This window comes from Yoonia sp., from assembly GCF_014859355.1.
Lineage (GTDB): Bacteria > Pseudomonadota > Alphaproteobacteria > Rhodobacterales > Rhodobacteraceae > Yoonia.
Genome location: NZ_JACUUJ010000008.1, coordinates 1 through 83,333, shown reverse-complemented (window position 1 = coordinate 83,333; position 83,333 = coordinate 1). Strand labels below are relative to the sequence as shown.

At 58.7% G+C, this 83,333-nt stretch carries 89 protein-coding genes, 1 tRNA gene and 1 pseudogene; 52 read left to right on the top strand and 39 right to left on the bottom strand.

Annotation, left to right across the window (positions count from 1 at the left end; translation table 11 throughout):
- The 7 genes from IBX59_RS05090 to fnrL all read left to right on the top strand — a co-directional run.
- Window positions 1-255: DUF2892 domain-containing protein (locus tag IBX59_RS05090; RefSeq protein WP_296373073.1), on the top strand; the 255-nt coding region annotated here is incomplete at its 5' end.
- A gap of 3 nt (window positions 256-258) precedes the next feature.
- Window positions 259-384, top strand: a complete 126-nt coding sequence (locus IBX59_RS05085; protein WP_296373071.1) for a hypothetical protein — start codon at window positions 259-261, stop codon at window positions 382-384.
- 87 nt (window positions 385-471) lie between these two features.
- Window positions 472-1,560: an MlaE family lipid ABC transporter permease subunit gene (locus IBX59_RS05080; RefSeq protein WP_296373078.1), complete on the top strand. Its 1,089-nt coding sequence runs from the start codon at window positions 472-474 to the stop codon at window positions 1,558-1,560.
- A complete protein-coding gene (locus IBX59_RS05075; RefSeq protein WP_296373069.1) occupies window positions 1,560-2,336 on the top strand; it encodes an ABC transporter ATP-binding protein in 777 nt (258 codons plus the stop codon). Before IBX59_RS05080 ends, IBX59_RS05075 begins: the two co-directional genes overlap by 1 nt.
- Window positions 2,336-3,535: an MlaD family protein gene (locus IBX59_RS05070; protein WP_296373067.1), complete on the top strand. Its 1,200-nt coding sequence runs from the start codon at window positions 2,336-2,338 to the stop codon at window positions 3,533-3,535. The genes IBX59_RS05075 and IBX59_RS05070 overlap by 1 nt, the downstream gene beginning before the upstream one ends.
- A gap of 3 nt (window positions 3,536-3,538) precedes the next feature.
- Window positions 3,539-4,159 (top strand): ABC-type transport auxiliary lipoprotein family protein, encoded by a 621-nt coding sequence (locus tag IBX59_RS05065; protein ID WP_296373066.1) that lies wholly within the window; start codon window positions 3,539-3,541, stop codon window positions 4,157-4,159.
- 81 nt (window positions 4,160-4,240) lie between these two features.
- Window positions 4,241-4,957, top strand: a complete 717-nt coding sequence (fnrL, locus tag IBX59_RS05060; RefSeq protein ID WP_296373064.1) for a transcriptional regulator FnrL — start codon at window positions 4,241-4,243, stop codon at window positions 4,955-4,957.
- A 9-nt stretch (window positions 4,958-4,966) separates the two neighbouring features.
- Here the strand turns inward: fnrL and IBX59_RS05055 are convergent, their stop codons facing one another.
- The gene (locus IBX59_RS05055; RefSeq protein WP_296373062.1) at window positions 4,967-5,803 is read right to left on the bottom strand and encodes a universal stress protein; all 837 of its coding nucleotides are present in this window, start codon (window positions 5,801-5,803) and stop codon (window positions 4,967-4,969) included.
- Window positions 5,804-5,996: 193 nt separating this feature from the next.
- On the opposite strand from IBX59_RS05055, the gene ccoN reads away from it, so the two are divergent.
- The 8 genes from ccoN (at window position 5,997) to ccoS (ending at window position 13,794) form a co-directional block, all read left to right on the top strand.
- Window positions 5,997-7,595, top strand: a complete 1,599-nt coding sequence (ccoN, locus tag IBX59_RS05050) for a cytochrome-c oxidase, cbb3-type subunit I (protein ID WP_296373060.1) — start codon at window positions 5,997-5,999, stop codon at window positions 7,593-7,595.
- A gap of 12 nt (window positions 7,596-7,607) precedes the next feature.
- The gene (ccoO, locus tag IBX59_RS05045; RefSeq protein WP_296373058.1) at window positions 7,608-8,333 is read left to right on the top strand and encodes a cytochrome-c oxidase, cbb3-type subunit II; all 726 of its coding nucleotides are present in this window, start codon (window positions 7,608-7,610) and stop codon (window positions 8,331-8,333) included.
- 8 nt (window positions 8,334-8,341) lie between these two features.
- Window positions 8,342-8,569, top strand: coding sequence for a cbb3-type cytochrome c oxidase subunit 3 (locus IBX59_RS05040; RefSeq protein WP_296373056.1), 228 nt, complete (start codon window positions 8,342-8,344; stop codon window positions 8,567-8,569).
- Window positions 8,566-9,432, top strand: coding sequence for a cytochrome-c oxidase, cbb3-type subunit III (gene ccoP / locus IBX59_RS05035; RefSeq protein ID WP_296373054.1), 867 nt, complete (start codon window positions 8,566-8,568; stop codon window positions 9,430-9,432). Before IBX59_RS05040 ends, ccoP begins: the two co-directional genes overlap by 4 nt.
- 165 nt (window positions 9,433-9,597) lie before the next feature.
- On the top strand, window positions 9,598-11,013 hold the full coding sequence (gene ccoG, locus IBX59_RS05030) for a cytochrome c oxidase accessory protein CcoG (protein ID WP_296373052.1): 1,416 nt from the start codon (window positions 9,598-9,600) through the stop codon (window positions 11,011-11,013).
- Window positions 11,010-11,474 (top strand): FixH family protein, encoded by a 465-nt coding sequence (locus IBX59_RS05025; protein WP_296373051.1) that lies wholly within the window; start codon window positions 11,010-11,012, stop codon window positions 11,472-11,474. Before ccoG ends, IBX59_RS05025 begins: the two co-directional genes overlap by 4 nt.
- Window positions 11,471-13,624 carry a heavy metal translocating P-type ATPase gene (locus IBX59_RS05020; protein ID WP_296373049.1) on the top strand — a complete coding sequence of 718 codons (2,154 nt, stop codon included), beginning with the start codon at window positions 11,471-11,473 and terminating at the stop codon, window positions 13,622-13,624. Before IBX59_RS05025 ends, IBX59_RS05020 begins: the two co-directional genes overlap by 4 nt.
- Before the next feature lie 5 nt (window positions 13,625-13,629).
- Window positions 13,630-13,794 carry a cbb3-type cytochrome oxidase assembly protein CcoS gene (gene ccoS / locus IBX59_RS05015; RefSeq protein WP_296373046.1) on the top strand — a complete coding sequence of 55 codons (165 nt, stop codon included), beginning with the start codon at window positions 13,630-13,632 and terminating at the stop codon, window positions 13,792-13,794.
- A gap of 39 nt (window positions 13,795-13,833) precedes the next feature.
- On the opposite strand, the gene IBX59_RS05010 is transcribed toward ccoS, so the two are convergent.
- The 10 genes from IBX59_RS05010 to IBX59_RS04965 all read right to left on the bottom strand — a co-directional run bounded on the left by IBX59_RS05010 (window position 13,834) and on the right by IBX59_RS04965 (window position 21,406).
- Window positions 13,834-14,433 (bottom strand): SCO family protein, encoded by a 600-nt coding sequence (locus IBX59_RS05010; protein ID WP_296373044.1) that lies wholly within the window; start codon window positions 14,431-14,433, stop codon window positions 13,834-13,836.
- 1 nt (window position 14,434) lies between these two features.
- Window positions 14,435-14,923 (bottom strand): copper chaperone PCu(A)C, encoded by a 489-nt coding sequence (locus IBX59_RS05005; protein WP_296373042.1) that lies wholly within the window; start codon window positions 14,921-14,923, stop codon window positions 14,435-14,437.
- Between the two features lie 86 nt (window positions 14,924-15,009).
- A complete protein-coding gene (locus IBX59_RS05000) occupies window positions 15,010-15,411 on the bottom strand; it encodes a DUF2946 family protein (protein WP_296373040.1) in 402 nt (133 codons plus the stop codon).
- A gap of 72 nt (window positions 15,412-15,483) precedes the next feature.
- On the bottom strand, window positions 15,484-16,008 hold the full coding sequence (locus IBX59_RS04995; RefSeq protein ID WP_296373038.1) for an NADPH-dependent FMN reductase: 525 nt from the start codon (window positions 16,006-16,008) through the stop codon (window positions 15,484-15,486).
- Window positions 16,009-16,025: 17 nt separating this feature from the next.
- Entirely contained in the window at window positions 16,026-17,339 is a 1,314-nt protein-coding gene (locus tag IBX59_RS04990; RefSeq protein WP_296373036.1) for a TRAP transporter large permease, read from the bottom strand.
- Complete coding sequence (locus IBX59_RS04985) at window positions 17,336-17,890, bottom strand: TRAP transporter small permease subunit (RefSeq protein ID WP_296373034.1); 555 nt, start codon at window positions 17,888-17,890, stop codon at window positions 17,336-17,338. Before IBX59_RS04985 ends, IBX59_RS04990 begins: the two co-directional genes overlap by 4 nt.
- A gap of 21 nt (window positions 17,891-17,911) precedes the next feature.
- Entirely contained in the window at window positions 17,912-18,982 is a 1,071-nt protein-coding gene (locus tag IBX59_RS04980) for a C4-dicarboxylate TRAP transporter substrate-binding protein (RefSeq protein WP_296373032.1), read from the bottom strand.
- Between the two features lie 19 nt (window positions 18,983-19,001).
- Window positions 19,002-19,406, bottom strand: a complete 405-nt coding sequence (locus IBX59_RS04975) for a YciI family protein (RefSeq protein WP_296373030.1) — start codon at window positions 19,404-19,406, stop codon at window positions 19,002-19,004.
- 29 nt (window positions 19,407-19,435) lie between these two features.
- Window positions 19,436-20,584, bottom strand: a complete 1,149-nt coding sequence (locus tag IBX59_RS04970) for a CaiB/BaiF CoA-transferase family protein (protein WP_296373028.1) — start codon at window positions 20,582-20,584, stop codon at window positions 19,436-19,438.
- A 9-nt stretch (window positions 20,585-20,593) separates the two neighbouring features.
- A complete protein-coding gene (locus IBX59_RS04965; RefSeq protein ID WP_296373025.1) occupies window positions 20,594-21,406 on the bottom strand; it encodes a citryl-CoA lyase in 813 nt (270 codons plus the stop codon).
- A gap of 161 nt (window positions 21,407-21,567) precedes the next feature.
- Here IBX59_RS04965 and IBX59_RS04960 point away from each other — a divergent pair, with 161 nt between their 5' ends.
- The 4 genes from IBX59_RS04960 to IBX59_RS04945 all read left to right on the top strand — a co-directional run bounded on the left by IBX59_RS04960 (window position 21,568) and on the right by IBX59_RS04945 (window position 25,268).
- On the top strand, window positions 21,568-22,428 hold the full coding sequence (locus IBX59_RS04960; protein ID WP_296373023.1) for an IclR family transcriptional regulator C-terminal domain-containing protein: 861 nt from the start codon (window positions 21,568-21,570) through the stop codon (window positions 22,426-22,428).
- Between the two features lie 24 nt (window positions 22,429-22,452).
- Window positions 22,453-23,964: an amidohydrolase family protein gene (locus IBX59_RS04955; RefSeq protein ID WP_296373021.1), complete on the top strand. Its 1,512-nt coding sequence runs from the start codon at window positions 22,453-22,455 to the stop codon at window positions 23,962-23,964.
- A gap of 81 nt (window positions 23,965-24,045) precedes the next feature.
- Window positions 24,046-24,906 (top strand): hypothetical protein, encoded by an 861-nt coding sequence (locus IBX59_RS04950; protein ID WP_296373019.1) that lies wholly within the window; start codon window positions 24,046-24,048, stop codon window positions 24,904-24,906.
- A complete protein-coding gene (locus tag IBX59_RS04945) occupies window positions 24,903-25,268 on the top strand; it encodes a hypothetical protein (protein WP_296373017.1) in 366 nt (121 codons plus the stop codon). Before IBX59_RS04950 ends, IBX59_RS04945 begins: the two co-directional genes overlap by 4 nt.
- An 80-nt stretch (window positions 25,269-25,348) precedes the next feature.
- On the opposite strand, the gene IBX59_RS04940 is transcribed toward IBX59_RS04945, so the two are convergent.
- The 3 genes from IBX59_RS04940 to IBX59_RS04930 form a co-directional block, all read right to left on the bottom strand.
- Window positions 25,349-25,434, bottom strand: a tRNA-Leu gene (locus IBX59_RS04940).
- Window positions 25,435-25,475: 41 nt separating this feature from the next.
- Window positions 25,476-26,027, bottom strand: a complete 552-nt coding sequence (locus IBX59_RS04935) for a tetratricopeptide repeat protein (RefSeq protein ID WP_296373015.1) — start codon at window positions 26,025-26,027, stop codon at window positions 25,476-25,478.
- A 36-nt stretch (window positions 26,028-26,063) separates the two neighbouring features.
- Window positions 26,064-26,552 (bottom strand): Lrp/AsnC ligand binding domain-containing protein, encoded by a 489-nt coding sequence (locus IBX59_RS04930; protein WP_296373013.1) that lies wholly within the window; start codon window positions 26,550-26,552, stop codon window positions 26,064-26,066.
- A 108-nt stretch (window positions 26,553-26,660) separates the two neighbouring features.
- On the opposite strand from IBX59_RS04930, the gene putA reads away from it, so the two are divergent.
- Window positions 26,661-30,119, top strand: coding sequence for a bifunctional proline dehydrogenase/L-glutamate gamma-semialdehyde dehydrogenase PutA (putA, locus tag IBX59_RS04925; RefSeq protein WP_296373011.1), 3,459 nt, complete (start codon window positions 26,661-26,663; stop codon window positions 30,117-30,119).
- A 31-nt stretch (window positions 30,120-30,150) separates the two neighbouring features.
- A complete protein-coding gene (locus IBX59_RS04920) occupies window positions 30,151-30,888 on the top strand; it encodes a rhomboid family intramembrane serine protease (RefSeq protein WP_296373009.1) in 738 nt (245 codons plus the stop codon).
- Here the strand turns inward: IBX59_RS04920 and IBX59_RS04915 are convergent.
- Together IBX59_RS04915 and IBX59_RS04910 are read right to left on the bottom strand one after the other, a co-directional pair.
- The gene (locus IBX59_RS04915; protein WP_296373007.1) at window positions 30,885-31,673 is read right to left on the bottom strand and encodes an inositol monophosphatase family protein; all 789 of its coding nucleotides are present in this window, start codon (window positions 31,671-31,673) and stop codon (window positions 30,885-30,887) included. The two genes, IBX59_RS04920 and IBX59_RS04915, sit on opposite strands and share 4 nt — an antisense overlap.
- Before the next feature lie 67 nt (window positions 31,674-31,740).
- Entirely contained in the window at window positions 31,741-32,646 is a 906-nt protein-coding gene (locus tag IBX59_RS04910; RefSeq protein ID WP_296373005.1) for a LysR substrate-binding domain-containing protein, read from the bottom strand.
- A gap of 94 nt (window positions 32,647-32,740) precedes the next feature.
- Between IBX59_RS04910 and metF the strand changes: the two genes are divergently transcribed.
- A complete protein-coding gene (gene metF, locus IBX59_RS04905; RefSeq protein ID WP_296373003.1) occupies window positions 32,741-33,607 on the top strand; it encodes a methylenetetrahydrofolate reductase [NAD(P)H] in 867 nt (288 codons plus the stop codon).
- Window positions 33,608-33,645: 38 nt separating this feature from the next.
- Window positions 33,646-34,131, top strand: coding sequence for a PaaI family thioesterase (locus IBX59_RS04900; protein ID WP_296373001.1), 486 nt, complete (start codon window positions 33,646-33,648; stop codon window positions 34,129-34,131).
- Here the strand turns inward: IBX59_RS04900 and IBX59_RS04895 are convergent.
- Both IBX59_RS04895 and IBX59_RS04890 read right to left on the bottom strand, forming a co-directional pair.
- Window positions 34,093-35,160 (bottom strand): DUF2235 domain-containing protein, encoded by a 1,068-nt coding sequence (locus IBX59_RS04895; protein WP_296373076.1) that lies wholly within the window; start codon window positions 35,158-35,160, stop codon window positions 34,093-34,095. The two genes, IBX59_RS04900 and IBX59_RS04895, sit on opposite strands and share 39 nt — an antisense overlap.
- Window positions 35,147-37,447 carry a xanthine dehydrogenase family protein molybdopterin-binding subunit gene (locus IBX59_RS04890; protein WP_296372999.1) on the bottom strand — a complete coding sequence of 767 codons (2,301 nt, stop codon included), beginning with the start codon at window positions 37,445-37,447 and terminating at the stop codon, window positions 35,147-35,149. The genes IBX59_RS04895 and IBX59_RS04890 overlap by 14 nt, the downstream gene beginning before the upstream one ends.
- A 172-nt stretch (window positions 37,448-37,619) precedes the next feature.
- Here IBX59_RS04890 and IBX59_RS04885 point away from each other — a divergent pair, with 172 nt between their 5' ends.
- From IBX59_RS04885 to IBX59_RS04860, 7 genes and pseudogenes are all read left to right on the top strand, one after another.
- Window positions 37,620-40,757: a valine--tRNA ligase gene (locus IBX59_RS04885; protein ID WP_296372997.1), complete on the top strand. Its 3,138-nt coding sequence runs from the start codon at window positions 37,620-37,622 to the stop codon at window positions 40,755-40,757.
- A 119-nt stretch (window positions 40,758-40,876) separates the two neighbouring features.
- Entirely contained in the window at window positions 40,877-42,112 is a 1,236-nt protein-coding gene (locus IBX59_RS04880) for a putative DNA modification/repair radical SAM protein (protein WP_296372996.1), read from the top strand.
- Window positions 42,109-42,951 (top strand): TIGR03915 family putative DNA repair protein, encoded by an 843-nt coding sequence (locus IBX59_RS04875; protein WP_367119359.1) that lies wholly within the window; start codon window positions 42,109-42,111, stop codon window positions 42,949-42,951. The genes IBX59_RS04880 and IBX59_RS04875 overlap by 4 nt, the downstream gene beginning before the upstream one ends.
- 93 nt (window positions 42,952-43,044) lie before the next feature.
- Window positions 43,045-43,206 (top strand): hypothetical protein, encoded by a 162-nt coding sequence (locus IBX59_RS04870; RefSeq protein WP_296372995.1) that lies wholly within the window; start codon window positions 43,045-43,047, stop codon window positions 43,204-43,206.
- A gap of 18 nt (window positions 43,207-43,224) precedes the next feature.
- A pseudogene (locus IBX59_RS15165) lies at window positions 43,225-43,389 on the top strand (protoglobin domain-containing protein); the annotation flags it as partial.
- Between the two features lie 6 nt (window positions 43,390-43,395).
- The gene (locus IBX59_RS04865; RefSeq protein WP_296372994.1) at window positions 43,396-43,749 is read left to right on the top strand and encodes a hypothetical protein; all 354 of its coding nucleotides are present in this window, start codon (window positions 43,396-43,398) and stop codon (window positions 43,747-43,749) included.
- A 146-nt stretch (window positions 43,750-43,895) separates the two neighbouring features.
- Window positions 43,896-44,327: a methyl-accepting chemotaxis protein gene (locus IBX59_RS04860; protein ID WP_367119360.1), complete on the top strand. Its 432-nt coding sequence runs from the start codon at window positions 43,896-43,898 to the stop codon at window positions 44,325-44,327.
- An 84-nt stretch (window positions 44,328-44,411) separates the two neighbouring features.
- On the opposite strand, the gene ychF is transcribed toward IBX59_RS04860, so the two are convergent.
- On the bottom strand, window positions 44,412-45,509 hold the full coding sequence (ychF, locus tag IBX59_RS04855) for a redox-regulated ATPase YchF (protein ID WP_296372992.1): 1,098 nt from the start codon (window positions 45,507-45,509) through the stop codon (window positions 44,412-44,414).
- A 145-nt stretch (window positions 45,510-45,654) separates the two neighbouring features.
- Here ychF and trpA point away from each other — a divergent pair, with 145 nt between their 5' ends.
- From trpA to IBX59_RS04840, 3 genes are all read left to right on the top strand, one after another.
- The gene (gene trpA, locus IBX59_RS04850; RefSeq protein ID WP_296372990.1) at window positions 45,655-46,446 is read left to right on the top strand and encodes a tryptophan synthase subunit alpha; all 792 of its coding nucleotides are present in this window, start codon (window positions 45,655-45,657) and stop codon (window positions 46,444-46,446) included.
- A 66-nt stretch (window positions 46,447-46,512) separates the two neighbouring features.
- Window positions 46,513-47,676, top strand: a complete 1,164-nt coding sequence (locus IBX59_RS04845; protein ID WP_296372987.1) for an alpha-hydroxy acid oxidase — start codon at window positions 46,513-46,515, stop codon at window positions 47,674-47,676.
- 151 nt (window positions 47,677-47,827) lie between these two features.
- Window positions 47,828-48,061 carry a hypothetical protein gene (locus IBX59_RS04840; protein ID WP_296372985.1) on the top strand — a complete coding sequence of 78 codons (234 nt, stop codon included), beginning with the start codon at window positions 47,828-47,830 and terminating at the stop codon, window positions 48,059-48,061.
- A gap of 64 nt (window positions 48,062-48,125) precedes the next feature.
- On the opposite strand, the gene IBX59_RS04835 is transcribed toward IBX59_RS04840, so the two are convergent.
- Window positions 48,126-49,286 (bottom strand): MFS transporter, encoded by a 1,161-nt coding sequence (locus tag IBX59_RS04835; protein ID WP_296372984.1) that lies wholly within the window; start codon window positions 49,284-49,286, stop codon window positions 48,126-48,128.
- A 186-nt stretch (window positions 49,287-49,472) separates the two neighbouring features.
- On the opposite strand from IBX59_RS04835, the gene IBX59_RS04830 reads away from it, so the two are divergent.
- From IBX59_RS04830 to IBX59_RS04820, 3 genes are all read left to right on the top strand, one after another.
- A complete protein-coding gene (locus IBX59_RS04830; RefSeq protein ID WP_296372982.1) occupies window positions 49,473-50,093 on the top strand; it encodes a 50S ribosomal protein L25/general stress protein Ctc in 621 nt (206 codons plus the stop codon).
- A gap of 150 nt (window positions 50,094-50,243) precedes the next feature.
- Window positions 50,244-50,918 carry an aminoacyl-tRNA hydrolase gene (pth, locus tag IBX59_RS04825; protein ID WP_296372980.1) on the top strand — a complete coding sequence of 225 codons (675 nt, stop codon included), beginning with the start codon at window positions 50,244-50,246 and terminating at the stop codon, window positions 50,916-50,918.
- An 84-nt stretch (window positions 50,919-51,002) separates the two neighbouring features.
- Complete coding sequence (locus IBX59_RS04820; RefSeq protein WP_296372978.1) at window positions 51,003-51,383, top strand: DUF2237 domain-containing protein; 381 nt, start codon at window positions 51,003-51,005, stop codon at window positions 51,381-51,383.
- 114 nt (window positions 51,384-51,497) lie between these two features.
- Here the strand turns inward: IBX59_RS04820 and trpB are convergent, their stop codons facing one another.
- The 4 genes from trpB to ihfB form a co-directional block, all read right to left on the bottom strand.
- Window positions 51,498-52,724, bottom strand: coding sequence for a tryptophan synthase subunit beta (gene trpB / locus IBX59_RS04815; RefSeq protein ID WP_296372976.1), 1,227 nt, complete (start codon window positions 52,722-52,724; stop codon window positions 51,498-51,500).
- An 82-nt stretch (window positions 52,725-52,806) separates the two neighbouring features.
- On the bottom strand, window positions 52,807-53,457 hold the full coding sequence (locus tag IBX59_RS04810; protein ID WP_296372974.1) for a phosphoribosylanthranilate isomerase: 651 nt from the start codon (window positions 53,455-53,457) through the stop codon (window positions 52,807-52,809).
- On the bottom strand, window positions 53,457-53,810 hold the full coding sequence (locus IBX59_RS04805) for a LapA family protein (RefSeq protein WP_296372972.1): 354 nt from the start codon (window positions 53,808-53,810) through the stop codon (window positions 53,457-53,459). Before IBX59_RS04805 ends, IBX59_RS04810 begins: the two co-directional genes overlap by 1 nt.
- Window positions 53,811-53,819: 9 nt before the next feature.
- Window positions 53,820-54,101: an integration host factor subunit beta gene (gene ihfB, locus IBX59_RS04800; protein WP_296372970.1), complete on the bottom strand. Its 282-nt coding sequence runs from the start codon at window positions 54,099-54,101 to the stop codon at window positions 53,820-53,822.
- A 309-nt stretch (window positions 54,102-54,410) separates the two neighbouring features.
- Here ihfB and IBX59_RS04795 point away from each other — a divergent pair, with 309 nt between their 5' ends.
- Complete coding sequence (locus IBX59_RS04795; protein WP_296372969.1) at window positions 54,411-55,115, top strand: acylneuraminate cytidylyltransferase family protein; 705 nt, start codon at window positions 54,411-54,413, stop codon at window positions 55,113-55,115.
- Here IBX59_RS04795 and IBX59_RS04790 read toward each other — a convergent pair.
- Window positions 55,112-55,819, bottom strand: coding sequence for a tyrosine-protein phosphatase (locus IBX59_RS04790; protein WP_296372968.1), 708 nt, complete (start codon window positions 55,817-55,819; stop codon window positions 55,112-55,114). The genes IBX59_RS04795 and IBX59_RS04790 overlap by 4 nt on opposite strands.
- Before the next feature lie 129 nt (window positions 55,820-55,948).
- Between IBX59_RS04790 and IBX59_RS04785 the strand changes: the two genes are divergently transcribed.
- From IBX59_RS04785 to IBX59_RS04755, 7 genes are all read left to right on the top strand, one after another.
- On the top strand, window positions 55,949-56,980 hold the full coding sequence (locus tag IBX59_RS04785) for an N-acetylneuraminate synthase family protein (protein ID WP_296372965.1): 1,032 nt from the start codon (window positions 55,949-55,951) through the stop codon (window positions 56,978-56,980).
- Window positions 56,973-57,758, top strand: a complete 786-nt coding sequence (locus IBX59_RS04780) for a glycosyltransferase family 25 protein (RefSeq protein ID WP_296372963.1) — start codon at window positions 56,973-56,975, stop codon at window positions 57,756-57,758. The genes IBX59_RS04785 and IBX59_RS04780 overlap by 8 nt, the downstream gene beginning before the upstream one ends.
- A 103-nt stretch (window positions 57,759-57,861) precedes the next feature.
- Window positions 57,862-59,007 carry a rhamnan synthesis F family protein gene (locus IBX59_RS04775; protein WP_296372961.1) on the top strand — a complete coding sequence of 382 codons (1,146 nt, stop codon included), beginning with the start codon at window positions 57,862-57,864 and terminating at the stop codon, window positions 59,005-59,007.
- Window positions 59,008-59,052: 45 nt separating this feature from the next.
- Window positions 59,053-59,766: an FkbM family methyltransferase gene (locus IBX59_RS04770; protein ID WP_296372958.1), complete on the top strand. Its 714-nt coding sequence runs from the start codon at window positions 59,053-59,055 to the stop codon at window positions 59,764-59,766.
- Window positions 59,767-59,769: 3 nt separating this feature from the next.
- The gene (gene neuC / locus IBX59_RS04765; RefSeq protein ID WP_296372956.1) at window positions 59,770-60,894 is read left to right on the top strand and encodes a UDP-N-acetylglucosamine 2-epimerase; all 1,125 of its coding nucleotides are present in this window, start codon (window positions 59,770-59,772) and stop codon (window positions 60,892-60,894) included.
- Window positions 60,878-62,131, top strand: a complete 1,254-nt coding sequence (locus IBX59_RS04760; protein WP_296372953.1) for a glycosyltransferase N-terminal domain-containing protein — start codon at window positions 60,878-60,880, stop codon at window positions 62,129-62,131. Before neuC ends, IBX59_RS04760 begins: the two co-directional genes overlap by 17 nt.
- A gap of 1 nt (window position 62,132) precedes the next feature.
- The gene (locus IBX59_RS04755) at window positions 62,133-63,416 is read left to right on the top strand and encodes a glycosyltransferase N-terminal domain-containing protein (RefSeq protein ID WP_296372951.1); all 1,284 of its coding nucleotides are present in this window, start codon (window positions 62,133-62,135) and stop codon (window positions 63,414-63,416) included.
- On the opposite strand, the gene IBX59_RS04750 is transcribed toward IBX59_RS04755, so the two are convergent.
- Window positions 63,413-64,570, bottom strand: a complete 1,158-nt coding sequence (locus IBX59_RS04750) for an acetoin utilization protein AcuC (RefSeq protein WP_296372949.1) — start codon at window positions 64,568-64,570, stop codon at window positions 63,413-63,415. The two genes, IBX59_RS04755 and IBX59_RS04750, sit on opposite strands and share 4 nt — an antisense overlap.
- Before the next feature lie 34 nt (window positions 64,571-64,604).
- Here IBX59_RS04750 and IBX59_RS04745 point away from each other — a divergent pair, with 34 nt between their 5' ends.
- The 4 genes from IBX59_RS04745 to ptsP all read left to right on the top strand — a co-directional run bounded on the left by IBX59_RS04745 (window position 64,605) and on the right by ptsP (window position 69,162).
- The gene (locus IBX59_RS04745; RefSeq protein ID WP_296372946.1) at window positions 64,605-65,114 is read left to right on the top strand and encodes an NUDIX hydrolase; all 510 of its coding nucleotides are present in this window, start codon (window positions 64,605-64,607) and stop codon (window positions 65,112-65,114) included.
- A gap of 26 nt (window positions 65,115-65,140) precedes the next feature.
- Window positions 65,141-65,545 carry a DUF1178 family protein gene (locus IBX59_RS04740; RefSeq protein WP_296372944.1) on the top strand — a complete coding sequence of 135 codons (405 nt, stop codon included), beginning with the start codon at window positions 65,141-65,143 and terminating at the stop codon, window positions 65,543-65,545.
- A gap of 101 nt (window positions 65,546-65,646) precedes the next feature.
- Window positions 65,647-66,885, top strand: coding sequence for an aspartate kinase (locus IBX59_RS04735; RefSeq protein ID WP_296372943.1), 1,239 nt, complete (start codon window positions 65,647-65,649; stop codon window positions 66,883-66,885).
- Between the two features lie 33 nt (window positions 66,886-66,918).
- A complete protein-coding gene (gene ptsP / locus IBX59_RS04730; RefSeq protein ID WP_296372941.1) occupies window positions 66,919-69,162 on the top strand; it encodes a phosphoenolpyruvate--protein phosphotransferase in 2,244 nt (747 codons plus the stop codon).
- Here ptsP and IBX59_RS04725 read toward each other — a convergent pair.
- Both IBX59_RS04725 and IBX59_RS04720 read right to left on the bottom strand, forming a co-directional pair.
- A complete protein-coding gene (locus IBX59_RS04725) occupies window positions 69,153-69,941 on the bottom strand; it encodes an EcsC family protein (RefSeq protein WP_296372939.1) in 789 nt (262 codons plus the stop codon). The genes ptsP and IBX59_RS04725 overlap by 10 nt on opposite strands.
- A gap of 15 nt (window positions 69,942-69,956) precedes the next feature.
- Window positions 69,957-70,472 carry a GNAT family N-acetyltransferase gene (locus IBX59_RS04720; protein WP_296372937.1) on the bottom strand — a complete coding sequence of 172 codons (516 nt, stop codon included), beginning with the start codon at window positions 70,470-70,472 and terminating at the stop codon, window positions 69,957-69,959.
- A gap of 70 nt (window positions 70,473-70,542) precedes the next feature.
- Between IBX59_RS04720 and IBX59_RS04715 the strand changes: the two genes are divergently transcribed.
- A complete protein-coding gene (locus IBX59_RS04715) occupies window positions 70,543-71,148 on the top strand; it encodes a flavin reductase family protein (RefSeq protein WP_296372936.1) in 606 nt (201 codons plus the stop codon).
- Between the two features lie 58 nt (window positions 71,149-71,206).
- Here IBX59_RS04715 and IBX59_RS04710 read toward each other — a convergent pair whose 3' ends face one another.
- Window positions 71,207-72,127 (bottom strand): calcium/sodium antiporter, encoded by a 921-nt coding sequence (locus IBX59_RS04710; protein ID WP_296372934.1) that lies wholly within the window; start codon window positions 72,125-72,127, stop codon window positions 71,207-71,209.
- A gap of 182 nt (window positions 72,128-72,309) precedes the next feature.
- Here IBX59_RS04710 and IBX59_RS04705 point away from each other — a divergent pair, with 182 nt between their 5' ends.
- On the top strand, window positions 72,310-73,176 hold the full coding sequence (locus IBX59_RS04705; RefSeq protein WP_296372931.1) for an S-methyl-5'-thioadenosine phosphorylase: 867 nt from the start codon (window positions 72,310-72,312) through the stop codon (window positions 73,174-73,176).
- Window positions 73,177-73,189: 13 nt separating this feature from the next.
- Entirely contained in the window at window positions 73,190-73,720 is a 531-nt protein-coding gene (locus tag IBX59_RS04700; protein WP_296372930.1) for an adenine phosphoribosyltransferase, read from the top strand.
- Between the two features lie 84 nt (window positions 73,721-73,804).
- Here the strand turns inward: IBX59_RS04700 and IBX59_RS04695 are convergent, their stop codons facing one another.
- From IBX59_RS04695 to coxB, 10 genes are all read right to left on the bottom strand, one after another.
- Window positions 73,805-75,220 carry an FAD-binding oxidoreductase gene (locus tag IBX59_RS04695; RefSeq protein ID WP_296372928.1) on the bottom strand — a complete coding sequence of 472 codons (1,416 nt, stop codon included), beginning with the start codon at window positions 75,218-75,220 and terminating at the stop codon, window positions 73,805-73,807.
- Window positions 75,221-75,250: 30 nt separating this feature from the next.
- The gene (locus IBX59_RS04690; RefSeq protein WP_296372926.1) at window positions 75,251-75,835 is read right to left on the bottom strand and encodes a GNAT family protein; all 585 of its coding nucleotides are present in this window, start codon (window positions 75,833-75,835) and stop codon (window positions 75,251-75,253) included.
- Window positions 75,835-77,103 (bottom strand): pitrilysin family protein, encoded by a 1,269-nt coding sequence (locus IBX59_RS04685; RefSeq protein ID WP_296372923.1) that lies wholly within the window; start codon window positions 77,101-77,103, stop codon window positions 75,835-75,837. The genes IBX59_RS04690 and IBX59_RS04685 overlap by 1 nt, the downstream gene beginning before the upstream one ends.
- Entirely contained in the window at window positions 77,100-78,485 is a 1,386-nt protein-coding gene (gene thrC, locus IBX59_RS04680; RefSeq protein ID WP_296372922.1) for a threonine synthase, read from the bottom strand. The genes IBX59_RS04685 and thrC overlap by 4 nt, the downstream gene beginning before the upstream one ends.
- Before the next feature lie 5 nt (window positions 78,486-78,490).
- On the bottom strand, window positions 78,491-79,171 hold the full coding sequence (locus IBX59_RS04675; RefSeq protein WP_296372919.1) for an SURF1 family protein: 681 nt from the start codon (window positions 79,169-79,171) through the stop codon (window positions 78,491-78,493).
- Window positions 79,172-79,255: 84 nt separating this feature from the next.
- Window positions 79,256-80,056, bottom strand: coding sequence for a cytochrome c oxidase subunit 3 (locus IBX59_RS04670; protein ID WP_296372917.1), 801 nt, complete (start codon window positions 80,054-80,056; stop codon window positions 79,256-79,258).
- Window positions 80,057-80,082: 26 nt separating this feature from the next.
- On the bottom strand, window positions 80,083-80,700 hold the full coding sequence (locus IBX59_RS04665; RefSeq protein WP_296372914.1) for a cytochrome c oxidase assembly protein: 618 nt from the start codon (window positions 80,698-80,700) through the stop codon (window positions 80,083-80,085).
- Window positions 80,697-80,900, bottom strand: coding sequence for a hypothetical protein (locus tag IBX59_RS04660; RefSeq protein WP_296372912.1), 204 nt, complete (start codon window positions 80,898-80,900; stop codon window positions 80,697-80,699). Before IBX59_RS04660 ends, IBX59_RS04665 begins: the two co-directional genes overlap by 4 nt.
- Window positions 80,900-81,832: a heme o synthase gene (cyoE, locus tag IBX59_RS04655; RefSeq protein WP_296372910.1), complete on the bottom strand. Its 933-nt coding sequence runs from the start codon at window positions 81,830-81,832 to the stop codon at window positions 80,900-80,902. The genes IBX59_RS04660 and cyoE overlap by 1 nt, the downstream gene beginning before the upstream one ends.
- 72 nt (window positions 81,833-81,904) lie before the next feature.
- Window positions 81,905-82,729, bottom strand: coding sequence for a cytochrome c oxidase subunit II (gene coxB / locus IBX59_RS04650; protein WP_296372908.1), 825 nt, complete (start codon window positions 82,727-82,729; stop codon window positions 81,905-81,907).
- Between the two features lie 169 nt (window positions 82,730-82,898).
- Between coxB and IBX59_RS04645 the strand changes: the two genes are divergently transcribed.
- Window positions 82,899-83,333: DNA gyrase modulator (locus tag IBX59_RS04645; protein ID WP_296372904.1), on the top strand; the 435-nt coding region annotated here is incomplete at its 3' end.

Sequence of the window (83,333 nt, the reverse complement as noted above, 5' to 3'; positions counted from 1 at the left end):
AAAGTTGCCGATCAAACCTATAGCCGACAGGAGATTATGATGACCGTAAATGTAGGAAGTTCAGACCGGCTGATCCGGCTGATTGTGGGTCTTGCGATGATCGTTGCGCCATTGATAAATTTCATGGGTCTGGGCACCAGCACATTTGGTGCATATGCGCTGATGATCATTGGCGCGGTGCTTGTGCTGACATCGCTGTTCAAATTCTGTCCGCTGTATCGGATTCTTGGCATTTCGACCTGCAAGATACGCTGACATATGGGCATCACATCCTTGGAACCCGCCCATGCGCTGGGATATCTTGCCATCCTTTGCATGCACAGGACCGATGATGTCGCGCGCTTTACTTGGGTTGATCAACATACCTTTCCCGAAGGCGTCTAGCATGGTCATCACCCCAAGTGCGCGCGATGACGCGCCATACAGGCCGCCCCGGGCGACGGTGCATTGCAGGTGACGCAACCGCCTCGCATGACGATTGACGCAGGCACCGTCACCCTGCGCGGTGATCTTGTGATCAGCACCATCGAAAGCCTGTCATGGGCAGCGGCGGCGCAAAGCGGTGCAACGACGATCAACCTTGATGCGGTGGGCAGATTCGACACGGCAGGTGCATGGGCCGTCGTGGAACTGGACCGCGCGCTGTCACCGCAAGGGCGCAAGGCAACGCTGGCCGGGGCAACCGATCTTCAGGCTGAATTGCTGGCCACGATCCGCGACAATATGCCAGATGACGGCGCCCCCGCCGCCCCACGCCGGACCATCGCCGAACTGCTGGACACCTTTGGGCGGCGCACGGCGCACAGTTTCGGACAGGCCATCGCCATTACCGGGTTTCTGGGGCAAGTCGTCAGCACCATCGCCTATCTGGCACTGCACCCCAGGCAGGTGCGCTGGACGGCGATGTTTTACCACATGCAGCAGGTCGGGTTGAGTGCGGTGCCCATCGTATCACTGATGGCGTTCCTGATCGGCGTCGTTTTGGCGTTTCAGGGGGCTGCACAGCTGCGCCAATTCGGGGCCGAGGTTTTTGTCGTTGATCTTATCGCCATTTCGATCCTGCGCGAATTGGGCATTCTTTTGACTGCGATCATTGTGGCGGGCCGGTCTGGTTCGGCGTTTACCGCCGCCATCGGATCAATGAAAATGCGCGAGGAAATCGACGCGATGCGCACGCTGGGGCTTGATCCAGTGACAATTCTTGTGGTGCCGCGCACCTTGGCGCTGATCTTCATGCTGCCGGTGCTGGGGGTCATTGCAAATGCGGCGGGTCTTTTTGGTGGCGCGTTGATGTCATGGATCGAACTGGGGGTATCGCCGGGGGTATTCCAGATCAGGTTTGCCACCAATACCGATGTCTGGCATTTTGGTGTGGGCATGATCAAGGCGCCGTTCTTTGCGCTGATCATCGGCATCATCGGTTGCTACCAAGGGATGCAAGTCGAAGGTAATGCAGAATCTTTGGGCCGGTTGACGTCATTGTCGGTGGTGTTGTCGATCTTTCTGGTGATCACGGCGGACGCGCTGTTTTCGATCTTTTTTGCGATTGTAGGAGTATAATGCCCCAAGATCCGATTATTCGCGTGCGTGGGCTGGTCACCCGATTTGGCACTCATACTGTCCACGACGGGCTGGATCTGGACGTGATGCGTGGCGAAATCATCGGCGTCGTGGGCGGGTCTGGCACGGGCAAGTCGGTCTTGCTGCAATCCATTGTGGGACTTTTGAAACCCGCCAGTGGCCAGATCACCGTTTTCGGACAAAGTGTGCGCGACACATCCGACCACGACTATCGTGAATTGCGCAAACGCTGGGGGGTCATGTTTCAGGACGGCGCGCTGTTTTCATCGCTGAATGTGCAACAAAACGTCGAAGCCCCGATGCGCGAACAGTTGGATCTGCGCGCCGAAACCCGTACAGCCCTTGCCCGCATCAAGATCCGCATGGTCGGCTTGCATGAAGACGCCTTTGATAAACTGCCCGCTGAACTGTCAGGCGGGATGCGTAAACGCGCGGGATTTGCGCGCGCCATCGCTCTTGACCCCGAAATCGTGTTTCTGGATGAACCAACCGCAGGACTGGACCCGATCGGCGCGGCCGCTTTTGACAAACTTATTGCACAACTGCGCGCAACACTTGGCTTGACTGTCTTTCTGGTGACCCATGACCTTGACAGCCTGCACGCGATCTGTGACCGCATTGCCGTGATCGCCGAAAAGCGCGTTATTGCAACCGGCACCATGGCCGAGATGCAAGAGGTCGACCACCCTTGGGTGGCGGCCTATTTCAAGGGGCCGCGCGCCCGGGCCGCGCTGGCGCAAAAGGATATTGCCTGATGGAAACACGTGCGCATTTCGTTCTGGTCGGGCTTTTCACGATCCTTGGCATTCTGGGCGGGTTAGGGTTTTTCATCTGGTTGGCCAGCGTGCAGATTGACCGTCAATACATGCGCTATGGCATTCTGTTTGAAGACGTGACCGGCCTGAACCAATCGGCTGACGTGTTTTTCAACGGTGTGAACGTCGGGCGTGTGGTCAGTATCCGTATTTCGGAAAATGATCCGCGGCTGGTTTATGTCGGGGTCGAAGTTGATGCCAAGACCCCTATCAACGTTGATACGGTGGCGCAGGTGGATTCACAGGGTGTGACAGGTGTAGCCTATATTACCTTGACCGGCGGCGCCCCCGGCGCGCCCTTGCTGACCTCTGCGCCCGACGAACCTGCCCTGATCCGGTCGCGGCCCTCATCGCTGCAACGGCTTATGAAAAGCGCGCCGGACATCATTAGTGATGCGGCAGATGTGATGACCCAACTGCGCAACCTGACCGGCCCCGACAATCAAGATTATGTGCGCACTATCTTGCACAATGTTGTGGGGGCGACCGCCGCTTTTGAAGCCGCATTGACCGATTTTTCCGAGATCACGACAACCATTGGCGTTGCGACAGCCCAGATCACCATTTTTACCGAACGTCTTGCCGAAATCGGCGTTGCCGCCCAGTCAACGTTGGAAACTGCAGACGAAACGCTGGCCACAATCAACCGCACATTCGAAGAGGCCGACGCGGCCATCGCGGCGTTGAACCCCGCGATCCGGAACGCTGGCGATGCCTTTGCGACAGTTGACCGGTTCTTCCAGGATGACCTTGCGCCGCTTTCAGGTGCCTTGCAGGAAACACTGGATACCGCAGACAAGGCCCTTGCCAGCATGGATGCGGCTTTTGGCAACGCCGATCAGATCATGACAACCGACCTAGGGCCAGTCTTGGCGGATACGCGCGCCGCCCTTGCCGAATTGGCGCAAGCCACAGCCAGCGTCACGGATGCAATCCCCGGTATCGTCACCGATGTGCGCGCCACCGTTGCCGAGATCCGCAGCGCGGTATCATCAGCCAGCCCCGGTTTTCGCGACTTTGGCCAGCTGGGGGGCGAAGCGCGGGCCGTGATCCGGTCAATTAACGCGCTGGTGCGGCAGGTTTCACGCGATCCGGCAGGCTTTTTGCTGCAAGATCGCGTTCCAGATTACAGGAGATAACGCATGCACAGCATGAACATCACGCGCCGCTTTGCCATTCTTGGTGCGCTGGCCCTGCCCGGGTGCAGCGCAATCGCCCGCCTGAATGCCGCAGCAGAGCCGCGCGATACCTTTGACCTGCGCGCGGTCAACCTGACCCAACAAGGTGCCGTCGACCGGCGCAACCTTCTGGTTGCCGACCCATCCGCCGCTGCGGCCCTTGACACCGACCGGATACTGATCCGGCCTGAGCCGCAGACCATCGCCTACCTGCCCGACGCGCGCTGGTCGGATGATCTGCCGCGCCTGTTTCAAACCCTTTTGGTGCAGTCGCTGTCATCCACGGGCCAGATCGGATTCGTCGGCATACCAAATGCCGGGCCTGTCCCGGATGTCGTGTTGCTGTCGCGGATTGACCGCTTTGATGTCGAAGTGGACGAGACCGTCGGGTTCCGCGCCGTTTTTGCCTGCACCTGCACATTGCTGCGCGACCGCGACCAACGCGTCATCAGAACACAGCGATTTGCACAGTCTATCGCCGTCAGCACTGATAACCCCCTGACAATCGCCCGTGCCTTTCAGGCGTTACTGGATGAAACGCTACCGGAAATCGTGATTTGGACCACCGCTGGCGCTTTATCCTGACTTCTGGCTCTTGCGTGCAACAGATTTCCAAGATCGCAACGGCGTCTTTCATCGTCGCATTCAGCGTGGTAATTCAATCCTATGGAAAAAAATTTCAGCAAAGAAAAATCCTGCGATTCCTGCCCGATTCGGCATCGGGCGGTCTGTGCAAGCTGCGAACCTAACGAATTGGCGACGCTTGACCAGATCAAGACCTATCGCAATTACGATGCGGGCCAGCCCATCATTTTCGCCGGTGATCAGATGCCTTTTGTGGGGTCACTTGTCACGGGCACAGCAACGCTGGAACAAATGCTGGAAGACGGACGCAAACAAACCGTTGGGTTGCTGCTGCCGTCGGATTTTATCGGTCGGCCCGGCCGTGAACTCGCCCCTTATGATGTGACGGCCGTGACGGATGTGACGCTGTGCTGTTTCCAAAAACCCAAGTTCGAGGAACTTTTGCGCACAACGCCGCATGTCTCTCAGCGCCTTTTGGAAATGGCGCTGGATGAACTGGATGCCGCACGCGACTGGATGCTGTTGCTGGGCCGCAAGACTGCGCGCGAAAAGATTGCGACCTTTATCATCATGATCGAAAAACGGCTGACACACCCAACCTTGACACGGCACCAAAATGAACGGCACATTATTTTGCCTTTAACCCGCGAAGCGATGTCCGATTACCTTGGCCTGACGATTGAAACGGTCAGCCGTCAGTTTTCTGCGCTCAAGAAAGACGAGTTGATCCGCCTTGAAGGCAAACGCGGTGTCACGATCCCTGATATTACCGCCCTGCGCGATGTAGCTGGATACTGATACACCGAATTATCGGGCCATCAGCAGCGGCACATCTGCGATCTGAAGCATGTTGCGGGTCGGGCCGCCCATGACTGCTTCGCGCAGGCGGGAATGTCCATAAGCCCCCATCACGATCATGTCGATATCGCGTTCATGCGCCCGGCGGAGCAATTGCGCGGCAATGCTTTCATGGGTCTTTGACAAGATGAAAATCTCGGGCTTGACCCCATGGCGGGCCAGATGCTGCGCCAGCCTGCCGCCCGGATCTGACCGGTCGGCGCTATGACGCGGCGGGTCGATCAAAACGATTTCGGCGTGTTTTGCAACCTGGAGTAATGGCAGGGCTGCAAGACTTGCTGCCATCGCCTCCCGTCCGTCATCCCATCCCAGCTGGACCTTCTTGATATCAAGGCTTACCGGTGTTTTCGGCACAATAAGAACAGGCATATCCGCGCCAAATGTGCAGGCTTCAAAGATGGTCACATCTATGCGCTGGGCCCCTTCCCGATACGGCGATGGTAAAATCACCAGATCATGAAATCGCATGTGATCGGCCAAAAATGCATCCAGCCCGTTAAATATGACAGTCCCGGCCTGCACGTCCCAGGCGATATCTTCCTGTGCAAGCCGGTCGCGCACCTGTGCCTCAAGCGCGATTGCGTCTTCTTGCGCAACCTTGATATTTTCCTGCACAGAAAGGGCTGATGCGCCGACATGATAGAACACGGAATCGGCCTGATGGACACCAAGGCATAAAATATGAAGATGCGCCCCCCACCGGCGCGCGGCTTCTATCGCAACGTTCAATGCGCTGTTTTCAAGATCACGCTGGTGCAAAATTGTTGCAATCGCCTGATACTGCATCTGGTGTTTCCTGTGATGTTGCTTTGCCCAATCTGCAAATCACACGGGTCGCGCGCTTTGATGCAGCGCAAACTGCGACAGATTTTCCGAAGTTGACCCAGATCAAAGCACTTGCCACACTGAAAGCCCAGAGATGGCCGCGATAGTGTAAAGCCGCACCTTTTGGTGTGCCTTGGTGAAAGAGACCCAGATCATGAACGATTACTTAAAGCTTGCAGCATTGGGGGTTGTGACCCTTTTTGCTGCACTTGCCGCCAATTTTGCCCGAGACCTAGCCTATCAGGTGCATGCACTTCTGATTATGGCCCTTGGTTTTGGCTTATTCATATGGGTGCTGCGCAGCACCGATGAACCAAAACCAATTGTTGATCAAAATGGCTATATGGATGGAGTCATACGGGCCGGCGTCATTGCAACGGGGTTTTGGGGGGTCGTCGGCTTTACGGTTGGTGTCTATATTGCCTTCCAGTTGGCATTTCCTGTGCTGAACCTTGAATGGGCACAGCCATATGCCAACTTTGGCCGCCTGCGGCCGCTGCATACCTCGGCGGTGATTTTCGCATTTGGTGGCAATGCGCTGATCATGTCGTCGTTTTACATCGTGCAGCGGACATCCGGTGTCCGGCTTTGGGGCGGTAACCTTGCCTGGTTTGTGTTCTGGGGCTATCAGTTGTTCATCGTGCTGGCCGCGACGGGCTATCTGTTGGGCGTCACCCAATCCAAGGAATACGCAGAGCCGGAATGGTATGTGGATATCTGGCTAACGATTGTCTGGGTCGCATTCCTTGCGGTCTTTCTGGGCACGATTTTCACCCGCAAGGAACGCCACATCTATGTGGCCAACTGGTTCTTGCTAAGTTTCATCATCACCATCGCGATGCTGCATATCGTCAACAACCTTGCCGTGCCGGTGTCGATCTGGGGCAGCAAATCGGTGCAGCTGTTTTCGGGCGTGCAGGATGCGATGACCCAGTGGTGGTATGGCCATAACGCGGTTGGTTTCTTTCTGACGGCCGGTTTCCTTGGGATGATGTATTACTTTGTGCCCAAACAGGCCGGGCGCCCTGTCTATAGCTACAAGCTGTCGATCGTTCACTTCTGGGCGCTGACCTTTCTGTATATCTGGGCCGGTCCGCACCATTTGCATTACACCGCGCTGCCTGACTGGGCTTCGACCCTGGGCATGGTGTTTTCGATCATCCTGTGGATGCCCAGCTGGGGCGGCATGATCAACGGCCTGATGACGCTGCAAGGCGCATGGGACAAGCTGCGCACCGATCCGATCATCCGGATGATGGTGGTCAGCCTTGCCTTCTACGGCATGTCCACGTTTGAGGGTCCGATGATGTCGATCCGCGCGGTCAATAGCCTGTCGCACTATACAGACTGGACAATCGGGCACGTGCATTCCGGCGCGCTTGGCTGGAACGGCATGATCACCTTTGGCGCGCTTTACTTCCTGACGCCGCGCCTGTGGGGCCGTGCGCAGATGTATTCGATGTCTGCGATCAACTGGCACTTCTGGTTGGCCACGATCGGCATCGTGCTTTACGCTTCCTCGATGTGGGTCAGCGGTATCATGGAAGGCCTGATGTGGCGCGAAGTTGACGCCCAGGGATTCCTTGTCAACAGCTTTGCCGACACCGTCAGCGCCAAGTTCCCGATGTATGTGGTGCGGGCCCTGGGTGGGGTGCTCTACCTCGCGGGTGGTCTGATCATGGTGTGGAATATGTGGATGACGATCCGTGGTGGTGAAAAAGTCACTGCACGCGTCGGCATCCCTGCGGAATAAGGACCAAGAAAAATGTCATTCATTCAAAAACACCAGATCCTAGAACGCAGCCCAACCTTGCTGTTTGCCGCCTCTTTCGCGGTGGTCAGCGTCGGCGGGATCGTTGAAATCGCGCCATTGTTCTGGCTGGAAAACACCATCGAGAATGTCGAGGGCATGCGCCCTTATACCCCGCTGGAGCTGACAGGCCGCGACATCTATATCCGCGAAGGCTGCTATGTCTGCCACAGCCAGATGATCCGCCCGATGCGCGACGAGGTGGAACGCTATGGCCATTATTCGCTGGCCGCGGAATCGCAGTATGACCACCCGTTCCAATGGGGGTCCAAACGCACCGGGCCGGATCTGGCCCGTGTGGGCGGGCGGTATTCAGACGCATGGCATGTCGATCACCTGATGGATCCGCAATCGGTCGTGCCGGAATCGATCATGCCGAAATATGCGTTTCTGGCCAATACGCCGATCAACGGCGCACACGTCGCGGATCTGCTGCGCACCCACAGCATCGTTGGCGTGCCTTACACCGAGGAAATGATCGAAAATGCGCGCAGCGATTTTCTGGCGCAGGCCGATCCTGACGGTGACTGGGGCCCGGTCGAAGCCCGTTACCCCGGCGCAGTCTTCGGCAATTTCGACGGCCAGCCCGAACTGACCGAAATGGACGCGCTGATCGCCTATTTGCAGATGCTGGGCACGCTTGTCGATTTCTCGACCTTCACACCAGACGCTAGCCGCTAGGGGGCATGATGGAAACCTACACATTCCTGCGCCAACTGGCTGACAGCTGGTTCTTGCTGGCCATGACGTTGTTTTTTATCGGCGTCGTCGTCTGGGCGTGGCGCCCCGGCAGCCGCAAGATGCACGATAACACCGCCATGATCCCGTTTCGCAACGAAACCATAAATCGCGATAACAAATCCGCTGACAGCGCCGGTAAGGCCAACAGCGACACCAAGTCGGAGGACGCAGCATGAGCGACCCTAAAAAGGACGAAATCACAGGTGTCGAAAGCACCGGCCACAGCTGGGACGGCATCGAGGAATTGAACAACCCGCTTCCGCGTTGGTGGCTTTGGACATTGTATCTTTGTATCATCTGGGCCATCGGCTATACCATCGCCTATCCGGCGTGGCCGGGTATCACCAAGGCAACATCGGGCCTGCTGGGGTATTCAACACGTGGCGAAGTGGCCGAACAGATTGCGGTTGTCGAAGCGCGCAATGCACCACTCATCAATGCGCTGACAGACATTGAACTGGCCGCCCTGCCTGAAAATGATGATTTGCATCGTTTCGCCGTGGCAGGTGGTGGGGCCATTTTCCGCACCTATTGTTCGCAGTGCCACGGATCGGGTGCCGCAGGGGCCACAGGCTATCCCAACCTGCTGGACGATGACTGGCTGTGGGGGGGCAAGATTGACCAAATCGCCACAACCATTCGCCACGGGATCCGCAACGATGTTGACCCAGATGCGCTTTGGTCGCAGATGCCCGCCTTTGGTGATATCCTTGAACCTGCGGAAATCAACGACGTTGTGCAATATGTGCGCGCCATGTCGGGGCAAGGGCATGACGCCGCTGCCGCAGAAGCCGGCTCTGAAATCTTTCTTGAACAGTGCAGCGCCTGTCATGGCGAGGACGGTAAGGGCAACCGCGACATGGGTGCGCCCAACCTGACGGATGCCATCTGGCTTTATGGTGGCAGTGTCGAAACGCTGACCTACACAGTGACCAATTCCCGGTTTGGGGTCATGCCGCCGTGGTCAAACCGTTTGAGCGAAGCCGAAATCAAGGCCGTCGCAGCTTACGTGCACCAATTGGGTGGCGGCGAGGAGTAAACGCCCCCGATGATGCCCGCGCGGCTATGCCGCAGCAGCAGCCCCCCCCTCCAATCTGTTCGCACTGGCGGAGGGGGGCGGCAAATTTTAGACTTGATTTGGATCATGGGAAGCGCAAGGCGCAACCACTATTCAGCAAGCAGCGAACAGAACCGGACATTGCCAATGAGCCCCCAAGACAGCCAACCGCTTTACGTATCACGCGAGCCGATCTTTCCCCGGCGCGTATCGGGCACGTTCCGCCGCCTCAAGTGGTGGATCATGGCAATCACACTGGGTATCTATTACCTGACACCATGGATCCGCTGGGACCGGGGGCCATCGCTGCCCGATCAGGCAGTGCTGATCGACATGGCGAACCGCCGGTTCTATTTTTTCTGGATCGAAATCTGGCCGCATGAATTCTATTTCGTGGCCGGACTGCTGATCATGGCGGGCCTTGGGCTTTTCTTGTTTACCTCTGCCTTGGGGCGTGTCTGGTGCGGATATACCTGCCCGCAAACCGTCTGGACAGACCTGTTTATTCTGGTCGAACGCTGGATAGAAGGCGACCGCAACGCGCGCGTCCGCCTGTGGCAATCGAAATGGGATCTGCGCAAATGGAGGCTGCGGCTGACAAAATGGACCGTCTGGCTGCTGATTTCTGTGGCCACGGGCGGGGCTTGGGTGTTTTATTTCGCAGATGCCCCCACGTTGATGCGCAATCTTGTCACATTTGATGCCGCATTCATTGCCTATTCCACCATCGCAATCCTGACGGCAACCACCTTTATTTTTGGTGGTTTCATGCGCGAACAGGTCTGTATTTACATGTGTCCGTGGCCCCGTATCCAGGGCGCGATGATGGATGAACAGACCTTGACAGTCGGCTACCGCGAATGGCGCGGCGAACCGCGCGGCAAGAAACATGACAACACCACCGGCGACTGCATTGACTGCATGGCCTGCGTCAACGTCTGCCCCATGGGGATTGACATTCGCGATGGCCAACAAATGGAATGCATCACCTGCGCACTGTGCATCGACGCCTGCGACGACGTAATGGAAAAGATCGGCAAGCCACGCGGGTTGATCGACTATCTTGCGCTGGCGGATGAACCACGCGAACGCGAAGGCAGCCTCCCACGCCCGATCTGGCAGCATGTGTTCCGTCTGCGCACCATCATCTACACGGTCCTATGGGCCGCGATCGGTATAGGACTGGTTTTTGCGCTGTTTATCCGGTCTGACATCGACATGACGGTCGAGGCCGTGCGCAACCCGACGTATATCACCCTGTCTGACGGCACTGTGCGCAATGTTTACAACATGCGCCTGCGTAACATGGACAGTGAAACACGCAATTTCCGCATGTCGCTGACATCAGAAGAAATCCTGCACATTGATGTCGAAGGAGCCGATGGTAACATCATTTCGGTTGCGCCTGACAGCACAACGCAGATCCGGGTTTATGTATCAGCCCGCCCGCAAGACCCCGCCAGCGCACGCGACCGCACCGACCTGCGGTTCTGGGTTGAAGATGCGGCTGGCGAAAGTCGCGCATACCGCGATTCAGTTTTCAACGGAAAGGTTCCGCAATGACAACAAAGGTCCAAAAACCACTGACAGGGCGCACCGTCCTGATCATCACAGTTTCAGCCTTTTCCGTGATCATCGGCGTAAATTTGACGCTGGCCTATCAGGCGGTGGCGACCTTTCCGGGGTTGGAGACGCGCAATTCCTATGTCGCCAGCCAGAATTTTGACGCCGACCGCAAGGCGCAGCTGGCCTTGAACTGGGACGCCGCCGCACTGATGACCGGCGACACCCTGCGCCTGCAAATTCGCAAGGATGGCCTGCCCGTGCAGGCCCATATCCAATCGGCGGTTCTGGGGCGTGCCACGAATGTTTCGGATGACCAGCAGCTTGATCTTGTCTTTGATGGACAAGATTACGTCGCAAACATTATCCCCGCGTCGGGCAACTGGAACCTGCGGTTGGTTGCCCAAGCAGCCGATGGCACCCCATTCCGGCAGCGCATGATTGTCAAGGTCATGCAATGAGCAGCGCGATGTCCGCCTGCCCGGCTTGTAGCGCCGCCCCCTTGGCGCTGGACACCGCCAAACGGCATATGGCCGAGGCCGGCAGCACCGTTCTGTCACTGCCCGACATCCACTGCGCAGCCTGTATCGGCGCGGTCGAACAGGCGCTGCATGACAGGCCGGATGTGCGCGCGGCCCGCGTCAACCTTAGCCGCAAACGTGTGACGATCGACGCGCCTGGCGTGCCAGTCGCAGACCTGATCGAAACGCTGGCCAATGTGGGATTTGCCGCAAGCGAGTTGAACAACGACCTGCTGGGCGCGGCCGACAGAGACCCGCGCGGCAATGCCTTGCTGGTGCGGATGGCGGTCGCGGGTTTTGCGATGATGAACGTGATGCTGTTTTCGGTTGCCGTCTGGTCGGGCGCCAACGACAGCACAGCCAAGATGTTCCACTGGATTTCAGCCGCCATTTCCGTGCCTGTGCTGGCGTTTTCGGCGCAGGTCTTTTTCCAGTCAGCATGGAGCGCACTGCGCGTCTGGCGCGTGAATATGGATGTGCCGATTTCGCTGGCGATCATCCTTGCGGCAGCGCTGTCGATCTATGAAACAGCCCTTGGCAGTGGCCATGTGTATTTCGATGCCGCGCTGGCGCTGACGTTCTTTTTATTGGCTGGCCGGTATCTGGATCACCGCACGCGGGCCGCCGCGCGGTCTGCCGCGCAGGAACTGACCGCGCTTGAAACGCCACGCGCCACGCGGCTGGTCGATGGCCACCGCGAAGACGTGCGCGTCAGCGCGCTGGCGGTCGGCGATGTGATCGCGGTGCCCGTCGGGATGCGTTGCCCCGTTGACGGGCAGATTGCAACGGGCGAATCCACGCTTGACCGGTCGCTGATCACCGGGGAAAGCCGCGCCGTCGCTGTGGCACCCGGTGACAGGCTGTCGGCGGGCGAAATCAACCTGACCAGCCCCCTGACCATCACCGTCGGTGCCGTCGGCGAAGACACGACCTTGCGCCGCATGGCCGCATTGGTCGAGGCCGCGGAAGGCGCGCGCAACCGCTATACCGCACTGGCCGACCGCGCCGCCAAGAATTACGCGCCTGTGGTGCATCTGCTGGCGCTGGGCACGTTTACCGGCTGGATGATCCTGACGGGCGACATCCCGCGTTCGATGAACATCGCGATTTCGGTGCTGATCATCACCTGCCCCTGCGCGCTGGGCCTTGCCGTGCCCGCGGTCATGACAGCCGCAACGGGGCGATTTTTCCGCCACGGCATGTTGGTCAAGGACGGCACGGCCATCGAACGGCTGGCCGAGATTGACACGGTTGTCTTTGACAAAACCGGCACATTGACGAAAGGTCAGGCAGCCTTTGATGTGGCGGGCATGTCCGATCAGGCGCGCAGTGTTCTCAAGGCGCTGACCAACGTCTCTGACCATCCGGTCGCGCGGGCCTTGGGGGACGCGATGGCGCGGTCCGTCACGCCTGCGCCGCTGTCCGATGTGACAGAACACCCCGGTCAGGGGATTTCGGCCCGTTGGAACGGCGTGCGTGTCCGTCTGGGCAGTGCCGCATGGATCGGGGGGGGAACCTCTCCGGTTCTGGCCATTGGCGATGATCCACTGATCCCACTGGAACTGACCGAAACCCTGCGCCCGGGCAGCATAGAGGCCGTCACCCAAGTGATCAAAAGTGGACGCAAGGTCATGCTTTTGTCGGGCGACAATCATGACGCCGTGGAAAAGGTAGCCCGCGCACTGGGCATTGCCGATTGGCACGCCGCTGTCCACCCCCACGAAAAGCTGGATATCATCAAGTCACTGCAAGCCAGCGGTCAGCGCGTTCTGATGGTTGGTGACGGGCTGAACGATACCGCCGCACTGACGCAGGCAGAGGCATCAATGTCACCGGCAACCGCGCTTGACGCTGCGCGCACCGCATCGGACATCGTGCTGATCAGTGAAAGCCTGAGCGCCCTGCCCGAAGCGATTTCCACGGCACAAAACGCGCGCCGCCGGGTGATCGAGAATTTCGCGATCTCTGCGGGATATAACATGGTCGTGATCCCCATCGCCGTGATGGGCTTTGCGTCACCATTGGGCGCGGCGATTGCAATGTCGGTATCTTCCATCACTGTTCTGCTCAATGCACTTCGTGTAAGGTAACAGGCATGAATATTCTTGTGATCCTTGTGCCTGTGTCGCTGGTTCTTGCCGGGCTCGCCTTGTTCGGATTTTTGTGGACATTGCGGCACAGCCAATACGAAGATCTGGATGGCGACGCGGCGCGCATTCTGCTGGATGATGAATACGACGACCATCCAAAGCAGGATTAAAATGCGCCCGCGCCCCATGAGAGCGCGGGGCGCAATGTCTTAGCCCCCTAACAGCCGGTTCAGTTTCGCCATCACGCGGTTCAGATCCTCTTGGTATCCGATGGGTTCAAAGAATTCCCCGCGTTTGTCAAACAGCATCACATAGGCGCTGTGGTCCATGGAGTAGCCGCCGTCTGACAGCGGCACCTTGCGGGAAAAGATGCGAAACGCCTTTTTGGCTTTTTCGATTTCCGCCACACTGCCGCTGACGCCCACGACACCATCGACCCAACCCACATAATCCCCCAGCAAATCAACCGTATCGCGCTCGGGATCGACGGTGACGAAATAAACCTGCAGATTATCTGCCGCAGGCCCCAGTTCATCTTGCCAAAGGGCAATATCGGCCAGCGTTGTCGGGCAGACATCGGGGCAATGGGTGAACCCGAAAAACACCGCCGTTGGCCCGTTTTTCAATGTCTGTTGGGTAAATGGTTGCCCGTCCGACCCTTGCAGAATGTAATCTCCCCGACCGAAATCAACGCCTGACGTGTCCTCTAGCATCGGTTTCACCCAAGCGAACCAGATCAGCGCGGCTGACGCGAAAAGACAGCCAATCGCGATGGCTGTGCGCATTTTAGTTTGTGTTGTCGCAGCCATTTCAATGCCCTCCCGTCGCGCTGTGGTCCATGCCCCCGGCCATTTTTTTGCGGATCGGCAGATCGATAGCAACCTCGCCTGCATTTTCAAAACGCAGCGTGACTGCCACGGTTTCGCCGGCAACCAGCGGGCCGTTCAACTGCATAAACATCAGATGCAGCCCGCCAGATTGCAGCACCACGGTTTCGCCCGCAGGCAGCGGCAGACCGTCGGCCAGTTCGCGCATCACCATCACACCGCCATCCATCATCATGGCGTGAATTTGCGTCACACCCGCAATATCAGATGCCGCAGCTACCAGATGGTCATCGGCTTCGCCGCCGTTGGCAATGGTCAAGAACCCGCCCGCGACAGGCTGGTTGGGCAATGTGGCATAGGCATAGCCATCTGTCAGGGTCAGCGTATCCTGCGTCACGGGTGCCATATCATCGGCCATCGCAGGCGCGCCGAGTGCGACCAGCGCCGCCAGCAGTTTCATTTTCGTTTTCATCGGTTTCACTTTCGGTAGGCCAAAAGGCCGGAACATCAGGTAACCCTTAGCGCAACGACACGCGGGGTCAGGCAATGATTGCAAGATCAGACAGCCGCCGGTGGCGCGCGGGTCTGTGGCCTGATGTGGCGTGACTGATGCATGGCAGGCACGGCCTGCATGCCAAAGGACACATCTGTCGCAAGCGGTGTCGCCGCAAGGGTGATGATGTCAGACCCGAAAACCGCGTGATTACCGGTCACCGACCATGGGCAAGGGTCATGCTGGACAGGGTTTTCACCGTCCGTCGGATGAATGGTGCCGTCAGCGGCAATGATGACTTCGACCAGACCGTCGCCAGTGCAAAGCACCATGCGAAACCCGTCCGGTCCTGCCTTGGCCATTGTGCCGGATGCGATCAGTTGGGCCAGCAGGAACGGCACCAACAACGCCAGCCGCAAAAAGCGGCGGGCTTTGGTCGTAATGTCCCTGGCGATACGCCCTGTCATCCGGTCGGTGGTCCGTTACAAACTTCGTCGTTTAGCTAAGCCCCGAACGGCGCGGTTGCAATGGACAATGCGTCACAGGCTGGCGATGAACCCGCGCAGGTTATCCATGGCAAAGTCAAGGATCGCCGGATCGTTCAGCCTGCCATCTTCCACCTTGGTGTTGGCCATGGGCACAATGATTTCCTTGCAGACATGGGTTTCGGCCAGCATCCCATTCAGGATGTATTTCAGGTGCGCCTGCGCACGCACCCCTCCCAGCGCCCCGCCGGATACCGAAATGACAAAGCATTTCTTGCCCTTGAACACCGATTCAAACGCGGGCCGCGATGCCCAGTCGATCGCGTTCTTCAGCACACCGGGAATGCTGTAATTATATTCGGGCGTGATAAAAACCAGCCCATCGGCGGCTTGCAGTTCCGCCACCCAGCCGGTGACGGCAGGATCATCGCCCAGATCGGCATTGTAATGCGGCAAGGTGCCGATATCGGCCATGCTGCAAGCGGCATCCCCTGCAATCCGGTCGATCAGCGCACGCGCCGTCGCGGTCGCGGCAGAGGCGGCCCGCAGGCTGCCGGAAACGAAAAGTATCTTCTTCATGGATTACCTCAAGGATTTCAAAGTCGTGCCAGCCATGTGGCAATTGACGGAAAGGCAATGATCAGCGCCAAGGCAGCAACCATCGCCGCAACAAACGGCAAGGCACCGCGAAAGATTTCACCGATTTGCAGGTCAGGATCGTCCATCGCCGATTTGATCGTATAGACCGACAGACCAAAGGGCGGCGTCAGCAACCCGATTTCAACGGCCACAACGGTCAACACCCCGAACCAGATCAGGTCAAACCCGGCGGCATTGGCCACAGGCAGCGCAATCGGCAACATAATCAGCATGATCGAGATAGAATCGATCAGACACCCCAACGCGATGATCAGCAAAAGATAGATCACCAAAAACCCGTACGGCCCGATCGACCCCGACAGAAAGAATTCGGCCAGTTCGCGCGGCACGCCCGACAGCGCCAGCATCCGGCTGAAAAACGTGGCTGCCATGATCAGGATCAGCACCGAAACGGTGATCTGCCCAGTTTCCACCAGCAGGTTCCACAGTTTGCTCCCCGTCAGCGACCGCCGCAAAATTGCGATGACCAGCGCGCCAAAGGCCCCCGCCGCCCCTGCCTCTGTCGGGTTGAAGAACCCGCCATAAAGCCCGCCCAGCACCAGCAGCATCAGGGCAACGATCGGGACCGCCTTGCGGATGATCGCCATCACCGACAGGTCATCCGGGATTGCGATGTCATCGACATTGTTGAACACGAAATCGCGTGATGTGCGGGCCAGCAGGATAATCGTGCCCGAAAAAAGGATCGCCAGCAAAAGCCCCGGACCAATGCCCGCCAGAAACATCCGGCCGACGGATTCTTCTGCCAAAACGGCGTAGATGATCATCAACAGCGATGGCGGGATCATCATGCCCAGCACCGACGACCCTGCGACAACGCCGGTCGCGAATTTCTTGGTATAGCCGTGGCGCGTCATTTCCGGCACCGCGACCCGGCTGAACACTGTGGCCGACGCGATGGAAATGCCCGTGATGGATGCAAATACCGCGTTGGCAAAGACAGTGGCAATGCCCAGCCCCGCCGTCACGCGTTTCAGCAATCGTTCGAACACGTCAAACGTGTCCTTGCCAACCCCTGAAACGGTCACCAGCAGCCCCATCAGCACGAACAGCGGGACGACCGCGAACAGGTATTCGCGCAGACTGTCGTTAGCGACAGCGCCGATCATGCGGGTGGCGATTACCTCGTTGCGGATCAGGCTGACCCCGGCGAAGGACACGAACAGCATCCCGATCCCGATCGGCATCCCGATATAGATCAGCAGGATCAACGCACCGATGGCGTAGGTTCCGATTTCAAGAGGCGTCATGTCAGGTCAACCTTTGGCTGGCGCAGGTTCACAACGGCCCGCACCAGAAATTCTATTGCGGCCACCCCGACCCCCAGCAAGATCAGCGCCCGGAATGGCCATGTTTCCAACGTGGCGATCCCCGTCACGCCGATAAATTCGCCCGACGCCCAGTCTTTTTCCAGAATGCGCAGCGTGGACCATCCGATCAGGCCCAGCATCGCAGCCCCCACAAGATCGAACAGCGCCGCCAGCACGCCGCCCAATCGGGGAAACCGGCGGCGAAAGGGCGGCAGGAAAATCTCGGTCCGGGCCAGCCTGTCGGCCCGCACTGTTGCGGCAAGTTGCAGATAAACGATCATAACAACCACCAACGCACCCAGTTCAGACACCAGCGGCAGGGATGCGCCAAAACCGTTCCGAAACACGATATCGGCACAGATGATAACCATCAGCACACCGATCAGAACGGTGCCCAGCACGGCCAGACCTTCGACGATCCGCGACCAGATGACAGCCAGCAGGGGCCGTGGGGGCCCGCCGTTTTGGCGGGCACCGTCAGTTTTGTTCACAGGTTCCAAGGGATCAGACCGTTACTTGTCCCAGTCGCGGGCAGGTGTTTCGCCAGCAGCCCGGAGAGCATCCATGTATTCCGCCAGAAATTCACTGCCGGGCGAACCTTGGGCATCGACCGATGCGGCCCATTCGCCGGCCAGATCGGGCAACAGATCAACCCAGGCCTGCCGTTCGGATGCTGGCATTTGCACGATGGTCACCGGCGGGTTCTGATCAGCGCCGTTTTCAACCATCAGGTTCAACATCAGTTCGTGCCGGTCCACCATGTCCTGACCGTGGGACACGGTGTAATATTTGCCCGCCGCAATCATGGCGTTCTGCACCTCTTCGGGCAGGGTTTCCCATGTGTCGTTGTTTATGGCGACGGCCCCCGAAAACGCAGCCCCTGCCGAGAAACGGTTGATATAGGGGGCCACCTCATAGAGTTTGATCGGCATCGCGCCAAGCGCCAGCGTCAACGCGCCGTCAGAGACACCTGTCTGCACATCGGTATAGAATGTGGTCAGTGACCCATCCACCGCGTTCGCACCCGTTCCGCGCAGCCAGCTGCCCAGAACGCCCGGCGCAGACAGCTTCATCCCGTTGATATCGGCGATGCCTGCCAACGGTTCCTTGGTGTAGATATCATAAAGGTCCGTCGCGGTCAGGCCCAGAACCTTGAGATTGTGATCTTCCCATTCCGCGCGGAAGGCTTCGTTCGTTTCCAACAGTTCTTCCATCACCTCTAACAACACCGGCGGGTTTGCGGTGGCAAAGGGGGTGTTGGTCGATACCTGGCTGAGCGGCAGTTGGGCCGGTTCAAGGAACGAAAACACCCAGCCCACATCGGTGATGCCCTGTTCAACCGAACTAAGCGTCGCGTTCGCCTTGTAAAGCGTGCCACCGAATGCCTCGTTCCAGTCGATTTCGTAATTGCCGGATTCAGCAAGGATTTCATCGGTGCGCGCCATGAAATGGGTCTGGATCATGCCAACCCATGGCACCACGGTCGGGTGGCTGGATGCCACCGTCAGGCTGATGGTTTCCTGTGCAAACAGGGCCGCAGGAAAGGCCGCAGCCACCGTCAGGGTTCCAAGTAGCGTTTTCATCGTGTTCCTCCCTCGGTGTTTAGTTAACAGCGAAAGTCTGGGTTGAAAAATCAAGCCGGACAGTCATCGACCCTTCGTTGATCATCCACGGGCGCACGGTGAAACTGCGCGCGCCGGCCTTGTGCATGGGGTCGCGTTCAGCGATTGCGATGGCATCAGCACGCGTTGCGGCCCGCACAACGACCATGCCTTCACCCTGCCATTCCTGTTCGTCGTCCGACCAAAGCGGCCCGGCGGCAAACATGATACCGTCCTGTTCCAACTGCATCTGGAACGCCAGATGCGCGTCGAGATTGGCAAAGACCTGACCCAGCCCGTCTGTCGGCGTGGTAAAGATTGCATAAAGCTGCTTTTGCAGCATCGCGCCGCTGGCTTCGCGCACAGCGGCGGCGGGCACTGATTTTGGGTTGTCCGGATCGCTCATGTGTATTCCTCCCTTGGTGAATGTCTGGTTTATCCGGCCTTGCTGATCTTGCGCAGTTCAGCCCGGATTTCAGCGCCGTGTTCATCCAGCGTCGGTGGCGCCAGCACGTCGAATTCAGGCGTGTCATCAAAGCTGTATGGCGGGCGAACCGTGGTAAAGGCCCCCATTTCGGGGTGCTGTGATGTGACCGCGATGCGCAGGTGCTGCGCTTGTGGATCTTCCAGCGCCTCATCCGCATCATAGGCGGGCGAATGGGGCACCTCGGCGGCGTCCAGTTTCGCGCACCATGCATCGCGCGTATCGGTTTTGAAAATCGGAGTGAAAATCTCGATCATGTCATCCTGATGCTTGATCCGCTCCATCCGTTCGGCAAAACGCGGATCTTGGGCCAGCGCGTCTTGTCCGGTTGCGGCAAGAAACCCTTGCCAGAATTTCGTGGGCGACGACATGTGGATCGCCACCCATTTGCCGTCGCTGCATTCAAACGTATAGCTTTGCGAGACAACCGGGCGCGACAGCGGGCCCATGACCTCGCCCTCGGAATAAAAGTGGGTAAAGCTATCAAGGTTGAAATGCGCCATCGCCTCCAACATCGAGATATCCAGCCTGCGGCCTTGACCCGTGCTGGCACGTTCCAGCAGCGCGGCCATGATCCCCATGGCGGCATATTGGCCGGTGACGGCATCAGCAATCGCTGGCCCGATAACGCGCGGGTTTTCGGGCGGCGTCAGCAGGCGCAAATAACCGCTCGCAGCCTGCGCTACGGTGTCATAGGCGGGGCGGTCGCGATACGGGCCGGATTTGCCGAAACCGGAGATGGCGCAATAGATCAGATTGGGGTTGGTTTTGCGCAGGTCATCTTCGCCCGCGCCCAGCTTTTCAGCCACACCGGGACGGAAATTCTGGATAAACACATCCGCACTTGCCACAAGTTCGTGCAGGACTGCCAGATCATCGGGGTTTTGGGTATCCAGCGCGATGGACCGTTTGTTGCGGTTATAGGTCTGGTAATGCGGCGAATAGAGCCCGCCCTTAAACGCGCGGAATGGATCGCCCGTGCCGGGGCGTTCGACCTTGATCACGTCAGCGCCCAGATCGGCCAAATGCATGCCGGCAGCGGGACCAGTGATATAGGTGCCCAGTTCGATGACGCGGATGTCTTTGAGAATTTTGACCATGTTCCCGCCTTACGCTAAGTGCTTCGCGGCAGAACCGGATGGTTCCCCGTCGTAGGTGATCGCCTGATCGGCGGCATGTGACATGATGAAACCGATTGATCGCAGCGATTCCTCATAAAGATGCGCCGCAAGCCCCGCCGTGCGCGCCAAAAGCGGCACCGCCTTCAGCGCCTCAAGCGGCCAACCGGCATCAAGGATCACCGCAGGAATCGCGCCCGACACGTTAATCGGCAGCGGGCGGTTGATGATCCCGGGGGCGTGTTTGGCCAACACGCGCAGCGTTTCGACATAGCGGCCGGAAATACCTTGTTCATCTGCGATCGCCAGCAGCTTGTTCGCACGCGGGTCGCCGCCGCTGTGTTGTGGGTGCCCAAGGCCCGGCACCTTTTTGCGCTGCGCTTTCAGCTCTTGCAGGCTGGCGATGGCGGCGGTTTCCAGATCCGTGCCGTCGGAATCGGCCTTTGCCATCACCTCGGCCAGATACCGGCCCGAAACTTCGGTGCTGCCAGCCACAACACTGCCCATGCCCAATAGACCCGCCGCCATGGCCCCCTGCCACGCGTCCGGCCCGGCCGCCAATGTCATGCGCGCGGCCTGCACACTGGGCACCAGCCCGTGTTCTGCGATGGAAACAAGGCAGGCATCCAGCATCTTGCGCTGCGCCGCTGTTGGCTTTTCGCCAATGACAAGCAGCCAAAAATAATCGCTGAAATCAATCTGACCAATCAGGTCGTCGCACAAATCATGCCCACGCACCGTGATGGAATCAGCGTCTGACGTCGCAATCGCCGTATAGGCCTGATCCTGTTTACCAATTCGCATATGGGTTCCTTTTTTCGCATAACGAAAATCTTTTCTCTTGCCGAAATATTTGCAGCGAATTATGCTTTCGTCAAGCTGCAATTTGCGCAGCCTGCTATTGGGGACGCACCTGAACGCAAAAGAGGAGATGCGGATGCCACAGGAAACGACACAGGTGCAGCATGCTTGAACGCGGCAAAGAACCCACCAAGTCAGGCCAGTCACAATCGGGAAGACCACGCGCAAACGGTGCCGAAAAACCCGCCGAATTTGTCGAAGCCTTGGCCAAAGGCCTTGCTATTCTTGAATGTTTCGACGCCGCAAACCCCGAAATGACCCTTAGCGAGATTGCCCGCAAGGTCGCGCTTAGCCCTGCCGCCGCGCGGCGCAGCCTGATTACGCTCAAGACGCTCGGATATATCGGGCAGAACGAAAAACGCTTTCACCTGCGCCCCAAGATCATGACGCTGGGATCGACATTCTATTTTGCAGCGCGAATCGACGAGGTCTTGCAGCCTTTCCTGCGCGATCTGGTCGCGAAATTCGGCGATGCATCGTCTGTCGGCACGTTGGACGGCAAGGATGTCATCTATATCGCGCACAGTTCCGTGCAGCGCGCCCGCCGTGCCGCAGCCGTCGTTGGCGCGCGGTATCCCGCCTATGCGACATCGCTGGGTCGGGTTCTTTTGGCGGGTCTGCCTGTCGACGATCTCGATGCGTATTTCGACGGGCTGGTGATTGAACCACTGACCGCCAAGACCATCACCGACCCTGTCGCGCTGCGCGCCGAAATCGACGCGGTGCGCGATGCGCATTATTCCACAACGGTCGATCAGCTGGATTACGGGATCACGGCCCTTGCCGTGCCGATCCGCGCCGTTGATGGCCGCACGATCGCGGCGCTGAACACATCCGGTTACACCGGCATGATCGACGCCGATTATCTGATCCGCGAACGCCTGCCCGAAATGCGCATCGCAGCATCCAGCATTGCCCAGACCCTGACGCGCTATCCCGCGCTGGCCTCGGTTATCGGCCAATAAACCACCCAGGAGGAGAAACCAGACATGTGCAGACTTTGTGACCCCCAAAAACCCCAGACGCCTTGCCCAACGCGGCGCGACTTTCTGAAAGCCGGCGCCGTTGCAGGCGCTGCGGGCACCGCGGGCCTTGGCCTGACAGGCACGGCCTATGCGCAGCAAGCCGCAGCCGCCACCCTGCCCGAGGGGCTGGGCACACCCGGCCGGCGCGTGCTGATCAAGGGCGGTGCGGTCATGTCAATGGATGACGCGGTTGGTAATTTCGCGGTTGGTGATGTGCTGATCGACGGCAAGACCATCGTCGCGGTCGGTGCCAACATCGACGCCTCGGACGCGGTTGTCATCGACGCGGCGGGCAAGGTCGTGATGCCCGGTTTCGTCGATACCCACCACCACCAGTTTGAAACGGCCCTGCGCAGCCAGCTGGCCAACGGCATCCTGATCAACGATGGCCGCCCGGCAAATGCGTCGAACTACTACGAGACTATCCTGCAAGGATTCTCAATGGTCTATCGCCCCGAGGACGTCTATATCAACGAGCTGTTCGGCGGGATCGCCCAGCTTGATGCAGGCGTGACCACCGTCATGGATGTCAGCCAGATCCACCACTCACCTGAACATTCTGATGCGGCGATCGAAGGCCTCCGCGACGCCGGGCGTCGCGGGGTCTTCGGCTATTTCGAAGGCTGGGGTGAAAGGGCGAAATACCCCGCCGATGCCGCGCGCATCAAGCAACAGTATTTCAGCTCTGAGGACCAGCTGACCACGATGGTCATGGGCGGTGAAATCTACCTGCCCGGCTATGAAGAGGCTTGGAAAATTGGCCGCGAACTGGGTCTGCCCATCGCGTTGCATGTCGTCGGCACCTTCGGGATGCAACCCACGTTCGACGAACTGGGCGCGGCGGGCATGTTCGGCGACGACAACATCTTTATCCACATGACAGGCATGTCCGAAGACGGCTGGAAATATGCCGCCGATGCGGGCGCGCATATCTCGCTTTCCGTCCCGATAGAAATGCACATGCGCCACGGCACGCCGCCGATCCAGAAAGCCATCGACATGGGCTTTTCCACATCGCTTTCCACCGACGTGGAATGCACGATGACAGCAGATTTCTTTACCCAGATGCGCGGGCTGATCACGCTGCAACGCATGTTCGCCAATGAAAAGGCGCTGGCAGGGCAGGAATACCCTGACCTGATGAATTGCATGCAGGCCATCCGCCACGCCACGATGGGCGGCGCCGAGGGGTTGAAACTGGACCGCAAGATCGGGTCACTGACCCCCGGCAAGGAAGCGGATATCATTCTGCTGGATGCGCAGGCCATCAACGTGGCCCCGCTGAACAACGTGCCCGGTGCAGTCGTGACCCTGATGGAACGCAACAACGTCGATACTGTCATGGTCGCGGGTCAGATCAAGAAATGGAAAGGTCAGATGCTTGGCTTTGACATTGACCGCCTGCGCACGGAACTGGAATCCAGCCGCGACTACCTGTTCGAGGCCGCAGGAATCGAACGCGATCTTTTTGCCTGAATGACACCCCCGCAACATCTGTTGCGGGGGCATCACTGACCCGGCCCGCACCGGCCATTTGACCAGATAAGGAGTGAGACTTTGGCTCAGTTAGTTGCCACACTTGCCTCGACCCACCACCCGTTCTACCTCAGGGCGACGACAATGCCGCCCGAACAGCAGATGCCGCAAGCGCCCGAATGGAAACGCAAGATCGAGGCCTACCGCGAAACGCTGGAACGCACCAAACCGGACATTCTGGTGATGATCGGGTCCGACCATTTCCACCAGATATTTCTGGATAACTGCCCACAGTTCCTGATCGGCAAGGCGCCGCGCTATGACGCGACATTCTATAATGAAGAACGCGAATTCGGCATCCCGAAATACGTGCTGGACGGTGACGAAGACATGTCCGGTTTCATGCACCAGCACCTGATGGATCAGGATTTCGATTTCGCCTTTTCCAACGAATTGAAGATCGACCATTCGATCATCTGCCCGATCATCACCGTGCGCCCCGATGCAGACCTGCCTGTCGTGCCGATCTATACCAATATCTTTGCCCCGCCCCTGCCCAGCCCCCGCCGGTTCTACAATCTTGGCCGCGCGATCCGCAAAGCGATCGACGCCTACCCGTCAGACAAACGTGTCGCCGCCATCGGCACCGGGCATCTGTCGCTGGAACTGGGCGGGCCGCGCCAGTTCATGGAAACCGGGCCAGACCCGGAATTCGACCGCCAAGCGATTGAATGGCTGCGCAACGGCGATATCGACGCGATCCTTGCCAATGTCGATCACGAATCAATGGCAAAATCGGGCAACGCCACCCACGGGTTCCTGAACTTCATCCTGATGCTGGGAGTCGCCGGGCCGGAAGGTGCGGATTACGTCGATAACCTTGACCTGTTCCACACGATGGAAGCCTATTTCACATGGTATCCAAAGGAGGCCGCAGCATGAGCAAGTATTACGTCAACAAATTCCTGTTCACAACCGACCGCGACCCGGAATATCTGAAACGCTATACCGAGGATCCGCGCAACTTTGTCGCGACATGGGAACAGTCCATCGGGCCGCGCCTGAATGATGCGGAAATGTCCACCGTCAACTTTTTCACCCCTGAAGAACGCGCGGCGCTGATCAACCACGACTATGTCGCGCTGTTTGAAATGGGCGCGCATTTCTTCCTGAACCTGACGATCTTTATCGGGATCTACGACGAACCCTATATGGAAAAAAGCGGCCCGCTGGCGTTTCAGAAAGAATTCGCCGCGAAGTTGCAGCACTGGAAAGGCAAGGAATACCCGTCGGTTGCGACCTGAAAACATGCCCATGGCCGGTTTCCCCCCGACCATGGGACCATGCCACGCCGGACAGGGCGTCGCATCACAGGAAATATGATTGGTGCCCGCGGCCGGACTCGAACCGGCACGGCCTTGCGGCCAAGAGATTTTAAGTCTCCGATGTCTACCATTCCACCACGCGGGCACGCCCCTTTCCTAAAGTGCTGCGCAGGCGCGGGCAAGGGATCAGATATCGGTTCCGGGCACGTCCACCAACAAAGCGCGTTCGCGTAACCAGGGGTTCAGTTTCACAGCGGCACCCAGCGTGTCTTGGGCTTCGTCCAACCGGCCCAGCCCCATCAAGGTCAACGCTTTGCCGGAAAGGGCGGCAATATGTTTAGGGTTGATGGCCAATGCCTGATCAAGATCATGCAGTGCCGCAGCAAAATCCTGCCGCAGAAAATTTGTAAATGCCCGCTGGTTGTATCCTTCCGCGTAGTCAGGACAGTAGTCTACCAGCGCATCCAGCGTGTCACGCGACCCAAGAAAATCGTGACCCGACCGCCTGCTGATGCCTTCATCCAAAAATGCTTGCGCCCGTGCATCGGGCGCATCAAACCACAGCGCCCAAAGTTCCTGACTGATCGCAAAGGCATCACCTTCGGATTTCGCCTGACCCAGCTGCGCGATAATCGCGTCCTGGCGGGCCGAATGGTCCGGGGCTGGCGGGCAATCCTGTGCAAAGGCAGGCGCGGCTGCGATGAAAACAGGAAAACAAAGCGGCAAGATGTGTCTCATATACTTGAACATGTGCCGTGCACGGCCCGCGTCAAGTCAGCCCCGCACCGGCGAAACGGGCGATATGCCTTCTTCCTTGATCGCCTGCATCGCCACATAGGTCGATGTATTCGCAACATGCGGCAGGGTTGAGATCTTGTCGGCCAGAACAGCCCGATAACCTGTCATGCCCGATGTTCGCACCTTCAGAAGGTAATCAAAGGATCCTGCAATCAAATGGCATTCCTCAATCTCGGGAACGCGCATCACCGCAGCATCAAAAGCCGCCAGGGCCGCCTCGCGCGTGTCGGAAAGTTTTACTTCAACAAAGGCGACGTGATCCCGCCCCAACCGGATCGGATCAAAAAGGGCGCGATACCCCCGGATGACACAGTGATCTTCCAGCCGTTTCAGCCGCGCCTGCGTGGGCGATTTGGACAGGCCGATCCGCTTGGCCAGTTCAGTTACGCTGATGCGCCCTTCCACGGCAAGCACATCAAGAATCTTGCGATCAAATCCGTCGAGATCGGAAATCATTTCGGCCATATTTCCCCTCATTATTAAGACAACTTGCCCGACTTTTGTGCAAATAGCAGGCGAAACGCCTGCCAACAATCCTATATAATGTCAAGATAAGGTATAAAGGATCTTGCCATGCCCCGTGACGAAACCAACGACCTGCGCCACCAGATCGACGCCGCGATGTATCGTGACGAAATCTTGGCCGTATCAACGTTGATTGAAACCGCCAATCTGTCTGACGCCGATCGCGCCCGGATCAGCGCGCGCGCGGCCGATCTGGTGCGCCAAATTCGCGGCAGCGCCGCACCAGGGTTGATGGAGGTGTTTCTGGCTGAATATGGCCTGTCCACCGACGAAGGCATCGCCCTGATGTGTCTGGCCGAGGCATTGTTGCGTGTGCCGGACGCAGAAACCATCGACGCGCTGATCGAAGACAAGATCGCGCCATCTGACTGGGGCAAGCATTTGGGCCATTCCGCGTCATCGCTGGTCAATGCCTCGACCTGGGCGCTGATGCTGACGGGGCGTGTGCTGGACGATGAAAAACCCGGCATCACGCGGCATCTGCGCGGGGCGGTGAAACGGCTGGGCGAACCGGTCATTCGCACTGCCGTGGGCCGCGCCATGCGCGAAATGGGCCGCCAGTTCGTGCTGGGCGAAGACATCGGCAAGGCGTTGAAACGCGCCGATGTGATGCGCGCCAAAGGCTATACCTACAGTTATGACATGCTGGGCGAGGCGGCGCGCACCGATGCGGATGCGCGGCACTATCACCTTGCCTATTCCCGCGCGATCAGTGCGATTGCCGATTTCTGCACCTATGACACGGTTGCAGAAAACCCCGGGATTTCTGTGAAACTCTCCGCCCTGCACGCCCGCTACGAGATCGCGCAAGAACATCGCGTGATGGAAGAACTTGTGCCGCGTGTCCGCGCGCTGGCGCTACTGGCGAAATCGGCCGGTATGGGGTTCAACATCGATGCAGAAGAAGCAGACCGTTTGTCGCTGTCAATGGATGTGATCACCGCTGTGCTGTCGGAACCTGCGCTGGCGGGCTGGGACGGTTTCGGTGTGGTGGTGCAGGCATATGGCCAACGCGCGTCCCTGGTCATCGACTATCTGCACGATCTGGCCACGCGGCTGGACCGCAAGATCATGGTGCGGCTGGTCAAAGGCGCTTATTGGGACGCCGAGATCAAGCGCGCGCAGGTGCAAGGGATCGACGGGTTCCCCGTTTTCACCGCCAAGCAGCACACCGACATCAGTTATATCGCCAATGCGCGCAAACTGCTGGGCATGACCGACCGGATTTATCCGCAGTTCGCCACGCATAATGCGCACACCGTTGCGGCAATCCTTGATCTGGCGCGCGCGATGGACCGCGGCACGGATGATTATGAATTCCAGCGCCTGCACGGCATGGGCGAAACCCTGCACACGATCGTTCTGGGGGCCGAAGGCACCCGCTGCCGCATCTATGCCCCTGTCGGCGCGCACGAGGATCTGCTGGCCTATCTGGTGCGCCGCCTGCTGGAAAACGGCGCAAACTCCAGTTTCGTCAACCAGATCGTCGATGAAACCGTCCCGCCCGAGGTTGTCGCCGCCTGCCCGTTCGACGCCCAAGGCGAAACACCCAACCTGCCCACCGGACCGGATTTGTTCCTGCCCGAACGACCCAATTCAAAAGGCTGGGATCTCACCCATGCACCAACGCTGGCGCAGATTGACAAGGGGCGCGAAAAACTTCGCACTGCCAATTGGCAGGGCGCACCGCTTTTGGCGGGGAAAGTGGACAAGGGTGCCAATGCCGATGTGCGCAACCCCGCCCGGCCCGGTGATATTGTGGGCACCGTGCAAACCGCGACCGCAAAAGATGCCGTGACTGCGATTGGCGCTGCGACACCATGGGCCGACGATCAGGCCACCCGGTCGCGCGTTTTGAATGCCGTCGCCGACGCTTACGAAGCCAACGCCGCAGAACTGTTCGCCATCATGTGCCGTGAAGCATGTAAAGGCATGCCCGATGTGTTCGCCGAACTGCGCGAGGCGGTGGATTTCCTGCGCTATTACGCCGCCCGCGCCGATGATACCGCCACCGCGCGCGGTGTCTGGACCTGCATCAGCCCGTGGAACTTTCCGCTGGCGATTTTCACGGGCCAGATTGCGGCAGCCCTTGCCGCGGGTAACGCCGTGCTGGCCAAACCCGCCGAACAGACCCCGCTGATCGCGACCCGTGCCGTGCAGATGATGCACAAGGCAGGCGTACCTGCGAGCGCGCTGCAATTGCTGCCCGGTGGTGGCGACGTGGGCGCAGCGCTGACATCGGACGCACGCATCAATGGCGTGGCCTTTACCGGATCAACCGCAACCGCGCTGAAAATCCGCACCGCCATGGCTGCAAATTGCGCCCCCGGTACGCCGCTGATCGCCGAAACCGGCGGGCTGAACGCGATGATCGTTGACAGCACCGCCCTGCCCGAACATGCGGTGCGCGATATCATCAACGGCGCGTTCCGGTCTGCCGGACAACGCTGTTCGGCATTGCGTTGCCTTTACGTGCAGGAAGATATCGCCGACAAGCTGTTGAAAATGCTGAAAGGTGCGATGAACGAATTGACCATTGGCGACCCTTGGCACCTATCCACCGATGTCGGCCCGGTGATTGATTTGGCCGCACACAAGACCATCGCCGATCATATCGCCGTGGCCCATGCCGAAGGCCGCGTGATCCACCAGCTGAACACGCCAACGGCCGGGCATTTCATCCCGCCCACAGCCATTCGCGTGAACAGCATTGCCGATATGACGCGCGAAATTTTCGGGCCGGTGCTGCATATCGCGACCTTCAAGGGGGCCGATCTGGACCGCGTGATCGACACGATCAACGCCACCGGTTACGGGCTGACATTCGGGTTGCACAGCCGGATCGACGACCGCGTGCAAACGGTGGTCGAACGAGTCCGCGCAGGCAATATCTATGTTAATCGCGACCAGATCGGCGCCATCGTCGGCAGTCAGCCCTTTGGTGGCGAAGGCCTGTCCGGCACGGGCCCCAAGGCGGGCGGGCCGCATTACCTGCCGCGCTTTAGCGCGAATCCGGCCCCAAAGACCGACGATCGCTGGGATAAAGACGCTGATCTGCGCGATCTGGCAAAGCGGCTGGCCAATGCCAAGATGCCCGATGCGCCAGAACCGAACGACCTGCCGGGGCCGACAGGCGAATCCAATCGCCACAGCACCCATGCGCGCGGGCCCATCCTGTGCATGGGGCCAGGGGAAAAGGCCGCGCAGGCACAGATGCAGGCGATTGTCGCATTGGGCGGTGTGGGGATCAGCGCCCAGGGCACGCTGGCCCCTGATGCGCTGGCCACACTCACCCCGCTGGCCGGGGTCATCTGGTGGGGCGATACCGACACCGGACATGCCATTGAAACCGCGCTAAGCAAACGCGACGGCCCGATCACCGCACTTGTCACAGACATGCCCGACACTGCCCATGCGGTGCATGAACGGCATGTCTGCATCGACACAACAGCGGCGGGCGGAAACGCCGCATTGCTGGCAGAGGTGGCCGGCGCAACAGCGGCTTGACCGCCCTGCCCGCATCGCGGATGGTCGCGGCATGTTCCCCATCCGCGACCACAACCCATCGACGCGCACACCCTATGTCACGCTGACCCTGATCGGGGTCAACGTGGCCGTTTTCCTGTTCGGGCTGGTCCTGTTCCAGACCGAACGCGAAATGAACCAGCTTTATTTCAACTACGCCATGATCCCGCTGCGGATCAGCGGCGGCGAAGGTTATGCCGGGCTTGTCACCTCGATTTTCCTGCATGGTGGGTTCATGCATCTGGGCGGTAACATGCTGTTTTTATGGATATTCGGCGACAATCTGGAAGACGAGATGGGGCATATCCCGTTTTTGACTTTCTATCTGGCCTGCGGCATCGGGGCCAGCTTGCTGCAACTTGCGTCGGCACCTATGTCGCCGGTGCCAACGGTCGGGGCATCGGGGGCGATTGCAGGGGTGATGGGGGGCTATCTGTTGCTGTTTCCCAAGGCCAAGGTTGATATACTGATCATCTTTATCGTGTTTTTCCGCATTCTGCCGCTGCCGGCCTGGATCATGCTGGCGATCTGGTTCGCGCTACAATTGTTTGGCGGCCTGCACATCGACACATCAGCGGGCGGCATCGCCTATTGGGCACATGCCGGCGGCTTTATCATCGGGTTTCTGGCCACATTGCCACTATGGGCACGGCGCGGCGGCGTGCGGTTCTGGGACAGAACACAGGGCCATCCGCCACACCCCGAGGCCGGTTACGGGCGCAGCAATATCCCGCGGGTCAGGCGGCGTTAAGACGCGCGGATCACCTTGGCAAAGGTTTCAAAAATCGGCTCGTTGGCGCAGATCACCTGACGATCAACCATGATATCACCATCGGGGTTCAGCGGTTCAACAATGCCGCCAGCCTCGCGGACGATCAACAGACCGGCAGCCATATCCCACGCATGCAGGCCGCGTTCCCAGAAGCCTTCATAGCGGCCCGCCGCCACATAGGCCAGATCAAGTGCTGCCGCCCCGAACCGGCGCACACCGGCACAGGCGGGCAGAATCCGCGCCAGATCCCGGATGGTATCGGGCAGATCAGCGCGCCCCGCAAAGGGCAGGCCAGTGGCGAAAATGCTTTCGATCATCTTGTGGCGGCCCGAAACGCGCAAACGGCTTTCGTTCAACCACGCACCGCCACCCTTTTCCGCGTAGAACATTTCATCCTTGACGGGGTCATAGATAACCCCGGCGACGATCTGGCCCTTGTGTTCCAGCGCAATGGATACGGCCCAATGCGGCAGCCCGTGCAGAAAATTCGTCGTGCCATCCAACGGGTCCACGATCCAGCGGCGGGTGGGGTCTTCACCGGCGATTTCGCGGCCTTCCTCGCCCAGAAACCCGTATGACGGGCGCGCGCGCATCAGCTCATCGCGGATTGTTTCCTCGGCCTGGCGGTCGGCACGGCTAACGAAATCGCCGGGGCCTTTGGTGCTCACTTGCAGGTTTTCAACCTCGCCGAAATCCTTGAGCAAGGCGCGCCCCGCCTTACGGGCGGTTTTCATCATTACGTTCAGATTTGCACTGCCTGCCATGGGTCGGCCTTTCGGGTTCGGGATCAAGCGCGGCGTATAGGCCCCAATGCCACGCGAGGCAAGGCCCCTAGCCCCGCTGGAGCTTCACCGCCTCTTGCCGCGCCAAGCGAATCAGGTGCGCCATGAAGGGGCGGCTGGTATCCTCGGCCCGTGTGGCCGCGTAAAGACGGCGGGTGATGCCCTGTTTAGTCAGCGGCCGTGTGACATAATCGGAATTAAAACGCACCTGCCGCACAACCCAATCGGGCAGCACTGCAACGCCCCGGTTGGATGCGACAAGCAGCAAAATAACCGCCGTCAGTTCCACCTGCCGGACAGCCGCCGGTTCCACCTTGGCCGGTGTCAGCAGTTGCGAAAAGATATCCAGCCGCGCGCGATCCACCGGATAGGTGATAAGGGTTTCACCCCGGAAATCCTCGGCCTCGATCACATCCTTTTGCGCCAGCGGATGCTGGGACGAGGCAACGAACACCGGTTCATAATCGAACAGCGGGGTAAAATCGGTTTCGGGTAAATCCTCTGGGTCGGATGATATGACCAGATCCACCTCTTCCTTGCGCAGGGCGGGCAGTGCGTCGAACGCCAGCCCGGGGCGGATATCCACATCGACCTCGGGCCATGCCTTGCGGAACTGTTCCAGCACGGGCAACAGCCATTCGAAACAGGCGTGACATTCGATGGCGATATGCAAGCGCCCCGCGCTGCCTGCGATCAGGCCGGAAAATTCGGACTCTAACGCGGCCACCTGCGGCAGAATCGATTCCGCCGCCGCCAGCATCTTCATCCCCGCCGCCGACAGTTTCAGCGGCTTGGACCGGCGCACGAACAATTCCACGCCCGCCTGATCCTCGATCCCTTTGATCTGGTGGGACAGCGCCGATTGGGTGATGTTCAACAAATCCGCCGCACGGGCCAGCCCGCCGGTGTCATGGATTGCCTTGATCGTGCGCAGGTGCCGGAATTCAATATGCATAATGTGAGCGGTCCTCATGACCTTCGTGAAGTTTATGAATTTGCTTCACTCAAATAGAGATGCGACAAAGGTTAGGCAAGCAAAGAGGTTTCCCATGTCCGCCCCATCCGTTTCTTTCGAATTCTTTCCCCCGAAATCGCTAGAGGCGTCATTCCGCCTGTGGGACTGCGTCAATACGCTGGCGCCATTGGACCCGACATTCGTGTCGGTGACTTATGGCGCAGGCGGCACAACGCGCAAGCTAACGCACGAGGCCGTGGGCACCATTCATAAAACCAGTGGGCTGAATGTGGCCGCGCACCTGACCTGTGTCGATGCCACCCGCGCGGAAACGTTGGAAATCGCCGAAGGCTATGCAAATGCAGGCGTGCGCGAAATCGTCGCGCTGCGCGGCGATGCACCTAAGGGGGCGAAAAAATTCACCCCCCATCCCGAAGGATTCGCAAGCTCGGTCGAATTGATCGCAGCCTTGGCTGACACGGGCAAATTCACCATCCGCGTAGGCGCCTACCCAGAGAAACACCCCGAAGCCATTGACCAGGCTGCTGATATCGCGTTCCTGAAACGCAAGATCGACGCGGGTGCCACATCCGCGATTACCCAGTTTTTTTTCGAGGCCGACACGTTTTTCCGGTTCCGCGATGCCTGCGTCAAGGCAGGGATCGACGCGCCGATCATCCCCGGCATTCTGCCAATTGAAAACTGGGCCGGCACCCTGCGGTTCGCGGCACAATGCGGCACGCATATTCCGCAACTTATCCATGATGCATTCACCAATGCCACCCGCGACGGCACAACCGACCTGCTGGCCACGGCATTGGCGACCGAATTGTGCGATGATCTGCGGATTGGTGGGGTTGATCATTTCCATTTCTACACGCTCAACCGCCCCGAACTGACCCGCGATGTCTGCCACGCGCTGGGGGTCACACCGAAAGTGCGGTTGCAAAACGTCGCGTGACGCGCCAGCTTTGGGCAAACCACTTGCCCGGAGAAACCATGTCCAACGCCGCCACCCCAAACCTGATTCCCACCAAAGAGACTGTCCTTTCCATGTCGGGTCTGGCGTTCATGCAGGCCATGCTGCGCGGGGATATCGCGCGTGCGCCCATGGGAAGTTTGCTGGATTACAGGTTGGATAGCGTCGCGCCCGGAAGGGTCGTGTTTCGCAGCACGCCGCGCGTTGAACATGCCAACCCGATGGGCGGCGTGCATGGCGGTTGGTATGGCACGCTGCTGGACAGCTGCATGGGCTGTGCCATCATGACAATGGTGCCGCAAGGATCGGCTTATACCACATTGGAATACAAGGTTAATCTGACCCGCGCCATCCCCATAGGCACTGAAATTCTGGCAACGGGAGTTGCAGATCATGCAGGCCGCAGCACTGGCGTGGCACATGGCGAAATCAGAGGGGCCAGCGATGGCAGGCTTTATGCCACCGGATCAACCACTTGCCTTATCATGCAATTGCCCAAGGCTTGAAATTTCAGGCGCGTGATCCAGCACGCTTTCGTGAAACCGTTCTGACACGTCCCGCCCGATAATCCGGCGGCGGCGCGACAGAAAAATCTTGGCCCAACCGCGCCAACTGCCAATGGACGGTGCCGCTGCATCCTGTGGGAATCGCGCCCGCCAGTCGTGCGGCAACGGGATATCGCAGGCAGACAGGTTATCCAGCATCCAGACCAGCGGAATATTGGCCAGCGGCCGTGCAAAAGGATATTCCCAAACCTGTCCGCCGACATCACCATGGTTACCCTTGAACCAAACCTGTTCCATATGGCCTTGCCAGCCCGGCGGACAGGCCCACATCACCGGGGCGTAAGCCTCGCGGCGTTCATCCATGCCCAATGCATGAAACCCATGGCGCACATGGTCGCCCAGCGTGTGGTTGTGAAAATCATGCTGCGCGTGCGCCCAACGCCACAGGATCGGCAACCGCAGGCCCAGCGCCTTGACCGTATCCCAGACCGCGACCGCCTCGATTGCGACGTGAGGGTGGCAATAGATTTCGCGAAATCGCTGCGCAAAGGGGCTGGTCGCGCCGGTCCGGTAATGGCGATAGGCCTGCCTGATCGCGCGCACCGTGGCCTGATCGGCGCGCACCAGCCCGACCATACCAACAACCCCGGCCAAAGACCGCACCGCATAGGCCCCGCGGGAATAGCCGATCAGCACGATCCGGTCACCGGGGCGAAAGCGTGACGCCAGAACACCGTAGGCCCGTTCAATCTGGCGATTGATTCCTTTGCCTGTCACCACGTCCCAAGTGGTTTTCCAGTCGCGCCACTGGATGCCGGCCTCGTAGTAAACGGTCAGGTTGGCGCTGCGGCTGACCTCGGATAGCAGTTTGAAGGTGATCCCGGCATTGGTTTCGCGCCCCGGTTCCAGCGATGACATGGTGCCGTCAAGAATGATGATATGCGTCGCAGCACCCCGTTTGCGCGCACCACCTTCTTCGGTGCGCGCGCGGCGCCCGAAAAGGCCAAAGAACCAGTCACGCAGCTGCACTTTCACCTTTTACCGCCTCAATTGCATGCCAGATCCTGTTGGGTGTGAACGGCATCGCGACCTGTCGCACACCGATGTCCCACAGGGCATCGACAACGGCATTGCTGACAGCGGCCAATGCGCCGACGGTGCCAGCCTCGCCACAGCCTTTCATGCCCATAGGGTTATAAAGCGACGGTGTGCTTTGCGTCGAAAACCCGATCATGGGCAAATCATCAGCCCGTGGCATCGCATAGTCCATGAAACTTGCCGTGAGCAACTGGCCATCCGCATCAAACACCACCCGTTCCGTCAACGCCTGCCCGACCCCTTGGGCGATACCGCCATGCACCTGCCCTTCGGCCAGCATCGGGTTGATCAGGTTGCCGAAATCATCAACCACGGTATAGCGGTCCACGGTGACGACACCGGTATCGGGGTCAATTTCCACCTCGGCCACATGGGCGCCATTGGGGAAACTGCGGTTGTCCAGCTTGATCCGCGCACTGTGGGTCAGCAGATCATCGCGGCCTGCGGCGCGGGCCATATCGGCCAGGTCCAGAATGGTAGGTGTCAGGTTGGACCCCGCGATGCGGAACCGTTCGTCATCAAAACTGACGGCGCTGGCATCCACGCCCGCGACCTCGGCCAGAAATGCGGTGAAGGCGTCCAGCATCACATCGACCGTGGCCAATGTGGCGGTGTTCTGCACCGTGACAGACCGCGACCCGCCGGTGCCGCCGCCGGTGGCGATCCGGTCACTGTCGCCTTGAACAACGGTAATGCCGTCGGCGGGAATGCCTGTCTGATCGGCCAGAAACTGGGCATAGACGGTTTCATGCCCCTGCCCGTTCGATTGCGTGCCCACATAGATCAGCGCGCCGTCGCCGGTGAATTCCACCCTGGTGGTTTCAACAGGATCACCCAAGATGCTTTCGATATAGTAACACAGCCCCTGCCCGCGCAGCTTGCCCGCCGCCGCCGATGCGGCCTTGCGCGCAGCGAAACCTTCGCGATCCGCCTGCGCGCCGGCACGCGACAGCACGCGCGCGAAGTCGCCCACGTCATAGGTCACGCCGGTCGCGGAAGTATAAGGAAACTGATCGGGACGGATAAAATTACGCTGGCGCAACTCCCAAGGGTCAATGCCTAACTGCCGTGCGGCCTCATCCATGATACGTTCCAACACAAAAATCGCCTCTGGTCGCCCCGCCCCACGATAGGCATCAACCGGTGTCGTATTGGTAAACACTCCGCGGGTGCGCATATAGGCGGTCTGCACATCGTAGGTGCCCATCATGACCTTGGAAAACAGCTCTGTCTGGATGGCTTGGGCAAATTGCGAATTATATGCGCCCATATTGGCAATCGTATCAAGGTGATAGGCCGTGATTCGATTGTTAGCATCAAGGGCAAGTGTTGCTGTCGTCGTCAGATCGCGGCCTGCGTTATCGGTCAACATCGCCTCGGTCCGGTCGGACATCCAGCGCACCGGGCGGCCCAGCACGCGGGCGGCATGGGCTACGGCGAAGTATTCAGGGTAACGCATTCCCTTCATCCCGAAACCGCCCCCCACATCGGGGTTGGTCACGCGCACATCATCGGGCGACAGGCCGAAATGGCGCGCCAGATCGCCCTTCATGCCCCAAACGCCCTGCCCGTTGAACGCAAGATGCAAACGGCCGTCGGTCACTTCGGCAAAACAGCCGCGCGGTTCCATGGAATTGACGATCACGCGGTTGTCGAAAACATCCACGCGCACCACCCTTGCGGCGGCATCAATTGCCGCGCGCACGGCGGCCTCGTGCCCCATCCCCCAGTCAAAGGCAAGGTTTTCAGGGGCCTCGGGATGAATCGCATCGCCGCCGACGGCCAGAGCGACATGCACCGGCAGATCGTCGATTTCCAGCCCGATCACCTCGGACGCATCCTTGGCGGCCAGCACGCTGTCGGCGACGATCATGGCAATCGCCTCGCCCACGTGGCGCACGCGGCCACGGGCAAGGATCGGGCGTTCGGGGGCCGCCCCCATGCTGCCGTCGCGGTTTTGCACGATCTTGCCCGCCATGCCCAGCACCACGCCCGCAGCCAGCAGATCATCGGCTGTGACGATCAGATGCACGCCGGGCATCGCGCGGGCCGCATCCAGATCAAGCGTTGTGATTGCACCATGGGCCACGGTCGCACGCAGAAACCACGCATGCAGCGCATCCGCCGGGGCGATGTCATCGACGTAGCGGCCATGCCCCGTCAGAAAACGGATATCCTCAACACGTTTGACCGGCTGGCTTTTGCCAAATTTTTCCATGTGCAGCGTCCCCTTGATCTGACGCGCCTACCCTAGGTCCACTTTGTCTGTTGTCCAGACGTGCGACAGCGCAGTTGCGCAATGTTTTGCGGATGATCGGCCTTTTCCTTTGTTGGTCCGTTTGCTAGGCCATACGATAACAACGTAAACAATCCCGAACGGACGCCCACACATGGAAAAGACCTTCGACGCCAAAACCGCCGAACCGCGCATCTATCAAATGTGGGAAAATGCAGGGGCCTTCAAAGCGGGGGCCAATGCGTCACGCGACGACACGTTCTGCATCATGCTGCCGCCTCCCAACGTGACCGGGCATCTGCACGTGGGGCACGCCTTTAACCATACGCTGATGGATATCCTGACGCGCTGGAAACGGATGCAGGGGTTTGACACGCTGTGGCAGCCGGGGCTGGATCACGCGGGGATCGCCACGCAGTTGATGGTCGAAAAGGAACTGGCCGCCACGGGCCAGCCCAAGCGGGTTGATCTGGGCCGCGAGGAATTTCTGAAAAAAGTCTGGGACTGGAAAAGCGACAAGGGCGGCGTCATCGAACAGCAGGCCCGCCGTCTGGGCGACAGCATGGATTGGGGGCGATCCGCCTTTACCATGTCGGGGGCCGACAGCGCGCCAGCCACAGAAAAGCCCGGCAATTTCCACGATGCCGTGATCCGTGTATTCGTGGAAATGTATCACAAGGGCCTGATCTATCGCGGCAAGCGGCTGGTCAACTGGGACCCGCATTTTGAAACCGCGATTTCCGACCTAGAGGTCGAGAATATCGAAGTTGACGGCCATATGTGGCATTTCAAATACCCGCTGGCCGGTGGGGAAACCTATGAATACGTCGAAAAAGACGCAGACGGCAATGTGACCCTGCGCGAGACGCGCGATTATATCGCGATCGCCACAACGCGCCCCGAAACGATGTTGGGCGACGGCGCGGTTGCCGTCCACAAGGATGATGCGCGCTATGCCCCGCTTGTCGGCAAGCTGTGCGAAATCCCCGTGGGGCCACGCGAACACCGCCGCCTGATCCCGATCATCACCGACCCTTACCCTGATCCTGATTTCGGGTCAGGTGCGGTGAAAATCACCGGCGCACATGATTTTAATGACTACGAAGTCGCAAAGCGCGGCAATATCCCGATGTATGCGCTGATGGACACCAAGGGCGCGATGCGCGCCGACGGCTTGCCCTACGCCGAAGAAGCCGCCATCGCGCAAGCCATCGCCAATGGCGAAGAAGGTTTCGACGAGGCAAAAATCGCGGCGATGAACCTTGTGCCTGATGAATATCGCGGGCTGGACCGGTTCGAGGCGCGCAAGCGCGTCATTGCGGATGTCACAGCAGAGGGGCTGGCGGTGATGATCCCCAACCCCCGTAGGATGGGTGGTTCCGACGCCACGGCGGCGGGTTCACCCATCGACGACGAACCGGAATTCGTTCCCTTCGTCGAAAACAAAAAGATCATGCAGCCGTTCGGCGACCGCTCCAAGGTTGTGATCGAACCGATGCTGACCGACCAATGGTTCGTGGACACAGCCAAAATCGTCGGCCCCGCGCTGGATGCGGTGCGGACCGGGCGGACAAAGATCATCCCTGAAAGCGGCGAAAAGGTCTATTATCACTGGCTGGAGAACATCGAGCCATGGTGCATTTCACGACAGCTGTGGTGGGGGCACCAAATTCCGGTGTGGTATGGGCTCGACCTTGGGGTCGCGGATGAACACAACCCCTCTGGCGATCTGGATGAGGTCGCGCTTTTGGGCCTGTTGCTGGATGGCATGGTTCACCGCGGAACGGTCATGCATTGCGGGCCGGATTTCGACAGTGTGAAATCGGCGTTTATCTTTGATAACGCCGATATCCCCAGCCCGCTAAGCCATGCAACCGTTATCGAAGTCGCAGACAAGGCCACCGCGATTGACCGTTTCTCGGCCAGTCTGGCGGAATATAACGTGACACAAGACCCCATGAAACTGGTCTTTCCCGTCTGGCGCGACCCCGACGTCCTCGACACATGGTTTTCCTCCGGCCTTTGGCCGTTTGGCACGCTGGGCTGGCCCGAAAACACGCCGGAACTGCAAAAATATTTCCCCGGTGACGTGCTGATCACGGGGCAGGACATTCTGTTTTTCTGGGTTGCCCGCATGATGATGATGTCAGAGTCGATCATGGAAACCGCACCGTTCCACACCGTCTATCTGCACCAGCTAGTCCGCGACGCCAAAGGCGAGAAAATGTCCAAGACCAAGGGCAACGTCATCGACCCGCTGGATATGATCGACCTTTACGGCGCAGACGCCCTGCGGTTTTCCAACGCGCAGATGGCGGCGCTTGGCGGCGTGCTGAAAATCTCTGAGGACCGGATCAAGGGCTATCGCAATTTCGGCACGAAACTTTGGAACGCCTTCAGCTTTGCCGAACACTACGAGATTCCCTACCCCGGCGATGCGACCCGGCCAGTAGTCGCGCAAACGCTGAACAAATGGATCATTGGTGAGACGGCAAAGGTGCGCGAACACGTGGACGCCGCATTGGAAAGCTATCGTTTCAACGATGCCGCGAACGTGCTTTATGCCTTCACGTGGGGCAAAGTCTGTGACTGGTATCTGGAATTTTCCAAACCCATTCTGCAAGGCGATGATGCCCCCGCCAAGGCCGAGACCGAACAGACCTTGCGCTGGGTGCTGGACCAATGCCTGATCCTGTTGCACCCGATCATGCCGTTCATCACCGAAGAACTGTGGGGGCTGGCCAAAAACCGCGCCAAGATGCTGGCCCATGCCGATTGGCCCGCATACGCGGCGGCGGAACTGGTCGATGCCGATGCCGACCGGGAAATGAACTGGGTGATTGACCTGATCGACAACACCCGCAGCGCCCGTGCGCAGGCCCATGTGCCCGCAGGGGCCAAGGTGCCGCTGGTCGTCATGGGGTTGGATGCGCGCGGACAGGCGGCGTGGGATACCAACGCCGCGCTGATCCAGCGGCTGGCCCGGATCGACAGCCTGACCCATGTCGATGCTTTCCCAAAGGGCTGTGTGACGATACCGATGGACGGCGGCACCTTTGGTTTGCCGCTGGCGGATCTGATAGACGTCCCCGAAGAAATTGCGCGTCTGGAAAAGACCTTGCAAAAGCTGGGCAAGGAATTGGGTGGCCTGCGCGGGCGGCTGAACAACCCCAATTTCGTGGCCTCTGCCCCCGATGATGTGGTCGCCGAAGCCCGCGAAAATCTGGCCCTGCGCGAAGCAGAGGAAACCCAGTTGAAAGCCGCTGTCGCCCGTTTGCGCGAAATTGGATAAAACGACTTGCAAGGGCCGTGGATGTCCATGACCCTTGCACGCCGGGCAGTGCAAACTTGATCTGCCACAGTGTCGTGCCGCGGCTTGCCACCGCCAGAATAAGAACATAACATGAACAAATGGGCCGATTCACACTGACAGAAAAACTTGCGATTCTCAGCGATGCCGCCCGCTATGATGCGTCCTGCGCATCCAGCGGGACCACGCAGCGCGACAGCCGCGACGGCAAGGGGCTGGGGTCGACCGAAGGGTCGGGTATCTGCCATTCCTACGCCCCCGATGGCCGCTGCATCAGCCTGTTGAAAATCCTGATGACGAATTTTTGCATCTACGATTGCGCCTATTGCATCAACCGCGTGTCATCAAACGTGGCCCGTGCACGGTTTTCGGTGGACGAGGTCGTGCAGCTTACTATCGAATTCTACCGCCGTAATTACATCGAAGGGCTGTTTTTATCCTCGGGCATCATCCGGTCCCCCGACGCCACGATGGAAGCAATGGTTCAAATCGCCAAGCGCCTACGCGAGAATGAAGGGTTTCGTGGCTATATCCACCTGAAAACCATCCCAGATGCTGCCCCCGAACTGATCGAACAGGCGGGGCTATTTGCCGACCGCCTGTCGATCAACGTGGAACTGCCGACAGATGCCGCCGTGCGCGCCTATGCCCCCGAAAAGAACCCAGTGACGATCCGCAAGGCGATGGGCGATGTCAAGGAACGCAAAGCCGCGGCAGACGAACGCAGCTATCGCGGCAAAAGGGGGCCAAAATTCGCGCCCGCGGGCCAATCCACCCAGATGATCGTGGGCGCAGATGGTGCGACAGATGCAACGATATTGGGGCAATCCACCCGACTTTATTGCAATTACGGACTGCGGCGGGTGTATTATTCGGCATTTTCGCCCATTCCCGATGCGTCCGCCGTTTTGCCGCTGATCAAACCACCGCTGGTGCGCGAACACAGGCTGTATCAGGCGGATTGGCTTTTGCGGTTCTACGGCTTTGACGTGGCTGAAATCACCGCCGCCCGCGCCGATGGCAACCTTGATCTGGACATTGATCCAAAACTGGCATGGGCTTTGCAGAACCGCGCGCGTTTTCCGGTGGATGTGAACCGGGCCGGGCGCGATATGCTGTTGCGCGTGCCGGGCTTCGGGACGCGCACAGTCGGCCGCATATTGCAGACAAGGCGGCATCGCACCCTGCGCTATGATGATCTGCTGCGCATGGGGGCCGCATTGAAAAAGGCCCGCGCCTTTATCGTGGCGCAGGATTGGCGGCCAGGCGCGCTGACCGACAGCGCCGATTTGCGCGCGCGCTTTGCCCCGCCACCGGAACAATTGCAACTGCTATGATCTACACAGTCCCCCTACCCCGCATCGGCACCGATCTGGCGTGGCGCGATGCCGCGAAACGGCTGATTGGCGCGGGCGTATCACCACAGAACGTGCTGTGGGATTTTGACCACGACATGCCCGCCCTGTTCGAAGGCACAACCGACCTGCCCCCGCCCACGCGCCCCGTAAAAGCCCCGCAAAGTTTCCTGCAACTGGCCAATACGGTGATTTGGCACAAAGACCCGCAACGGTTTGCCCGGCTTTACACGCTCTTGTGGCGCTTGCGGCATGAAAAGGGGCTGATGCAAGATCAGACTGATCCTGATCTGGCCAAACTGCTCCAGATGGAAAAGGCCGTGCAGCGATGCAAACACAAGATGAAGGCCTTTGTCCGCTTTCGCGACCTGCGACAAGGTGGCGCGCGCCGCAGTTTTGCCGCGTGGTTTGAACCCACGCATCACACGGTCGAACCCACCGCCCCCTTCTTCGGTCGCCGGTTTGCCGACATGGACTGGATGATCGCCACACCGGATGTGACGGCGCAGTTCGTGGACGGCAATCTGACATTTCACCCCGGCCAGCCAAAACCAGACCTGCCAGATGACGCAGCAGAGGCGCTTTGGGGCACATATTTCTGCAATATCTTCAACCCTGCAAGGGTTAAGGTGCAGGCGATGACATCGGAAATGCCGCGCAAATACTGGAAAAACCTGCCCGAGGCGCAGCACATTCCGGGCTTGATAGCAGGTGCCGAGGCAAAGGTCGCACAGATGCGCGACGCCGCGCCAACCCTGCCGCCGGAACGCGCCGCCCGTATTCGCCAAAGACTGCGCAATGAGGGGGCGCGGGATAAATAATGAAACGTTCCGCATGACAGCGCCACTGGTTTACGCTTTTCTAACACCGAGACTGTAATCCAGAAGGTGAAACCTGTTTTTCGCGGAACACACATGACCTTCTCAATCGCTCACAAGCTGCGGCAATTCGACCTCGGAAATCTGAATTTATTGAAAGAGGCCGGGCAACATTTGATGCCCGCCTTGGATGAGGTTCTTGGCCGCTTCTATGAACGGGCGCTCGTGGATGGTGAAACCGTGAAATTCTTTCCCTGACCGGGGCAGGTTGATTCAGCGCGCAATGCCCAGAAAAAACACTGGCAAATTCTGTTCGCGGGGGATTTCGGCCCCAATTACATCGCTTCGACCGAACGGATCGGGCGGACCCACGCAAGGATCAACTTGCCGCTGGATATGTCCCTTTCTGCCTATGCCTGCGCCTCTTTCCATCTGATTTAAATTTTTATGAAAAAGCTGACGCGTGAATTTTTCCGCCGTAGGTCGGGGCGGTCTGCAGCCGTCGTCGCGACCCTGACGCGGGCCCTGGCGCTGGACATGGAAAGGGTGGTCGATATTACTTTTACCGTCTGGGGCGAGGAACAGAAGAAAGCCTTTGATTACCTTGGCATCGCGATCGACAAATTGGCCCGTGGAAATTTAGGGCATATGATCAGCAGCCCCGTAACCAGCGATTTCCCCAAGCGATACGATCTTGTGCGGATCAAGTTTAACGATGCGACGCGCCTGTTGGGGGCAACGATTCAGAAAATGTCAGCCGCGATGCAGTCGCTTTCACGGCTGTCAGGTGATATCACCTAGTCTGCCGATCAACTGTCAACCCGCACCGTCAGCCAAGCCGCCGCGCTAGAGCAAACAGCCACCGCAATGAACGAGATGACCGCGCGCATCGCATCATCCTCGGAAAATGCACTTCAGACCAGCGAGGTTGGTGAAAAGGCGCAGAGATCATTGCCCTTGCAGCGAGTGCAATGGAAGCGATCAACATTTCATTGGGTAGTATTTCCCGGATCACCGGCATGATTGACGATGTTGCATTTCAAACCAATCTGCTCGCACTCAACGCTGGTGTGGAAGCGGCACGGGCCGGCGATGCAGGGCGCGGCTTTGCTGTTGTCGCCTTCGAGGTGCGATCACCGGCCGTGCGTTCGTCCGAGGCCGCGCGCGAACAGTCACAAGGTCTGGAAGAAATCAACAGCGCGGTAACGGAAATGGACCGCATGACCCAAATGAACGCGAGCATGGTCGAAGAAACGTTGCGCGCCATGCAAACGATGCGCGGACAGGCTGTTAATTTGCGCAATCTTGTATCTCATCTGCGCTTTGCGCCCGACACGCATGACATGGCTGACATCGCCACGACCGTCAGGGTTGCGTAGCAGCCGCGGAACGCGGTGAAATGCCAGATATTCCCTGACTGACCTGCGCAAAAACAAACCAGAAAGAAAGATGCCCTTAGCCTGTCACGTATTGAACAAGAAGTGCAAAACATCACCATCCCTGACAATGTAATTCTTGCCCTCCGCGCGCATCTTGCCCGCCTCTTTCGCGCCTTGTTCACCGCCCAATGTCACGAAATCATCGTAGGCAATGGTTTCCGCCCGAATAAAGCCGCGTTCAAAATCGCCATGGATGACACCCGCCGCTTGCGGCGCTGATGTCCCTGCCTTGATGGTCCAGGCGCGTGCCTCTTTCGGGCCCACGGTGAAATAGGTTTGCAAGTGTAGCAATTCATAACCGGCGCGAATCAAACGATCCAACCCCGGTTCCTCCAACCCCATTTCCGACAGGAACATATCCGCCTCTTCGGGATCAAGCTGACTGATTTCTTCTTCGATCCGGGCGCTGATCACGACACTGGAATTGCCCTGTGCCGCCGCCATTTCCGCCACGCGGACGGATTGGCTGTTGCCACTCTGTGCGCTTTCTTCTTCCACGTTGCACACATAAAGCACCGGTTTCGTCGTCAGCAGTTGCAGCATCCGCCATTGCTTGGCGTCCTCTGGGTCCACCGCTACCGTGCGGGCAGGCTGACCTTTTTCCAATGCCGCTTGTGCTGACTCCAAAAGCCGCACCTGTTGCACCGCATCCTTGTCACCACCACGGACCTTGCGTGTCAGGTTTTGCAGGCGTTTCTCGATGCTTTCCAGATCGGCCAGCATCAGTTCGGTTTCGATCACATCGGCGTCTTCCACCGGGTCAACGCGGCCTTCGACATGGGTAATGTCATCATCTTCAAAACAGCGCAGGACATGGGCGATTGCGTCGCATTCGCGGATGTTGGCCAAAAACTGGTTCCCCAACCCTTCGCCCTTGCTTGCCCCTTTGACCAGACCTGCGATATCGACAAAGGTCATCCGCGTTGGGATGATCTGCTTGGATCCGGCAACTTCTGCCAGCTTGTCCAACCGCGCATCGGGTACAGCCACGTCGCCCACATTGGGTTCAATCGTGCAGAACGGGAAATTGGCGGCCTGTGCGGCGGCTGTTTTCGTCAGCGCATTGAAAAGGGTTGATTTGCCGACATTCGGCAAGCCCACGATACCCATCTTGAAACCCATGGCGGCTCTCCTTTAATTCATCGCGCTTCTAGGCGCGCTTGCCCGCTGACGCAAGCGCCGCAGCACCCCAGAAGAATTCACCGCCCCCATTGATTTTCCGTGTCCCATCGCGCACACCGACGAAGGTTTCAAAACGGGGGTCATCATGAGCAGAATCGACGCGAAATTTGCGCAGTTGCGCGCCGAGGGCAAGAAAGCCTTTGTCGCCTATGTGATGGCGGGTGATCCCAACTACGACATTGGGCTGGATATCGTCAAAGGTCTGCCCGGCGCGGGCGTTGATATCATCGAACTGGGCATGCCCTTTACCGATCCGATGGCCGACGGCATCACGATCCAGCTGGCCGGTCAGCGCGCGTTGGAGGGTGGCCAAACTCTTGAAAAAACGCTGCAATACGCCCGCGAGCTGCGCAAGACGGATGACACCACCCCCATTGTCATGATGGGCTATTACAACCCGATCTATTCGCGTGGCGTTGACCGGTTTTTGTCAGACGCGGTCGCGGCGGGTATCGACGGGCTGATCATCGTCGATCTGCCCCCCGAAGAAGACGACGAATTGTGCATCCCCGCGCAGGCCGCCGGGATCAACTTTATCCGGCTGGCCACCCCGACCACCGATGACAAACGCCTGCCCAAGGTGCTGCAAAATACATCCGGCTTTGTTTATTACGTCTCGGTCACGGGAATCACCGGCACTGCCGAGGCACAGGCAGCCGATGTCGCCCCAGAAGTGGCCCGGATCAAAGCCAAAACAAATCTGCCGGTGATTGTCGGCTTTGGCATAAAAACGCCCGCAGCCGCCGAAAATATTGCCAGCATCGCCGATGGGGCGGTCGTTGGTTCCGCCATCGTGGACCGGATCGCCAATGGCGATAGCTTGGCTGATGTTTTGGCCTTTGTGAAAACACTTTCTGATGGTGCACATCGCGGCTGACCGTCGCGCCTTGATTTGCCCTGTGAAATCGGTAATGTTTCATGACCAATTTCACAAGGCCACACCATGACTGTTATTACCACCATTGCAGACCTCAAACGTCTGCACAAACGCCGCACGCCACGGATGTTTTATGACTACGCCGAAAGCGGAAGTTGGACCGAACAGACCTTTCGCGAAAACACATCCGATTTCGACAAGATCCGCCTGCGCCAGCGTATCGCGGTCGATATGACCAACCGCACCACCAAAAGCCGGATGATCGGGCAGGATGTGGCGATGCCCGTGGCGCTGGCCCCTGTCGGACTGACGGGGATGCAATGTGCCGATGGGGAAATCAAGGCGGCGAAAGCGGCTGAAAAATTCGGTGTGCCTTTTACACTGTCCACCATGTCGATCTGTTCGATCGAAGACGTCGCCGAGAACACCAGTAAACCGTTCTGGTTTCAGGTCTACACGCTGAAAGATGATGATTTCATGCAGCGCCTGTTCGATCGCGCGCGCGCGGCGGGCTGTTCGGCCATTGTGATTACACTTGATCTGCAAATCCTGGGCCAGCGCCACAAGGATCTGAAAAACGGCCTGTCCGCGCCGCCAAAATTCACCATTGCCAGCATGGCCGATCTGGCGACTAAATGGCCCTGGGGCATTGAAATGCTGCAAACCAAACGCCGTTTCTTTGGCAATATCGTGGGCCACGCCAAGGGGGTGTCGGACCCTTCATCGCTGTCGTCCTGGACCGCCGAGGCATTCGATCACGCACTGGACTGGGACCGTGTGGCGCAATTGATGAAAATGTGGGGCGGCAAGGTGATCCTCAAGGGGATACTGGACGCGGACGATGCCCGCAAAGCTGCCGCGCTTGGGGCCGATGCGATCATCGTGTCAAACCACGGCGGTCGGCAGCTGGATGGCGCCCTGTCGTCCATTCGCGCCTTGCCTGCCATTCTGGATGCGGTCGGCGACAAGGTTGAGGTGCATTTCGACAGCGGAATCCGGTCAGGGCAGGATGTGCTTAAGGCGCTCGCGATGGGGGCCAAGGGCACCTATATCGGGCGGGCCTATGTTAACGGGCTGGGTGCGATGGGCGAAAAAGGCGTCACCAAAGCGTTAGAGGTGATCCACAAGGAATTGGACACAACCATGGCGCTCTGCGGGCGGCGTGACATCACGACGCTGGATCGTGACATTCTGCTGGTGCCGGCAGATTTTGAGGGGAACTGGGTCTGAAATCACACATTGCATCACAAACTTTGCCGCTTCGGTCCTCGTTTCGGCAATTTTGTTAAAAAATAGTTGACCAGAGGCTGGCCTCTGTAAAAAATTTGGCCGTGCGCGCCGGATCCTGTGCGCACAATAACTTATTGAAAAGGAAACAGCCTTGCGATTTAGTATTCATATGACGGCCGCTGCAGCCCTGGCCATTTCAACCTTATCTGCCAATGCCGGCGGCCTGTCGCCCGAAATCATCGAAACACCCCCGGTTGTCGTGGATACCTTTGAACCTGCCGGCAGCTCTGTTGACCCGACGTTCGTGGTGCTGGGCATTCTTGCCCTTTTGCTGATCGCAGCATCGGGTAGCAGCAATAGCGAACCAACCATTATTCCACAATAGGACTGCCGCGACAACATTCCGCAAAAGGGCGGCGCATCATGCTGCCCTTTTGCATTGCGGTAATTTAGATCGCAGCGGTCTTTGCGCCGTTGTGCGGCTGCCGCCGCACCAGCACCGCCAGCGGAATCAGCACAATCAGGATCAGCGCCACGCCAGCAAAGGCCACGCGCAGCCCCATGATCTGCGACACCAGCCCCATCAGCACAGGCGCCAAGAAGAACCCCGAAAACCCCATGACAGCGGTCCGGCTGATCGCCTCGGTCCGCAGGTGCGGCACTACCAGCTTTCCTACCAGCGCCAGCCCCATCGGGCCGATCACGGAAATGCCCAGCCCAAGAATGGCAAAGCCCAGATAGGCCACCGACGGTGTCGGTGCCACCGCCACAATGGTGGCCCCCAGCGCCGAGACAAGCGACGCGATAATGACCACGCGCGCCTCGTCCATGCGGGACACGATCACCTGACCGGAAAACCGCCCCACCGCCATGGTAAAGCCCAACATCGCAGGCCCCATCGCACCTTCGACCGCACCACCGCCAAGGGTGCGTTCCACATGCAGGGCCGACCATGCCTCGACCGTGGCTTCGGACATGAAGGCGATCAGCACGATGGACCCACACAGCAGGATCGGCCAGACCGGATAGCGCCCGGTATACCCATCCTCTGCCGCGACAACGGTGACATCCATCCGCATGAACGGCACCAGCAAAAGACAGACCAGACCGAAACCGGCAAAAACCAGCGCAGGCGCGATACCGGCCTCGCGGGTGGCGCCGACAGTCAGGGCCGCAACCGCATAGGCCACGGAAAACATCGCATGATTGGCATTCATCAAGGGCTGGTTGTGCTGCGCTTCCAATTCGCTGACGCGGGCGTTCATCACCACATCAAGCAGGCCAGAGGCCAGACCAACAAATGCCATCGACACAGCAAAGGCCAAGGGCAGCGAAATATGCGCCGGAAACATCCATGCAAACGCCAGCAGCACGACGCCAACCTGCATCCCGCGCCCCTGCAACAACCGATCCGCGCGCGGGGCCAACCACATAGCTGACACCAGACCAAACGCCGACCCCAGCAACACGGTGCCAAACAACGCATCCGACGCGCCAAGCTGAGCCTTGATCACCGGCACATGGGCCGCAAAGCACCCCCAAAACAGGCCAATCACAACAAAGGCAGCCGCAGGACGACGGGACAGGATCAGGGCATGAATAATAGACATGGCAACCCGACTGACAGCGAAATCAGACCACTGCAAGTCACAACTGGTTTCAAGCTGCTGATTGGACCGAAAAATGCGCAACACGTGCCAGACCCTCTTTCCAAATGCGCAAAACCCCCCTATAGGCACGGCTTCACCGGGCGCGAACACCCTTGGAGGCGTGCCCCTACATGAAGGAATACGACTATGGCTGATAAGATCCCTGATCTGGTCGCCACGGTACGGACGGGGACAGGCAAGGGGGCCGCCCGTCAAGCTCGCCGTAACGGCGACGTACCTGGCGTGGTTTATGGCGGTGGGGTTGACCCTCTCGCGATTACCATCCCTTTCAACTACTTGCTGACCACACTGCGTAAGGGCCGCTTTATGTCAACGCTGTTCAACCTAAAGGTTGAAGGCCAGGACGATGTGCGCGTGATTTGCCGTGGCGTGCAGCGTGACGTGGTGAAAGACTTGCCAACGCATATCGACCTGATGCGCCTGAAGCGGACCAGCCGTGTCAAGCTGTTCATCCCCGTGCAATTCGACAATACCGATACCTGCCCCGGCATCAAAAAAGGTGGCGTGCTGACGGTTGTGCGTAACGAAGTCGAACTTGAAGTGCTGGCGGGTGAAATCCCTGATCACATCACTGTCGATCTGGCAGGCCATCAAATGGGCGACGTCATTCACATCAGTGACGTGACTTTGCCAGAAGGCGCAAAATCGGTCATCGACCGTGATTTCGTCATCGCCAACATTTCTGCACCGCGCGCAGTTCTGGCTGGCGACGGCGACGAAGAGACGGAAGAAGACGAAGAAGCATAATCAACCGCTGACGGCGCTGAACATACAGCGGCAGGCGGCACGATCAGGGCATCCCACGCGGGGTGCCCTTTTTTTGGCAAAACAGGATTGCACAGTGTCAACTGCAACTGCCCACTGGCACCGCGCAGCCGCATCCGCTAGTTTGATCGCATGAAACTGATCGTAGGCCTTGGGAATCCCGGCGCAAAATATGCGCAGAACCGACACAACATCGGCTTTATGGCCGTTGACCAGATCGCGGCAGACCACGGGTTTAGCCCGTGGCGGGCCAAGTTTCAGGGGCAAATCGCCGAAGGCAAATTCGGCTCTGACAAGGTGTTTCTGTTGAAGCCTGAGACCTTCATGAACTTGTCCGGGCAAGCTGTTGGCGACGCGATGCGCTATCTCAAACTGGCGCCTGCGGATGTGATCGTTTTTCACGATGAAATTGATCTGGCCCCTGGCAAGGTGCGCCTGAAATCTGGCGGTGGCCATGCGGGCCATAATGGTTTGCGGTCCATCCATGGGCATATCGGGCCAGATTATGACAGGGTGCGGCTGGGTGTTGGCCACCCCGGTCACAAGGATGCGGTGGCGGGATATGTCTTGCGTGATTTTGCCAAGGCGGATCAGGATTGGCTGGACGATGAAATGCGCGGCATCAGCGACGGGATCGCGCATATGGTCGCAGGCGACGGGCCAAAGTTCCTCAATGCCATCGCACTGCGGGTCGCGCCGCCAAGGTCATCTACAACAGCGGCAAAACCGGCACCCCCAACGACCTTGCCGCAACCGCCTGAAGATAACCGCAACCCGATGCAAAAGCTAATCGACCGATTTCGATAACAAGGAAAAAAGGCGTGTCAATAACAGGCGTCAGCGCTAGTTTAACTTTGATCGACGTTGCCGCAACGCAGAAAGACTGAAACAATGGAAAAAGACCCGTCCTTCAACGTCCTTGGCAGCACCTTGGCAACCTGTTCCACGGCCCCCATGACCGGATTTTTCCGCAACGGTGCCTGTGACACCTGTGCCGCCGACACCGGCAGCCACACGGTCTGCGCGGTGATGACGGATGAATTTCTGGCGTTTTCCAAATACGTTGGCAATGACCTGAGCACGCCGCGCCCCGAATTCGGCTTTCCGGGGTTGAAGGCAGGTGACGGCTGGTGCCTTTGCGCCGGGCGTTTCCTGCAAGCGCATGAAGAAGGCTGCGCGCCCAAGGTGAACTTGCATGCCACCCATGTGCGTGCGCTTGATGTTGTGTCTATTGATGTGCTGCGCGAAAACGCCCTGCCGCTGGATGGCTGACACTGCCCCCCCCCGCAAGATCAGACACACGCGCAGAACATCAGCAACGCAAAGGATCCGCAAACATGCGGGCCTTTGTCTTGGTTAGGAAAACCCAAGGGGTTTGCCCATTCTTCAGATTGTCATGTCAAAGCCAAGGTGCTTGGCGACGGTAAAGATATCCTTGTCCCCGCGGCCACACATATTCATCACCAACAGGTGGTCGCTGGGCAATTCTGGCGCAATTTTCATCACATGTGCCAGCGCGTGTGACGGTTCCAAAGCAGGAATAATCCCTTCCAGTGCACAGCACAGCTGAAACGCCTCCAGCGCCTCCACATCGGTGATGGCAACATATTGCGCGCGCCCGATGTCATGCAGCCACGCGTGTTCCGGCCCGATCCCGGGGTAATCAAGCCCTGCCGAGATGGAAAACCCTTCCAGAATTTGGCCGTCGTCATCCTGCAACAGATAGGTGCGGTTGCCGTGCAGCACGCCGGGCCGCCCGCCGGTCAGCGACGCGCAATGTTCCATCTTGGCATTCACGCCCTTGCCGCCCGCCTCTACCCCGATGATGTTGACGTCTTTGTCGTCAAGGAACGGATAAAACAGCCCCATCGCATTCGACCCGCCGCCGATTGCGGCGATCAGCGTATCGGGCAGACGGCCTTCGGCCTCTTGCATCTGGGTCTTGGTTTCCTGCCCGATGATCGCCTGAAAATCCCGCACCATGGCAGGATAGGGGTGCGGACCGGCCACCGTGCCGATGCAATAAAAAGTATCGCGCACGTTCGTCACCCAATCGCGCAGCGCGTCGTTCATCGCGTCCTTCAGCGTGCCGCGACCGGATGTCACCGGCACCACCTCTGCGCCCAGCAGTTTCATGCGGAACACGTTGGGGGCTTGGCGTTCCACGTCATGCGCGCCCATATAAACCACGCATTTCAGCCCGAATTTGGCACAGACCGTCGCCGTCGCCACCCCATGCTGGCCTGCACCGGTTTCGGCAATGATCCGGGTTTTGCCCATGCGGCGGGCCAGAATGATCTGACCCAGCACATTGTTGATCTTGTGCGCGCCGGTGTGGTTCAGTTCGTCACGCTTCATGTAAATCTTGGCACCGCCCAGATGTTCCGTCAGACGCTCTGCATGATACAGCGGGCTGGGGCGGCCAACGTAATGTGTCCACAGGTGATGCATTTCCGCCCAGAATGTTTCATCCGTCTTGGCGTGTTCGTATTGCTCTTCCAGCTCAAGGATCAGCGGCATCAGGGTTTCGGACACGAACCGCCCACCAAAATTGCCAAACCGTCCCTTTTCATCGGGGCCTGTCATGAAGCTGTTGAAAAGATCGTTGGCCATGGGACACCTCTTGTTTTTCGGCTACCAGCATTATCGCCCTGCGGCCCGATGGTAAAGCGACCAAAGCCGCGAATGGCTGCGGTTATTTGGCCGCAAGCGCCGCCTTGCAGAAGGCCGCGATCCGATCGGTATCTTTGACCCCCGGCGCGCTTTCCACGCCCGATGAAACATCGACCTGCCGTGCCCCTGTCAGACGAATGGCTTCGGCCACGTTGTCCGCCGTCAGCCCGCCCGCCAACATCCACGGCACAGGCCAGCGCCGGCCCGCGATCAGCCGCCAGTCAAAGGATAAGCCGTTTCCGCCAGGCAAATCAGCGTTGCGGGGCGGTTTGGCATCGATCAACAACTGATCGGCGACTTTGGCGTAACTGTCGATCGCGGTCAGATCGGCGGCATCAGCCACGCCCACCGCCTTCATCACAGGCAAACCATACCGCGCCCGGATATTCGTGACCCGATCAGGTGTTTCCTTGCCGTGCAACTGCAGCATATCCAACGGGACAACATCCATGATCGCATCAAGCTGCGCATCGTCCGCATCCACGACCAGCGCGACCTTGGCGATACCCGGCGGCACCATTTGGGCCACTTTTGCAGCTTTCGCAAGGGACACATGGCGCGGGGATTTTGGGAAAAATACCAGCCCGACATAGGATGCGCCCGCATCCACCGCCGCCTGCATCAGGGCAACGTCCCGCAGGCCACAAATCTTTACCCGCACATCAGCTGGCATCAGCTGGCTTTGTCCAGCAGCGCCAGAACATCGTCACCCTTGGTTTTTGCGGCTGCACCGCGCAATTGCGCAACCTCTTGACGCAGCGCGGCAAGTTCGCGGGCCTGCGCGCGCGCCTCTGCTCGCTGGCGGTGTTCGCGCAGCCATTCCCACACAAATCCGATCAACAGCCCCGCACCTACCCCCAGCATGATCACAACAAACAGAGGCAGTGCAATATCCGGCGACACGCCAAACAATTCAGCAAGTGACGACGGCAGCGCCCGCACCGTGACAACGCCACGGTTCGCCAAACCAACCAATATCAGGCACAGACCGACGATTGCCCAGAATGCGTAACGGATAGTTTTCATCTTTGGTCCTTAGTTGTCATTCAACCGATCGCGCAACAGCTTGCCGGTCTTGAAGAACGGGACATGTTTTTCTTCAACATGCACAGCCTCGCCCGTGCGCGGGTTGCGCCCAACACGTTCGTCACGTTTCTTGACCGAAAAAGCCCCAAACCCGCGCAGTTCAACCCGATCGCCCCGCGCCATGGCACCGGTGATTTCATCAAAAATCGTGTTCACAATCCTCTCAACGTCGCGTTGATAAAGGTGCGGGTTTTCGTCAGCAAGCTTCTGGATAAGTTCTGAACGGATCATCGCGGTGGCCTCCCCTTAGACACAGCATTTCAACGAATGGGTTTAATCCCGCTTTTTCAAAACACTATAGGCGCAATCTTGGCATGACGGAATAGCATTGGGTCATCGTTTCCACCCAAAAACCGCCGACTGGCACGATATCTTTGGCGGTTTGATCCCCCAAAGGGCATCAACCAACCCCTAAACTGCAGCCAGCCCATCACTGCGTCTTTGCGATTCGCAACACTTGCAAACCCGCCCATTGGTTCAGAACCATTGACGCTGTGGCAGGTTGCAGTCAATTGTCCCTGCAACCGAAGGGGACAGAAGATGATCATTGGGCATATCGGCGCACGCGCGGGCAGCAAAGGCGTGCCAAACAAGAATTTCCGCATGTTGCACGGCAAGCATCTGATCGACTGGTCACTGGACCAGCTATTTGCCAACGACCGTGTGGATCATGTGGTCGTGTCTACCGATTCCCCAGACATCCACGCCCATGCGGTGAAGCGCGGTTGTATTGATATCGGGCTGCGGCCCGCACATCTGGCCACGGATACGGCAGCCAAATGGAACGTCTGGCAGCATGCGCTGGCAGAAACCGAAAAACAGACCGGCCCGGCGGATGCGTTTCTGGACCTTGACTGCACATCGCCCCTGCGCCTGCCGCAGGACATCGACGCAGGGCTGGACCTGTTTGAACAGGCAAAACCCGATATGGTCATGTCCTGCTGCGAAAGCCGCAAGAATCCCTATTTCAACATGTTGGAAACCGACGAGACCGGCGCGCTGCATGTGTCCAAACCCTTGCCGCACGGCGTCGTCGCCCGCCAGCAGGCCCCGATGGTCTATGACCATGTCGGGCTGGTCTATGTGGTGCGCCCCGATTACCTGCGCCGCGCAGCAAGCCTTTTTGAAGGGCGCGTGATCCCTTTGATTGTGCCGAACGAACGCGGGCTGGACGTGGACAGCCCCTTTGACTGGGACGTGATTGAATTTCTGCTGGGGCGCCAGATTGAACAGGGCCTGCGCTAACGCCAGCCCTGCCATGGTTTCAGTGCGGCCTGTTTTGCGGCAAAGCTGGCGGTCAGCGCAGCCGGGTCGTATTCGGTGCGAATCCAGTCATCCAGCGTAATGGGCGACTGCGCCGCGCGGATGCCGTAAACATCCAGAAAATGATCCAGAATGCCGGTCGCCGTCCGGCGAATATGGATATAACGAAAGCTCAGTTGCTTGCGCACCGCCTCCAGCGGCTGACCTTCCTGCACCATCAGGTAGATCGCGGCGGCCAGCCCCGTGCGGTCAGCACCCGATTTGCAATGCATCAGAAACGGGCGGTCCATTGTCGCAAACGCATCCAGGAGCGCCGTCAGCGTGGCCACGTCAGGCGCGCGGCGGGCCCCCATTGGCAGATTGACAAGCGTCAGACCAAGGCGCGCGCAACTTTCAACCTCGAACAGATAATGCGGCTGCTGCGCCGGGCCGCGCAGATTCAACACCGTCTTAATGCCCTGTTCGGCATAGGCGGCAAATCTTTTGTGGTCGGGCTGGTTTGACCGGAACACCCCCGGCGCGATCTGGTCAAAGTTATGCCAGTAGACACGTAAAATCCCATGATCCAGCCAGCGCATATGCTGCACCGACCGTTTGCGTTCTACCGGGTCGGTGATGTCGTGACCAAAGGAATTGCGCAATTCACGCTCTTTGCGGTCCAGCGCTTCTAGCAGTTTGCGGATCATCGGGCCTCTGGTCTTTTGTTCAGCATCCCACTTGGACCATGATGACCATCATTGCAATGGTGCGGGGCGATTGCCCAGCCTGAACAAAGGCCGTAAACAGACCCCGAAACGCCACCAAGGAGACAGCGCATGGATATCGCAGGCCGCAAGATAGGGCCACAGCACCCGCCCCTTGTCATTGCTGAAATCGGGATCAACCATGGTGGCGATCTGGCCGTGGCCAAGGAAATGGTGCGCCTTGCCGCAGGATCGGGCTGCGAGATGATCAAACACCAGACCCACATCATCGAAGACGAGATGACAGAGGAAGCCAAACAGATCTTTCCGCCCAACGCCGATGTGTCGATCTGGGATGTGATGGCCGCCTGCGCCCTGTCGCCAGAGGCCGAGGCAGAGCTGAAACGCTATACTGAATCACTGGGCATGATCTGGATTTCGACGCCGTTTTCCCGCGCGGCGGCGGATTTCCTGCATGAACTGGACGTGCCCGCCTTCAAGATCGGGTCGGGCGAGGCGGATAACCTGCCCCTGATCCGGCACATCGCGCGGATGGGCAAGCCGGTGATCATGTCAACAGGAATGCAGACCATCGACACAATCCGCGCATCGGTGCAGATCCTTGATGATGCGGGCGTGGATTATGCCTTGCTGGAATGCACCAACCTGTATCCGTCACCGCCCGAAATCGTGTCACTGCAAGGGGTGACCGACCTGAAAAACGCCTTTCCCAATGCCGTTGTGGGGTTTTCCGACCATTCCATCGGGCCGGAAATGGCGCTGGCGTCGGTCGCATTGGGCGCGTGCATTCTGGAACGGCACTATACCGACACGCGCTATCGCCGCGGGCCGGATATCATCAATTCGATGGACCCGTCCGAACTGCGCCACATCATCGACCGGTCACGCGAAATCCACACAGCACTGCACAACCCAAAACAACGCACATCGGCCGAGGAAGACGTCTATCGCTTTGCCCGCGCATCCGTGGTGGCCGACCGTGACCTTGCCAAGGGCCATGTCATCACCGAATCCGACATCTGGGCCCGCCGCCCCGGTTCGGGCGAGATTGCAGGCTATGACTTTGACAAGGTGCTGGGTAAAACGCTGAACCGCGCCGTGACGCGGAATACACAGTTGAAATGGGGGGATCTGGATGGCTAAGGCGCTGACCCGCGCCGATCTGGGTGTCTGGCTGATCAACCTTGATCGCGACAAGGACAGGCTGGCAGGCATGACCGCGCAGCTAGACGCGATGGGCCTGCCCTACACGCGGTTTCCGGCGATTTACGGCAAGGACCACGCAGCAGAACTGTCAAAACGCGTCGATGCCGCCGCCTATGCGCGCAACATGGGACGAGCGATTCTACCTGGCGATATGGGTTGCTATGTCAGCCATCTCACTGTTTGGGAAACTTTCGTCGCCTCGGCCCACAAGGTGGCGCTGATCCTTGAGGATGACGTGGTGTTCCACGACGATTTTCTGGAAAGCCTTGATATCGCTCTGGCCGGGGCCGCGCATTGGGACATGCTGCGGTTCAACTGCATACGGTCCAAACTGCCGATCAAACAAGGCAAACTTGCGAACTACTCGATAAACGCATACGTCGGTCCCTCAACCGGAACGGCGACTTACTTGCTAAGTAAATCTGTTTGCCAGCGACTTCTGCCCAACCTCTGGCCGCAGACCCGTGCGTTTGATCATGAATTAAACAGATTTTTCCACCATGATTTCCGGCAATTGGGGCTAGAGCCGTTTTCATCCCATGTGGACGACGGTGGCGTCAGTGCGATCACCGGCACCGGCTTTGCCGATGTCCATAAATTCAAATGGTATCGGCGGCTGCCGCACTATCGGCTAAAGGCCGCGAATTATGTCCGCCGCGCATGGTGGCTGGCCCGCAAGGGGCGGCTGTGGCCGCGGGATGGGCAGATGGAGTGACTGTTCCCACGGGCCTTTCAACTTGCTGCATCTGCCATAACATGCTTCACACCCCCAAGTCGCATACAGACCCTTTTGTTGATCGCTATAATCTGGACTGCCCATGACAATACCACTTTGGAAACTGAATCGCGAACTGCGCCGCATCGGCAATCAAATTCTTGGCGCGCCCTACCTTGTCTTTGATATTTACGAACGCCTGATGGAGCCATTCTGGAGATATAAACATCGAAAAGAGTTCAACGCGCGTGTATCGGTCGATGATGGACAGGTCGCGGAAACACAGCGCATTGTAATCTTTTTGATCTATCAACCCGAGGGCGTCGCACAAAGCACGATTTCCCTGTGTGAAAACATGATCGCACTGGGTTTTTCGCCCTTTATTGTATCCAACGCCCCCTTGTCACCCACCGACCGTGACAGGATTGACGCTGTGGCGTGGAAGGTGATGGAGCGGCCCAATTTCGGATATGACTTTGGGGGATATCAGGATGCGCTGTTTGTCTTGCGCGACCTGAAGGAAACGCTGGAATACCTGATCATCATGAATGACAGCGTCTGGCTGGAATTCACACCGGACCTTTGGGAAAGATTGGTGGCAGAGGACAAGGATGTTGTCGGGTTGGTGCAGGAGAGCAAACTGATAGAAGCTCGGGATACCAAAATTGATATAAAACCTCAAAACCTTCAATCATATTTTTTTCTATTCAATAAATCCGTTTGGAACGCCTCCTACTTTTGGAGCTTCTGGAGTGAATACAAAATGACAAGCAGCAAAAGAAGAACAATTAGATTTGGAGAGGTCTCATTCACTAGTCACCTTAATAAAAACAAGGTAAAAACATCCGCATTAATTTCAAAAGGTAAATTTATAGAAAAATTAATCAAGTGTAATTCAGATGAATTGATGTTTATATTAAATTACTCTACGTTTAGAGACAAAAAATTTCGTCAGGAATGCAATGAAGTAATTTCAAATAGAAATAATCACGATAAGTGGCACGAAGAAGCTTTTTCTTTCATTTGCAAGTCTTTGATAAGAGAACCGTTGAACGGCTCTTTCTGGGTTGGTGTGTGCCAAGTTTTCGATGTGACTCTGATCAAAAAACATCATGATCCATTGAACCATGCGATGCGCCAAAAGTATCTCGCCGCCAGCAATGACGGAGCAATTTTTCCCTTGCCTCCAAATATCGCAACCGAACTTGCAACTTCGGTTAAGTTACATAATAATTCCGCAAAATCGTGATTTCTGACGCATCAACAATGCGCGAAAAATATAAAGGATGAATTCATGGGGCTTCGCCGCGCATATAAAAATTACCGTTACCGCAAAATGAACCAACAAGAATTCTTCGGTCTTGATATTCGCTTTTCCGGTCATCAATACTCTCCGGCAATCAGAGAACTAATATATCACGGTCTCTACGAAGCACATGAAATCAAAGGCCTGCAAGCTGTCATCCACCCCACAGACAAGGTGCTGGAACTGGGCACCGGGCTTGGCATCATCACATCACTCTCTGCGCGGCAGGCCAAGAACGGCCATGTGCTCAGCTTTGAAGCCAACCCCGATCTGATCGAGGACGCCCGCAACCTTGTTCGGCTGAATGGCATTTCCAACGTTGAAATCCGCCACGGTGTTCTGGTGAAAGACCCCACCGAGGCCGAACAGACCTTTCATCTGGCAAAATCCTTTGCGGAAAGCTCTCTGCGGCCAATGTCGCACGCGGTGAGCACGATCACTGTGCCAACGCATGATTTGGTAGCGGTTCAGGCCGATTTTCAGCCCGACGTTCTGATTTGTGACATTGAAGGGGCAGAGGCCGATCTGTTACCACAGGTGGACCTTGCCACGATCCGCGCTGCGGTCATAGAATTGCACCCGCATGTTTTGTCGGCGGGCGAGGTCGCTGGAATTTACGATCATTTTATCGCCAACCAGCTTTATCCCAAGATAGAGCATTGCGGCGGCACCGTGGTGGTGTTTGAACGACTGGAACCCTAGACGATGCCCCACGCCATCCTTTTCGTCACCGGCACCCGCGCGGATTTTGGTAAGCTGGAGCCGCTTGCCATTGCGGCCCGTGATGCGGGGTTTGATGTGGCGTTCTTTGTCACCGGCATGCATATGCTGGACCGCTATGGCCTGACCAAGCTGGAGGTGCAGCGCACCAAGGGTGTGGGGGTGCATGAATTCCTCAACCAGCGGCCGGGCGACCCGCAAGATATGATCCTGGCGAAAACGGTGATCGGGTTTTCCGATTTTATCCACGAACACGCCCCAGATCTTGTCGTGATCCATGGTGACCGGGTCGAGGCGCTGGCCTGCGCGCTGGTCTGCGCCACCAATTACATCCGCTGCGCCCATGTCGAGGGCGGCGAGGTGTCAGGCACCATTGACGAAATTTACCGCCATTGTAACAGCAAGCTGGCCAGCCATCATTTCGTATCATCGGATGATGCCGCCCGCCGGGTCATGGCGCTGGGCGAGGACGCGGGGCATATCCAAGCCATCGGATCGCCCGAACTGGATTTTCACGCCGGCCCATCCGGTGTGACCATCGCGGATGTGCGCGCGCGCTATGCCATTCCGTTTGATGATTTCGGGATTGCCGTGTTCCACCCTGTCACATCCGAGACCGCAACAATGGCCGCACAGGCGCAGGCGCTGTTCGGCGCGCTGGATTCCAGCGGGCGCAATTTTGTCGTGATCGCCCCCAACAACGACCCCGGATCGGCGGATATTTTCGCCGCTCTTGATACGCTGCCCGCCGGCCGGTTCCGCGTGCTGCCGTCGATGCGCTTTGCGCATTTTTCCGAACTGATGAAAAACGCAAGCTGCATGGTGGGCAATTCATCCGCTGGCGTGCGCGAGGCCCCCTTTATCGGCCTGCCATCGCTGGATATCGGCACGCGGCAGACAAACCGCGCCAAGGCGGGTTCGGTGTTTTTTGCCGATGCAACGGATACCGCCGCCATCGCCGGTTTCCTGACCGACCAATGGGCGCGGCGCTATCCCCGCGACGATGCCTTTGGCGGCGGCAGTGCGGCGGGCCGGTTTGTGGCGGTGCTGCAAGACCCCGCATTCTGGGATGCGCCGTTGCAGAAAACATTTCATGACGCCAAAGCCTGATATGCATCGCGGGCTGGCGCTGCGGGCCTATCTGCTGGCCAGCCATCTGTTCCCGCTGTTTGCCGGACGCGTGCTGCGCCAACGGCTGGACCGCGGCAAGGAACACCCAGACCGCTGGCGTGAAAAGCTGGGGCAAGGGTTTACCCCACGCCCTGATGGCCCGCTGATTTGGCTGCATGCGGTCGGACTGGGCGAGGTGTTATCCCTGCGCGGGCTGATCACACGGATGGCCGACCTGCGGCCCGATCTGGCGTTTCTGGTCACATCCACCACGGTCACATCGGCGCAGGTTTTTGCCCGCAACCTGCCCCCCCGCACGATCCACCAGTTTCTGCCCATCGACGCGCCCGCCTACCGGCGGCGGTTTCTGGACACTTTTCGCCCCGATCTGGGCGTCTGGGTGGAACAGGATATCTGGCCCGGGTTTGTGAGTGACGCCGCCGCGCGCGGCATCCCGCAGGTTGTGATCGCCGCACGCATGAATGCCGCATCGCACGCATCCCATCGCAAGGCGCGGGCCGTTTACCGCGACCTTTACCGCGCGATGGCGCTGGTCACGGCGCAGGATCAGGCGACCGCCGATCACTTGGCACAGCTTGGCGCGCAAAACGTCACCGTGACCGGATCGCTGAAACCAGCCAGCCCGCCGCTGGCTTGTGATGCGGACGAACTGGCGCGGCTGCAAAAGACGCTGGCTGACCGCAGGATCTGGGCGGTGGCCCCTTCGCATCCGGCTGATGAGGCGCTGGCGCTGGCGGCGCATGCGGTGGTGCGCAAGGCCGATCCAACCGCCCTGCTGATCATCGCGCCGCGTTTTCCTGACAGGCGGGATGCAATTGTCGCGGCCCCGATCAAGATGCGGTCAAAAGGTGAAATTCCCGACGCGCATGATCCGGTCTGGCTGTGCGACACCTTTGGCGACTTGGGGCTGATCTACCGGCTGGCCGAGACAGTCTTGATCGGTGGCACCTTTTGCGGCACTCAGGGCCATAACCCGTGGGAGGCCGCAGCACTGGATACCGCGATCTTGCATGGGCCACAGGTGGCGAATTTCACTGCAGATTTTGCCGTGCTGGATGCCGCAGGGGCCGCACGGGGCGTCATGACCGCACAGGATGTTGCAGATGCGGTGCAATCGCCCGGTGCAATGGCGGAAAACGCAAGTCAGATCATCAGCACCGCCGCCGTGCGCACAGACGCACTGGCCAGTGATCTGGTTTCCCTGCTAAGGCGCTAGTATGACTGCTTTTCCAAGCCTGAAACTTCGCCTTGGCCTGATCGCCTATAGCCTTTTTTGGTGGGCTCTACTGCCTGCCGTCCTGATCTATCTGTGGCAGCGCGGTCGGCGCGACCCTGACTATAGCGCACATCTGGCCGAACGCTTTGGCATCTATGGGGCCACACCTAATGGGGCTGTCTGGGTGCATGCGGTATCGCTTGGTGAAATGCGATCGGCCACGCCGCTGATCCGGGCGCTGCTGGACCGGGGCGAAACCGTCATCACCACCCATTTTACCCCCGCTGGCCGCCGCGAGGCCAACCGCGAATTTGCCCCCGAGATTCATGCGGGTCGCCTGCGCGCGCTTTGGGTGCCGTTTGAATACGGCTTTGCCTACCGCCGTTTTTTGCGCGCCTTTACCCCCAAATACGGGCTGGTCATGGAAATCGAGATCTGGCCGCGCATGATCATGGCCTGCCGCGCCCATGGCACGCCGCTGTTCATGTGCAACGCGCAATACCCGCAGAAAAGCTATGAAAAAGACGCGGGCGGATTGCGCGCGGAATTGCTGCGGGGTTTTGCTGGCGGTTTCGTCAAATCCGAAGACCAGCGCACCCGCTTCGCCGCCGCAGGCATGCCCAACCTGCATGTCACCGGCGAATTGCGGTTCGACCAGCCGATCCCGCAGGCGCATCTGGCGGCTGCCGACCTGCTGCGCGGCAGTCTGCGCAAGGGCCGCCCCGCCATCACCCTAACCAGCGTGGTCGAAGGCGAAGACGCGCTATACATCGACATGATCCGCGCCTGTCGGAATACGTTTTTCATCTACGTTCCCCGCGCACCCGAACGGTTTGACGAGGTGGCAGGCATGCTGGCCGATGCCGGCCTGCGCTTTGCCCGCAGGTCGGACATGCTGGATGGCGATCTGCGCCTGACCGGCGATGCCCCAGAAATCGACGTGCTGCTGGGCGACAGCATGGGCGAGATGTATTTTTACCTTGGCCTGTGCGACCGCGCCATCGTGGGGGGCGGATTCGTGACCAAGGGGGCGCATAACATCATCGAACCGCTTGCGCTGAAAAAACCCGTCATCGTCGGCCCGCATATCTGGACGATCGCCTATCCCGCGACCGAGGCGATTGCCGCAGGGGTTTGCACGCACGTCCAGACGGCAAAGGCGTTGCAACAAGTGGTGCAAGAGCCGCCCGCAATCACCGATGCGCAGATCAGCCGGTTTTATGCCGATCACGCCGGCGGTGTCGTGCGCACGCTTGCGGCGATTGACAGGGCGGTTGGCGGTTAGACCCAGACGCGCAGACGTTCCGTCATGGCTGTCACACGCGCGCGCAGATCATCATTGATCGTGCCATGACGGGGGGCATCGCGCAGGGTGCTGGTCCAATGGGGTTGCGGGTAGTGCCGCCGGATCGGGCCATCCCATTGTAACGCGGCTAGGATATCTTGTGCCTGTTGCGGCAGAACATCGGGGATTTCGGCCCCCGCCAGCGTGGCCCAGACCCCGGCCCATGCCCGCCCGACCGACCACGGGTTATACCCGCCCCCACCCAACACCAGATAGCGCGGCGCCATGGTCCGCAGCGCCGCAACAATCGCCCAAAGCGCATTGTTTGACAGGGCAAGGCGCGATTGCGGGTCCTCTGTCACGGCATCGGCACCGCACTGCAGAATTATCGCATCGGGGCGAAAGGCCGCGACCACCGGCAGGATCACATGGTCGCGGATCAGCGCCATGTCATCGTCATGCATCCCAGCAGGCACCGGCAGGTTAAAGACCTGCCCTGCCCCGCAATCGGTCAGCACGCCGGTGCGCGGCCAGCGGTTTTGTTCATGCACCGACACCAGCAGCGTTTCAGGATCATGGGCAAAGGCATGTTCCACCCCGTCAGGGTGATGCGCATCAATATCGACATAGGCGATGCGGGTCGCACCAAAGTGGCGCAATGACTGGATCGCCAGCACCGCGTCGTTTAGATAACAAAATCCGTTGGCGCGGTCGGGCATTCCGTGGTGCGTGCCGCCGCCGGGGCTGTAAATCACACCGCCGCGCGCCAACAACTCGCCCGCCAGCAGCGATGCCCCCGCAGCCGTCGCCGGACGGCGGAACATTTCGGGATAAACCGGGTTGGATGGCGTGCCCAGCGCGTAACGCGCACGGGTTTCATCACTGACAGCCTGTGTCGCCTCTGCCTTTTGCAGTTCGGCAAGATATTCAGGCGTGTGATAGCTGGTCAGAGCGGCCGCTTTGGCGCGTGGGCTGATGATAAACTGCCCAGTCGGCAACCAGCCCAACGCGCGGGTCATATCCATGACGGTGGACACGCGCGGCACCCGCAAGGGGTGCCAGCCGCCATAACTGGAATGGCGATAGACCTCGGACCCGATAAATCGCGGCGGGGGGGTTGTGGGTTGGTCAGAGGCGTGGATAACTGCGGACATACCGGCGGATGTAATCCAAATTCAGATAAGAACCATGGCGAAAACATCTGCAACACAACTCCCCCTGAAATTTCCGACCGGCGGCAAAACCGATGTGCGTGCGCAATTCGCGGCGCTGTGCTGGCGAATCAAGGATGGCAAGCTGCAAATCTGTCTGGTCACCAGCCGGACCCGTGGCCGCTGGATTCTGCCCAAGGGCTGGCCAATGCACAAACAGACCCCCGCAGAAGCCGCCGCCACAGAAGCATTCGAAGAAGCCGGCGTGACCGGCAAGGCCTATGATACCTGCCTTGGCGCCTACAGCTATGTCAAACCTCTGGGTGATAGTGCGACACCGATCATCACGCTGGTTTATCCCGTGCATGTGCAGAAAGTTTACAAGACCTGGCCGGAAATGACCCAGCGGCGGCGCAAGTGGTTCAACCAGCACAAGGCGGCTGAGAAATTGTCGGAACCCGCGCTGCAACGCATCGTCGCGACATTTCAGCCGCATCCCTTCCTGCATGAACCGGCCATTGCAGCTGCGAAAAAACAGCTTATTTAAAGTTGGATAATGTAGCGACAGGCAAAATGATCCGTTTTCACCTTAAATGCGACCAAGATCACGGCTTTGAAAGCTGGTTTCAGTCAAACGAGGCGTTCGAAAAGCTGGTGAAAAACGGCATGGTAACATGCACCGTTTGCGGGTCTGCGCAGGTTATGAAATCCGTCATGGCACCGGCTGTCAGCACATCGCCACATGTCGCGCCACCGCAGCAACTGGATGCCACACTGGCGAAAATACGTGACGCAGTGGAAAAGAATGCAAGCTATGTCGGCGGCAGTTTCGTCAAGCAGGCCCGCGACATGCATGACGGTGTCATCCCCGAACGCCCGATTTATGGCGAAGCGCGGCTCGGCGAGGCGAAAAAACTGGTTGATGAGGGCATTCCCGTCGTGCCCCTGCCGTTTATCCCGCGCAAGAAAACAAACTGACAGGCACGTCAGGCGCATCCTTACTAACTGTTTGCCCTTGCAGGTGACGACGTTTAAAGGAGGTGCGGATTTAACCGCTCCTTTTACCCGGGAAAAACCCTATGCCGACGCTTGTGATGAAATTTGGCGGCACTTCGGTGGCCAACCTTGACCGGATCGCGCGCGCGGCCAAACGTGTGTCGGTTGAGGTCGCCAATGGCTATGATGTGATTGTGATCGTCTCGGCCATGTCCGGCAAAACCAATGAACTGGTCGGCTGGGTTGAAGAAACATCGCCCCTGTATGATGCGCGCGAATATGATGCGATCGTTTCATCGGGCGAAAACGTCACCGCCGGGCTTATGGCGCTGCGGTTGCAGGAAATGGATATCCCCGCGCGCAGCTGGCAGGGCTGGCAGGTGCCGGTGAAAACCACATCGGCCCATTCCAACGCCCGGATCGAAGAAATCCCGACCGATCATATCAACGCCAAGTTCGGCGAAGGCATGCGCGTCGCAGTGGTAGCGGGTTTCCAAGGGATCAGCCCCGAGGGCCGCATCACCACATTGGGGCGCGGTGGATCGGATACCACGGCTGTTGCCTTTGCCGCCGCTTTCGGCGCGGAACGCTGCGATATCTACACGGATGTGAACGGGGTCTATACAACCGACCCGCGGATCACATCCAAGGCGCGCAAGCTGGATCGCATCGCGTTCGAGGAAATGCTCGAACTGGCCTCGCTCGGGGCCAAGGTGTTGCAAACCCGTTCGGTCGAACTGGCCATGCGCTACAAGGTGCGCCTGCGCGTGCTGTCGTCATTCGAGGAACCATCGGACACAGCAGGAACGCTGGTCTGCGATGAGGAGGAAATCATGGAATCCAATGTTGTGGCCGGTGTCGCCTATTCCCGCGACGAGGCAAAGATGACCCTGATCTCGGTCGCTGATCGCCCCGGCATTGCCGCCGCGATTTTCGGGCCATTGTCGGATGCGGGCGTGAACGTTGACATGATCGTGCAGAACATCTCCGAGGAAGGCCGCACCGACATGACATTTTCCTGCCCGGTCGATCAGGTGCTGCGTGCCGAACGCGCGATGCAGGACGCCAAGGTCAAGGGTGACATCAACTTTCACGATCTGGTAGCCGACGAAGGTGTCGCCAAAGTCAGCGTCGTGGGCATCGGGATGCGCAGCCATACCGGCGTTGCCGCCAAGATGTTCAAAGTACTGTCCGCCGAAGGGATCAACATCAAGGTCATCACAACCTCTGAGATAAAGATTTCCGTGTTGATAGATAGAAAATACGTGGAACTTGCCGTGCAAGCCCTGCATGATGCATTCGAACTGGAAAAAGCGGGCTGATCTTTGCCGGATCGGCGTGTGTAAGGGATTGACATGCCATATCGGACCGAAACAGAAAGCCGCAAGCTGCTTGGGCGGCTGCGTCAGGCGCTGGCAGCCGATAGCGCGGGTCAGGAACGGCTGGATGAGGTGGTCGCGCTGATTGCCGATTCGATGGAAACAGAAGTCTGTTCGATCTATCTGTTCCGCGACGCGGAAACACTTGAACTTTGTGCCACCCAAGGCTTGCAGCAAGAAGCGGTGCACCAGACCCGGCTGCGTCTGGGCGAAGGTCTCGTGGGTCTGACTGCCCGCACGCGGCGGGTCGTGAACACAGCCAACGCCCCCTCTGCCAAAGGGTTTCGCTATATGCCCGAAACGGGCGAAGAACGCTATTCGTCGTTCTGCGGAATCCCGATCCAGCGACTGGGCGAGGTTTTGGGCGTCCTGGTGGTGCAATCAAAAGCAGCACGCGAATTTACACCGGACGAGGTGTATGCTCTTGAAATCGTGGCCATGGTCATCGCTGAAATGACCGAACTTGGTGCCTTCGTGGGCGAAGGGGCTGCCCTGTCTGCACGCCACCAGCAGGCGGTGATGTTTCGCGGCACTGTCGCTCAAGAAGGGGCCAGCGAAGGCAAGGTTTTCCTGCACGAACCCCGCGTCGTCGTCACGAACCCCATCTCGGAAGACCCAGACACCGAACTGGCGCGGCTGCGCACAGCCGTCGATCAGCTGCGCCGTTCAGTTGACAGCATGCTGACCGGGGCGCGGTCTGTGGATGCGGACCAGATTCAAGTGCTGGAAGCCTATCGGATGTTTGCCAACTCCTCCAGCTGGATCAAGCGGATGGAAGAAGACGTGGGCAATGGTTTGTCCGCTGAAGCCGCGGTGGAAAAGGAACAATCACTGTCGCGCGCCCGGTTGGGCAAAGCAGCTGACCCCTACATGCGCGAACGTCTGTCCGATCTTGATGATCTGTCAAACCGCCTGTTGCGAATCCTGACCGGTCAAGGGGTGGATGCGCGCGCCGACATGCCGGAAAATCCGATCCTTGTGGCACGCAATATCGGGCCGGGTGAATTGCTGGAATATGGCAAAAAGCTGAAAGGCATCGTGCTTGAGGAAGGATCGGTCGGCAGCCATGCGACCATCGTGGCGCGGGCATGGGCCATTCCGCTTGTGATCAACGCCAAGGGGATCACCCGCGAGGCGCTGAATGGCGATACCATTCTTGTGGATGGCGAACAGGGCATCGCGCATCTGCGGCCCGATGATACTGTCCACACGGCATTCCGCGACAAGATTGCGATGCAGACCCGCGCACAGGAACGCTATGCCTCGATCCGTGATCTGCCTGCCACGGCAAAATGCGGCACGACGATTTCGTTGCAAATGAATGCGGGCCTGATGGCCGATCTGCCGTCATTGCAAGGGTCCGGTGCCGAAGGTGTCGGCCTGTTCCGCACCGAATTGCAATTCCTGATCCGAAACCAGATGCCCCGGCGCGGGGAACTGTCCGCGCTTTACAGCCGTGTGCTGAAGGCAGCGCAGGGCAAACGCGTGGCGTTCCGCACGCTTGATATCGGGTCAGACAAGGTTCTGCCCTATATGAAGCCCAACGATGAACCCAACCCGGCAATGGGCTGGCGAGCGATCCGGGTGGGGCTGGATAAACCGGGTGTGCTGCGGATGCAGTTGCAGGCCTTGATCCGCGCAGCAGCGGGCGCGCCTTTGGCGGTGATGTTTCCATTCGTGACCCAGACCAACGAATTTCGCGCCGCCAAGGCCGAAATGGACAAGGCCATCGCACGCGAAACGCGGCTTGGCTTGCCATTGCCCGCGCGATTGGAAGTTGGCGCAATGCTGGAAACGCCATCGCTGGCCTACGCGCCCGATGCTTTCTTTGAAGAAGTTGATTTCATATCGATCGGGGGCAACGACCTGAAACAATTCTTTTTCGCAGCCGATCGCGAAAATGAACGTGTACGCAAACGCTATGACACGCTGGACAGCAGTTTCCTGTCGTTTGTCCAACATGTGATTGCCCGCTGCGAAAAGGCAAATACGCCACTGTCATTTTGCGGTGAAGATGCAGGCCGCCCGGTCGAAGCGCTGTGTTTTGCTGCCCTTGGTTTGCGCACCCTGTCGATGCGCCCGGCGTCGATCGGCCCGGTCAAACACCTGATCCGACGGGTTGATCTGGGCGAAGTCAGGGCGGTCATGGATGAAGCAATTGCCAATGGCGACCAATCGGTGCGCCGGGCTGTCTCTGACTGGTTGGTATATCAGGTTTGAACCAAGGCGCGGTGAAACGCCTCTGTCACCGATTCTTGACCATAGGTCCGGCCCAGTTTGCGCAGTCCGAAATGCACATGCGCCAGCGCCACGTAATAATCGACAAAGGCGTAGTTGATCCCCGCCCCCGCAGCCGCACCCAGCACTGGGACCGTTTGCGCAGCCAGTTTTTGTGACAGGACCGCTGCCAATCGGGGGGCCACGCGGCTGATCAACCCGTTGACAGCCGCCCCCGACAGACCCAACCGCGCCCCGATAAAAGCCGTGTCAATCCCGTCATCATCCCTGCCCGGCCCGCCAGTGCCGAATACCGCAAGACATTGCATCCGTGTTTCTGCGGATTCAGGGTCTTCTCCATATTGGGTGGCAACGTGATGCACGGCACGGAAAATCACGGTCGTGGCCACCGGCAGTTCAACCATCGCCGTCGCAATCCCACCAAAACCACCCAAGGCGCCCGACAGTGTGCCGATGAGTTTGTGCAGACCGTCCGACCCGATGTCGCGCCCCACCCCTGATCGCGACCGATGCGCCAGATCATAGCTTTGGCGCAGGGCGCGTTTGACGACAGCGTCAAATTGATTTCGGGTGGAGGCTGGCAACATTTTCAGCCCATCCTCAACCTGACCGCCAACAAAAGTGATCCCTTTCATCAAGACACCGTTTGCCCGGTGCTGGCGCAGCGCAAGCAGGGCAATTTCCTGACGCGCAGCGTCATCCAGCGGCACAGGTTGCACGGCAGGGATCAGGTCAGTGCGGGACGTTGGCGCGTTTTCCATGACTCTCATGTGGGATCAACCAGCGCAAATGCAATCATCCACCTTGCGCACAGGCCCGATAACACCGTCCCATGCCCCATCGTGCAGCGCAAGGCCCAGCACCCGTTCGGGGTTGGTAGGCGGCGGCATGACCACGCGGGTCAGGCGTTCAAACCCAAAACGTGCATAAAAAGGCAAATCACCCACCAGTAGGATCCGCGCCCAACCTGCGCCCAACGCGGTATGGATGACCTTGTGCATCAAAAGCGCCGCAATGCCTTCACCCTGTCGGGTTGGATGCACCGCAATTGGCCCCAGTAAAATGGCCACATGCGGACCCACACAAACCGGCCAGCAACGCACAACGCCCGCCAAGACGCCATCGGTGTCGCGGGCCGTCCAGCACAATTTTGCAATGGGTGCGATTCCTTCGCGCAGGCGATAAGACGATAGCGCAGTGCGCCCCGGGGCAAAGCAAAGATCATATAACGCCTCGACTTCCCACCAATCAGCGGGGGCTTCGGGGGCCAGTTGAATAGATAGTCTTTGCATGTCTCTTTCGTCTGGCCTCGCGCGTCGCGTCACGCTACCCAATGGACAACCAGACGGAAAGGCCATTGCAATGTTTTATGAACCCAAAGATGGGCACGGGCTACCGCATAATCCGTTTTCGGCGATCATCGCCCCCCGGCCCATCGGCTGGATCGCAACGCGGGGCACAGATGGCCGGGATAATCTGGCACCCTATTCATTCTTCAACGCCGTCGCCTACGCGCCGCCGCAGGTGATGTTTGCCTCGACCAGTGCAAAACCCGATCGCGACGGCACCAAGGACAGCGTTGCCAATATTCGCGATACTGGGGTCTTTGCCGTCAACATTGTCGAATATACCGCCCGCGACGCCATGAACCAGACATCGGGCAGTTGGGACCGGGACAGGGATGAATTCATCCTTGCCAGCATCGAAAAGGCCGCCTGCGCAACCATCGACTGCCCTCGCGTCGCAAATGCCCCGGCCACACTGGAATGCAAGCTGACCCAGATCGTGCAACTGGCCGGTGCTGCAAATTTTGTTGTTTTCGGTGAAGTCACGGGCGTCCACTTGCGCGACGATTGCATCGTGGACGGGGTGTTCGATGTGACCACCTTCAACCCGCTGACACGCCTCGGCTATCGCGACTATGCGGTTGTGCGCGAGGTGTTCAGCCTCAAACGCCCCGGTGAATAACATAAAACCGCGACCTTTCGGCACCAGCCGTGTCGCGGCTGGGCGCGATGCCCCGCTTTCAGATGATCAGGGCCAACGTATAAGCAACATAAGCGGCAACAAATCCCGCACCAACGCCCAAGGCCAAGCGCCCGCGCAAGATCAAAACCGCAGCAGGCGCCAGCGCAGCCGCCAGAAACACCCATAACGTAACGCCCAGCATCTCGGTCGGGACAGACAGCGGCTGCACCACAGCCGTGATCCCGAGAATCCCCAACACGTTAAAGATATTCGACCCGATCACATTGCCGATCGCAATTTCACCCTGCCTCTTGCGGGCCGCAATCACGGACGTAACCAGTTCGGGCAGCGACGTGCCAACCGCTACGATGGTCAGCCCGATCACCGCGTCCGACACGTCAAAGGCGCGGGCAATGTCGCTGGCACCATCCACCAGAAACCGCGCCCCGATCATCACCCCCAGCAGCCCCAGCACAAACAGCCCCGCACCACGCCAGACCGGCGGTGGTGGCACATCCTGCCCCAACTGCGGGGCTGTCTGACCCGATCGCAAAGTCACCACCAGATAACCCGCCAACATCACAAGGCAGGCCCCCCCCGCCAGCCGCCCCACCGTGCCGGTCCACATCAGCGTGGCACACAGGCCCGTCACCGCCAACATGACCAACCCGTCACGGTGCAGGAACGCGTGCCCCGGCAAGGCGGCAATCATGGCAGACAGGCCCAGAATTAGCAGGATATTTGCAATATTGCTGCCCACGACATTGCCCAGCGCGATCCCCGGCAATCCCTCGAAGGCGGCAATCAGGCTGGTCATCAATTCCGGCATCGACGTGCCAAAGCCCACCAGCGTCACCCCGATAACCAACGGCGACAGCCCCACGCGCAAGGCGACAGCGACCGCCCCGCGCACCAGCAGATCCCCCCCTACGACAAGGGCCGCCAGTCCGCCCAATACCAGCATCAGATCGACAAACATCGGCAAAATCCCGGTCGCTGCGGTTGCAAGGTGCAGCGCGCCAACGACCGGGCGCGCAATGCTCTAGATGATGTGATAGCCACCCCAAATCAAGTAGATAGAACAACACGCGGCCCGACCCGGGCTTCACATTTCATATCTACCGGTTCAGTCTGCAACCCGTGGACAAAAGAAGGTGCAGCATGCAAACAAAAATCGGAATCATCGGCGGCTCTGGCATCTATGGCATGGACGGGTTGCAAGATGCAGCCTGGGTCAACGTGGCAAGCCCTTGGGGTGCGCCATCTGATGCGGTGCTGACCGGCAATCTGGATGGTGTTGCCATGATTTTCCTACCCCGCCACGGGCGCGGGCATGTGCATAGCCCCACAACCGTGCCGTACCGCGCCAACATCGATGTGCTGAAACGGCTGGGCGTAACCGATGTGATCAGCGTCAGCGCCTGCGGATCATTCCGCGAAAACATGGCGCCGGGCGATTTCGTGATCGTGGACCAGTTTATCGACCGCACCTTCGCACGCGAAAAGTCGTTCTTTGGCACCGGATGCGTCGCACATGTCAGCCTCGCCCACCCAACCTGCGCGCGGCTGTCAGACGCCTGCCAGATCGCAGGCCGCGACGCCGGCATCACGATCCACAGGGGTGGCACCTATCTGGCGATGGAAGGCCCGCAGTTTTCCAGCCAGGCCGAAAGCAAACTCTACCGCAGCTGGGGCTGCGATGTGATCGGCATGACAAACATGCCCGAGGCGAAACTCGCCCGCGAGGCAGAGCTTTGCTATGCCGCCGTTGCCATGATCACCGATTACGACAGCTGGCACCCCGACCATGGCGCAGTGCAGGTCAGCGATGTGATCAAAACCTTGCAAGACAACGGCACCAGGGCCCGCGACCTGATCGCACGTCTTGCCGCATTGCTGGGTCCAGACCGCGCCCCCTGCCCGCACGGCTGCGACCGGGCGCTGGACCACGCGCTAATGACCGACCCCGACAACCGCGACACTGCACTGGTCGCCAAACTCGACGCCATCGCCGGCCGCGTTCTTTGAATATTGGAACCACATGAAAACCGTCCAGGACTATATCCGCACGATCCCCGATTTCCCGCACAAGGGCATCATGTTCCGCGATGTCACCACGCTGCTCAGCGATGCGCGCGGCTTTCGCATTGCAATTGACCAGTTGCTACACCCCTACGCGGGCCGGCCCATCGACAAGGTTGTGGGGCTTGAAGCGCGTGGATTCATCCTTGGCGGGGCGATCGCCCACCAACTCTCCGTCGGCTTCGTGCCTGCCCGCAAACAGGGCAAACTGCCGGGCAGAACCATCGCCCAAAGCTATACGCTCGAATACGGCGAGGCCGTGCTTGAAATCCACGACGACGCCTTGCAACCGGGCGAAAAAATCCTGCTGGTCGATGACCTGCTGGCAACCGGAGGCACCGCCGAGGCTGGGATCAAATTGATCGAACGGTTGGGAGGAGAGGTCATCGGCTGCGCCTTCATCATCGACCTGCCCGATTTGGGCGGGCGCAAGAAACTTGAAACGCTCGGCATGAACGTCCACGCACTCTGCGCCTTCGCCGGGGAATAAGGCACACCGCTCCCCCTTCATCTTGGTCAAAAAACTCCCGCCGGAGGCTCCTGCCCCCACAACCCGCGCCACCGGACTGCAATGTCATCTCCCCTGCCGCAGCACCGCGCCGGGGTTCATGATACCCTGCGGGTCAAGTGCTGCCTTGATCGCCCGCAGCATCGCCAGCTTGACCGGATCGCCATAGCGTTCCAGATCATCCACCTTCAGCCGCCCGATCCCATGTTCGGCGCTGACGGACCCATCCATCGCATGCACCAGATCATGCAGGGCGCGTTTGACGGCAGGGCGCACATCCTCGTATGCGGCACGGGTACGGCCTTGGGCGGGAAAGACATTGTAATGCAGGTTGCCGTCGCCCAGATGACCAAAGCAGTTGATACGGAAATCCCCGATGCCAGCCAGCATACCGGGCGCGCGGGCAATGAAATCGGGCACCGCACTCAGTGGCAGGGAAATATCATGCGAACTGACCGACCCGATCCGGCGGTTTGCCTCGGGGATATTTTCGCGAATGTCCCACAACTCTTGCCGCTGGCCAAGGGCCTGGGCAATCACACCATCAGTCACCAAACCAGCCGCGAAGGCTGCTTCAAACAGACCTTCAAGCGCCGCCTCCGGTGGCAGCCCTGCGGGCAGGCCCACATCAATCAGCACACACCACGCGGGAATGTCATCAAAGGGTTGTTTCACCTTCGGCCCGACCTCGGCCAGAAAATCAAAACCCTGCCGATGCATGATCTCGAACGCTGACACACCGTCACCGATCCTTTCGCCCGCCAGCGCCAGCAATTCCAGGGCGGCAGCAGGCGACGGCACGGCCATCAGCGCCGCCCCTACCCCCACAGGGCGCGGTGCCAGTTTCAACGCCGCCCCCGTAATCACGCCCAACGTGCCCTCGGCCCCGATCATCAGGTCACGCAGGTCATAGCCGGTGTTGTCCTTGCGCAGCCGCGTCAGCCCGTGCCAGATCGTGCCATCGGGGCGCACCACCTCCAGCCCCAGACATTGCGCGCGCGCATTGCCATAGCGCAGCACATTTACCCCGCCCGCATTGGTCGCCAACAGCCCGCCGATCCGCGCCGATCCTTCAGAGGCCAGCGACAGCGGAAACAACCGCCCGATATCGGCAGCGGCCTTCTGGATGTCGGCCAAAATGACGCCTGCGTCACAGACCAGCACATTTTCCGCAACATAGACATCGCGAATACGGTTCATCCGTTCCAGCGACAAGATGACAGGAACAGGCCCTTCCGCCATCAACTGCCCGCCAACCAAACCTGTGCCACCGCTATAAGGCACGATCCCCACGCCTGCCTCGGCACAGGTCTTGACCACTTGCGCCACCTCCTCGGTGTTTGCGGGCGCCAACACCAACCCCTGCCCCGTCCAGCGCCCGCGCGGTTCGCGCAGATAAAGCGCACTGTCGGGCCGAAAGGCAGCAGCAGGCAAAAGGCTGTGCAACCGGGCTTCAATCGCAGGGGTGACAGGGTTCAGCATGTTGCGGTTCCTTTATGCGCCAACCAGCGGTCAACCTACATCGGTCTTGCCGCGCCGGTCATGGCGCAGGTTGGCGTAAAGCACGTGATTGCGCCAGCGCCCGTTGATCTGCAAATAACTTTGCGCCACGCCTTCGTATTTATAACCGCAACTTTCCAGCAAGCTGCGCGACGGGGTGTTTTCCGGCAGGCAGCCTGCCTCGATCCTGCTGATATCCAGCACGTTGAAGGCATAATAGACCAAACCGGCAATCGCCTCGCGCATATATCCTTGGCGGGCATAGGGCGCGCCAATCCAATATCCTGTGGTGCCTGCCTGCGCTGGCCCCCGGCGGATGTTATCCAGCGTGATTGCGCCTAATAAGGTATCATCGGTGCGGCGGATCAAAAACAACGGAACAGCGTTGCCATTGGCGATCGACCGCTGCGCCCAATAAACCCGGTTGGTAAATGCCTTGCGCGACAGATGGTCAGGCGCCCATGTTGGTTCCCATGGCGCCAAAAAATCAATGCTTTCGCGGCGCAAGTTGGACCATGGTCTAAAATCGGCATGCATGGGCGGGCGCAGGACCAACCTTTCGGTTTCGATCCGAATTTTGCGCCTGACCCCCAGCATCAGGCGGCAAGCCGCGCTTTCAGCGCCGCAAGGTCAGGTGCCGTCTCTGCAGGACCATAAAGCGCCAGCGCCGCGCCAGCGTCCCCCGCCATCTGCCCGGCAAAGGTCGTCACATCCTGCGTTGTGACCGCATCAATCCGGTCTACCGTTTCAGCCAGATCAGGGATGCGCCCCCAGATCGACAACAGCCGCGACAACCGTTCCGCCCGGTTACTGGGGCATTCAAGCCCCATCAGCAACCCGGCTTTCATTTGCGCGCGCGCGCGCGCGACCTCTGCATCTGTCATGTCGTCAGCGGCGCGTTTCATTTCATCGATGGTAATATGCGCCAGTTCCGCAATCTGTTCGGCACTTGTGCCTGCATATATCGTTGTCATCCCGGTGTCTTCATAGGCCCCGGCTTGCGCAAAGATCGTATAGCACAGCCCCCGTTTTTCGCGGATTTCCTGAAACAGCCGCGACGACATACCGCCGCCCATCGCTGCTGCATAGATTTGTGCCGTATAGATCAGCGGGTCTCGGTAATGCGGCCCTTCCAGCGCCAGGGCAAAATGCACCTGTTCCAGATTTTTCAGTTCGCGCCGTTCCCCCCCGCGAAAAGACGCCGGCTGCAACAAAGACGCAGGTCGGGTCACGGCAGGCAAATGACCGAACAGCGCCTCTGCCTGACGCACGATTGTGTCATGGTCTACCGCCCCTGCGGCTGACAGGATCATCTGGTTGGGACCGTAATGCTGCCTCACAAACCCCGCCAAATCGTTCCTGTCAAAAGCGCTCACGCGTTCCGATGGCCCCAGAATAGTGCGGCCAAGCGCCTGATCAGGATAAGCCACCTCTTGCAGCCAGTCGAAGATGATATCATCGGGCGTATCGAGCGCCTGCCCGATTTCCTGCAGGATCACACCGCGTTCCACCTCGATCTCGGCGGGATCAAAGACAGGGTTCAGCAGGATATCGGCAATCACTTCCAGCCCCAACGCGACATCATCTTCCAGCACGCGGGCGTAATAGGCTGTCATTTCACGGCTGGTATAGGCATTGATATAGCCACCCACATCTTCGATCGCTTCCGCAATTTGCAGCGCACTGCGGGTCTTGGTGCCCTTGAATGCCATATGCTCCAGAAAATGCGCGATCCCGTTTTCTTCCAACCGCTCATGGCGGCCGCCCGCTTCGACCCAGATACCAATGCTGGCAGATTGCAGGCCTGGCATATGTTCGGTCACAATGCGAAAGCCGTTGGACAGCCGATGCAGTTCAATCGTCACTGGTTGATCCGTTCTTTGATGACCGCTTGCAATGTGGCCAAATCTGCTGACACGCGCGTCACGCGCTCGGGCCGGTCATACAGGTCTGCCATGCGCGGGGGAAGAGGGGCCGTAATGCCGGTGGCATCCTTGACAGCATCAGGAAATTTCGCCGGATGCGCAGTGGCCAAAGTGACCATTGGGGTGGTGCCCAGATACGACTCTGCCACATGGACGCCCACAGCGGTGTGCGGGCACAACAGTTCGCCATGGTTGGCACGATAGCGCCGGATGGCCGCAGTTGTTTGCTCTTCCGAGGCGCGGCCGGATTTGAACGTTTCCTTCAACATCTGATAGGCACCCTGGCTGATCTGGAACCCGCCGTTTTTCAAATCAGCCATCTGGGTTGCCACAGCAGCCCCGTCACGGCCATAAGCATCAAACAAAGCACGTTCAAAATTCGAACTGATCTGAATATCCATCGACGGGCTGATCGTCGGCATCACGCCTTGTTTGGTATAGGCACCGGTTTCCAATGTCCGATGCAGAATGTCATTGCGATTTGTGGCAACCACCAGATCGGCAATTGGCAATCCCATCTGGCGCGCGATATAACCCGCGAAAATATCGCCAAAATTCCCCGTTGGCACCGTAAAGCTAACCTGCCGATGGGGCGCACCCAAGCTGACGGCAGCAGTGAAATAATAGACCACCTGCGCCAACACACGGCCCCAGTTAATCGAATTGACACCGGCGAGGCGCACATCGTCGCGAAATGCAAAGTCGTTGAACATGTCTTTGACTGCGGCCTGACAATCATCGAAATCGCCATCAACCGCCAGCGCATGCACATTGGATTCGGTCGGTGTGGTCATCTGACGGCGCTGCACCTCGGACACGCGACCATGCGGGTAAAGGATAAACACATCCACAGCTTCCAGCCCGCGAAACGCCTCGATCGCGGCTGATCCGGTGTCGCCACTGGTGGCCCCCACGATCGTGACCCGTTCACCCGACCGCGACAGCGCCGCCTGAAACATCTGGCCGATCAGCTGCATGGCGAAATCCTTGAACGCCAGCGTCGGGCCATGGAACAGTTCCAGCAGGAAATGGTTGGCATCAAGCTGCACCAGCGGCGCGCGGGCGGCATGTCCGAAACCGGCGTAGGCCTGCGCGATCAGCTTGCGAAATTCATCATCCGTAAACGTATCGCCAATGAACGGGCGCATGACGTCAAAGGCGACGTCCTCGTATGTCTGACCCGCCATCGCTGCAATCTGCGCATGGGTCAGGGTTGGGACAACTTCGGGCACATACAGCCCGCCATCACGCGCAAGCCCGGTCAGCATTGCCTGTTCAAAGGTCAGTGCGGGGGCCGTCCCGCGGGTCGAGATATAGCGCATCTGGCTTAAACGTCCTTTGGTCGGGTCATGCGGAAAATCAAAAACAGGCTCATGATGGCCCAAACGAGGGCCAACGAAAACCACGTAATCGCATATTCCAGGTGGTCATTCTTTATATCGGCGGTGTTGATTGGCAAAGGCGTGATCCGCGGATCAGCAGGGGTGGTGTGGGTCGCGACAACCATCACCGGCACCGTATCAAGGGCGTCAGCCATCGCCTCTACGTGGCGCGCAAACCAGATGTTTTTGCCCAGATCGGGTGATGGCGTGCTGGCCGTCTGGTCATCAGGCCACAAGAGCGTTCCAGTGACCTGCATCGGGCGGGTCAGTGGCGCGGCCTCTTTCGCGTCGAGTGTGATCAAGCCTTGATCCAAAAGGATGACAGGGCCATCGTCTGTCGCAAATCTGGAAATCACACGATAGCCAGTCCCGGCCTGCGTGCCCGATGTCAAAACATGCAATTCCTGCCCCAGCGGCGTGCCGCTCACCGTAACCCGCCGGTATTCGTCGTCGTCCTCTGTCGGAGATAGCGGAAGGGGAATCGGTGGTGCGGATAATCTGGCGTTGATAGCGCCAATAATATCCTCTTTCCACGCAAGCCGCTGCACCTGCCACGTACCAAGGCTGATTAGCACACCGCAACCTGCGATGCCCAGAAGGATTGGAAAAAGGATTTTACGCAGCATTTTGCGCCTTTGATGTGAAAAACGCGCGAGCGGCCCCGCGCGTTTGAAACTTTCCTGGCCCCGAAAGTCGGGGGTACCCGTGACTTAGCCACCCCAGACGTAAACAGCCGCAAACAGGAACAGCCAAACGACGTCAACAAAGTGCCAGTACCACGCGGCCGCTTCAAATCCGACATGCTTTTCGGGTGTAAAGTCGCCCTTTTGCAACCGGATCAGGCAGACCAAAAGAAAGATCGTTCCGATGACCACATGCACACCATGAAAACCTGTCGCCATGAAGAAGTTCGCGCCATAAATATTGCCCGCAAAACCAAAGGCTGCATGGCTGTATTCGTAAACCTGAAACACAGTGAACAGCGCGCCCAAGGCAACAGCAAGGATCAGACCCCATTTCATGTCTTGACGGTTATTTTCATGCACCAAAGCGTGGTGCGCCCATGTTGCGGCCGCACCCGAACACAGCAGGATCAGCGTGTTGATCAGCGGCAAATGCCATGGATCAAAGGTCTCGATCCCGGCGGGTGGCCATACACCATCCTGAATCGGGCTCATCGGCCCCATCGGATACATCGCGTGCTTGAAAAACGACCAGAACCAAGCCGCAAAAAACATGACTTCGGACATGATAAACATGATGAAACCGTAGCGCAGGCCGATCCGGACCACTGGCGTATGATCGCCCACGCGGCTTTCGTTCACAACGTCAGACCACCATGCATACATCACGTAAAGGATGGCTGCGAAACCGATCAAAAAAATGTAAGGCCCAGAGCCATGCATCCAGAACGTCGCACCTATCAGCATGACGAAAGCACCAACAGCAGCAATCAGCGGCCAGATGGAAGGTGGCAAAATATGATAATCGTGGTTTTTAGCATGCGCCATGTGGAGCGTTCCCTATCGGCTTGTCTTCAGTTCGTTTCTATGGCGCTTTGCGGCACCGATGTCAAAGATGTTGCGGGATCAACCGCAGCCTGCACGTATTCTTCGGGCAGGTCGATCTGGTAGAATGTGTAGCTGAGCGTGATGGTATGCACATATTTGCCTTCACGGTCATTCACGATGGCCGGGTCAACATAAAAGCTGACGGGCATCATCACAGTTTCACCGGGTTGCAAAACCTGTTCGGTAAAGCAGAAACATGCGATCTTGTCGAAATAGGCACCAGCAGCATAGGGCGTCACATTATACGCTGCCTGCCCGGCTACCGGAACATCGGTTGGATTATGCGCCTCGTAAAAGGCAAGTGCCGTTTCCCCGATACGCACTTCAATTTCGCGCACCTCGGGTTTGAATGTCCAGGGCATATCCCGTTCAAGCGATGCATCGAAGCGCACCTTGATTGTCTGATCAAGGACCATATCACTTCCGGCTTCAGCGACATTCGTCGTTCCGCCAAAACCGGTAACGCGACAGAACCAGTCATAAAAAGGGACTGACGCCCAAGCCAGTGATCCCATGACGATCACAACGCCGACGGTTTGCGCCGCCGTCCGGTTCGGCCCTTGCAGTTTCGGAAAAATCTTCATTGGCGCGGCTCATCTTCAGGAATGAGTTGCGGGCGCGCCACGTGATCAAACGTTTCGAATTTCTTCGCATCGCCCAGTTGCAGCACCTTCACGACGGTAAGGCCAAAGACAATCGCGATAAACCCGGCCAGCAAAAGCCCGACCCCGACGTTGCGGCCAAGACGGCGCGTGTGGATTTCATGTTCAACCTTGATGGCCATTACCATCCCCCATAGCCGTAGGGGCGCAGCGCCGCCTCGACCAACAACGCACCAAAGTGCAAGAACAAATAGTAAAGCGAAACCTTGAAAACGCCAATCTCGACCTTGTGTTTGTCAGCGTCGCAATCCGCGTCATTCCGGCGCCAGATCTTATAGGCCCCATTCAGAAACCAGGCGTTCATGATTACAGCGACCGTCATGTAAAACGGTCCACCGATCGAGGTCAGCCCGAGCCCAAGCGCAACAGGCACCAGCAGCAGCGTGTAGATCAGCACATGCCGCCGGGTTGCATCGCGCCCGTGCGTTTCGGTCAACATCGGCACACCCGCGCGGCCGTAGTCCGATTTGACAAACAAGGCGAGCGCCCAGAAATGCGGTGGCGTCCACATAAAGATCAGCGCGAACATCAACAGGCTTTCAATACCGACAGACCCGGTGGCGATGGCCCAGCCAATCATCGGTGGAAAGGCACCAGCGGCCCCGCCGATCACAATATTCTGGGGCGTCGCCCGCTTGAGCCACATGGAATAGACGACAGCGTAGAAAAATATCGTAAACGCCAGCAAGAAAGCCGACAGAAAATTCGTGGCCAGTGCCAGCATCACGATCGAAAAACCCGACAACGCCAAACCGATACCCAAGGCTTCACCCGGGGCAACGCGACCAGACGGAATGGGCCGGCCCACCGTTCGCTTCATGCGGGCGTCGATATCCGCGTCCCACCACATGTTCAGCGCACCAGATGCGCCCGCACCAACAGCAACACAAAGGATCCCGACAAACCCGATGAACGGGTGCACCGCGCCCGGCGCCACCAATAACCCTACAAGGGCTGTGAATACCACAAGCGACATCACACGCGGTTTGAGCAGGGCAAAATAATCGCCCATCCCGGTTTCGTATGCGCCTTCCTGCAAACTGACGTCGCTCATCTTAACCTTTCAAGCGGGGCGCGCATTTGCCACCCCGCACTTAATTTCCGATCAGGCAGACCCTGCCCTGGATCAAGACGTTCCCTTGGCTTCGGCCAGCCACTGGTCATAGGTTTCCTGGCTGACCACTTTGACCGTGATCGGCATATAGGCGTGGTCCTTGCCGCAAAGCTCTGAACACTGGCCAAAATAGATGCCTTCGCGCTCAGCCGCGAACCACAGTTGCGCCAGGCGACCAGGCACGGCGTCCTGCTTTACGCCAAAGGCCGGGATCGTCCAAGAATGGATCACGTCAGCACCCGTCACCTGCATCACCACGGTCGCGCCAACGGGCACGACAACGGACGTATCTGTTGCAAGCAAGTATTCATTCCGCGTGTAACCGAAATCTTCCAGTTCATCCTCGGCCAGCATGAAGCTTTCAAAGCTCACACCTTCATCCACATATTCATACCCCCAATACCATTGATAACCCGTGACTTTGATCGTCAGGTCGGCTTGGGGAATTTCCTGTTGCTTGAAAAGAACTGGCAAAGAAAATGCGCCGATAAAGACCAGAATAACAATCGGCACCACCGTCCATGCCACTTCTAGCGGAGAGTTGTGGGTGAACGTCGCGGGCTCTTTCTGGCGCTTTTGATTGTAGCGGATCGCAACCCATGCAAGCAGCCCAGTTACGAAAAGCGTGATCGCCGTAATAATCACCAGCAACATGCCGTCCAGCCAATGAACATCACGCGCCAGTTCTGTCGCTGCGGGCTGAAAACCCATGGCGCCCAGTGTTGGTGCGCCTATGATTTCAAGCTCTTGATTGACGTCCTGCGCCAGCACAGCACCGCCCACCATTATCATGCCGGCCGTAGCCCAGAGTGAGGTCGCAAAGGTTTTCAGTCGCATATTCTACCCTAACTTCGTGGCGCATCTTGCGCGTCTGCCCCGAGACCCTGTCAGGAATCCCGTTGTATCTGGCTCACCGTGTCCCATATCCTGAGAGACAACTCAAGAACCGCTGTTGCGGCAAACAGCCGCTTTTGCCACGAAATTGCGCCAACCAAAGGAAATTCTTATGTCCACCGATCCTTTTCGCCCATTCGAAACCAACCTGGATCAGGAAACCGCGCTGCGCCTGCTGCGCGAAGCGACCGCTGGTGCCGATGATGGAGAGCTGTTTCTTGAACGCCGCAAGTCCGAAGTGCTGTCATTCGATGATGGCCATGTCAAAACGGCGAGCTTCGATGCTGCCGAAGGTTTCGGCTTGCGCGCCGTGCGCGGCGAAACCGCCGGTTATGCCCATTCCACGACGATTGATGAACATGCACTCAAACGTGCCGTAGCCACCGCAAGGTTGGCCGTGGGCGATGGCGGCGGCACCATGGCAGACGGCCCCGCAGGCACCAACCGCAAGCTTTACAGTGACGAAGACCCGATGCTGCAGGCAACATTTCCAACCAAAATCGACCTGTTGCGCGAAATTGATGCCTTTGCCCGCGCACTTGACCCG

Coding starts and splice junctions, on each gene's coding strand:
- IBX59_RS05085 (WP_296373071.1), top strand. CDS start 259: ATGGGCATCACATCCTTGGAACCCGCCCATGCGCTGGGATATCTTGCC.
- IBX59_RS05080 (WP_296373078.1), top strand. CDS start 472: ATGACGATTGACGCAGGCACCGTCACCCTGCGCGGTGATCTTGTGATC.
- IBX59_RS05075 (WP_296373069.1), top strand. CDS start 1,560: ATGCCCCAAGATCCGATTATTCGCGTGCGTGGGCTGGTCACCCGATTT.
- IBX59_RS05070 (WP_296373067.1), top strand. CDS start 2,336: ATGGAAACACGTGCGCATTTCGTTCTGGTCGGGCTTTTCACGATCCTT.
- IBX59_RS05065 (WP_296373066.1), top strand. CDS start 3,539: ATGCACAGCATGAACATCACGCGCCGCTTTGCCATTCTTGGTGCGCTG.
- fnrL (WP_296373064.1), top strand. CDS start 4,241: ATGGAAAAAAATTTCAGCAAAGAAAAATCCTGCGATTCCTGCCCGATT.
- IBX59_RS05055 (WP_296373062.1), bottom strand. CDS start 5,803: ATGCAGTATCAGGCGATTGCAACAATTTTGCACCAGCGTGATCTTGAA.
- ccoN (WP_296373060.1), top strand. CDS start 5,997: ATGAACGATTACTTAAAGCTTGCAGCATTGGGGGTTGTGACCCTTTTT.
- ccoO (WP_296373058.1), top strand. CDS start 7,608: ATGTCATTCATTCAAAAACACCAGATCCTAGAACGCAGCCCAACCTTG.
- IBX59_RS05040 (WP_296373056.1), top strand. CDS start 8,342: ATGGAAACCTACACATTCCTGCGCCAACTGGCTGACAGCTGGTTCTTG.
- ccoP (WP_296373054.1), top strand. CDS start 8,566: ATGAGCGACCCTAAAAAGGACGAAATCACAGGTGTCGAAAGCACCGGC.
- ccoG (WP_296373052.1), top strand. CDS start 9,598: ATGAGCCCCCAAGACAGCCAACCGCTTTACGTATCACGCGAGCCGATC.
- IBX59_RS05025 (WP_296373051.1), top strand. CDS start 11,010: ATGACAACAAAGGTCCAAAAACCACTGACAGGGCGCACCGTCCTGATC.
- IBX59_RS05020 (WP_296373049.1), top strand. CDS start 11,471: ATGAGCAGCGCGATGTCCGCCTGCCCGGCTTGTAGCGCCGCCCCCTTG.
- ccoS (WP_296373046.1), top strand. CDS start 13,630: ATGAATATTCTTGTGATCCTTGTGCCTGTGTCGCTGGTTCTTGCCGGG.
- IBX59_RS05010 (WP_296373044.1), bottom strand. CDS start 14,433: ATGGCTGCGACAACACAAACTAAAATGCGCACAGCCATCGCGATTGGC.
- IBX59_RS05005 (WP_296373042.1), bottom strand. CDS start 14,923: ATGAAAACGAAAATGAAACTGCTGGCGGCGCTGGTCGCACTCGGCGCG.
- IBX59_RS05000 (WP_296373040.1), bottom strand. CDS start 15,411: ATGACAGGGCGTATCGCCAGGGACATTACGACCAAAGCCCGCCGCTTT.
- IBX59_RS04995 (WP_296373038.1), bottom strand. CDS start 16,008: ATGAAGAAGATACTTTTCGTTTCCGGCAGCCTGCGGGCCGCCTCTGCC.
- IBX59_RS04990 (WP_296373036.1), bottom strand. CDS start 17,339: ATGACGCCTCTTGAAATCGGAACCTACGCCATCGGTGCGTTGATCCTG.
- IBX59_RS04980 (WP_296373032.1), bottom strand. CDS start 18,982: ATGAAAACGCTACTTGGAACCCTGACGGTGGCTGCGGCCTTTCCTGCG.
- IBX59_RS04975 (WP_296373030.1), bottom strand. CDS start 19,406: ATGAGCGATCCGGACAACCCAAAATCAGTGCCCGCCGCCGCTGTGCGC.
- IBX59_RS04970 (WP_296373028.1), bottom strand. CDS start 20,584: ATGGTCAAAATTCTCAAAGACATCCGCGTCATCGAACTGGGCACCTAT.
- IBX59_RS04965 (WP_296373025.1), bottom strand. CDS start 21,406: ATGCGAATTGGTAAACAGGATCAGGCCTATACGGCGATTGCGACGTCA.
- IBX59_RS04960 (WP_296373023.1), top strand. CDS start 21,568: ATGCTTGAACGCGGCAAAGAACCCACCAAGTCAGGCCAGTCACAATCG.
- IBX59_RS04955 (WP_296373021.1), top strand. CDS start 22,453: ATGTGCAGACTTTGTGACCCCCAAAAACCCCAGACGCCTTGCCCAACG.
- IBX59_RS04945 (WP_296373017.1), top strand. CDS start 24,903: ATGAGCAAGTATTACGTCAACAAATTCCTGTTCACAACCGACCGCGAC.
- IBX59_RS04935 (WP_296373015.1), bottom strand. CDS start 26,027: ATGAGACACATCTTGCCGCTTTGTTTTCCTGTTTTCATCGCAGCCGCG.
- IBX59_RS04930 (WP_296373013.1), bottom strand. CDS start 26,552: ATGGCCGAAATGATTTCCGATCTCGACGGATTTGATCGCAAGATTCTT.
- putA (WP_296373011.1), top strand. CDS start 26,661: ATGCCCCGTGACGAAACCAACGACCTGCGCCACCAGATCGACGCCGCG.
- IBX59_RS04920 (WP_296373009.1), top strand. CDS start 30,151: ATGTTCCCCATCCGCGACCACAACCCATCGACGCGCACACCCTATGTC.
- IBX59_RS04915 (WP_296373007.1), bottom strand. CDS start 31,673: ATGGCAGGCAGTGCAAATCTGAACGTAATGATGAAAACCGCCCGTAAG.
- IBX59_RS04910 (WP_296373005.1), bottom strand. CDS start 32,646: ATGCATATTGAATTCCGGCACCTGCGCACGATCAAGGCAATCCATGAC.
- metF (WP_296373003.1), top strand. CDS start 32,741: ATGTCCGCCCCATCCGTTTCTTTCGAATTCTTTCCCCCGAAATCGCTA.
- IBX59_RS04900 (WP_296373001.1), top strand. CDS start 33,646: ATGTCCAACGCCGCCACCCCAAACCTGATTCCCACCAAAGAGACTGTC.
- IBX59_RS04890 (WP_296372999.1), bottom strand. CDS start 37,447: ATGGAAAAATTTGGCAAAAGCCAGCCGGTCAAACGTGTTGAGGATATC.
- IBX59_RS04885 (WP_296372997.1), top strand. CDS start 37,620: ATGGAAAAGACCTTCGACGCCAAAACCGCCGAACCGCGCATCTATCAA.
- IBX59_RS04880 (WP_296372996.1), top strand. CDS start 40,877: ATGGGCCGATTCACACTGACAGAAAAACTTGCGATTCTCAGCGATGCC.
- IBX59_RS04875 (WP_367119359.1), top strand. CDS start 42,109: ATGATCTACACAGTCCCCCTACCCCGCATCGGCACCGATCTGGCGTGG.
- IBX59_RS04870 (WP_296372995.1), top strand. CDS start 43,045: ATGACCTTCTCAATCGCTCACAAGCTGCGGCAATTCGACCTCGGAAAT.
- IBX59_RS04865 (WP_296372994.1), top strand. CDS start 43,396: ATGAAAAAGCTGACGCGTGAATTTTTCCGCCGTAGGTCGGGGCGGTCT.
- ychF (WP_296372992.1), bottom strand. CDS start 45,509: ATGGGTTTCAAGATGGGTATCGTGGGCTTGCCGAATGTCGGCAAATCA.
- trpA (WP_296372990.1), top strand. CDS start 45,655: ATGAGCAGAATCGACGCGAAATTTGCGCAGTTGCGCGCCGAGGGCAAG.
- IBX59_RS04845 (WP_296372987.1), top strand. CDS start 46,513: ATGACTGTTATTACCACCATTGCAGACCTCAAACGTCTGCACAAACGC.
- IBX59_RS04835 (WP_296372984.1), bottom strand. CDS start 49,286: ATGTCTATTATTCATGCCCTGATCCTGTCCCGTCGTCCTGCGGCTGCC.
- IBX59_RS04830 (WP_296372982.1), top strand. CDS start 49,473: ATGGCTGATAAGATCCCTGATCTGGTCGCCACGGTACGGACGGGGACA.
- pth (WP_296372980.1), top strand. CDS start 50,244: ATGAAACTGATCGTAGGCCTTGGGAATCCCGGCGCAAAATATGCGCAG.
- IBX59_RS04820 (WP_296372978.1), top strand. CDS start 51,003: ATGGAAAAAGACCCGTCCTTCAACGTCCTTGGCAGCACCTTGGCAACC.
- trpB (WP_296372976.1), bottom strand. CDS start 52,724: ATGGCCAACGATCTTTTCAACAGCTTCATGACAGGCCCCGATGAAAAG.
- IBX59_RS04810 (WP_296372974.1), bottom strand. CDS start 53,457: ATGCCAGCTGATGTGCGGGTAAAGATTTGTGGCCTGCGGGACGTTGCC.
- IBX59_RS04805 (WP_296372972.1), bottom strand. CDS start 53,810: ATGAAAACTATCCGTTACGCATTCTGGGCAATCGTCGGTCTGTGCCTG.
- ihfB (WP_296372970.1), bottom strand. CDS start 54,101: ATGATCCGTTCAGAACTTATCCAGAAGCTTGCTGACGAAAACCCGCAC.
- IBX59_RS04795 (WP_296372969.1), top strand. CDS start 54,411: ATGATCATTGGGCATATCGGCGCACGCGCGGGCAGCAAAGGCGTGCCA.
- IBX59_RS04790 (WP_296372968.1), bottom strand. CDS start 55,819: ATGATCCGCAAACTGCTAGAAGCGCTGGACCGCAAAGAGCGTGAATTG.
- IBX59_RS04785 (WP_296372965.1), top strand. CDS start 55,949: ATGGATATCGCAGGCCGCAAGATAGGGCCACAGCACCCGCCCCTTGTC.
- IBX59_RS04780 (WP_296372963.1), top strand. CDS start 56,973: ATGGCTAAGGCGCTGACCCGCGCCGATCTGGGTGTCTGGCTGATCAAC.
- IBX59_RS04775 (WP_296372961.1), top strand. CDS start 57,862: ATGACAATACCACTTTGGAAACTGAATCGCGAACTGCGCCGCATCGGC.
- IBX59_RS04770 (WP_296372958.1), top strand. CDS start 59,053: ATGGGGCTTCGCCGCGCATATAAAAATTACCGTTACCGCAAAATGAAC.
- neuC (WP_296372956.1), top strand. CDS start 59,770: ATGCCCCACGCCATCCTTTTCGTCACCGGCACCCGCGCGGATTTTGGT.
- IBX59_RS04760 (WP_296372953.1), top strand. CDS start 60,878: ATGACGCCAAAGCCTGATATGCATCGCGGGCTGGCGCTGCGGGCCTAT.
- IBX59_RS04755 (WP_296372951.1), top strand. CDS start 62,133: ATGACTGCTTTTCCAAGCCTGAAACTTCGCCTTGGCCTGATCGCCTAT.
- IBX59_RS04750 (WP_296372949.1), bottom strand. CDS start 64,570: ATGTCCGCAGTTATCCACGCCTCTGACCAACCCACAACCCCCCCGCCG.
- IBX59_RS04745 (WP_296372946.1), top strand. CDS start 64,605: ATGGCGAAAACATCTGCAACACAACTCCCCCTGAAATTTCCGACCGGC.
- IBX59_RS04740 (WP_296372944.1), top strand. CDS start 65,141: ATGATCCGTTTTCACCTTAAATGCGACCAAGATCACGGCTTTGAAAGC.
- IBX59_RS04735 (WP_296372943.1), top strand. CDS start 65,647: ATGCCGACGCTTGTGATGAAATTTGGCGGCACTTCGGTGGCCAACCTT.
- ptsP (WP_296372941.1), top strand. CDS start 66,919: ATGCCATATCGGACCGAAACAGAAAGCCGCAAGCTGCTTGGGCGGCTG.
- IBX59_RS04725 (WP_296372939.1), bottom strand. CDS start 69,941: ATGGAAAACGCGCCAACGTCCCGCACTGACCTGATCCCTGCCGTGCAA.
- IBX59_RS04720 (WP_296372937.1), bottom strand. CDS start 70,472: ATGCAAAGACTATCTATTCAACTGGCCCCCGAAGCCCCCGCTGATTGG.
- IBX59_RS04715 (WP_296372936.1), top strand. CDS start 70,543: ATGTTTTATGAACCCAAAGATGGGCACGGGCTACCGCATAATCCGTTT.
- IBX59_RS04710 (WP_296372934.1), bottom strand. CDS start 72,127: ATGTTTGTCGATCTGATGCTGGTATTGGGCGGACTGGCGGCCCTTGTC.
- IBX59_RS04705 (WP_296372931.1), top strand. CDS start 72,310: ATGCAAACAAAAATCGGAATCATCGGCGGCTCTGGCATCTATGGCATG.
- IBX59_RS04700 (WP_296372930.1), top strand. CDS start 73,190: ATGAAAACCGTCCAGGACTATATCCGCACGATCCCCGATTTCCCGCAC.
- IBX59_RS04695 (WP_296372928.1), bottom strand. CDS start 75,220: ATGCTGAACCCTGTCACCCCTGCGATTGAAGCCCGGTTGCACAGCCTT.
- IBX59_RS04690 (WP_296372926.1), bottom strand. CDS start 75,835: ATGCTGGGGGTCAGGCGCAAAATTCGGATCGAAACCGAAAGGTTGGTC.
- thrC (WP_296372922.1), bottom strand. CDS start 78,485: ATGCGCTATATCTCGACCCGCGGGACGGCCCCCGCACTGACCTTTGAA.
- IBX59_RS04675 (WP_296372919.1), bottom strand. CDS start 79,171: ATGCTGCGTAAAATCCTTTTTCCAATCCTTCTGGGCATCGCAGGTTGC.
- IBX59_RS04670 (WP_296372917.1), bottom strand. CDS start 80,056: ATGGCGCATGCTAAAAACCACGATTATCATATTTTGCCACCTTCCATC.
- IBX59_RS04665 (WP_296372914.1), bottom strand. CDS start 80,700: ATGAAGATTTTTCCGAAACTGCAAGGGCCGAACCGGACGGCGGCGCAA.
- IBX59_RS04660 (WP_296372912.1), bottom strand. CDS start 80,900: ATGGCCATCAAGGTTGAACATGAAATCCACACGCGCCGTCTTGGCCGC.
- cyoE (WP_296372910.1), bottom strand. CDS start 81,832: ATGAGCGACGTCAGTTTGCAGGAAGGCGCATACGAAACCGGGATGGGC.
- coxB (WP_296372908.1), bottom strand. CDS start 82,729: ATGCGACTGAAAACCTTTGCGACCTCACTCTGGGCTACGGCCGGCATG.